The sequence below is a fragment of the Absiella sp. AM09-50 genome (assembly GCF_003433845.1).
Classification (GTDB): Bacteria; Bacillota_I; Bacilli_A; order Erysipelotrichales; family Erysipelotrichaceae; genus Hoskinsella; species Hoskinsella hominis.
Genome location: NZ_QVFI01000001.1, coordinates 57,672 through 173,014, shown reverse-complemented (window position 1 = coordinate 173,014; position 115,343 = coordinate 57,672). Strand labels below are relative to the sequence as shown.

At 33.8% G+C, this 115,343-nt stretch carries 112 protein-coding genes and 2 riboswitches (2 of these 114 cut by a window edge); of the genes, 29 read left to right on the top strand and 83 right to left on the bottom strand.

What is annotated here, in order from left to right; translation table 11 throughout:
- Both DW114_RS00855 and DW114_RS00850 read right to left on the bottom strand, forming a co-directional pair.
- Positions 1-266 carry the beginning of a nitroreductase family protein gene (locus tag DW114_RS00855; protein ID WP_117451474.1) on the bottom strand. The gene continues 280 nt to the left of window position 1, outside the view, so 266 of the gene's 546 nt are visible here — the first part of the coding sequence; the start codon lies at positions 264-266; its stop codon lies off the left edge, out of view.
- Between the two features lie 4 nt (positions 267-270).
- The gene (locus DW114_RS00850) at positions 271-1,143 is read right to left on the bottom strand and encodes an AraC family transcriptional regulator (protein WP_117451472.1); all 873 of its coding nucleotides are present in this window, start codon (positions 1,141-1,143) and stop codon (positions 271-273) included.
- Between the two features lie 210 nt (positions 1,144-1,353).
- Between DW114_RS00850 and DW114_RS00845 the strand changes: the two genes are divergently transcribed.
- A complete protein-coding gene (locus DW114_RS00845) occupies positions 1,354-2,019 on the top strand; it encodes a suppressor of fused domain protein (protein ID WP_199483513.1) in 666 nt (221 codons plus the stop codon).
- 105 nt (positions 2,020-2,124) lie between these two features.
- On the opposite strand, the gene DW114_RS00840 is transcribed toward DW114_RS00845, so the two are convergent.
- The 17 genes from DW114_RS00840 to DW114_RS00760 form a co-directional block, all read right to left on the bottom strand.
- Positions 2,125-3,027, bottom strand: a complete 903-nt coding sequence (locus DW114_RS00840) for a homocysteine S-methyltransferase family protein (RefSeq protein ID WP_199483511.1) — start codon at positions 3,025-3,027, stop codon at positions 2,125-2,127.
- Positions 3,028-3,044: 17 nt separating this feature from the next.
- Positions 3,045-3,464: a hypothetical protein gene (locus tag DW114_RS00835; protein ID WP_117451470.1), complete on the bottom strand. Its 420-nt coding sequence runs from the start codon at positions 3,462-3,464 to the stop codon at positions 3,045-3,047.
- Between the two features lie 78 nt (positions 3,465-3,542).
- A complete protein-coding gene (locus DW114_RS00830) occupies positions 3,543-4,337 on the bottom strand; it encodes a Cof-type HAD-IIB family hydrolase (protein ID WP_117451468.1) in 795 nt (264 codons plus the stop codon).
- A 79-nt stretch (positions 4,338-4,416) separates the two neighbouring features.
- Positions 4,417-5,040 carry an RDD family protein gene (locus DW114_RS00825; RefSeq protein WP_233509515.1) on the bottom strand — a complete coding sequence of 208 codons (624 nt, stop codon included), beginning with the start codon at positions 5,038-5,040 and terminating at the stop codon, positions 4,417-4,419.
- Between the two features lie 117 nt (positions 5,041-5,157).
- Positions 5,158-6,114, bottom strand: a complete 957-nt coding sequence (locus tag DW114_RS00820) for a D-2-hydroxyacid dehydrogenase (protein WP_233509513.1) — start codon at positions 6,112-6,114, stop codon at positions 5,158-5,160.
- A gap of 15 nt (positions 6,115-6,129) precedes the next feature.
- Positions 6,130-7,440: an ATP-binding protein gene (locus DW114_RS00815; protein ID WP_117451464.1), complete on the bottom strand. Its 1,311-nt coding sequence runs from the start codon at positions 7,438-7,440 to the stop codon at positions 6,130-6,132.
- A 184-nt stretch (positions 7,441-7,624) separates the two neighbouring features.
- Positions 7,625-8,020, bottom strand: a complete 396-nt coding sequence (locus DW114_RS00810; protein ID WP_117451462.1) for a PTS sugar transporter subunit IIA — start codon at positions 8,018-8,020, stop codon at positions 7,625-7,627.
- A 1-nt stretch (position 8,021) separates the two neighbouring features.
- The gene (locus DW114_RS00805; RefSeq protein ID WP_117451460.1) at positions 8,022-8,816 is read right to left on the bottom strand and encodes a BtpA/SgcQ family protein; all 795 of its coding nucleotides are present in this window, start codon (positions 8,814-8,816) and stop codon (positions 8,022-8,024) included.
- Positions 8,809-9,792, bottom strand: coding sequence for a hypothetical protein (locus DW114_RS00800; RefSeq protein WP_117451458.1), 984 nt, complete (start codon positions 9,790-9,792; stop codon positions 8,809-8,811). Before DW114_RS00800 ends, DW114_RS00805 begins: the two co-directional genes overlap by 8 nt.
- A gap of 4 nt (positions 9,793-9,796) precedes the next feature.
- A complete protein-coding gene (locus DW114_RS00795; RefSeq protein ID WP_117451456.1) occupies positions 9,797-10,516 on the bottom strand; it encodes an amidohydrolase family protein in 720 nt (239 codons plus the stop codon).
- An 18-nt stretch (positions 10,517-10,534) separates the two neighbouring features.
- Positions 10,535-11,353: a PTS system mannose/fructose/sorbose family transporter subunit IID gene (locus tag DW114_RS00790; RefSeq protein WP_117451455.1), complete on the bottom strand. Its 819-nt coding sequence runs from the start codon at positions 11,351-11,353 to the stop codon at positions 10,535-10,537.
- Between the two features lie 5 nt (positions 11,354-11,358).
- Positions 11,359-12,114 (bottom strand): PTS mannose/fructose/sorbose/N-acetylgalactosamine transporter subunit IIC, encoded by a 756-nt coding sequence (locus DW114_RS00785; RefSeq protein WP_117451453.1) that lies wholly within the window; start codon positions 12,112-12,114, stop codon positions 11,359-11,361.
- Positions 12,115-12,136: 22 nt separating this feature from the next.
- Complete coding sequence (locus tag DW114_RS00780) at positions 12,137-12,604, bottom strand: PTS system mannose/fructose/N-acetylgalactosamine-transporter subunit IIB (RefSeq protein ID WP_117451451.1); 468 nt, start codon at positions 12,602-12,604, stop codon at positions 12,137-12,139.
- Positions 12,605-12,617: 13 nt separating this feature from the next.
- Positions 12,618-13,349 carry an amidohydrolase family protein gene (locus DW114_RS00775; protein WP_117451989.1) on the bottom strand — a complete coding sequence of 244 codons (732 nt, stop codon included), beginning with the start codon at positions 13,347-13,349 and terminating at the stop codon, positions 12,618-12,620.
- 199 nt (positions 13,350-13,548) lie between these two features.
- Positions 13,549-14,283 carry a GntR family transcriptional regulator gene (locus tag DW114_RS00770; protein WP_117451449.1) on the bottom strand — a complete coding sequence of 245 codons (735 nt, stop codon included), beginning with the start codon at positions 14,281-14,283 and terminating at the stop codon, positions 13,549-13,551.
- Between the two features lie 170 nt (positions 14,284-14,453).
- Positions 14,454-15,551, bottom strand: coding sequence for a methionine adenosyltransferase (gene metK / locus DW114_RS00765; protein WP_117451447.1), 1,098 nt, complete (start codon positions 15,549-15,551; stop codon positions 14,454-14,456).
- Positions 15,552-15,594: 43 nt separating this feature from the next.
- Positions 15,595-15,714, bottom strand: a riboswitch (SAM-I-IV-variant riboswitch).
- A 387-nt stretch (positions 15,715-16,101) separates the two neighbouring features.
- Positions 16,102-17,379, bottom strand: coding sequence for a tetratricopeptide repeat protein (locus DW114_RS00760; RefSeq protein WP_158552179.1), 1,278 nt, complete (start codon positions 17,377-17,379; stop codon positions 16,102-16,104).
- 189 nt (positions 17,380-17,568) lie between these two features.
- Between DW114_RS00760 and DW114_RS00755 the strand changes: the two genes are divergently transcribed.
- Genes DW114_RS00755 through DW114_RS00740 form a run of 4 tightly spaced genes read left to right on the top strand, consistent with a single transcriptional unit; the run spans position 17,569 to position 21,347 of the window.
- On the top strand, positions 17,569-18,324 hold the full coding sequence (locus DW114_RS00755; RefSeq protein WP_158552178.1) for a GDSL-type esterase/lipase family protein: 756 nt from the start codon (positions 17,569-17,571) through the stop codon (positions 18,322-18,324).
- Position 18,325: 1 nt separating this feature from the next.
- Positions 18,326-18,790 carry a DUF4358 domain-containing protein gene (locus tag DW114_RS00750; protein WP_158552177.1) on the top strand — a complete coding sequence of 155 codons (465 nt, stop codon included), beginning with the start codon at positions 18,326-18,328 and terminating at the stop codon, positions 18,788-18,790.
- A gap of 10 nt (positions 18,791-18,800) precedes the next feature.
- Complete coding sequence (locus DW114_RS00745) at positions 18,801-20,189, top strand: MBOAT family O-acyltransferase (RefSeq protein ID WP_117451439.1); 1,389 nt, start codon at positions 18,801-18,803, stop codon at positions 20,187-20,189.
- A 15-nt stretch (positions 20,190-20,204) separates the two neighbouring features.
- Positions 20,205-21,347 (top strand): DHHW family protein, encoded by a 1,143-nt coding sequence (locus tag DW114_RS00740; protein WP_158552176.1) that lies wholly within the window; start codon positions 20,205-20,207, stop codon positions 21,345-21,347.
- 1,207 nt (positions 21,348-22,554) lie between these two features.
- On the opposite strand, the gene DW114_RS00735 is transcribed toward DW114_RS00740, so the two are convergent.
- From DW114_RS00735 to DW114_RS00640, 20 genes are all read right to left on the bottom strand, one after another.
- Entirely contained in the window at positions 22,555-23,271 is a 717-nt protein-coding gene (locus DW114_RS00735; RefSeq protein ID WP_117451435.1) for a glucosamine-6-phosphate deaminase, read from the bottom strand.
- 11 nt (positions 23,272-23,282) lie between these two features.
- Entirely contained in the window at positions 23,283-25,166 is a 1,884-nt protein-coding gene (locus tag DW114_RS00730; RefSeq protein WP_117451433.1) for a beta-glucoside-specific PTS transporter subunit IIABC, read from the bottom strand.
- A gap of 11 nt (positions 25,167-25,177) precedes the next feature.
- Positions 25,178-26,011, bottom strand: a complete 834-nt coding sequence (locus DW114_RS00725) for a PRD domain-containing protein (protein ID WP_117451431.1) — start codon at positions 26,009-26,011, stop codon at positions 25,178-25,180.
- Positions 26,012-27,019: 1,008 nt separating this feature from the next.
- Positions 27,020-28,447 carry a glycoside hydrolase family 32 protein gene (locus DW114_RS00720; protein WP_199483507.1) on the bottom strand — a complete coding sequence of 476 codons (1,428 nt, stop codon included), beginning with the start codon at positions 28,445-28,447 and terminating at the stop codon, positions 27,020-27,022.
- Between the two features lie 12 nt (positions 28,448-28,459).
- A complete protein-coding gene (locus tag DW114_RS00715; protein ID WP_117451429.1) occupies positions 28,460-29,833 on the bottom strand; it encodes a PTS transporter subunit EIIC in 1,374 nt (457 codons plus the stop codon).
- A 184-nt stretch (positions 29,834-30,017) separates the two neighbouring features.
- On the bottom strand, positions 30,018-30,998 hold the full coding sequence (locus tag DW114_RS00710) for a LacI family DNA-binding transcriptional regulator (RefSeq protein ID WP_117451427.1): 981 nt from the start codon (positions 30,996-30,998) through the stop codon (positions 30,018-30,020).
- A gap of 138 nt (positions 30,999-31,136) precedes the next feature.
- Complete coding sequence (locus DW114_RS00705) at positions 31,137-32,207, bottom strand: PTS fructose transporter subunit IIC (RefSeq protein WP_117451425.1); 1,071 nt, start codon at positions 32,205-32,207, stop codon at positions 31,137-31,139.
- A 14-nt stretch (positions 32,208-32,221) separates the two neighbouring features.
- Positions 32,222-32,536, bottom strand: a complete 315-nt coding sequence (locus DW114_RS00700; protein ID WP_117451423.1) for a PTS fructose transporter subunit IIB — start codon at positions 32,534-32,536, stop codon at positions 32,222-32,224.
- Positions 32,527-32,997, bottom strand: coding sequence for a PTS sugar transporter subunit IIA (locus DW114_RS00695; RefSeq protein ID WP_117451421.1), 471 nt, complete (start codon positions 32,995-32,997; stop codon positions 32,527-32,529). The genes DW114_RS00700 and DW114_RS00695 overlap by 10 nt, the downstream gene beginning before the upstream one ends.
- Position 32,998: 1 nt before the next feature.
- Positions 32,999-34,891: a BglG family transcription antiterminator gene (locus DW114_RS00690; RefSeq protein ID WP_158552175.1), complete on the bottom strand. Its 1,893-nt coding sequence runs from the start codon at positions 34,889-34,891 to the stop codon at positions 32,999-33,001.
- Positions 34,892-34,912: 21 nt separating this feature from the next.
- Positions 34,913-35,524, bottom strand: a complete 612-nt coding sequence (locus DW114_RS00685; protein WP_117451417.1) for a bifunctional 4-hydroxy-2-oxoglutarate aldolase/2-dehydro-3-deoxy-phosphogluconate aldolase — start codon at positions 35,522-35,524, stop codon at positions 34,913-34,915.
- Between the two features lie 24 nt (positions 35,525-35,548).
- Positions 35,549-36,646: an NAD(P)-binding domain-containing protein gene (locus DW114_RS00680; protein ID WP_158552174.1), complete on the bottom strand. Its 1,098-nt coding sequence runs from the start codon at positions 36,644-36,646 to the stop codon at positions 35,549-35,551.
- A complete protein-coding gene (locus tag DW114_RS00675; RefSeq protein WP_117451413.1) occupies positions 36,643-37,527 on the bottom strand; it encodes a sugar phosphate isomerase/epimerase family protein in 885 nt (294 codons plus the stop codon). Before DW114_RS00675 ends, DW114_RS00680 begins: the two co-directional genes overlap by 4 nt.
- 66 nt (positions 37,528-37,593) lie before the next feature.
- A complete protein-coding gene (locus DW114_RS00670; protein WP_117451985.1) occupies positions 37,594-38,337 on the bottom strand; it encodes a phosphatase in 744 nt (247 codons plus the stop codon).
- A gap of 152 nt (positions 38,338-38,489) precedes the next feature.
- Complete coding sequence (locus DW114_RS00665) at positions 38,490-39,617, bottom strand: DUF362 domain-containing protein (protein ID WP_117451411.1); 1,128 nt, start codon at positions 39,615-39,617, stop codon at positions 38,490-38,492.
- Between the two features lie 136 nt (positions 39,618-39,753).
- The gene (locus tag DW114_RS00660; RefSeq protein ID WP_117451409.1) at positions 39,754-40,284 is read right to left on the bottom strand and encodes a hypothetical protein; all 531 of its coding nucleotides are present in this window, start codon (positions 40,282-40,284) and stop codon (positions 39,754-39,756) included.
- A 197-nt stretch (positions 40,285-40,481) separates the two neighbouring features.
- Positions 40,482-41,927 carry a glycoside hydrolase family 1 protein gene (locus DW114_RS00655; RefSeq protein ID WP_117451407.1) on the bottom strand — a complete coding sequence of 482 codons (1,446 nt, stop codon included), beginning with the start codon at positions 41,925-41,927 and terminating at the stop codon, positions 40,482-40,484.
- Positions 41,911-42,246 (bottom strand): PTS lactose/cellobiose transporter subunit IIA, encoded by a 336-nt coding sequence (locus DW114_RS00650; protein ID WP_117451405.1) that lies wholly within the window; start codon positions 42,244-42,246, stop codon positions 41,911-41,913. Before DW114_RS00650 ends, DW114_RS00655 begins: the two co-directional genes overlap by 17 nt.
- Positions 42,247-42,263: 17 nt before the next feature.
- Positions 42,264-43,559 carry a PTS sugar transporter subunit IIC gene (locus DW114_RS00645; RefSeq protein ID WP_117451403.1) on the bottom strand — a complete coding sequence of 432 codons (1,296 nt, stop codon included), beginning with the start codon at positions 43,557-43,559 and terminating at the stop codon, positions 42,264-42,266.
- Between the two features lie 26 nt (positions 43,560-43,585).
- On the bottom strand, positions 43,586-43,900 hold the full coding sequence (locus tag DW114_RS00640; RefSeq protein ID WP_117451401.1) for a PTS sugar transporter subunit IIB: 315 nt from the start codon (positions 43,898-43,900) through the stop codon (positions 43,586-43,588).
- A 193-nt stretch (positions 43,901-44,093) separates the two neighbouring features.
- Here DW114_RS00640 and DW114_RS00635 point away from each other — a divergent pair, with 193 nt between their 5' ends.
- Positions 44,094-45,989 carry a BglG family transcription antiterminator gene (locus DW114_RS00635; RefSeq protein ID WP_117451399.1) on the top strand — a complete coding sequence of 632 codons (1,896 nt, stop codon included), beginning with the start codon at positions 44,094-44,096 and terminating at the stop codon, positions 45,987-45,989.
- 41 nt (positions 45,990-46,030) lie between these two features.
- Here the strand turns inward: DW114_RS00635 and DW114_RS00630 are convergent, their stop codons facing one another.
- Positions 46,031-46,849 (bottom strand): Cof-type HAD-IIB family hydrolase, encoded by an 819-nt coding sequence (locus DW114_RS00630; protein ID WP_117451397.1) that lies wholly within the window; start codon positions 46,847-46,849, stop codon positions 46,031-46,033.
- Between the two features lie 295 nt (positions 46,850-47,144).
- Complete coding sequence (locus DW114_RS00625; protein ID WP_117451395.1) at positions 47,145-48,914, bottom strand: oleate hydratase; 1,770 nt, start codon at positions 48,912-48,914, stop codon at positions 47,145-47,147.
- A gap of 294 nt (positions 48,915-49,208) precedes the next feature.
- On the opposite strand from DW114_RS00625, the gene DW114_RS00620 reads away from it, so the two are divergent.
- From DW114_RS00620 to DW114_RS00600, 5 genes are all read left to right on the top strand, one after another.
- Entirely contained in the window at positions 49,209-49,751 is a 543-nt protein-coding gene (locus tag DW114_RS00620) for an RNA polymerase sigma factor (protein ID WP_117451393.1), read from the top strand.
- Complete coding sequence (locus DW114_RS00615; RefSeq protein WP_117451391.1) at positions 49,741-50,463, top strand: hypothetical protein; 723 nt, start codon at positions 49,741-49,743, stop codon at positions 50,461-50,463. Before DW114_RS00620 ends, DW114_RS00615 begins: the two co-directional genes overlap by 11 nt.
- A complete protein-coding gene (locus DW114_RS00610; RefSeq protein ID WP_117451389.1) occupies positions 50,438-51,313 on the top strand; it encodes an ABC transporter ATP-binding protein in 876 nt (291 codons plus the stop codon). The genes DW114_RS00615 and DW114_RS00610 overlap by 26 nt, the downstream gene beginning before the upstream one ends.
- Entirely contained in the window at positions 51,310-52,764 is a 1,455-nt protein-coding gene (locus DW114_RS00605) for an ABC transporter permease (protein ID WP_117451387.1), read from the top strand. The genes DW114_RS00610 and DW114_RS00605 overlap by 4 nt, the downstream gene beginning before the upstream one ends.
- A gap of 173 nt (positions 52,765-52,937) precedes the next feature.
- Positions 52,938-54,200 carry a hypothetical protein gene (locus tag DW114_RS00600; RefSeq protein WP_147322612.1) on the top strand — a complete coding sequence of 421 codons (1,263 nt, stop codon included), beginning with the start codon at positions 52,938-52,940 and terminating at the stop codon, positions 54,198-54,200.
- A gap of 519 nt (positions 54,201-54,719) precedes the next feature.
- Here the strand turns inward: DW114_RS00600 and DW114_RS00595 are convergent.
- From DW114_RS00595 to DW114_RS00585, 3 genes are all read right to left on the bottom strand, one after another.
- The gene (locus DW114_RS00595; RefSeq protein ID WP_117451383.1) at positions 54,720-55,451 is read right to left on the bottom strand and encodes a class I SAM-dependent methyltransferase; all 732 of its coding nucleotides are present in this window, start codon (positions 55,449-55,451) and stop codon (positions 54,720-54,722) included.
- Between the two features lie 131 nt (positions 55,452-55,582).
- Positions 55,583-56,143 carry a TetR-like C-terminal domain-containing protein gene (locus DW114_RS00590; protein ID WP_117451381.1) on the bottom strand — a complete coding sequence of 187 codons (561 nt, stop codon included), beginning with the start codon at positions 56,141-56,143 and terminating at the stop codon, positions 55,583-55,585.
- Positions 56,076-56,420, bottom strand: a complete 345-nt coding sequence (locus DW114_RS00585; RefSeq protein WP_117451379.1) for a GIY-YIG nuclease family protein — start codon at positions 56,418-56,420, stop codon at positions 56,076-56,078. The genes DW114_RS00590 and DW114_RS00585 overlap by 68 nt, the downstream gene beginning before the upstream one ends.
- Positions 56,421-56,525: 105 nt before the next feature.
- On the opposite strand from DW114_RS00585, the gene DW114_RS00580 reads away from it, so the two are divergent.
- Positions 56,526-57,143 carry a flavodoxin family protein gene (locus tag DW114_RS00580; RefSeq protein ID WP_117451377.1) on the top strand — a complete coding sequence of 206 codons (618 nt, stop codon included), beginning with the start codon at positions 56,526-56,528 and terminating at the stop codon, positions 57,141-57,143.
- 76 nt (positions 57,144-57,219) lie between these two features.
- On the opposite strand, the gene DW114_RS00575 is transcribed toward DW114_RS00580, so the two are convergent.
- Positions 57,220-58,107 (bottom strand): LysR family transcriptional regulator, encoded by an 888-nt coding sequence (locus tag DW114_RS00575; protein ID WP_117451375.1) that lies wholly within the window; start codon positions 58,105-58,107, stop codon positions 57,220-57,222.
- Positions 58,108-58,212: 105 nt separating this feature from the next.
- Between DW114_RS00575 and DW114_RS00570 the strand changes: the two genes are divergently transcribed.
- Positions 58,213-59,454: a cation:proton antiporter gene (locus tag DW114_RS00570; protein WP_117451372.1), complete on the top strand. Its 1,242-nt coding sequence runs from the start codon at positions 58,213-58,215 to the stop codon at positions 59,452-59,454.
- 46 nt (positions 59,455-59,500) lie between these two features.
- On the top strand, positions 59,501-59,842 hold the full coding sequence (locus DW114_RS00565; RefSeq protein ID WP_117451371.1) for a helix-turn-helix domain-containing protein: 342 nt from the start codon (positions 59,501-59,503) through the stop codon (positions 59,840-59,842).
- Positions 59,843-59,898: 56 nt separating this feature from the next.
- Here DW114_RS00565 and DW114_RS00560 read toward each other — a convergent pair whose 3' ends face one another.
- The 3 genes from DW114_RS00560 to DW114_RS00550 form a co-directional block, all read right to left on the bottom strand.
- Positions 59,899-60,795 carry an ROK family protein gene (locus tag DW114_RS00560; protein ID WP_117451369.1) on the bottom strand — a complete coding sequence of 299 codons (897 nt, stop codon included), beginning with the start codon at positions 60,793-60,795 and terminating at the stop codon, positions 59,899-59,901.
- A 62-nt stretch (positions 60,796-60,857) separates the two neighbouring features.
- Positions 60,858-62,132 carry a PTS sugar transporter subunit IIC gene (locus tag DW114_RS00555; protein ID WP_117451367.1) on the bottom strand — a complete coding sequence of 425 codons (1,275 nt, stop codon included), beginning with the start codon at positions 62,130-62,132 and terminating at the stop codon, positions 60,858-60,860.
- 1 nt (position 62,133) lies between these two features.
- The gene (locus DW114_RS00550) at positions 62,134-63,540 is read right to left on the bottom strand and encodes a glycoside hydrolase family 1 protein (RefSeq protein WP_117451365.1); all 1,407 of its coding nucleotides are present in this window, start codon (positions 63,538-63,540) and stop codon (positions 62,134-62,136) included.
- A 143-nt stretch (positions 63,541-63,683) separates the two neighbouring features.
- On the opposite strand from DW114_RS00550, the gene DW114_RS00545 reads away from it, so the two are divergent.
- Complete coding sequence (locus DW114_RS00545; RefSeq protein WP_117451363.1) at positions 63,684-64,478, top strand: MurR/RpiR family transcriptional regulator; 795 nt, start codon at positions 63,684-63,686, stop codon at positions 64,476-64,478.
- Positions 64,479-64,504: 26 nt separating this feature from the next.
- On the opposite strand, the gene DW114_RS21425 is transcribed toward DW114_RS00545, so the two are convergent.
- The 7 genes from DW114_RS21425 to DW114_RS00520 all read right to left on the bottom strand — a co-directional run bounded on the left by DW114_RS21425 (position 64,505) and on the right by DW114_RS00520 (position 71,258).
- Positions 64,505-65,200 carry a DUF4143 domain-containing protein gene (locus tag DW114_RS21425; protein ID WP_394336412.1) on the bottom strand — a complete coding sequence of 232 codons (696 nt, stop codon included), beginning with the start codon at positions 65,198-65,200 and terminating at the stop codon, positions 64,505-64,507.
- A gap of 27 nt (positions 65,201-65,227) precedes the next feature.
- Positions 65,228-65,554: an AAA family ATPase gene (locus tag DW114_RS21420; protein ID WP_199483504.1), complete on the bottom strand. Its 327-nt coding sequence runs from the start codon at positions 65,552-65,554 to the stop codon at positions 65,228-65,230.
- Positions 65,551-65,853 (bottom strand): hypothetical protein, encoded by a 303-nt coding sequence (locus tag DW114_RS21415; protein ID WP_199483503.1) that lies wholly within the window; start codon positions 65,851-65,853, stop codon positions 65,551-65,553. The genes DW114_RS21420 and DW114_RS21415 overlap by 4 nt, the downstream gene beginning before the upstream one ends.
- A gap of 176 nt (positions 65,854-66,029) precedes the next feature.
- Positions 66,030-67,952: a glucose PTS transporter subunit IIA gene (locus DW114_RS00535; protein ID WP_117579816.1), complete on the bottom strand. Its 1,923-nt coding sequence runs from the start codon at positions 67,950-67,952 to the stop codon at positions 66,030-66,032.
- An 11-nt stretch (positions 67,953-67,963) separates the two neighbouring features.
- Complete coding sequence (gene murQ, locus DW114_RS00530; RefSeq protein WP_117451361.1) at positions 67,964-68,857, bottom strand: N-acetylmuramic acid 6-phosphate etherase; 894 nt, start codon at positions 68,855-68,857, stop codon at positions 67,964-67,966.
- Positions 68,858-69,035: 178 nt separating this feature from the next.
- Positions 69,036-69,887 (bottom strand): MurR/RpiR family transcriptional regulator, encoded by an 852-nt coding sequence (locus DW114_RS00525; RefSeq protein WP_117451359.1) that lies wholly within the window; start codon positions 69,885-69,887, stop codon positions 69,036-69,038.
- A 102-nt stretch (positions 69,888-69,989) separates the two neighbouring features.
- Positions 69,990-71,258 carry a UDP-N-acetylglucosamine 1-carboxyvinyltransferase gene (locus DW114_RS00520; RefSeq protein ID WP_117451357.1) on the bottom strand — a complete coding sequence of 423 codons (1,269 nt, stop codon included), beginning with the start codon at positions 71,256-71,258 and terminating at the stop codon, positions 69,990-69,992.
- A gap of 895 nt (positions 71,259-72,153) precedes the next feature.
- On the opposite strand from DW114_RS00520, the gene DW114_RS00515 reads away from it, so the two are divergent.
- Entirely contained in the window at positions 72,154-73,638 is a 1,485-nt protein-coding gene (locus DW114_RS00515) for a DUF1846 domain-containing protein (protein WP_117451354.1), read from the top strand.
- Positions 73,639-73,682: 44 nt separating this feature from the next.
- Here the strand turns inward: DW114_RS00515 and DW114_RS00510 are convergent, their stop codons facing one another.
- The 4 genes from DW114_RS00510 to DW114_RS00495 all read right to left on the bottom strand — a co-directional run bounded on the left by DW114_RS00510 (position 73,683) and on the right by DW114_RS00495 (position 78,220).
- Complete coding sequence (locus tag DW114_RS00510; protein WP_117451352.1) at positions 73,683-74,135, bottom strand: hypothetical protein; 453 nt, start codon at positions 74,133-74,135, stop codon at positions 73,683-73,685.
- Between the two features lie 133 nt (positions 74,136-74,268).
- The gene (locus DW114_RS00505) at positions 74,269-75,111 is read right to left on the bottom strand and encodes a hypothetical protein (RefSeq protein ID WP_117451350.1); all 843 of its coding nucleotides are present in this window, start codon (positions 75,109-75,111) and stop codon (positions 74,269-74,271) included.
- A gap of 440 nt (positions 75,112-75,551) precedes the next feature.
- Positions 75,552-76,661 carry a hypothetical protein gene (locus DW114_RS00500; protein WP_117451348.1) on the bottom strand — a complete coding sequence of 370 codons (1,110 nt, stop codon included), beginning with the start codon at positions 76,659-76,661 and terminating at the stop codon, positions 75,552-75,554.
- Positions 76,662-76,882: 221 nt separating this feature from the next.
- Positions 76,883-78,220: a glycosyl hydrolase family 18 protein gene (locus DW114_RS00495; RefSeq protein WP_117451346.1), complete on the bottom strand. Its 1,338-nt coding sequence runs from the start codon at positions 78,218-78,220 to the stop codon at positions 76,883-76,885.
- Between the two features lie 244 nt (positions 78,221-78,464).
- Here DW114_RS00495 and DW114_RS00490 point away from each other — a divergent pair, with 244 nt between their 5' ends.
- From DW114_RS00490 to DW114_RS00455, 8 genes are all read left to right on the top strand, one after another.
- Positions 78,465-79,442: a zinc dependent phospholipase C family protein gene (locus tag DW114_RS00490; protein ID WP_117451344.1), complete on the top strand. Its 978-nt coding sequence runs from the start codon at positions 78,465-78,467 to the stop codon at positions 79,440-79,442.
- A 183-nt stretch (positions 79,443-79,625) separates the two neighbouring features.
- Positions 79,626-80,456, top strand: coding sequence for a PRD domain-containing protein (locus tag DW114_RS00485; RefSeq protein ID WP_117451343.1), 831 nt, complete (start codon positions 79,626-79,628; stop codon positions 80,454-80,456).
- Between the two features lie 117 nt (positions 80,457-80,573).
- Positions 80,574-82,172, top strand: coding sequence for a PTS transporter subunit EIIC (locus tag DW114_RS00480; RefSeq protein ID WP_117451341.1), 1,599 nt, complete (start codon positions 80,574-80,576; stop codon positions 82,170-82,172).
- Between the two features lies 1 nt (position 82,173).
- Entirely contained in the window at positions 82,174-83,496 is a 1,323-nt protein-coding gene (locus tag DW114_RS00475; RefSeq protein WP_117451339.1) for a 6-phospho-alpha-glucosidase, read from the top strand.
- A gap of 14 nt (positions 83,497-83,510) precedes the next feature.
- On the top strand, positions 83,511-83,978 hold the full coding sequence (locus tag DW114_RS00470; RefSeq protein ID WP_117451337.1) for a PTS sugar transporter subunit IIA: 468 nt from the start codon (positions 83,511-83,513) through the stop codon (positions 83,976-83,978).
- Positions 83,959-84,183, top strand: a complete 225-nt coding sequence (locus DW114_RS00465; protein WP_117451335.1) for a hypothetical protein — start codon at positions 83,959-83,961, stop codon at positions 84,181-84,183. Before DW114_RS00470 ends, DW114_RS00465 begins: the two co-directional genes overlap by 20 nt.
- 170 nt (positions 84,184-84,353) lie before the next feature.
- Entirely contained in the window at positions 84,354-85,181 is an 828-nt protein-coding gene (locus DW114_RS00460) for an ATP-binding protein (RefSeq protein WP_117451333.1), read from the top strand.
- A gap of 83 nt (positions 85,182-85,264) precedes the next feature.
- Positions 85,265-85,849, top strand: coding sequence for a sugar O-acetyltransferase (locus DW114_RS00455; protein WP_117451331.1), 585 nt, complete (start codon positions 85,265-85,267; stop codon positions 85,847-85,849).
- Positions 85,850-85,964: 115 nt separating this feature from the next.
- Here the strand turns inward: DW114_RS00455 and DW114_RS00450 are convergent, their stop codons facing one another.
- The 13 genes from DW114_RS00450 to DW114_RS00390 all read right to left on the bottom strand — a co-directional run bounded on the left by DW114_RS00450 (position 85,965) and on the right by DW114_RS00390 (position 98,143).
- Entirely contained in the window at positions 85,965-86,888 is a 924-nt protein-coding gene (locus DW114_RS00450) for a transketolase family protein (RefSeq protein ID WP_117451329.1), read from the bottom strand.
- Positions 86,881-87,645, bottom strand: a complete 765-nt coding sequence (locus DW114_RS00445; protein ID WP_233511343.1) for a transketolase — start codon at positions 87,643-87,645, stop codon at positions 86,881-86,883. The genes DW114_RS00450 and DW114_RS00445 overlap by 8 nt, the downstream gene beginning before the upstream one ends.
- 245 nt (positions 87,646-87,890) lie before the next feature.
- Entirely contained in the window at positions 87,891-88,244 is a 354-nt protein-coding gene (locus tag DW114_RS00440) for a DUF1667 domain-containing protein (RefSeq protein ID WP_117451325.1), read from the bottom strand.
- 2 nt (positions 88,245-88,246) lie between these two features.
- Positions 88,247-89,515 (bottom strand): NAD(P)/FAD-dependent oxidoreductase, encoded by a 1,269-nt coding sequence (locus DW114_RS00435; protein WP_117451323.1) that lies wholly within the window; start codon positions 89,513-89,515, stop codon positions 88,247-88,249.
- A gap of 1 nt (position 89,516) precedes the next feature.
- On the bottom strand, positions 89,517-90,953 hold the full coding sequence (locus DW114_RS00430; protein ID WP_117451321.1) for an NAD(P)/FAD-dependent oxidoreductase: 1,437 nt from the start codon (positions 90,951-90,953) through the stop codon (positions 89,517-89,519).
- 21 nt (positions 90,954-90,974) lie between these two features.
- The gene (locus DW114_RS00425) at positions 90,975-91,781 is read right to left on the bottom strand and encodes an HAD-IIA family hydrolase (RefSeq protein ID WP_117451319.1); all 807 of its coding nucleotides are present in this window, start codon (positions 91,779-91,781) and stop codon (positions 90,975-90,977) included.
- Between the two features lie 17 nt (positions 91,782-91,798).
- A complete protein-coding gene (gene araD / locus DW114_RS00420) occupies positions 91,799-92,497 on the bottom strand; it encodes an L-ribulose-5-phosphate 4-epimerase (RefSeq protein ID WP_117451317.1) in 699 nt (232 codons plus the stop codon).
- A gap of 6 nt (positions 92,498-92,503) precedes the next feature.
- A complete protein-coding gene (locus tag DW114_RS00415) occupies positions 92,504-93,793 on the bottom strand; it encodes a sn-glycerol-1-phosphate dehydrogenase (RefSeq protein ID WP_117451315.1) in 1,290 nt (429 codons plus the stop codon).
- A 3-nt stretch (positions 93,794-93,796) separates the two neighbouring features.
- Positions 93,797-95,212 (bottom strand): PTS galactitol transporter subunit IIC, encoded by a 1,416-nt coding sequence (locus tag DW114_RS00410; protein WP_117451313.1) that lies wholly within the window; start codon positions 95,210-95,212, stop codon positions 93,797-93,799.
- A gap of 47 nt (positions 95,213-95,259) precedes the next feature.
- Entirely contained in the window at positions 95,260-95,562 is a 303-nt protein-coding gene (locus tag DW114_RS00405) for a PTS sugar transporter subunit IIB (protein WP_117451311.1), read from the bottom strand.
- Positions 95,559-96,041, bottom strand: a complete 483-nt coding sequence (locus DW114_RS00400) for a PTS sugar transporter subunit IIA (protein ID WP_117451309.1) — start codon at positions 96,039-96,041, stop codon at positions 95,559-95,561. The genes DW114_RS00405 and DW114_RS00400 overlap by 4 nt, the downstream gene beginning before the upstream one ends.
- A gap of 233 nt (positions 96,042-96,274) precedes the next feature.
- Positions 96,275-97,102 carry a rhamnulose-1-phosphate aldolase gene (gene rhaD, locus DW114_RS00395; protein ID WP_117451307.1) on the bottom strand — a complete coding sequence of 276 codons (828 nt, stop codon included), beginning with the start codon at positions 97,100-97,102 and terminating at the stop codon, positions 96,275-96,277.
- Between the two features lie 12 nt (positions 97,103-97,114).
- Positions 97,115-98,143, bottom strand: a complete 1,029-nt coding sequence (locus tag DW114_RS00390) for a 2-hydroxyacid dehydrogenase (protein ID WP_117451305.1) — start codon at positions 98,141-98,143, stop codon at positions 97,115-97,117.
- Between the two features lie 189 nt (positions 98,144-98,332).
- On the opposite strand from DW114_RS00390, the gene DW114_RS00385 reads away from it, so the two are divergent.
- On the top strand, positions 98,333-99,097 hold the full coding sequence (locus DW114_RS00385) for a DeoR/GlpR family DNA-binding transcription regulator (protein WP_117451304.1): 765 nt from the start codon (positions 98,333-98,335) through the stop codon (positions 99,095-99,097).
- 58 nt (positions 99,098-99,155) lie between these two features.
- Here the strand turns inward: DW114_RS00385 and DW114_RS00380 are convergent, their stop codons facing one another.
- Positions 99,156-101,216 carry a BglG family transcription antiterminator gene (locus tag DW114_RS00380; RefSeq protein ID WP_117451302.1) on the bottom strand — a complete coding sequence of 687 codons (2,061 nt, stop codon included), beginning with the start codon at positions 101,214-101,216 and terminating at the stop codon, positions 99,156-99,158.
- Positions 101,217-101,395: 179 nt separating this feature from the next.
- Between DW114_RS00380 and DW114_RS00375 the strand changes: the two genes are divergently transcribed.
- On the top strand, positions 101,396-102,271 hold the full coding sequence (locus DW114_RS00375; RefSeq protein WP_117451300.1) for an alpha/beta fold hydrolase: 876 nt from the start codon (positions 101,396-101,398) through the stop codon (positions 102,269-102,271).
- 375 nt (positions 102,272-102,646) lie between these two features.
- Here DW114_RS00375 and DW114_RS00370 read toward each other — a convergent pair whose 3' ends face one another.
- The 4 genes from DW114_RS00370 to DW114_RS00355 form a co-directional block, all read right to left on the bottom strand.
- The gene (locus tag DW114_RS00370; protein ID WP_117451298.1) at positions 102,647-103,132 is read right to left on the bottom strand and encodes a PTS sugar transporter subunit IIA; all 486 of its coding nucleotides are present in this window, start codon (positions 103,130-103,132) and stop codon (positions 102,647-102,649) included.
- A 255-nt stretch (positions 103,133-103,387) separates the two neighbouring features.
- The gene (locus tag DW114_RS00365; RefSeq protein ID WP_117451296.1) at positions 103,388-104,611 is read right to left on the bottom strand and encodes an MFS transporter; all 1,224 of its coding nucleotides are present in this window, start codon (positions 104,609-104,611) and stop codon (positions 103,388-103,390) included.
- Positions 104,612-104,715: 104 nt separating this feature from the next.
- On the bottom strand, positions 104,716-105,927 hold the full coding sequence (locus DW114_RS00360) for a helix-turn-helix domain-containing protein (protein ID WP_117451294.1): 1,212 nt from the start codon (positions 105,925-105,927) through the stop codon (positions 104,716-104,718).
- Positions 105,924-106,154 carry a hypothetical protein gene (locus DW114_RS00355; protein WP_117451292.1) on the bottom strand — a complete coding sequence of 77 codons (231 nt, stop codon included), beginning with the start codon at positions 106,152-106,154 and terminating at the stop codon, positions 105,924-105,926. Before DW114_RS00355 ends, DW114_RS00360 begins: the two co-directional genes overlap by 4 nt.
- Positions 106,155-106,539: 385 nt before the next feature.
- On the opposite strand from DW114_RS00355, the gene DW114_RS00350 reads away from it, so the two are divergent.
- Positions 106,540-107,535 carry an NAD-dependent epimerase/dehydratase family protein gene (locus DW114_RS00350; RefSeq protein ID WP_117451290.1) on the top strand — a complete coding sequence of 332 codons (996 nt, stop codon included), beginning with the start codon at positions 106,540-106,542 and terminating at the stop codon, positions 107,533-107,535.
- A gap of 49 nt (positions 107,536-107,584) precedes the next feature.
- On the opposite strand, the gene DW114_RS00345 is transcribed toward DW114_RS00350, so the two are convergent.
- From DW114_RS00345 to DW114_RS00315, 6 genes are all read right to left on the bottom strand, one after another.
- Complete coding sequence (locus DW114_RS00345) at positions 107,585-108,394, bottom strand: SDR family NAD(P)-dependent oxidoreductase (RefSeq protein ID WP_117451288.1); 810 nt, start codon at positions 108,392-108,394, stop codon at positions 107,585-107,587.
- A gap of 204 nt (positions 108,395-108,598) precedes the next feature.
- The gene (locus tag DW114_RS00340; RefSeq protein ID WP_117451286.1) at positions 108,599-110,269 is read right to left on the bottom strand and encodes a formate--tetrahydrofolate ligase; all 1,671 of its coding nucleotides are present in this window, start codon (positions 110,267-110,269) and stop codon (positions 108,599-108,601) included.
- 12 nt (positions 110,270-110,281) lie between these two features.
- Positions 110,282-111,514 (bottom strand): phosphoribosylamine--glycine ligase, encoded by a 1,233-nt coding sequence (purD, locus tag DW114_RS00335; RefSeq protein WP_117451284.1) that lies wholly within the window; start codon positions 111,512-111,514, stop codon positions 110,282-110,284.
- 55 nt (positions 111,515-111,569) lie between these two features.
- A riboswitch (purine riboswitch) is annotated at positions 111,570-111,672 on the bottom strand.
- Positions 111,673-112,279: 607 nt separating this feature from the next.
- Positions 112,280-113,029: a hypothetical protein gene (locus tag DW114_RS00325; protein ID WP_117451282.1), complete on the bottom strand. Its 750-nt coding sequence runs from the start codon at positions 113,027-113,029 to the stop codon at positions 112,280-112,282.
- Positions 113,026-113,691 (bottom strand): hypothetical protein, encoded by a 666-nt coding sequence (locus DW114_RS00320; RefSeq protein ID WP_117451280.1) that lies wholly within the window; start codon positions 113,689-113,691, stop codon positions 113,026-113,028. Before DW114_RS00320 ends, DW114_RS00325 begins: the two co-directional genes overlap by 4 nt.
- 12 nt (positions 113,692-113,703) lie before the next feature.
- On the bottom strand, positions 113,704-114,150 hold the full coding sequence (locus DW114_RS00315) for a LytTR family DNA-binding domain-containing protein (RefSeq protein WP_117451279.1): 447 nt from the start codon (positions 114,148-114,150) through the stop codon (positions 113,704-113,706).
- Positions 114,151-114,384: 234 nt separating this feature from the next.
- Here DW114_RS00315 and DW114_RS00310 point away from each other — a divergent pair, with 234 nt between their 5' ends.
- Together DW114_RS00310 and DW114_RS00305 are read left to right on the top strand one after the other, a co-directional pair.
- Positions 114,385-114,840 (top strand): hypothetical protein, encoded by a 456-nt coding sequence (locus DW114_RS00310; protein WP_117451278.1) that lies wholly within the window; start codon positions 114,385-114,387, stop codon positions 114,838-114,840.
- A 74-nt stretch (positions 114,841-114,914) separates the two neighbouring features.
- Positions 114,915-115,343: the 5' end (the start) of an alpha/beta hydrolase gene (locus tag DW114_RS00305; protein ID WP_117451277.1), read on the top strand. The gene runs 663 nt beyond the window's last position; the window shows 429 of its 1,092 coding nt (coding positions 1-429); the start codon lies at positions 114,915-114,917; the stop codon falls past the right edge of the window.

The following is a 115,343-nucleotide window of genomic DNA, read 5'->3' as shown; positions in this document are numbered from 1 at the left end:
TTCTTGATGATATTTGCGGAATTTCTAGAACTGTTCATATAGCCATGTAGTTCTACATCATTTTGTTCAAAAAGGTTTAACATAATATCCGCAACACGATTTTTTCTATCTTCTGTAAGTACCATGAACCTCCATGGTTGACGATTTTTCGCTGATTGGCATAACCTTGCACAGTCTAATATCGCTGTAATTTTCTCTGTTTCCACTGCTTGTTGGTGAAACTTGCGTATACTTCTTCGATTTTTTATTACCTGATCAAATTCCATATGCTTATCCTCTCTTTTTCACTGGTATCCAGATTTCACTTTGGTAATCACTCGCTGACATATCACCTTTAGAATACCATTCTAGATTCATACATCCTTCAAATACATATTCTGGATGTTGTGGCAGCCATTCTTTATAAATTTGTGTATTCACAGATTGTAAGGCAGCAGGTAATGGTCCACTGCATCGAAACTTCACATAAGTTGATTCTGGTATATTATAAACGATCATTCCTCGTGGTACTTCTTCCCCATGATATCGTCCTGCCATCAGATATTGAAAACCATCTTTTACACTTCCATCATCGATACAGATACCAAATTCTCCGACAAAACATGTCTTTTTTAGTTCTGTAAATTCATTTGGTTGTTCACAATATATTTTCGTTAATTCATTCCATGCTTGCGGGATATCCTGATAAGCTGTTTCCTGCTTGATATCTTTGATAAAACCAATCACTTTCATTGCCTCCATGTGTTCTATCGTGTAGTCCATTTCATTTCCTCCTTGTATTGTAATGGATATTCTTAGAGGCAGGAATGGTTTCAGTTTGCGATTATCTTTTTTCAATTGCATTGGTGATATACCATGAAAACGGGTAAATGCTTTTGTGAAGCTTTCTGGTGTATCATAATGATATTTATATGCCAGATCAATTACTTTATCATTACCATCAATAATATCTAATGCGGCCAGATATAGTCTTCTACATCTGATATATTCTCCAATAGAATAACCGGTAATGATTTTAAAACCCTTCTGAAAATAAAAGGATGACATATAAACGATATCTGTAAGATCATCTGCATGGATATCTTCATAGATATGATCTTCTATATATTTCAATGCTGTTGCTAAACTTTCTGTCCATTCCATATCCTTACCTCCTGATTACATTCTAATCCTTGGGATGATTTGTTTCCTGTTATTTTTTGTTTCTTTTTGTCGCTTCTATCTTATTGTACCTTTATCTTTTCATGATTTATATATTTAAATAAAAAAACTTGTTTGACTTTCTTTTGTTTACATCATAAAATGAAGAAAATATGGTCCAATAAAAGGATAGAAAAGAGAGGAACTTATCATATGATGTCTTATGAAGAATTTGTTGAAAAAGCAGAAAAAGATGAAGAATGGGCACCTGGATGGGAAGCGATTGATGAAGTATTTGATCATCTGTATCCAAATCAACAGCCAAAGCATTTTGCCACAAATATGACAGCCCGTGCAATGTTTGGTGGTAATGAATATCTGGATGGATATTCTATTTACACTTCCGCCAATGGTTATCAGCATATCGTTACTTATGGAATGACAAATCTTTATTTTGAAAAGGATAAATATGGGCAGGAATGGAATCGATGGGGTTATGAAATGACAATGAAACTGCCTGTAGAAGATGTTCAGGATTGTATGTGGGCACTAGATGTGCTATCTAATATGGCTCGATATACATACACAACCAATCGTTTCTTTGAACCTTATCAATTAATTGGAAATAAAGGGCAGCCTATCAAATTACATACCGATACTGCCATTACAGCACTACTTACCATCGCAGATACGGAGGCTCATGGTGTAGATACCGTTTATGGTAGAACGGATTTCATTCAATTGGTTGGGATTACACAACCTGAATATGAAATGCTAAGCAACAATGTGCCAAGAATCAAAGAATTTGTGGAGAAATTACGTAAAAAATATCCTAATCTGGAAACTGATTTGAATCGAACAGAATCTATAGTATTTTAATAATACATGATTCTTATAATATATCACTATTTATTTAATATTCCAGATACAAACTACAGGCTTATCATTGCTTGTAGTTTTTTAGATAGAAAAAAGCGTAATTGCTTACGCCTTTGTAGATATTATTTTTGCGATTTCTTCCATATGATGCTCATTTGTACCACAACATCCACCAAAGATCTGTAGTCCTAAGCTTTTTAAACGAGCCATGGATTTTGCCAATGCTTCTGGATCACTGCTTTGTAGTTCTTCACTTTGATCTAATAGATCATAATCTAATGGAGAGGTATTTGCCTGAATTCCTTTAAAACGCTCTGTTACGAGTTCATTTTGATTACATGGTTGTGTCAATGCTTCATAAACGATATCTGGATGAACACAATTACTCATATAACAAGCAGGTTTTCTCAATGTATATGCATCAATATAAGCAATCGCATCATGAATGGTAGTACCATCTATCAGTTTCCCATCTTTACGAATTGTAAAACTAATAATATATGGTAATTCGGTGTCTGATAATGCTTGTGCCATACCACATGCTTCAGGTAAAGTTGGCATAATACCAGCATATAAGAAATCAACACCTGCCACTTTTAATACATTCGCCTGCCAGCTGTGGAATGCTTTTGCTTCTTCTTGAGATAATGCGCCTTCCCCAGTATAAGCATCCCCTTTGCATCCCATTAAACCGCCAATATACGACTTTGCTTTCGCATCCTTTGCGACTTCTTTTAAGAACTTTACATTTTCCACAAGTAATTGTTCATCATATGCAGCTTTTTCAATACGTTCTTTATTGGCTCTACGCGTCGGTGTCGTCAGTAAAATTTCTAAATCATAACGTCTTGCGATATCAAGATATTGATTCCATAACACCTTCAATGCTTGTTTGCTTTTGGTATCATAGATCAAAGCTCCCATATCCACAAATTCGTTGAATTCTATTTGATACTCCCTTTTTAAGCGTTCTTTTAATGCGCCTTCCATTAATACACATCGTTCCATTTCTATCTCCTTCTTATTTACTTTGTATATGCTTCTTTATTCAAAACCCCTTGATCATATAAATACTGTTTCACTTCATCTGTGGCACGTTCTGCCTCAAACGCATATGTTTTTTCATAAATCTGCGTTGTGATCCCAACGGTATCATATAATTTTTTTAAGATACGAGAAAATTCTTCCTGATCAATGTGATTACTTACTTCCAAAAAGTAAAAATCTTTCCATTCATCACTAACAATATCAAAGATTTCTTCTACACTTTGACATGCATCAATGGCATCTTTTACTTCTTGAGTACCGCATGATGCAAAATCGGTTTCTATAATTTTGTTCAAAAATGGATATACCTGTTTTTCAGGATCATCTTTCTTTGGTCTGGTTTCTCCATAAGATAATTTATACTTCCATAAAAATTCTTTGTGACTTTGTAAATCCATCTGCTATTCCTCTTTTCTTTTACATCATATACTCATATGGATCATGACTTAAACATACAGCAATAATTAAACATGCTTCTACTTTGATATATCTTCAGGTGATATCCAGCCAAAGTGTAAACATGCTTTTTGGATACCATCCTCATCACTTCGATCTGTTACATAAGATGCTAGTGCTTTTAATTCATCAATCGCATTGCCTACTGCTATCGATATTGGTGCCTGTTGAAACATTTTGATATCATTTTCTCCATCCCCAAATACCACAACATCCTCAATTGGTTCTTTTAAAATTTCCATCATTTTTTTGATACCCTTGAATTTATCATCTGGTTCTATCATAACATAGGCATCATCATATCGCTGTGGTACCAAATCAGGGAAAGAAGTTAACTTTTTCTGTTCTTCCTTATTTACATAGATCATTAAACGTTTCACCTGTGTTAAGTGTTCAGGATCAAAATCTGCTTCTTGTATAAACTGACTTAAAAAGTCATTATCTAATTTAGGCAGTGCCTTCATATCTTTTGTTAGGAAGAAGAAATCATCTGCCTGAGATATACAATAAGGAAATCCAAATGCAATGCATTCTCTTAATAACTCTTTTACATGAGCCTGATCCAAAGGCTCATTGTATATCTTTTCACCTTCATAAACAACGGTGTTTCCACCATTACAAATGAAGGAATCTATTTCTAAATCTTTTGCGACATCCTTACTCATCGCATATGGTCTTCCAGTCGCAATTGCCACTACATGACCGTTCTTTTTTAAAGCTTTTAATGTATTTCTGGCAGAATCAGGAATAAAGCTTCCCATACCTCCTGTTGTTAATGTGCCATCAATATCAAAAAATAAAAATTTCTTTTCCATACCAATACCTCTTTCTTCATCCACTATTATACAGGATTTTTTCCAGTTTCTTACAAGATAAAGAAAAAGAAACAGTTTTTTACTGTTCCTTCGTACTTATAATTTTGGTTTTTCCTACATAATCATGAATCATACGTCTGGAATCGGTTTTCAGTGCAATCAAAATAGATATGATACATAAAACGGAACTGACACATTTTAATGGTAAAATAATATTTACCTGTGCAATCAAAACAACAATCTGGAAAATATAATTTCCTACTGCCACAAGACTTGCTTCTAAAAGAAATCTTCCTAATACTTCTCTTTTCAGCATTGTCTTAAAATCAACATCGCTTCCATCAAGTTTTACAACTTTCACATCCATAAATTTCTTACCATAGGTCTGTCCTTTATGAACTTTTACTGGAATATACACATAATAAATCATCGCAAACAGAAGGCTCAATCCACCTGCGATCAGTGCATAAGTGATAGTAGGGAAAGTTAGTAGATTTTGATTTAATTCTGTAGATTTCGTGTAAGACATATACATAAATACCGTTGGGAATGCAGTCACAAAGCTGCCAAGTACCCAGTCAATGATATATGCGAATGCTCTTGTTGTCATATCTACGTTTGTTTGTTCATTATCCAATTTAGAAAATAGCTTGAAATACCATTTTACACGAATGGACTGTGTGTCTTTCATTGATTGTTCCATATATTGAACATCTCCTTTAAATAACCTGTATTTTTTAGTGGTCTATACCACTTGCAACTACAGTATACCACAGATGAAAGCGCATTCCAAGTCCTTTTTTTATAATTTGTGATACCGCTATGATTTCTTTAAAGCGTAACTTCGATACCCTTCTTTCACGTCCACGATATTACGAAGTGGTTCTTCATTTTTAAAAGCTTCCAGATTTTCACAAAGAATATCCACAAAGATATCTTTGGTTTTCGGTAATTGGAATGTTCCTGAAATATGTGGTGTGATAATGATATTTTCCTCTTTCCAGATAGGATGATCTGCAGGAATTGGCTCTGTATCACATACATCCAGCACAGCACCTAAAATTTTCTTTTCTTTTACTGCATTTACCACATCCATTGTTTCCACAACATCACCTCGACCAACGTTTGCCCAGATGGCTGTTTCTTTCATTAAATCAAAATATTCTCCATGAAAGCTTTTTCTGGTTTCTTCTGTACTAGGTAATGCCATAACGACAACATCAGCTTTTGGTAATACATCTTTGATTTGATCCATGGTATATAATTGATCAATGTATTCTACAGATTGTTCTATGTGTTTTTTGATTCCTATCGTATAACCACCCAGTGCTTTGATTCGTTTCGCAAATTCTATTCCAAGATTGCCCAATCCCACAATTAAGAATGTTGATCCATAGATAGAATAAATGGGTCCTTCTATCTGCCATTTTGCCTGTTCTTGATTTCTAACATATAAATTCATATTGCGCATCAGCATTAAAATCGTACAAATCAAATACTCGCTGATGGTCAAACCGAAGCTGCCTGTTGCATTGGTTAGTACACAGCCTTCTGGTAATAATCCTGCTTTACAATAGTGTTCACTTCCTGCACTATCTAGCTGTAGCCATTTTAAATTCTTTGCATATGGCAAAAGTTCAAAAGGCGGGCGTCCTACGATTACCTCTACATCTTTGATTTCTTCTTTGTTCAATTCTTTTGAGAATACATACTCGTATCCCTTTGGTAAGCGTTCTTTTTGTGCCTGTGTTAATTCTGTTAATACCCATGTTTTCATATTGATCATTCCTCTCTATTCGTTTTCTAAAAATCCTGTCATATATAATGGTAAATATAACAACTTACCATCTTTTTCTATATTACCTTTACAAAAAACGATTGCCTGATCCATATCCGCATATTGCGACATAAATCGATCAAGCGATGGATGCTTTTTATAATCATCCCCTGATTTTACCTTAATAGGCAATATGCCTCCTTGATATTGTATCAAAAAATCAATCTCCATTTGTAATGGCTTTTTACAATCATAATAGTAAATATCGAATCCCTTTTTTAATATTCCAGCAGCAACATCATTTTCCACAACAGCTCCATTGTTTATTGTTAATTCTCCTTTTAAAATATTAGGCTGTATCCTGCCATAACTCATTGCGGTTAAAAATCCTGAATCGCATATGAATAATTTAAACAAATTACGTTTTTGATTAAACGATAATGGTAATTGTGGCTGCGTAACATTACAACACATGCTTGCAATACCAGCATCATTCAGCCATGTGATGGCACCTTCATAGCTTCGTAAAGCTGGTTCCGCTGTTAAGCTGCTGAAGTAAAATCTTTGATTTTTTTTATTTAATTGTTCTGGAATCGCCTCAAAAATTTCTTTAACTTTGGCTTTTTTTCCTTCTGCATACTTTGATATATTATCGCGATAAGAAGCGATAATATCCTTTTGTATGCGAATGACTTCATTAATGTCATATGTTTCAATAAATTCATTCACAACATTAGGCATACCACCAACGATGAGATATTGATAATATAACTTCATCATTTTATCATGTATAAACGCTGGGATTGGACATTGATCTTTGAAGCACTGTTTTAATTCTTGGATAACATCTTCACTGATATGATTTGCCCACATAAACTCTTCAAAATCCAGAGAGTACATCCTTATATGTTCTTCAAAGCCAACGGGATAAGATGATACATCTTTATAATTGATTCCAAGTAAGGAGCCTGATTCTATAAAATCATAACGTCCATCCTCCACAAGAAATTTTATTGCGGTTCTTGCTTGTGGACATGATTGGATTTCGTCAAAAAATATTAGCGTCTTGCCAGGTTTCATTGGACCTAGTCCCATTGCGGACATATTCATATAAATTGTCTTAGGCTCTAAATCATCCATGAAGATATCTTTTAATTTTGGATTTCGCTCAAAGTTTAATTCTATAAATGATTCATAATGTTGTTTTGCGAATGAGCGAATGGAAGTTGTTTTCCCTACCTGTCTGGCACCTTCTACCAATAAAGCTTGTTTATGTCTACGGTTTTTCCATTGTATTAAATCACTCTCAATTTTCCTTTTTAGCATGATTTATCATCTCTTTTCTATTTAAAGTATACCCTTATTCCATGTTTTTCTCAATCATCATAGATATAAATTACATGTTATTCTAATATTTTTATTTATTTTCCCCATGTTTTTCTGATGCTTTATCATCCTTTTCACCATTTTTTCTATAACATAAAAAGGAAGGGCTTTGCCTTCCTGATCATTATGCTTCTAATTTTATTTCCATTAACGCTTCTCTTGCATTTACAATACTTTGTGCAATTAATTGATCAATATCCTCTGTATAATCTTTAGATAGTGCAATTTCCATTAATACTGGAAAATTGATTCCGGTCAATGCCTTTACATGATCGTATTGAAAGGTTGCCAAAGCTGCGGCTTTAAATGGAGAACCACCAGGTAAATCTGTTAAGATAATCACTTTATCATTTTCAAACTTATCAATTTCTTTATTTAATTGTTCGCAAAGATCTTCAAAAGATGTTCCTTCTTGAAAGTCAATACTTACCAGTCCTTCACATTCTCCATTTAATAATCGAAGTGCACTATGCATACCACTCGCAAAATTTCCATGTCCTACTAAAATCAGTCCTGTCATATTAACCTTCTTTCTTTGCTCTTGCGCACTTTACTCCATTCATAAAGATTTCTGCACGTTTTGGGTCAATTGGATTTTTCATATCACCATTTTTTACCCATGTCGCCACCGATACACCATCATAATATTCTAGTAATTCTGTGATATTATCTCCAGTAGCTCCACCGCCTAAAATAACAGGTGTATCAGGTAGTTTTTTTCTAACTGCCTGTATCATTTCTAGACTTTCTTGTTTTGTTTTACCTGAAACAAATAATCCATCCGCAAATGCTTCATGTACTGCTTCCCATGCTGCAGCATCAATTGGTTTGCCACCTAGAGGTACGCCATGCACCTCCTGAATATCTGCATATACAGGAACTTTTGAACGTATTCTTTTTCTTAATTGTGCAATTTCTACACACTGGCCTTCCAAGATACCTGCACTTGTCACATTCGCTCCAGTAAATAGATGTTCCACTCTGACAAAATCTGCATTTACAGCATCCGCAACTGCAAGACTTGCGACACCATCCCAATTTACAAGAATACCTAGAACCAGATCAGGGTAATGCTGTTTAATTTCAAACGCGATCCTTGTCATATAGGCGATTGCTTCAGGTGGTGCAATTTGTTTAATCGGCATATCATTCATATTTTGTAGAATTACACCATCAAAGCCATTATCTACAACCATCTGCGTTTCATCTAAAACTTCTTTGACAATATCATCAATGGTTTTATCTACATGACGATAACTACCAGGTAATGGACTTGGCTGTATCATCGCAAATGCAGTACAATTTGGTTTAAACATCTTCTTCACCTCTTAATTCTTTTATATATTGCATAGCAGTATCATATAACTGTATACTTGGAATTACCCCCTTTTCAGTGATAAAACCTTTGATATGTTCTGGACAAACACCAAGTAATTCTGGTGTATAATAATCAATATCTTTGTGATTATCAGGATCTGCCACATCTTGTAACTTATCCTTTAAATCATTGATTACAATCGTTTTTTCTTTTCCATATACTGGTCTTACATCTAGTTTTATGAGCGGTGATATAAAATATAATGGTTTTTTATAATAATCACATATCAACCCTACAATGTCTGACCCAGTTGTATTAAATCCAGTGCCATCGGGATAAATGGATTCAGCACCCATGAATGCGCCATCACATTCTTTCATGTAATACATTAAACTTGCATCAGGTATGAAGTGAATCTGATGCCCTGCTTCTATACAAGGTTTTACAAACGGCTTTCCTCCATTGATGACGCGGCTTTCTGCGATATAGATTGTCTTACCAGCCTGCAATCCTCTTAAAAATGCTTCAACAGTACTTGAATAATCGTATACTAAAATATTCTGCATACGATTTCCTATTTCCACAGCATAGGATACTGCCTGATCAATTGCCTTTTTATTACTTTTCGCATATGAATCTTTCACATCAATAATTGCTTGTACAACTTCAGATGACTGTTCATGATTTGTATGACGATGAATACCTTTTATCATCTGATAGATTGCATTGGTAATTGCCTGACTTGCTTCACCTCTTGTTGCGATAAAAAAGTTACATACTTCATCGATTCTTTGAATCATTTCTTCTATATTGCCATTTGTTTTATACTCTAAAGCAATCTGCTCAATCATATTGCCAATCATTTTGATATGGGTGCTTGCTCCTAATACTTTTTGTGTTACAATATCATCAAAATCCTGCACCACACTTTTTGGTAAAGCGGCTCTCGCCTTTTCTTTATCTACAACATACATATCTTCACCCCTGTCTTAAAAGTTGTTTTGCATTATCATGAAAATAAGCCTGTCTTGTATCTTTATTTAATGGGAATAAATCAAATATTTCAATTGCATTTCTCGTAAATCGTTCAGGATAACTACTTCCAAACAGAATTTTATTTTCCGGCAATTGTTGAAATGCTTTTCTTAGTATCTGCATTTCATATTGATTACTGGTTTCAATCCATGCATTATCATTTCGTTTTACAATATCAACACAGCTATAACCATAATCAAAGCACCCCATATGAAGAAAGATAAATGGAATATCTGGATATCTTTTTACATAGATTTCCCATTGATGAGGAAGTGCTTTGGCACCAATACCAGAAAATACTTTTACTGGAAGTTTTCTTTCTTGAATCAATGAAAATACTTCATTTAAAACAGGACAATCATCTGGCGCATATCCATGTTCATAAGAATTAAATTCTATCATTTGTATTTCTGGTGTTGCACATGCTAATTTTGTATCTTCAATAATTGTAGATAGAGAAGGATTCAATAAAGCACATCCAATCAAACGCGCAGGATAGGTTTTTACTGCTTCCGCAATCTGTTGTATTCCTTCCTGTATACCATCTACCCGTAAATCTGAAATTACTCGTTTTTGTATCTGAAAGCGATCCATATCTGCTAGAAGTTTTTCCAGCAGATATACGCCATTTTCTTTTTCGATATGAGAATGAATATCAATCATTCCTATACGCCTCCTTTATTATCCTAAGATACCCGCATATACTCCAAGAATTGCGACAACCATCGTAATAAAAATTAATTTAACTGCAGAAATCTTTTTCTTTGTGACGAAATAATACATTAAAAATGTGTAAGCTAATCCCAGAACACCTGGCATTAAACCATCTAATGTTTCCTGAATTTTGATGACTGTATCACCTGATGCTATTTCAATAGGTATATTCATAACAACTAAAGCTGGAATAAATCCTCCGACAATGGTATATGCCGCAATTGCTGCGATATCTGTTATTTTTGAAATTAATCCACTTGAATTAATCTTTTCTACTAGTTTAATTCCTTGTTTATATCCCTGGAAAACACCTAAATATCGAATACCCAAAGATACAATACTCATACCAATAACGAAGAAGATTGGGCCAATCCAGCCTAGTTTTGCATTCACTAAGGAAATCGCAAGACTTGCTAAAATTGGACGAGCTGTACCATTTAATAAGGAATCTCCCAAGCCAGCAAGTGGACCCATCAGGGCTGTTTTTACTGCATTGATTGCACCTGGATCCATATCAGGATCATTGGCGTGCATTTCTTCCATTGCTGCTGCGATACCTACAGGAATGGCACTGGTAATATCATTAGTTAAGAAGTACTCCATATGACGTTCATAAGCTTCCAGTTTTTCTTCATCTGTATCATAAACTTTTTCAATAACTGGCATCATTGCTTGGGTAAAACCAGCATTTTGTTGACGTTCATAGTTATTCGCTCCACGAATGGTCAATTGTCCAAAGAATACTTTCCATAAATCTTTCTTTGTTAATTTTTTATTATTTTCCATATGATTTACTCCTCTCCCTCACTTTGATCAGCTAATTTAAAGTAAAAGTATAATGCCGCAAAAACCACAGCTAATAATGCGATACCGACCATATTGATCTTTAAATATGCTGCAAAGAAGAAGCCTAAGAATAAGAACGGCCACATTGTTCGATTTTTAATAGAACTTAATAACAATGCAAATCCCACTGCGCCAACCATGTTGCCACCAACGGATAAACCTGTGATGATCTTATCAGGAATGGCCTTGATAATTGCTGCTACAAAATCAGCACCATAATATACTGCTAGGAACGTTGGCACGCCATATAACAAGGCATTCATTGCCATGGTATAGACAATATTATTCATTACCAGACCTCTGGTATTTAATTTTTCTATTGAATTTTCTGCACGATGCATAAACCATACATTAATAACAGAGTTCTGTACAGTTTCAGCAATCTGACCGATAAATGATACAGGAAGAGCAGTAGCGACAGCTAAATCTGTACCACCACCTCCAAGAATTGCAACTGCGGTAGCGATTGCTGTAGAAATAGTTGGGTTTGGTGGAACTGCTGTACCAACAAAGATAACAGCAAGAAACATCAATTCTACTGTAACACCAACTTGAAGTCCTGTTTGAAAATCACCCATAATTGCCCCTACAACCGGTCCTATAAATATTGGACGGAAAATATGTGTCTGTGTTGTATGTGCATCAATAAATGCAATCGTTACAGCAACTGCCACAAGCAATGCCTGTAAAAATAAACTCATAATTTTATCCCTTTCCTTTCTTTTATAGTAAATGAACTAGAATTTTTTTCTGTTCATTAGGTACTGCACGAACTTCTACTTCAACTTTTTCTGCCAGTTTGCGGATATCAGCTTCTTCTTCCTCATTCAACCAGCAGTTGCCAAGAATTTTTCTTTTTCCTTTTTTCATATTGATATTTCCAACATTAATACTCTTCACATCTTTACAACTATCAATCAGATATAGTGCCTGTTTTGGCCCTCTTACTAATAATAAAGTTTTTGTATCTGATGTATCTGTTTCAATCATCTGCTTTGCTTCTTCTAAATTTTTAATGATCAGCTTCACGTTTTTAGGTGTTGCCATCTTCAATAATGATTGTTGAAGTGTATCTTTTGCTGCAGCATCATCACATACCAAAATCTGTTTTGCATCAGAATGAGCAATCCATGCAGTAACAACCTGTCCATGAATTAAACGATCATCAATACGGAATGTAGTAATATTCATAAAATGTTCCTCCTTATTTTTTTGTCCATAGATATTCAGCATTTTTATAGAAGATATCTTCCAGCTGTTCTTCACTTAAGCCTAATTCTTCAAACTTGCTGATTTCTATATTTACTGGTTTATATGGCCAGTCTGTTCCAAAACATACTCGTTTTGAACCTAATACATCAATTGCTGTTTTTAACACTCTTGTATCCATTTGACCACTTGTTTCTACCCATACATTATCTAAATCTTTAACTGCCATAATCGTAGACATACCAAATTCATAATATCCGATATGTGTAAATACAAAGCGCAGATTTGGATGTTTTTTTGCATATTCTGCCCAGACGTATGGATTAGAAATCGGTGCAGTTCCTACATGTGTCTGCACATGAACGCCATATGTTTCAATTTTATCAAGAAGTCCATCTAAAGCAGGCGAGTTATCAGGATAATACCCATGCTTCCATGAGTGAAACTTTACTGCTTTCATATGATAAGTTCCTAAACACAAATCAATTTCTTCCAATGCTTTTGGATCTTTTGGATTGATGAAAGCATATCCTTCAATGATGTCTGGATACTCACACATTGCTTTATAGATAAAATCATTTTGATACCGTGTGGATATACCAGATAAACAGCTGATACCAACTTTTGTGATTCCATGTTTTTTCAAATCTTCAACCAGCTCTGTTGGCGTATTTTCTTCTCCAGAACTAGTTTTTCCCAAATGAGAATGAATGTCATAATATTTCAAATTATCTCCTCCTATCAGCATTTCATCTTGATATAACATGTTACACCTGTATAATAACTTATCATATCAAGTTTGTCAACATAATATATCATATTTTTACATATTTTATTAAAATTGATAACGTTTTCTTAAAATTTCACCATTATAAGGTATAAACTTGTTATAAAAAAACTATCTAGGTTGTATTACTAGATAGCTTTTATAATTCTTCTTTTTTTAAAGTGATTACATATTTATACTCATCAGCTTTATAGGAATTAATAGATAATTCTAATGGTCTATTCAAATAATCATAAGTAATTCTCTCTCTTCGGAAAAGCGGTTCTCCTTCATCCATATACAGTTCTTTTCTTAAATTAGGCGTAGGCATTACAGCTTCTATGGTTTCTACTGCACGTTCGATATGTAATCCCTGTTCCTCATACAACGCATAAATAGATGTTTTCTCGTTTAATTCTTCACCATGTATGACAACACCAGTATCACGGGATATAAACTGCTCATTCATACCTATAATTCGGCCATTTTTCAACCTTAGTCGTTTTAGTCGATATATATCAGCACCTTCCTCAAGCTGAAGATAATCACATACAATACCAGTTGCTTTTGTTTCCTCAAATTCCAAAATAATAGATGATGGACGTTCACCAGCTTCTCTTGCTTCCTGAGAGAAACTGCTTACGCCAACTAAGTCAGAGTATTTTCTCATTGGCTGTACGATCGCCCCTTTTCCTTTTCTGATTTTTATGAAACCAGCTAGTTCAAGATCTTGCAAAGATCTGCGAATTGTTATACGACTGACATTAAATTCAGCCTGTAGAGAGGATTCAGAAGGTATTAATTCATTTTCTTTATACACACCATTTTCAATGCGTTTTTGCAGTTCTTTATAAATCTGTAAATATAATGGCGCATCTTTTTTCTGTTTCTGCATAAAAGCTTTCCCCTTTCCATATGACACTTACACTATAACATAACATGTCATAAAAATAAACACTACATGATATAACAACTTGTTAAATAAACAGAACTGCATATAAAAAAACAGTAATCAACAAAAAAAGCCATAGCATATAAAACACCTGCTATGACTTATTTTATAATCTAGTACTTTAAATCAATAATCTTTTCCCATGTAAATTCTGGTCTTCCAAAGTGACCATAACATGCTGTTTGTTTGTAGATTGGTTTCTTTAAATCTAGTTCATCAATGATATCTTTTACTTCAAAGCTAAAGTTTTCTTTGATGATATCTAAGATTTCCGCATCACTCTTTGTGCCAGTTCCAAATGTATCCACCATAATAGATACTGGTTTTACTTTACCGATTGCATATGCTACCTGTACTTCACATTTGCTGGCAAGTCCTGCCGCAACAATATTCTTTGCCACATAACGACAATAATATGCTGCACTACGATCTACCTTACTAGGGTCTTTACTTGAGAAGCATCCTCCACCGATTCTTCCCATACCACCATATGTATCACATACGATTTTTCTTCCTGTTGTACCACTGTCACCAAAAGATCCACCTACGACAAATGATCCACTTGGATTGATTAGATAAATTGTATCTTCATCGACTAAATCATCATTAATGACTGGATTGATAACTTCTTTCATTACTAATTCTGCGATTTCTTCCTGAGTCGCACTTGCGACATGCTGTGTAGATACAACGATTGTATCAATACGTTTGATTTTATCATCTTCATATTCTACTGTTACCTGCGTTTTTCCATCTGGTAATAAGATATCACTTTTTCTTCTTACATCACTTAAACGTTTTGCTAACTGGTGTGCATAATCAATAGCGGCAGGCATGTAGTTTTCTGTATCATCACATGCATATCCAAACATGATACCCTGATCTCCTGCACCAATTTCACCATCTTCCCATACAACTGCATGGTTAATTTCAGATGACTGTTTGTTTACTTTTGTCATAACCGTATAATCTTCGGTATAGCCAATTTCTTTGATCACATCTTTCGCAATCTTTTCATAATCAATAACAGCTTTTGTATTTGCTTCTCCATAAACCAATACAAAATCATCTTTAATGGTTGCTTCTACTGCCATTTTACTTTCTGGATCCTGACGTAATGCTTCATCTAAAATACTGTCCGCAATCTGATCACAGATTTTATCTGGGTGTCCTTCTGTAATACTTTCACTTGTAAATAAATAATCCTTCATGTTTTAATCTCCTTTACACATATAAAAAGCCTCCTCAATAAGAGAAGGCAATCTTAGTTGAACTATTCTCTTATCGTTGTTAGCAGTACCACCTTATATGATGCTTCATACAGGTTGGCGTGGGCTGCGAGCTAACTCTCTAACCCAACTCTTGATAAAAAGGCTCTTATATTAAAACACACGCCAAGCTATTTGGCAACTCTTTTCGCAAAAAATATTACAATCATTTATGCTCTTTTCGCAAAAAATATTACAATCATTTTGAAAACACCGATTGTCTGATTTTCAACTTGCAGGATAATCATTGGTTTTCAACTAGTTCACAGCTTTCAATCTATTGATGAAAAGCTGAAAATTCATTTACTTTACGTTCTCTCATGATTTTTATATAACCATTATCTTTATATTCCTCTAACTGGGATTTTTCTAAAAGCCCATCATTCCATATCATCATTTCACAATATTTTCTAAATCTGATGATGTCATTGACAGATTAAGTAGAGGATGTATATAATCTATAAATACTTCATTAATATCGTCTGATTCTATATTATCCTCTTAGCTTATATCCACCAAATAAGGATTTCTTAAATTTCTTTAATTGTGCATCTGTGTAATCACTCTTACCAGATACTGCCTGATAATAACGTACGGCCTCATTGTAGTTTACTTCCGTACCAAGCCCTAACATATAAGCATCACCAAGTCCATTAAACATTTCTACCATAACAACAGTAGAGAATGGTGAAATATTATTTTGAATATTTTCTTTATGATACTGATAAGCTTCTTGTAAATACTGGAAACCTTTATTTGGATCTGCGGCAGTTCCAATGCCTCTTAAAAGACATCTTCCATAATGTGGATATGCGGACATATGTTTGTTTTCAGCCGCTTTTTTTACCCATGTAAAACCTGTTGTTTCATCTTTTGTGATATCACGATTGCCATTTAACAACATAATTCCCAATAAACATGCGGATACATTAGAACCATCCTTAGCGGCGATTTCATAGGCTTCTGCGGCTTTTTTCATATCAATAGGAACACCACGTCCATGTTCATATGCATATCCTACATCATAGTATGCTTTTAGATATCCATGCTGGGCAGAACGTAAGAAATATTGGAAAGATGTATCATAATCTTCTAATTCATCATAATATTCTCCATAATCCTGTTCCCATTTTGGATTACCTTTTTCTACACAGAATTTAATAATCTGAACCTGTGCATCCCTGTTTTTTGGCAATCCTTCAGAACCACTGAATAAATTGTATAAATTATTTGCGCAATGTGTATATCCAGCACCTACGGCTTTTGCCAGCCATGGTAATGCCAGTTGTGCGGATTTTGTGTCTAAATCTTCCTGAGAACTGAATGTATTTAATACATCTATCTCATCGATATCTATATAATCCTGAAAATAATATGTATTACCTATCACGTATTGCGCAAACGGATGCCCTGCTTGGGCCCATTCCAATACTTGATCACGTGCTTCTTTTAAGGTATATGGCATTCTTGCCTCGATTTCCTCATTCATTAATCCACAACGTTTTGCTATCAAAATACATAACATACTGCCTCTAGAAATACCTTCCAACAATAATGCATCTGCTTTTTCATCAGATTCTTCAAATCCTGCATATTCCCATACATACTGAAATCCCATGTAGGTTCTGGCAAGAAAACAATATGCTTCCGGATCACCTTCAGCGACTGCCTCTTCCAACAAACGTTTTCCTTCCTGTTGTTTTGTTTTATCAAATTGCATCCAGATCAAATCGAATGCCTGTTCGGTTTTATCTGAAAAAAAATGTCCCATTTCATTCTCCTCCTTTATCCTATACATTTACCTTTTTCTTGTTTACATTATATAAAAAAAATGATAAAAGTCAGCTTTTCTAACATATTTGTTAGATTTTCAGTTTTTTTCTTAAATCCCCTTAATTTTAAATATAAAATCGCAAAAAAGAAGTATAATTTAAGTGTAGAATGCGTGGTGTTGTTTATGATGAGAAAATTCGTCAGATATTTATTTTTTATCGCCTTATGTTTTCCGTTAAGTTTATTTTTTATTCATCAACATATCGAAACAAAATCAGATGAAGATTTAAAAAATGGATTATCCAAGCTTCATGCTGTAAGTCATAAAGATTTAAATGATGTTACTTCACATGTGCAAAAGGTGGGGAAACAAATAGAAGAAAAGAAAAGACAAAGTGCTATAAAGTCCAATCTTCCAATGTCTAGCCGATTCAAAAACACGGTAATTCTGGGAGATTCTTTATCTGAAGCATTTTTAGACTACCGTCTTTTGCCACAAAACATCGTACTTGCTTCACGAGGAAAACGTACAGATAATTGTGATACAGAAATACAATCCGCAATCTCTCTTTCACCAGATAAAGTATTTTTAAGCTTTGGCATGAATGATCTGCTTTATTGTAGAGGAAATGCACAGCGCTTTATCAATCAATATAAAAAACTTGTGACAACAATTCAGAAACAACTTCCGGATACAAAGATATACATTAATTCCATTATTCCCATGAATGAAAATGGTTACGCAACAGATAACAATATGCGAAAAGATAAGGCATTTAACACAGCTTTAAAATCTATGTGTAAAGAAATGCATATCACTTATATCAGTAATGATTCTTTAATTGATGGCAGCGGGGATCGTTATGAAAGAGATGGAATGCATCCCAAATATGCATTTTATCCACTATGGCTTTCCCATATGGCAGAAACGGCAGGAATATAATATGTTGAATAAATTTCGATTATTGTTAGAATTTGGATGTATGATTTTATTGTTAATTTTACCTTTTACACATGTAGATAAAACAGTATCCATGAAACAAGTTTCTTCCGTTATAGAATCCTATAGCAAAACATCAAAGTATGAACACGAGGATACAAAGTTTATACGAAAGTATTACCATTTAAATAAAGAAGATTATCAGAGTGCTGTTATCTATAAACATCCTTCCACAATGGAAGCTGAAGAACTTAGTGTATTTTATGAAACAGACGAGAATAAACAAAAAGCTATTTATGATAAACTGGAAAAACGTATGCAAGATAAACTGCAAAGTTTTAAGGGATATGGACAGCGACAAAGTGATTTGATACAAAAGGGCTTTATTTTTCAAAAAGGACCATTCATCTTTTTGATGGTAGATGAACAGGCAGCAACTTTAAAAAATAAGATTTATCAATTATTTTAGGAGGGAAATTATGGCATTTCAAAATTATATATTTATCTTTTTCCTTCTACCCTGTCTATTGATTCTCTATACCATTACACCAAAAAAATATAAATCTATCTTACTCATTGTGGCCAGTTTGATCTTTTATGCCTGGGGGGAGCCTGTATATATTATACTATTGATATTGCTTACGATATTTAACTATATCATGGCTTTATATATGCAAAGGAAACAAGACAGAAAACGTAAGTATATACTTGTGGAAATCATTGTGATCAATTTGTTTCTATTGTTTTATTTTAAATATTATAACTTTTTTCTACAAGAACTTTCTCATATCCTGCCAATACCAAAGCATAATGATATTTCCTCCATGCCTCTAGGTATTTCCTTTTATCTATTTACGATTTTATCATATCAATTTGATGTATATCGCAGACATATCAATGCAGAAAGTCATTTTATTACATATGCATTATACGTTACATGGTTTCCTAAATTAATTATGGGACCTATTATGCGTTATGAAGATTTCAAGAAACAGCTTCCCCTCATGAAAATTGATCGTAAACACTTAGAATCTGGTTTGACGCACTTTATCATCGGGCTTGTGCAAAAGGTATGGATTGCGGATTCTTTATCCATCGTTTTCTCACAAGCAAATGCATCTTTATCCTCCACCGGCATGTTCTGGCTGGGGATTCTGGCTTATACTTTACAGATATATTTCGATTTTCAGGGATACACGCAAATGGCCATTGGTATCTCAAAGATTTTCCATATCCGGCTTTGTGAAAACTTTCATTACCCTTATATTGCGACCTCTGTCACAGACTTCTGGCGTCGCTGGCATATATCTTTATCCTTGTGGTTTCGTGATTATGTATATATTCCTTTAGGTGGTAATCGTAAAGGCATATGCATACAAATACGTAATTTAATGATTGTATGGATCTTAACTGGTATCTGGCATGGTGCTAACTGGACATTTCTTTCATGGGGTATTTATTATGGATGTCTGTTAATTTTTGAAAAGTTTATATGGTGTCATGTGCAATCTAAATTACCTGTTATTTTGAACTGGTTTCTTACCATGATCTGCATTATGATTGGCTGGGTATTCTTCTCTAGTGAAAGCATCTCACAAGCCTTTCAGTATTTACAAGGAATGTTCTTCTTTAAACAGTTACCCCTTATGAATGAAGAATTTTTATTTATCTTACATTCCTGCTGGTGGATTCTAATTATAGCTATGATATGGGCCAGTCCGCTATTCCATTATATTGGTAGATTGGTATCTAAACAAAAAGATTATGTTTGGATATTAAAACCTTTAGGTATCTTATGCTTATGGTTGTTGGCATTATTATATAGTGTTGGCGGTCATGTACAATCATTTCTATATTTTCAATTTTAAAGGATGCGGTGTCAAATGAAAACAATGAAAGAAATTATTCAGTCTTATGGTACAAGCATGGTATCCTTATGCTTTATTATAGGGGTTCCCTTATGTTATGTGCTCATACCCGATCAAGTAAATTCAATAGAAGAAAACCGAACTCTGCAGCAAATGCCAAAGTTGCATATTGCGGATATCTTACAAAAACAATACCAGGATGATATGTCCTCTTATCTAAATGATCAATTCCCCAAACGTTTTGCGTTACATAAACAAAAGGTTTCATTGGAACATGCTTTAGGAAATAATGAATTCTCTTCTGTCTTAATTGGTAAAAACGATATGCTTTTTCAAGATATTCCAGCTATAGAGGATACGAAAATCAAGCAATTGAGTGATACCATTAACAGTTTTGTGAAACAGTATCATAAAATAAATATCCATATGTTGATAGCAGTTAATAAAGCCGAAATCTATCCTGAAAATCTCCCTGCGCATATCACACTTCCCAGTCAGAAAAAAACACTTTCCAGCTTTTATAAAACATTGAATAAAAAGATAAAAATCACAGATATTGAGGATCATTTTCTTGATCAAAAAAAGGAAAACTTATATTATCGAAGTGATCATCACTGGACAACCAAGGGGGCATATGAAGCTTTTCAGGTCTATTTAAAAAATGATTTAAAAGCAAAAAACACTTTACATTATGAACCTTATGTTATTCATCAAACATTTCAGGGTGCTTTAGCGAATACCAGTGGTTATTATAGTAAGAAAGATGATCAGGTTGAAATCTATGTACCAGATAAAAATGATCCGGATGTATTAGTTGAATATGTGAATGAGAAAGAAAAGGCAGCCAGTGTTTATGTGGAAAGCAAAGCCTCATCCTCTAATCCTTATGAAGTATTCTTTGGTGGCAATCATGCGTTGATTCAAATGACCACAAGTAGTGATACAGATAAACGTTTACTTGTCATTAAGGATTCTTATGCGAATGCTTTTCTTCCATTCTTAACTCCTTATTATCATGAAATTACAGTGATTGATCCACGTTATTATATGGACGATGTAAATGATCTGATGAAAAATAGAAATATTACAGATGTATTATTTCTATATAATTTTAATACCTTTTTCACAGATTCTTCTTTAGTAAATTTACTACAGTGAAGGATTTTTAACAAAATCGTGATATATGCTATTCTAGTACATAATCTTTATTCTCTTATCATTATTATTTAATATGATATATATTATTTATCATATTTTATTAAATTTTTTAATATATATTTCTCACAAAGATTTCTATCATCATTTAGATATTGCCCTTTTTATATTTTCTATCATATAATCCCTTTAATTTCTTTAAAATTTAGCTATTATTTATTGACTTCTTGTAGTACGAGTGTTAATATATTAACGGATAGATTAGATACGGCTTGTAAAAGCCAAAGAAAAGAGAGTGTTGTGAGCACTCTCTTTTTTTCGTTGAGGAATTCGGATAGATTAGATGCTGATATCAAAAATCAATACTCAGTATCTGATAGGTTCACTATCTAGAATTCGTGAATTGAGTTATATTTCTTTTCCAAAAAGGATGCAAATATATTAAACATCCCCATATATTAGATTATATAATATCAATTATATATCATATATATTATATTTTTTTAATATAAAGTATTTCATTAGTAATCATATGATAATTCAATATGCTCCATCTAGTCTTTTTCTTCAGATTATATTCAATAATTCCTAAAAATTTAGCTATTATTTGTTGACTTCTTGTAGTACTAGTGTTAATATAATAGCGGATGGAGTCTATGGCTTGTAAAAGCCGAAGAAAAGAGAGTGCTGCTAACACTCTCTTTTTTTGTTGAGGAATTCGGATGGAGTTGACATTGATATCAAAAAACAATATTCAATATCAAATAGTTTCACTATCTAGAATTCGTGAACTGAGTTATATTTCTTTTCCAAACAGGATACAAATATATCTCAGGGTAACATTTGCTTCTGCAATGATTTTCCACACCAGAAACAGTGTAAAAATATCTTGCATAGCTTTTTACCTCCTATGTAATCTTCGTCCGAAATCCCCTATTTGGAAATTCCAATAGACAAGTTCCTCCTTCTCTCAACACCCTTTCCATCATATACGTTTCTGAAAAGTTAAGCTTATTATAGCACTAAACAACATAATTAGATATAGTATTTAGTTATCTTTTAATAATTAGAAATCAGATATTAAAATTGGTCGATTTAGCACATTTACTTTATATATTTCTATTTTTTAATTATTTACATATGATTGTATTAAAATAAAAAATACTAGATAAATGATGCATCTAGTATTTAAACTTATAAAGGATTTCAGCTATGATAATAAGCTTGCGGCTTCTTCATCCATGATTAATGTAAAGTGTGGATGTAATGTTAAGACTGTAGCTGGTTTATTTTCATCGACAATGCCTTCCATTAATGTTTTTATAATCTCAGCTTTTTTTACACCACTGGCAATCATGATGATATGTCTAGCACACATAATGCTTCTAGGTCCCATCGTAATATAATAATCAGGCACATCTTCTTCCACATCATTAAATTCTGGGAGAATACGGTCTTTTAATCGACGATCACATTCCACACGTGTTGTAAGGTCACCAAATTTTGTTGTTTGAGGTAAGTTCCCACAGAAATGTCCATCAGCACCAACACCTAAAATTACCATATCCAAACCACCATCTTTTTCAATACGCTCATCCTGCGTTTGATAATTAAATTGATCCAGTTTATGAATTCTTTCTTCTGGTATACCTGCTGGTGTAAAGAACGCCTCTCTCAATCCTGAAATAGTAACTCCTTCGCGATCTTCTTTACGATAAGGAATTTCATCAAAGTTATAAAAGTGTACATGATCAAAACGATTGGTATCTTTTACTTGTGGAACTAATAATTCATACATACGCTTTGGTGTAGATCCTCCTGTAATGGATAAGTTCACACGCTGCTTTTCCTGATACATATAACTCATAACATAATCTGCGGCAATTTTGCTCATTTCTTCTACATCTTTTCCAATTAAAACTTTCATTTTACGTCCTCCTATTGAATCACTGTCAGGATATCCATATCCTTTGTGACTGTTTCTATTTTTTGATTTGAAAATATATCTAAATAATCATCTGAATTTGTAATTACCATTATTACATGTGTATCGTAATGTTCTTCAGCTACTTTTTGATAATCAAAGACAATCAACGTTTGCCCCTGAACCACTGTATCACCAATATTCACCTTTGCTTCAAAGTATTTACCATTCAAATTTACGGTATCAATGCCTATATGAATCAACACTTCTAAACCATCTTTTGTTTTCATACCAATGGCATGTTTGGTTGGAAATAAAGCTGTAATGATACCATCAGCAGGTGCACAGATTTGATTATCCTGTGGTAAAATAGCGATACCTTTTCCCATCATTTCTTTTGCGAATGTTTCATCTGATAAATCTTGTAAAGCACAGATTTCACCTTTTGTGGGAGCATTTAGTTTTAATAATTTATCATCCATATTCACACTAATTTTTGGTTTTATCATTTCTTCTGCTTTTGATGTATCGACACCTTGATCTTCTTCAATCACTTTATTCTTAAACACAAAGATGATAGCCATTGTAATGATAATGGATGCTGGTAAACCAATGATGATACCCATAAATCCATTACCAAATGTTGCTGGAATCGTGATTAAAGATGACATAACCATCGCATATTCTGCGGATCCAAATACTGATGATATCGCACCACCAATTCCACCGCCAATCATCGTTGCGATAAATGCGACTTTATATTTCACAATAATTCCATATAATCCTGGTTCTGTAACACCAAGGAATCCTGAAACAGCTGCAGATAGTGATAAATTCTTCATTTTTTCATTGTGTTTTCTTAATACAAAATAAATAGCAAGTGGTGCAGCGGCCTGTGCCATGGTACTCATATAATTCATAGCGCCTATTGTAGTATATCCATAAGTTGCTAACTGCTGAGATACAATTGCACGGACTGCATGATGTGTTCCAGTTAATACTGTAAATGGGCGGATAGCTCCAATTACAAATCCTGCCACAATTGGTGAGAAATCAATTAATACCTGAACGCCCTGTGCAATATATTCGCCAATATAATAACCCAATGGACAAATCATGATCATACATACAGGAATGACGATAACCAATGTTAACATGGGTGTAAAAATCACACTTACAATGTCTGGTATTTTTTTCTCAAAGAATCGATATACATAACTCATCACCCATACAGATAATATAATCGGGATAACAGAGGAATTATAATCAAGATATGGTACACCAATAGAACCTATTACTTTTAAACTTTTTAATCCAGCATTAATGCCTTCATAAATGGTCGGATGCATCATAGATCCGGCAATCGCAAGTGCCATATATGGATTTGTTTTAAAACGTTTTGCGGCACTGACTGCTAACAGGAATGGATAAAAATAGAACATTCCATCAGAAATAATATTTAATAGATTAAAGATATCACTTCCCCATTCAATCCATCCAAACTCCCAGAACATAAATAGGAAACCTTTGATCATACCTCCGCCAATTACTGGTGGTAAGCTTGGAATCAATATAGAAGATATCGTTTCCAATATATTAGAAATCACTGATTTTTTCTTTCCCGTTTCTTTTGGACCATCCTCAGATAAAGCTAATTGTGGATTGCCGATTAATTCCTGGTAAACTTTATTCACTTTACTTCCTACAATGACCTGAAATTGTCCTCCCTGCTCTTGTACTCCCAGAACACCATCTAAATTCTCAATGGTTTTTTTATTTGCTTTTTTATCATCATATAACGTAAAACGTAATCTTGTAACACAATGTGTTAGATTTTTTATATTTTTCGCACCGCCAACATTTTCTAGAATCAGCTTAGCCAGTTCCTCATTTTTCATAAATCTTCTCCTTATTTTTTATTTAACAATCGGTTAATATGTAATGTTAGATATAACTTTTCACTATCTGCAGACTTACTTTGATATAAATGATCTAAATGATCGGTAATCATTTGTGCACAATGAAATGCTTCAGGATATTTCTCTTTCACAATATCCAACAGCTCATCATTGATAGAATCATCAATTTCAAATTTCAGCTGACGAATCAAATAATATCGTAAGTGTGTAATGAACCTGGAAAATGAAGTACTGTCCTGATCGATGGTACAATGGAAATAATTCTCAATAAATGAAATTATTTTTGACATCATCTCTGTTAATTCTGCCACGTCATATGCTTCACTTAATCCACCTGCTGCATTTACGATATGCATTGTCATAAAGACGGCTTCCCCTTTTGGCAGTTTGATATTCATCTCTTTTTCTATTAACTGGATTGCATATCTGCCTACTTCCATTTCATTAGGGTAAAACTGTTTGATTTCATTTGCCAAAGGATGATCAATCAACATATTTTTAGATGATCGATCCAGCGCAAAGTTTAAGTGGTCCGCTAAGGAAAATATTAGATTATCTGACAATGGTTTTCCTAACAGTTCTCTGCCTTTTTCCACAATCTTCTCACATACCTTTATTTGTTCTAATGGTATATTCTTTAACATTTTTACGTAATAATCTTCATCACTGTTTTCCTGAAGGATAAAACGTTGTTCAATTAGACGTTCATTAATGCTATCCCCTGGATAAACCTTAAATCCCAATCCTTTTCCAGTGACGATTTTCTTTTGTGTACCATCTTTCACTAATACGACATTGTTATTGATTCGATTGATAACTCTCATAGTCACACCTCATTTTTTCGCAATTGCTAAATTAAACACAAGAATAAAAAAGACCCAAATGATTATAAAAAATCACTTAGGTCATGCCGGCTTATTCCGTAACAAATCCTGATACGTTTGTATTTAATTCGTTTATATCTTAACAGACAGTTTTACCATTGTCAATGGTTTTTATTTACATTTTGTAAGCGTTTTAATATAGTTGTGTGCATTGTGTTTATGCAACTCATTTTTATTTTCTTATTAAACATCTCCATATATTAGATAATATAATATCAATTATATAACATATATATTATATTTTTTTAATATAAACTGTTTCATTAATAATCATATGATAATTCAATATGCTTCTTCTAGTCTTTTTCTTCAGATTATATTCAATAATTCCTAAAATTTCCTTAAAATTTAGCTATTATTTGTTGACTTCTTGTAGTACTAGTGTTAATATAATAGCGGATGGAGTCTATGGCTTGTAAAAGCCGAAGAAAAGAGAGTGTTGTGAGCACTCTCTTTTTTTGTTGAGGAATTCGGATGGAGTTGACATTGATATCAAAAAACAATATTCAATATCAAATAGTTTCACTATCTAGAATTCGTGAACTGAGTTATATTTCTTTTCCAAACAGGATACAAATATATCTCAGGGTAACATTTGCTTCTGTAATGATTTTCCACACCAGAAACAGTGTAAAAATATCTTGCATAGCTTTCTACCTGTACTCTTCGTCCGAAATCCCTTAAATGGAAATTTCATTAAGACAGTTTCCTCCTTCTCTCAACTAACTTTTTTTGTGCACTTATGAAAAGTTAGGTTAATTATAGCACGATATAAACTAATTAGATATAATATCAAGTTAATTTCTCATAATTAGAAATATGATACATAATCTATGTAATTTTGTACAAAATTGAAGCTATTTTCTAATTTTATTTTTTTATGAAACAAAAAAGAGTTTAATTTATCAAATTAGATATTTTAAACTCTTTTTAATATTTATACTTTTACTAACAATTTTCAATTTCTATTGGCTTTAACGACCAATATTTTCCTTTTGCGTTTACAACTTTCATTTGTTTTATGTCATTTAAATAGAATCTCGAGGTAAATACTGTTTTTCCCTCATCCGCAAATATTTCAATGCTGGAATGATCAACAAATATCCTGATTTTTTGATTTTCTTTGATTAGTCTTTTAGCATAGCGTCTAGTTCCATACTTCTCATTATACATAAATGTCATATGACTACGATCTAAAATATAATCTTTTTCATTCATCTCAAAAAATATATAGTTTTCTTTACTTTCTAAAATCTCAATTTTAAAATAATCATTTACTTCCAATTCCAATTCAAATGCCGCTTGTTTTAAATTCATACATGTATCTATTTGACGTTCTTCATCACGTAACGATTTTAACTCTTCTAATGGTTCTTGCACAAGTCGATCACCATCAACAATAATTTTTCTAGGTATTGTAAGCATATGTGCCCAGTTATTTTTATCTGATGGATAAATACATTTTGAATTGCCTAGCCATCCAAATAGTATATATCTTCCACTCTCATCTTTGAAAATTTGTGGGGCATAAAAATCAAATCCTTTATCCATTTCATAATATGTCTGTGCGTTAAATTTCAAATCATTTTGAATAGGATCCCCGATTCCATAGGTGACAGAAAAAACATTTTGATAATCGTAATGATTAGAACTTTTTATTCCTTGTGGGGAAAAGAATAAAATTCCTTTCCCGTCTTGTTCAAAATAATTAGGACATTCTAACATATAACCAAAATTATGATTTTGCAAATTTAAATTTCCCTGATAGGTGAATGTGTGAAAAGTATCTCCATGATATACTGGCAATATTCCTATTCCATTTACTGATTCTCCTCCAACAAGCATCCAATATGTATCCTGTTTTTTGAAAACACATGGATCGCGAAAATTATCAGATGTAATTTTTTTATCCAAAGATACTATAACTCCTTGTTTATCAATCTTATCTTGTCTTAAAAGACCATAACATACATTTGCCTTGTCATCCTGATCAATTCCAGTGTAATATACATGACAATGTTTTCCTTCCTTAAAAGCCATGCCACTATAGCATCCATGTAAATCATATGAATCATCTGGATACATTGCACATCCGTAATCATCAAAGTGGATAAAGTCTTTTGTGGTTAAATGCCTCCAATGTTTTAATCCATGTACTGGTCCTAATGGAAACCATTGATAAAAAATATGATATGTTCCCTCTATTTGACATAATCCATTTGGATCATTCAATAGCCCATGTGGTGGTGCAATATGAAAAGATGGATACCAACGATCTTCGATAGTTGTTTGATGAATATAATTTATATATTCATCTGAAACATCCTCTATACGAACAAGTCTGTTTTGATGATTTGAAAAATCAATTAATTTCATACTATCACCAATTTATTCTACTTTTCCTTTCATAACGATTCTCGTTAACAAATATGCAACACCTATAGAGATAACAAGTACTAGTAGATATTGGATCATACCTCCTTGTAAATATAACAATGTTCCTGGCAACATACTTGCGCCTGTTCCTTTTGCTGCTAAAGATACAATTCCAGCAAATGCACCACCAGCTGCACCACCAATACATCCCATTAAAAATGGTTTAATCAGTGGGAAAGTTATCCCATACATAACAGGTTCAGATATACCAAATAATGCTGGAATTAAAGCTGGAATCATATTTGCCCGTTTTTGTTTATTTCTCGTCATCATTACAATCGCAAGCCCTGCACCAAGTTGACCTGCAATCGCTGCACTTCCCATAGGATTGATGAAATCAAGACCAGTTTCAGCATAAATAGACACAATTATTGGTGTAACAGTATGATGCATACCTACAGAACATAATAATTGAATTCCACCACCATATACAATACCACCGATACCAAATGGTAATTGTAGCATACTTAAAATAATATCTGTAAGTCCTTTCTCAATTGCACTTAATACAGGTCCCACAATAAATAATCCCAATAACAAAGATATTAATAATGTTAAAAATGGTACTAATAACATATCCACAATATCAGGGATAATCTTATGTAATTTTTTCTCTAAAGTTGCTGCAAACCAGCCTAAACAAATTGCTGGAATAACAGAACTTTGATATCCCGTAACATTTAAAGTTATTGGCCCAAGAACAAACTTCAATGGTTCTGCCAGACCATTCACAACATTCCATTTATCTGGAAGATTAGGTGAAACAAGCATTAAACCTAAAACGATACCTAAAATAGGTGATCCTCCAAATTTTTTACAAGCTGACCATGTGACTAATACTGGGATAAAAGTGTAGGCAGTTCCTGTAAGAACATTAAACAAAGTATTTAAATTATCATCAAATTCGATATGAAGTCCATTTGTCATAAAACTTTGTAATCCCATTAAAATACCTGTCGCTAATAATACAGGAATAATAGGGATAAATATATCTGAAATCATCTTTGTCAATTGTTGGAATTTACCTGTAGTTTCATTTGTACTTACTTCTTGACAATCTTGTTCATCATAAATACCAGTTATCTTTTGTACTTCATCACATACTTTATTCACAAAACCAGTACCTAAAATGATTTGATGTTGTCCACTTTTTTCAAAGTAACCAGCAACTCCAGGTGCTTTTTTAATATTTTCAATATCTATTTTAGACGTATTTTTCAATGATAAACGTAGACGGGTTGCGCAGTGCATAACACTTACAATGTTTTCTTTTCCACCAACTGCTGCAATAATTTGTTCAGCTGTGACTCTTGGATCTTTTTTCATATGTTTTCTCCTCTCATGTCAAACCGGTTTTATATTTTTCGAAAAATAAACGTCCAATATCATGATATGCATGCTTTATTATGATATCGAACCGGTTTTACACATTAATGATATACTGCAAAATTCACTTTGTCAATAGAAACAGCAAAATTTATGTATGCCTTTACATAAACTTTGCTGTTTTTCATAACGTAGTATCTCCTAATTGTACTTCTACATCTAATATGATTTCTTTCTTTGCAGTTATTTTTCCTTCTATCATTTGAACAATTGTATCAACACTAGCATTTGCCAGCTTTTCAATTGGTTGCTTTATCGCAGTTAATGTACGCTCACCAATTCTTGTAATATACGTACCATCAAACGCAATTAATTTTAAATCATTTGGTACATGAATATTCCGCTCTTTAGCAATTGCAAGACATTCCATAATTGCCATATCTACACCAATAATGGCATCAACGTCTGGATATAAATGAAATGCCATTTCTGCTGCTTTTTTATATTTTTCTGTTGTAAAAGTGTTATGTCCTACTTCCACCTGATGAACTTGTATTCCATGCTTCAAAAACAATTCATGACAACATGATGCATAATCATTTTCCGCTTTCACAAGTATCATACTTCCTACCAATTGTATAACATGACGGCATTTATTATTTAATAAAATCTCTAATGTTTTTTCTGCTGCCTGATAATGATTAGAACTAACAACTGGTATATGTTCCCCAATAAACCTGTCCAAGGCCACAATAGGTTGTTTAGTTTTTTTATATCGATCAATATCCAGTGTATGCGCCCCCATAATAATCCCATCCATCGCTTTTCGATCTAACATATCAAGATAACTTTCCTCAATTTGTTCTCGACCAATCGTGCCACATACCATAGTCATATAACCATAATGAAATAATTTTAATTCTGCATATTTTATAAATGTTGCAAAGAATGGATGCATCACATCTGGCATTACAATACCGACAATATTACTTCTTCTGCTTGAAAGATTTTTAGCTAATTGACTGGGTACATAATTAAGTTCTCTCATCGCTTCTTCTACTTTAGCTCTTGTTTTAGCAGATACATATCCACTATTATTTACGACTAATGAAACTGTACTTTTCGCAACATTCGCTTTTTTTGCAACATCATTGATACTTGCCATGATAACACCCCATTTTCTTTTATAATGATATCATTCTTTCCAATACTTTTCTACTTCAATCTCATAAAAAAGAAAAGCAGCTTTCGCTGCTTACTTATTTGATTATCAAATCAGATATTTTAAACTCTTTTTTAATATCTATGCTTTTTCTTCCACTTTTTTTACTTTATCCTGTTCAATTGGCTTCTTTAATATACCCATCATGACCGCTGCAACAATGGTACCTACAACGATTGCGACAACAAACCCTACTTTTCCACTAACCATTGGCAAAGTAATAAAACTACCATGAGGTACTGGAGATGTTACACCAGTTAAGGAAGCAATCACTGCTGCGACAATACAACCGGTAATTGTAGATGGAAGAATGTGTTTTAAATCTGCGATTACAAATGGAATTGCGCCTTCTGTAATGCCCATGATTCCCATAATACCAGCTGTTTTCGCGGCACTGCGATCTGCTGATGTCCATTTATTTTTGAACATAATTGTGGATAAAGCTATCGCCATAGGTGGAATACCAGGGCATACACGGTAGATACCATTTGGTCCCATAACGCCTTCTGAAATTAATGCGATTGTAAACATTGTTACAGTCTTTGTAATTGGTCCACCCATATCAATTTCGCAAATTGCGCCAATGATAATCGCAAATAAGATCTGGTTAGCACCGTTAAGATTTGTTAAAAACTCCATTAATACATTAATCAATGATCCCATTGGATTTGCAATACAATAGATATAGAATAATCCTAATACTCCAGTGGAAATAACTGGCACAATTAAAATTGGCATAATAGACTTAATAACATTAGGAACTTTCCATGACTTCATCCATTTTACAAGGTAACCTGCCATAATTCCAAGAACCAATGCTCCTAAGAAACCTGTTTTTGCACCCGTTTCGCCAATCGTATTATTCGCAAGATATCCTAAGATAAACCCTGGTACAAGTCCTGGTCTGCCAGCGATAGAATAAGCAACATAAGCTGCTAATACAGGAATCATCATGAATAATCCAGCTGCACCTATTGTTTTCAGATTTGCCATTAATGGATTCGCAACAACAATACCTGTAGACGTTGCATCCCCTCCTAATAAGGATAATGAGAACAGAATACCACCGGCCACAACCATTGGCATCATGTATGAAGTACCTGTTAATAATGCTTTTTGTATATTCTTTAGTTCTTTCTTAAACCCTTCCATTGAAATTCTCCTCTCTATTTCAAATTATAATGTTGTAAAGCTTTATCAACGACACGTTCTGGATAAGATATTGCTTCATCCACATTTCCATAATAAATATCTTTTCCTTCAAATCGCTCTTCTTCTTCAATTTGGATACTAACGGCTAAAATAATCATATCTGCACGTTCTATATCCTCTTCGCTTAATTCATTTTCAATACCAATACTTCCCTGTGTTTCAAAATGATATTCATACCCTCTTTTTTTACATTCACTTTCTAATGCTTCCTGTGCCATATAGGTGTGGGCAATCCCTGTAGGACACGCTGTGATACCAACTACAAACATACGATCTCCTTTCTGATGTCATCATTGATCTGTTTTAAAAACTCAAATGCTTCTTCTTTTGTATTACAGGATTTTAAATGCTCTCTAAATTCCGGTTTCATCAGATTTTTGGATATCTGTGAAATAAATTTTAGATGTAATACATTTTTATCCTTTAAAGGAACACCAATCATAAAGATTAATTCTACTGGTTTTGTTTCAGCTTCACCCCAGTTGATTTCTTTTTCTGTTTTCATATATGCGATAAACGCTTCATTAACTGCATCACTCATGCCATGTGGAATCGCAACATCAAAACCAACTGCTGTAGAAAATTCATGCTCCCTTTGATACACTGCTTTTTTATATTCTTCTTGATTGTTAAGCAAGCCTAATGTTTCTGCCTCTTTGCATAATCGATTAATCGCTTCCTCTTGTGTTGTCACTGGCTCATTTACCATGACCAATTCTTTGCAAATCATGTTACTCCTCCCAATCTATACATTCCAGGAAATTCTTTTTTGTGATTCCTGTTTCAAACAGTTTTTCCAATTCTTCTGATTTTATCAGGTGATAAATTTCATCCAGTATCGCTTTACAGCTCATAAGATCCTGTTTATTGACATTGAAGAAAATTGCCATATGTACACTATGATTGGTCCACTTTATTGGTTTTTCTCCAATCCAGATGGAAACTGTAGTCTTATTCACAAAGTTTAGATTTCCATGCGGAATTGCTACCCCATATCTGTTATCTGTTGCGCCTTGCTGTTCACGCTTCAAAAGTGTTGCTTCGTATTCTTTCTGTACAATACCCTTTTCTACCAAATGTGTTACCATATGATGAATCACTGTTTCTTTATCTGTTTCATTTCCAACAAGTATATTTTCAGCTCGTAGATACTGGGACAAAATACTTTTGTCTACACTTCTTTTTTTCTCTTTCTGAAAAACAATATCCTGATAAAAAGCTCGTATATTTTGAATATCCATATCGCCCATTAATGCTGATACAACAATGGTTGGTTTACGCATCTCAATTTCTACTGTAGATATGATGAAATCAATGGATTCCAAATTAATTCTTAGTGCTTTTTCAACGGAAGCAACCTCCAATATATCTAATGGCGGCAATACGTTTTTGATACGATTTAAAACCATTTGACTTGATGCGATACCTAAAGGACAAATCAATAATACTTTCTTGCTCTTCTTCTCAAGGTCTACAATGTTTTGAAAATGAATCATCACAAACCCTACTTCATCTTCACTTAATTTTATATGTAATGCTTCACTTTCACTGTCCAACACGAACCATGTTAATTCAAACATAGAACCGAATTCTTTTTTCGTTTGTTCTAAAAGTTCATTTTGTAAATTAATTCCTGTACGTAAGCGAAATACCATGGCATGTAAATGTAGTAAAAGATTTTTCACAATATCCTCATACTGAAAGATATTCACATTTAATAATTCTTCCATTTTATGAATGATTCGATAAAAGATTTCTATCTCTGTTTCAGGGATTGTTTCCGTGCTTGGAAACTGTATTCTATCCGCAATCAGATAATTTGCGAAATAGTGGTAGTCTGCTTCAGTAAATTCTACCGTGATCTTTTTTGTGATGAAAGATAAGATTTCCCTAGCCAGCAACATATTCGGCTGTTCCATGATTTTATCTAATAACAAAGCATCCTGAAGGGCTTGAATATGGTGATTTTGTATACATCTGGTTGTCAATATGACCATGATATTCACGATATGGTTAAAGTAATGCTCTGGTATTTCCATTTTTCTGATATCTTCAAAACTTCGTATGATATCAAAACATGTCTTTACGATAACATCATCATATATCTCTGTTAATTTCATGGATTGACTCACTGCATCTTCACTCGCCATCAACATCAATCTTTGAATCTGTTCCTCACTGCCTTTGATACAGATATGCATTTTTTCAACACATAACTGTGCTCCTGAAGTAACATAGCGACGATTCAAAATATCAATATCATTTCTGATAGAACTTACAGAAACATAAAACTCATCACTGATATCCTCTATTTGACAAGGTATTTCTTCAATAATGATTCGCTGTAACAGAATAAATCTTCTTGTTTCTGGATAATAATCCTCTTCTCCATCATCTATGTTATCGTACGTCGCCACATCTGTATTTTTCTGAACCCTGATTCCTTGTCCCGGCATTGTTTGTATTTGATAACCCTTTTTCTCCATTAACGGTTTTATCTTATCTAAATCAGAATAAATTGTACGTTTACTAACACCCAGCAATTCTGCATAGTCAGCTACCGTTAATACCTTTTTTTGTTTAATCAAGATTGCCATTAATTGATCTAACCTTTTTGAAACCATACCTTCACCTGCTTTCATTGATCAGGGCAGCTGTTCTTCAAAGATAAGAAGTGATTTTTTTAGATTTTCTACATTTTGTTGTAAAATATCTTCTTTTTTGAAAATACCGCCTGCACTTCCTGCGTATGTATATCCCCCTTTCGTTAATATCTCTTTTACATTGCCACTGTTTACGCCACCAACTGCCATCAATGGTAATGTTCCTAATGGTTCACAAACTTTATTTGCGTAATTTTGTGATACTTCATTTGCGGGGAAAACTTTAATAATATCAGCGCCTAATTGTATTTGATGATAAATCTCACTTGGTGTAAATGCTGCTGGTATAGAAGTCACATGATGTTCTTTACAATATTGAATCATTTCTTGTGTAAAACCAATTGGCGATAACACGAAGGAAACACCCAATGCAATTACTGCTTTTAAATCATCAAAATGTATGACAGTTCCTGCGCCTATACATAACGCTCCTTGATATTGTGATACGATTTTTTTAATTGTATCCAAAGCATTTTCTGTATTGAGCGTAATTTCTACATTTTTCACTTTGGATCCCATCTTTAATACTTCACATACGGTTTTTACTTGTTCATAAGTATAACCCCGCAATATAACTGTTACATAACCTTTCATTCCATCACCTTCCTTACAATTTCATTATACCTTGCATATTTCCTTTTCAAAGTCAGCCTGTTGCAATGGCTTGTTGCAACTTTTTTGCATATACTCTGTATAATATTTCTTAATGATTGTATAAGATTTATCATCTATTTCCATTGTTTCCAACAAGCGGACTCCTTGTTTAGATTCTTCCTTTTCATCATATACAAGCGCTGCTGCTATCGATTTCAAAAGGATATTTGCATCCTTTTGTGCTTGATGTAGTAATACAAAAGGCCTCATAAATCTTTCGTTTGCTTCCAGTTTACGCTTAACATCTCTACAATTACGCTGTATACTGTCCTGAATAAATGGATTTGAAAATTTATCTATTGCACCTTGCGCAAAAACCTGTTGATCATGTAATGATACATGAAAATAGTCTGCTAAAATAGGATTTAAAGATTGCATTAAATCTTCTGCATCTTTTCGTATTTCGATATCTAATGCTGCTTCATGTAACAGTTTGTATCCTTTTAAATATCCTGAGTAACAAAACAAAGCAGATAATAAATTATATGTATAAAGCTTACGTTCCATAAAAAGATGAAAATCTTCTATTGGAGTTACATTTTCCAGATATATTTGATCTAATGCTTTATTTTTGATTGGCAAGTAACATATATCCTGAGAGATGATATCAATTTCATGCATGGTATTGGTTGTACAAAAAATACTGCCTTCACTTATTTGAATATCTTCAACACCTAAAAATCCTTGTAATTTAGATGCTACATCTATTCCATTTTCAAATGTTACGATTGCTTTATCTTTCAGAAGATGGCAATATGGTTTCAAATTATTTGCCAATTCTTCATAATGCTCTAATCCTATAGAAACTGCGACCATATCACAATGTGTTAAACAGTATTGATAATTTTTCTGTGTCGCACAATAAGCCTGATAATTAAAAATATTCTTAGCAGGTTTCGTATTACCATAAAATGATATCTCATAATTTTTAGATGCTTCCAATTTATCAATGAGAGCTTCATCCTTATCCACAAACAAAATATGATCTTTTGAATCAATATATTGTGGTAAAAATCCTCTGCCACTTTTCCCAGCGCCTATAATCAGAATGGTATGATTCATTGGATAACATCCTGCAAAAAGTGATAACATTTATCTTCTAATGCCCATACTTTTTCCTTATCGCTTTCTCTGATTTCCATTGTGACAAGAATTTCTCCAGAACTGACTTCATCTAATGCTTCTAATATATCTCTTGCGACTTGTTGATTTAAAAATCCTTCTTCACATAAATCAATATGCCAATCACCAAAACGTGGATTCGTTTCATCTAAAATGGCATTCGCAAAATGTACACGTGAAATATATGGTGCTAAAGCTTGGATGCTTTCTTTGAAATCATCTTTGTTTAATGCCACATGTGCACTATCCCAGCTAATGGACAATTTTTGGTCTTGAAATACAGATTTATCGAATCTTGATAGGAACTCCAATGTTGTCTTGGTATCTCCCAACACATTCTTTTTATGTGCAAAAGCATCTAATGGTTCTACCAGAAGCTTTGTAGGATAGCCTTGTTCCTGTATATAAAGCAATAATTCTTTAAGGGATTTTTCAAATTGACATAAGCCATCTGCACGCTTGCCATCGACCATTTTTCCACTTGCTAATCCAATAAATTCTCCATGAGTTTTGGTAGAAGTTGTAATCATTTCTTTTACTTTTTCTACTGCTTTTATTCTGTTCTCTTCGCATAAATCACTAAGATTTAATCCAGCTCTACCTAACTGTCCTGTTGTCCAATAAGTAATTCTCCAATCTGGTTTCAAATCAAGAAATGCTTGAATAAATTCTTCTCCTTCCACTAGCCTGGTTTCAATACTTGTATAATGACCCTGTGTTTTTAATCTACGATATAGTTCTATAGAATCTTCTGGTGTTTTTATACAAGGATCAAAAACATTTGACACAAGTAATGATGGTATGTATGTAATATTTTTCATACGCTCGCTCCTTTCTTTCTGATTTCATACTATCATGTTTCCGTTTTGAAGTTTAATCAACGAATTTCAACTAGCTGTTGCAAAAATCTTCTTTTGTATGAATGAAAGAAAGTCATCTTTTGTATAATTCATAATGAGTTCATCTGGAAAATCAATATCATAAAAATATTGCTGAATCTCTTGATAGTTTTTGATATCTGAAGGATCATGCGCATCACTGCTTAAAAGTATCTTCACTTTGTAATATTTACACAGATTCAATAATAAATGATCATTTTCTATGACATTTTTTCTAATATCAAGATTTCTTAAAGAATTATTGTTTATCTCTATAAGGACATGATGATCTTTAGCCACCTGCACAATCTTCTCATAATCTAATGGAATGTTTGCGTCATCTGGATGTGAAATAATATGTATTTTAGGATGTTTCATTGCCTCTATCATATTTTCTGTATTTGTTTTTTTGTCTTTACTTTGATAACAATGCAAGTGAAAGCCCGCAATCGCATAATCTAATAAATCAAGTGTTTTATCGTCCATAGACAATTTTCCATCTAAGATATTTACTTCTGCACCATATAGTATTGGTAAACCATATAAACATTTTGGAGCTACATCTAAATTTCTAAAATAAATAGGATCACATGCCCCCGGTATCCCCTGATCATGCTCACTAAAACCTAAAAGCTGTAAGTTTTTTTCATACTTTGCTGCATATGCCATTTCACGAATTGTACCAAAAGCATGTCCACTGGCAATGGTATGTGTATGTACATCTAGTTCTATATCTTCTAATCTGATTTTCATTTTCATTCTTCCTTCCTGCTTTTTTATCACAGTACCATAGAGAGCCTTTCATTAAAAACTAGATTTCTGCAACAATAGGTTGAAAAATATATAATTAAAAAATACGTTATCCGCGTATTTTTCGCAAAAGAAAAGCAGCTTTCGCTGCTTACTTATTTCACTTCAATCAATTCATATTCTCTTGTACCTAAACCAATCTTTTCCGCATGTTCCAAGCATACCTTCCAATTTGTTTCAGGTGTTGTATTCGTAAAGTGATCATGATGATCATGGAATCCTTCCTCATGCATATGATCATTTAACAAACTGTTTGGCATTGGTGTTTGTGCATTGCAGGCATCTGCGCAAGCCTGATCTAATGCAACAGGATCAAAACTAGCAAACATACCAACATCAGGTAAAATCGGCGCATCATTTTCCGCATGACAATCGCAATATGGTGAAATATCAATAACTAAATTAATATGGAAGTTAGGTCTGCCGTCCACAACAGCTTTGCTATATTCCGCGATTTTTTTATTTAAATCATCATTTGCACTATCATTTTCGTTATAAATAGCATCATAATTACAAGCACCCATACAACGGCCACAACCAACACATTTATCATGATCAATAGAAGCGTGATTGTTTTCATCAAAACTGATCGCACCATGTGCACAATTTTTAAAGCACATATGACAACCTGTACAGATAGATTTATCTACACTTGGCTTACCAGATTTATGTTGATCCATTTTTCCTGCACGTGAACCACATCCCATACCAATATTCTTTAAAGTTCCTCCAAATCCAGTACATTCATGTCCTTTAAAGTGGCTTAATGAAATAAATACATCCGCATCCATAATCGCACGGCCAATTTTTGCACTCTTACATAATTCTCCATTCACAACAGGTACCTCTACATCATCAGTACCTTTTAAACCATCACCAATGATCACATGGCATCCAGTACTAAATGGTGAAAAGCCATTTTCATATGCTGCCTCCATATGATCTAATGCATTCTTTCTACGACCAACATAAAGTGTATTACAATCAGTCAAAAAAGGCATACCACCTAATGACTTCACAACATCAACGATAACTTTTGCATAGTTTGGGCGTAGATAAGAAAGATTTCCCGGTTCTCCAAAATGAATTTTTATCGCAACCATCTTTTTCTCAAAATCAATATTTCCGATACCAGCTACTCTGACTAACTTATTCAATTTCTGAGGCAGGTTTGTACCAGGCAATGCACGCATATCTGTAAAATAAACCTTTGATTTTTCCATATCCTATTTCCTCCTTATATTTACTAAATCCATTTTATACCAAATAAATTCACATAGCAATATTTAATCAGAATCACTTTTTAGAATATTAAAAAAATACTGCTATTTAAACAGTATTTTTATAAAAATTTATATTTTAATACGCCAAATCCAACAAGCCATCGAGATTACCGCAATAGCATAAATCAAGCTCTTTTATATCCATAAAATCATCTGGTAAAAATAAAGAACTGGATTTTTTTGAAGATATTACCTGACTGCTTTGTAGAATTTCTGCCACAAACTGTGAACAGAAATAGCGATGGTTGATTTTATGTCCGATATGCAAAAGACATAAAGCCACTCCCAATTTACTATACTTATAATGTTTAGATCTAGCCTCATGCCGTTTTAAGATGATACAAATTTCTTCATATACCTCATCACTAACATGAATTTTATATAACCGGCATGGCGTTTCTAACCTGCATTCTTTAGAGAATCTATGGAATTGTTCCCTGCGAAATCCTTTGGTCACAATACTATAAAATTCTTCGTATTTCTCATCAATACCAATAGAAGCATGCGTATAAGAAGATCTTGTCAATCCTCTGATGGCTTTAGAAGCTCTATCAGAAAATTTTGTTAATAATACATAAACGTATTTATCATTTGGTTGAATGGACATAGCTGCATCCTTTCTTATTTTTTTAAAGTCCAGTCCATTGTACCATACATGATATCTTTTCGTATACTGATTTTTTCAGAAACTTATACCAATTTCCAACAATGATTATAAAACGCCTTTATATTCCCCTGATTTTAATCTTTTGGTAAAAATTATAAAAGCAGTATAGCTTAAAATTGTTATACTGCTTTTACTATCTATTCTAAATTTTTTCCATTTGTTGCGATAACATTTTTATACCAATAGAATGAATCTTTTTTATATCGTTTGCATTCTTTCACATCATCATCGCTGCGGTCAACGTAAATAAATCCATAACGCTTGGCGATTCCATTGCTTGTGGATAGTAAGTCAAATGCGGACCATGGGTTATATGCAATCAGCTGCACACCATTTGAAATTGCATTTTTCATGGCTTTGATATGTTCTCTAATATATTCAATACGATAAGGATCATGTATTGTACCATCTTTTTCTAATGTATCATATGCGCCAAATCCATTTTCACAAATCATCATAGGTTTATGATAACGATCATTAATATCTTCTAACACATATTGTAGTCCCATTGGATCAATTGGCATAGAGAAATCTGTAGCGCCAATGAATTCATTTTTACAGCCTTCAAATAAATCTGGCTGCACTTCGTAAACAACATCTCCTCCTTTACCGATTTTATTGTTCTGTTTAGAGCGTCGTGCTGCCCCAGGTGTAGGTGCTTTTACACAGGCACTTTGGTAATAGTTGATGCCAAGGAAATCAAAACATTCTGAACCTTTTTTAATTAAATCCATATCACCTTCCTGTATTTCAAATTCAAGACCCTGACGTTTTAAATATGCCATAACAGAATCTGTATACACACCCTTAAAATATGCATCCATATAGAAATAATTTTTAAACGCATTCGCATTTTTAGCAGCAAGAACATCCTGAGGTGCACATGTATGTGGATAGTACGGTGCCATATCCAATGCTGCACCACATTGCCCATTTGGTACTATTTCATGAACAGCAATTGCAGCCTTTGCATGTGCTAAATTCATATAATGATTTGCCTGATAACGGAATTTCGGATTAAATTTATCTTCCATTGAGATTTTATTTTTACGGTCAATATAATTTACTACAATACTTTGTTCATTGATTGTTAACCAATAACGTACCTTATCTTTATATTCATTCAAAATAAATCTTGCATAATACTCAAAATCATCTACAATTTGGCGATTCGCCCATCCACCATATTTCTCAACTAAAGCCATGGGTAAATCATAATGCCACATAGTGACAATCGGTTCAATATGATGAGCTCTTAATTCATCAATTAAATTGTGATAAAATTCTACACCTTTTGGATTTGGTTCACCTACTCCATCTGGCAGTACTCTTGACCAGTTGATGGAAAAACGATAAGACGTAAATCCCATTTCTGCCATTAGTGCTACATCTTCTTTATAGTGATGATAATGATCACTTGTAACACTGGCATCTGCATATCCATATTCATCGTGAATTTCACGATTGATAACATCCTGTTGATTGTCTTTTTTTCCATCTTCGTTTGCAGCGCCTTCACATTGATAAGCACTCGTTGCGGCTCCCCATAAGAAGCCTTTAGGGAAACTATTTACATATTCCATTAATTTTTTCCTCCAGTTTTCTATTCATCTTCATCATTTGTTCCATCACATTCACTTCTGATGCAATTGTCATCAATGTATCCTGTGCATGTATAAACAATAAGCATATTTCGATTTTATCGCCTCTTGCTTCATCCTGAATTACCTTGGTCTGTGATAGATGTGCTTTTTTTACATTTTCTTTTGCAGAAACTAACAACTCCTGTGCTTTATCTTTTTCTCCATCCATTTCTGCAATCATCGCTTTTGTGGCCAAATTTCTTGCTTCACCTGCATGCAGAATGATTTCCATAGCTACATTTATAATTTTTTCATCCATATAACAACGTCACCCCTTTAAGCGATTGCTTTCGTTTCTGTATTCTTCACTTCTTTTCGTTCTTCTTTTTTTAAAAGTTTCATCTCTTCTTCTGCCATTGTTACTTTTTCAAATGTTTTGAAGAATGGATAATAAATGATGATATCCAACGCAAGAACGACTGCCCACCACAGAATTCCCATCATATCGCCTGTAAACATAACAGTTGAAATAGGTGCTGGAATAGTTGCGACCATTGCAAGTTCAATAGTAGGAACAGCTAATAATCCCATTTTCATAATAACATATACAATCGTTGCATTTACAAAGGTACAAATATACATTGGAAGCATTAGAACTGGATTAAATACCATTGGTGCTCCATACAATACTGGTTCATTAATGTTGAAAATAGAAGGTCCAATACATACTTTACCTAAAGTTTTTAATCGTTTACTTTTTGATGTTAGCAATAGAATATTAAATGCTAGTGTACATCCCATACCACCCAATACACATAAAGCGATTCCATTACATACTTCTGAAGTTGTTAGATTTGTCGCAATACCGCCAGCTGCTACTGCCGCAACATTGGCAGCCTGTGCAGGAATAAAGATAGCATTTCTAGGACCTGACCAAGTCCAGCCAGATATACCAAGAGAATAGAAGAATACTGGAATAAAGATAACCAATAAGAAACCAGGATATGTTTGTGCGATTGCCTGTACTGGTTCAAAAATCAATAATACCAATGGATATAAATCTACATCAAAATCGATAATTAATATCTTCATGGTAAGAATTGTTATAAAAATCGGTATAATATTTTTAATCCATTCCTGAACAAACTCTGGAACAGTTTTATTATTTTTAAACAATTTCATCTTAGCAACCATATGGAAGATAAATGCAACGTATAATCCTACAATAATTGCAACTACAATACCCGTAGGTCCAAAACGGTTCCATGTAACAGAATATACTCCATCCACAATGGTTCCTTTCATTGTTAGAATATATGCACAGATACCAGTTAACCCTCCGACAACCTGATATCCACGATGTTTCAAAGATCCCATTAACTGATACACCATCATAAATGATACTAACAGAGCTAACAGATTGAATGTATATGTCGTAACATCACTTAGATTTGGTAAAAAGTTTGGAAAATATGGTTGTACAACATTATAGAAGAAAATGACACAACCGGTTAAGATAAATGGTAAACATTTGACGATACCTGCAGAAAATCCAGATACCCATGGCCTATTAGTAAATCTTTGTACTGCTGGCGTTAATGAATTCTGAAGCCAGTCCATTAATTTTTTCATATTTGCTCTCCTTGTTTTACATAATATTATTTTTCTAATTGCTCTAATGCGAAATCTACAAGTCCTTCTCCATCAAGCGCTCCATAGATTTTTTGTGGAATCACTGCGACTGGAATATCATATGGCTCTGCCATTTCCTCAAATTCATCTAAGTGTGATTCATAATGAGGTCCTAAGAGTAATAATTGATAATCCTCTAATACATCTTCTACCACACTTTGACTTTTGGCATCGATATTGATATCTGCTTGTTTCATGTCTGCAGCTTTTTGTGCTCGTTGTGCTAAAAATCCAGAACTCATTCCTGCTCCACAGCACAATAAGATATTATATTTTGGCATTTGTTTTTGCCTCCTTTCAACTTACACCACTATTATGCGAAAACTTACATAACAAAAAAAGTTTAGCATTTTCATTCAATGACGAAATTTTGGAACTTTTTTAAAATATCATGAAACGGTATAATTTGATTGTAAATTAAGATATAATATGTATCATGTTTCATAAAATGGTTCATATTGGGAGGTATATGAAATGGTCACGAAAAGAGATATCATACAATTCTTAAACAATTCTCATACAGAATTATTAACTACCAAATCTATTGCTGCTCATTTTAATGTTACTCAAAGAACCATACAAAATTACTTAAAAGAGATCAAAGAAGAGTATCAGGATTGTATAGAAACTACATCAAAAGGAATTATCGTTAAGCAATCATTAGAGTTAAAAGAAGATTACTCTATTCCTTTGACCTATGAAGAAAGAAAATCCTATATTCTACGAAATCTTTTGGTAAATAATTATCGCTTTGATATAGATAATCTTGCTGAATATTTATGTATTTCAGAAGTTACCCTACAAAATGAAATAAAAAAGATCAGACGCAGTATTGAAAAATATGGTCTGGTCCTTAAAACAAAAAATAATCAATTATTTATCAATGGTACCACAAAAGATAAAAAAGCTCTTATGATTCAGCTAATTTATGGTGAAGCAGAAAATTCACTGGTCAGTCTGTCAACACTGAATGATATCTTTCAAAATTATAATGCAGAAGAAATCCGTGATATTCTCATACAAAAGCTAAACGATGCACATTTCTTTATGGATGAATATTCCCTGATTAATTTATTACTTCATATATTAATCGCGATGGATCAGCAGCAATCTTTATCTCTGACACAAATCAATGAGGATATGCATCAAGAATTTAGAGATTTAAATCACCATTTTGTATCAATTATTGATGAAGTGTGCAAATCACTCGAAGAAATTTATAAAGTGAAATTCACTAGTAGTAATCGTTATCAGTTTACACTGCTCTTAATGACAAGAGCTATCAGAAATAAAGAAATCGAAGGAATTGATCGTACAAAATTATCTGTAAGTAATGAAATATTATCATTGGTAAGCTACATCATATCTGAAATTTACAAAATTTATGACATTGATTTAAATACCAATGAATTCGTCATCGCATTTTCTTTACATATTAAAAATATGTTGATTCGCCTAAAAGAACAAATTTCCATTCATAATCCATTATTATATAATATAAAATCTACTTCCCCATTTATCTATGACATTGCTGTTTATATTTCTAATTTAATCAGCAAGGAACAACATGTGGAAGTATATGATGATGAAATCGCCTATATTGCTTTACATATCGGTGCTCGAATAGAGGAATTAAATAGCATCAGAGATAAGTTAAAAGCAGTTTTGGTCTGTCCACAATATTATTCTTATTATAATCAACAGTTTAAAAAAATTGAAACGTACTTTCACGATGATATGATGATTTCATCTATTGTCACAAATCCTATTGAATTAGAGGATATATCATGTGATATTATTCTTTCCACAATTCCTGTGAATAAAGGAAATCATTGTGTGTTGATATCAAATTTTTTCAATGAAAATGATAAAGACAATATCAGCATCATGATCAAACGATTAAAAAAAGCAAAAGCAAGGGATAAAACAATTGATTTACTAAGAAAGCTCATTGATAAAAAGTTGTTTACCCTCCATGCAAAGTACCAATCAAAAGAAGATGCTATCAATCAAATGAGTGATGCTTTACACTCTCTTGGTTATGTACAAGAAGAATTTAAACAGAAAATATTTGATAGAGAAAAGATATCCGCTACCAATTTTGGTATGATTGCAATACCACATCCTATTGATTTTTACGCTAACAAAACAGTGATAGAAGTATCAATATTAAAAACTCCTGTTTTATGGGGAAATACTTCCGTAAGAATTATCTTTATGGTATGTATTAATAAGCGTGACTTTTCTAATTTTTCAGATGTATTTTCCTTTCTTGCAGGAACATGCAGTGATGATGAAAATCTAGAACGATTAGTTAATGTCAAATCATATGATGAATTTATGAATACCATTATTGCTTTATATGAATAAAAAAATACCATTTCCTGCCCATTGGAAACGGTATTTTTCTTCTACAATAAATATTTTTCCACAAACTCCGCAATACCATCATGGTCACAATCGCCTGTGATATAATCCGCAACACTCTTTGTCAGCTCACTGCCATTTTCCATGACCACACCAACACCAGCGTTTAACGTCATGTCATGATCATTATCAGCATCCCCAAAGGTACAAAGATTATCCATTGTCCAGCCGTGTAATCCCATAATTTCCTCCAAGCCATATGTCTTTGTGACTCTTGGATCCATATATTCATACAATACACTTGCCGTAATTAATCCTGATGATTTATAGTTATCATTATGGAATGTCTTACTTCTTTCAATTACTGTATCCATGTATTCTGGCTCAAATACCAACATTACTTTTGGTTTTGGCTCCGCTAAAAATTCATCAAAATCTACGACACGATAATCAATACCATCTGCCTTAGAAAGCATTTTAATTAAATCATCATCCTTTGGCGCAAACAACAATCCATCATATGGAATCGCAAAATTTACATTTAAATCTTCATAATGCGCAATAATTTCTTTGATCAATGCACCATCTAAAGGAAAACTTGCTTTATCAAAATCCAACGTTACATCAAAAACTTCACCGCCACCGCTTCCAACAATGGCATCTACTAGACCTTCAATTCCCCATTCACCAAGCTGATTTCTTACACTCTTTACATCACGCCCTGTACATAAACCAAAAAGAATACCTTTTTCTTTTAACTTTTTGATTGCTTTGACTGTCTTTTCAGTCACAACTCCAGCATTACCCAATATTGTACCATCTACATCACACATAACTGCTTTTATATCTAATCCATTTACCATGTACCTTAACCTCCTAGCCTTTTTCTCATACACAATCGTACCTTATTTTGGAGTTACATACAATGGATTACGTTTTCATAGAATAGAAAATTTCGTACAAATTCACAAAACCCTTTAAAATGGGCATTTAAAGCAGATAAATCACGTTTTTAGGGGGACTTTTTCAAGAAAAATCACATTTTTTGGACGAGTTTTATGCAAATCATCACGTTTTTAGGGCGACTTTTATCAAAATCATCACGTTTTCCTGAAAAATAAAGAAAGAAAAGCCGTATGCATCGCATACGACCCCTTATTAAATCAAATGATATCGCTGTAATAATTCTTCGATAACGGTTCCCTGAATCTTCTTTAAACCTTTCTTTTCAATGACTTTCATCATCCAAGGCAATTCAATTTCTGATAGTTTTTTACCATCCATCATCTTATACGTACTATCCAATAATACACGAACGTCGTAACAAGAATTAAATACTTCAGGAACACCACGATCAACATCTAATAATGTATATACAGCTTCCATTGCTGTTCTTACGGAATATTCGGTTGTAAAGACTGTATCACGAACTGTATCCGCAAACTGACCGATAAATGCAAAGTTTACACATCCATCAGGCACAACCTTTGGTCGATCTCCTTTGGTACGAGGCATAAAGAATGCAGTAATATAAGGCATCATACATGGGATACAACGTGCAGAATTGACTGCCATATCATGGATTTCATCTTCTGGAACACCTAAGTGATATAACCATTCTTCTGTGATTTCTATACCTGTACATTCTCTCATCGGTTTCTTAATATAGTTTCCTGGCACATCGCCAAATAATCCATAGAACCAGATGACTAGCTGATCTTTGGGCTGATCTTTGAAGTGTGGCTGGCGGTTGATTGTCCAACTTAATAACCAGTTAGAATCTTTTGCGGTTACAATACCACCGGTTGTGACTTTCCCTGCGAATGGATCACGTTTACAAATCTTCTCCAAATATGGTGGAATCTTATCATCTAATGTTGTAATGGTTGCGGATTCCCAATATGTTTTTTCTGTATCAGTACAGAATTTATCCGGATGTCCAAAGCTTGGATCCTGTGCTGCGATATTTCTCCATAACTGCCAACAGCCACCATTTTCCGTTTTAAATTCTGGGGCATGGTTTTCATCACCAAGACTGGAATTTTCTGTACAGCTGCCATTTGTCACAAATACCAAATCATCTTCGATTAAATCGATTGTTTCTTCTTTTCCACCATGGATACATACAATCTGTTTTGCGACTTTTTTATCATCTTTGATATCAAAAATTACGTTTGTGACTTTAGTATCATACTGGAATTGCACATGATGTGCTTCCAAGTATTTAATCATAGGCAAAATCAAAGATTCATATTGATTATATTTTGTGAACTTTAATGCAGAGAAATCTGGTAAACCACCAATATGGTGAATAAAACGCTGGATATATAACTTCATTTCCAAAGCACTGTGCCATTGTTCAAAGGCAAACATGGTTCTCCAATATAACCAGAAATTACTCTTAAAAAATTCTTCATCAAATACATCATTGATGGTTTTATCATATAAATCTTCATCCTTCGTAAAGAACAATTTCATGATTTCCATAGCAGCTTCATCACTTAGCGCAAATTTTCCATCTGTATGAGCATCTTCTCCACGATTAATTGTCGCACGCATCAAAGAATAGTTAGGATCTGCTTTATTTAACCAATAATATTCATCTAAAACAGATACACCCTCTGTTTCAATAGAAGGAATAGAACGGAACAAATCCCATAAACATTCAAAATGATTTTCCATTTCACGACCACCACGGATAATAAATCCTTTGGTTGGATCTTTGATACCATCACATGCACCACCTGCGATATTTAATTCTTCTAAAATATGTATATGTTCCCCTTTCAACTGTCCATCACGAACCAGGAAACATGCGGCTGCCAAAGATGCTAAACCAGAACCAACAAGATACGCTGATTTACGATCAACTCCAGCTGGTTTTAAAGGACGTGCAAATGCTTCATAATTACCATTACTATAATACATATCCATTACCTCCGTTTGTTTTTACACCTATAGGATAACGTGAATTTTAAATTGCCACCATAGACACGACTTTGCCCGTGTTGAAAGTTTTCACACTTGCCTGTATCTGTCTAAAATTTTGACATAACCCCTTTGGTGTCTAGTTTCTTTATTTAAGTATATCTGTTTGAATTGCGAAATTTGGAGATATCTGGAAGGCTTTTCTATTTTGTGCGAAACCCTGTATAATTATTTTATGAAATATATGAAACTATTTTTTTATATCTAGTGTTATATGGGTGAAGGAGGGGAAAAATGAATGAGAAAGCTTATCTAAAGGAAATCAGAAAAGGGAATCAAGAAGCTTTAAATGCATTTATTGAAACATTATATCCTTCCGTATATCGCTATGTTTTCTGCAAAGTATCAGGAAAAGAGGAAGCAAAAGATATTACACAGGAAGTCTTTCTACGTTTTATCAAACAGATTCACAATTATCAAAGTAATGGAAAAGTGCTGGCATATTTATACACCATTGCGATGAATTGTTGTCACACCTATTATCGAAAAGAAAAACGCTTTGATTACACAGAATTAAATGATGAGATATCAAAAGATGATTACAATCTGTCAGAAGATGTCCTTCACACATTGACCTTTGAAGAATTAAGATTATGCTTACAAAAACTGCCAGATAAAGATCAGGATATTTTAATCTTTCATTATCTGAAACAAATGACATTCAAAGAGATCTCACAAATCACAAATGAAAGTGAAAACACATTAAAAACCAGACATTATCGTGCCCTTGCCAAAATGAAAAAAATAATAAAGGATGGTGATCAACATGTATCATGACTTTGATGAGATTGATATTCCAGAAGAAGGTTTGGAAACGACCAAGCAACAATGCTACAACGTATTAAAAGAAACGATACCGCCTACAAAGCTATCCACCATATTTCAGCTTTATATGTTAGATACTGCTTATTATATCAAAAGTGCATGCTTGGGTATCGTGATGCTTCTTTCTATTGGCTTCTTTTTCCCAGATATGTTTCTTGCGAGTTCTACTATTTATTTTATGATATTAGGAGCGCTCTCTGCTTATGAAACACATAAACATCACATCTATGAAATGAACGAATTATTAGATGTCACCTATTTGAATTCTGGAAGGACCTTTCTTTATAAGAGCATTTTGATTTCCACATTACAAATCATTGGGTTTATATTTATTCTTTTGATTCAATTAAATTTACCAAATGCAAACATCAGCTTATTAATATTAAATACAATTTTACCAATTTATTTGATACAGTGCATTTCTATGGTATTTGAAAGATTTATTCATACAAAGTTCAGTGCCATTATTTTATATGCATCTTGTTATGGTATTTATACAACATTAAAAGAGGTTATTATTTACCAATTAATGAGCATTCCTATGCTTTATGTCTATACTGTATTTGGTATCATTACAATTTTATTAATCATTTTATTATTTATATTTTACAAAAACACCGAAAAGGAGGAAACGTTTTATGGAATTAGTAATGAAGGATATTAGTAAATCATTTAAAGAAAAAAAAGCAGTCGATCACATTTCACTTACATTAAACAATGGAATTCATGCGTTACTTGGCGCAAATGGCAGTGGGAAAACAACACTGATACGTATGATCTGCGGGTTATTACCAAGTAGTGAAGGTGAAATTTATGCCGATGGGGTTTCCATCAAAAAACAATATGACATCTTTTGCGATATGTTAGGTTATATGCCTCAACATTTTGGTTTTTATCCAAATTATACGATTGATGAATTTTTAAACTATATGGCCATTGTAAAACGTATTCCAAAAAAAGATGCCCAGATACGGATTGATCATTGGATCAAGGAATTAAACCTGCAAGAACATCGTCGTAAAAAAATGAAGAACTTGTCAGGTGGTATGTTGAAAAGAGTTGGAATCATTCAGGCATTATTAAATGAACCAAAGATTTTAATTTTGGATGAACCAACTGCTGGTTTAGATCCAAAAGAACGTATTGTATTTAGAAATCTGATTGCGTCTTTATCAAAAAAATGTTTGGTATTATTATCTACACATATTGTCAGTGATATTGAAACCATTGCGGATGATATTATCGTTATGAAACAAGGAACTGTAATTATGCATGATACCTGCGAAAATCTATTGAAAAGTATGGAGCATAAGGTATGGAATGTTCATGTAAGCGATCAAGAGGCAACACAATTGATGAATCAATACATCATCGTAAAAAGCCATCAAGTTGCGGATGGGGTAGATTTACGTATGGTATCGGATGTGAAGCCAAATGCACAAGCCATAGAAGTTGAAAGTGATTTAGATGATTTATATTTATATCATTTTAATGAAGAAGGTGATGAAGCATGATGCGCCTGATTCTCAATGAAGTCAAAAAGATCTTAAAGAATAAGCTTAATTTATTCGTCATTCTTGCGATGATCATAGGAATGGGGATTGTTAGTTATCTTAACTTATCACCAGAAGACATACCACTTTATCTTGATCAAACACCAATTGTTTTAAAAACGTTTGATGGCAAAGAATTAAAAAATATAGAAGAAGTAAAAGCCTATAAGCATGAGATATTATCCAAATATCATAAAAAGGCAGATGCGTCTTTGTGGGAACAATACAAAAAAGATTACAACAATTACTACAAAGAATTTACAAAACAATATAATGATGCCATGATGAAAAAAACGTATGGCAAAGATTATTTGGACATATTCAATAAAATAAAAGGTCAGGTTTCAGAAGAAGATGCAAATAAGTATATGAGTATGGAAAGAAATAGCCCTTATTCAATTAGTCCATCGAGTATTAGTGATTACAACGCCGAAACAAAAACAGTGATCCTTCCTGCCTTTTATGAAAAGCAAGGCGAGCTATATATGTTAAATTATATCTATCGAGGAACTTATGATGCATCTTATGTATCTCAAGCACAAGGTAGCGGCGATGCTTTACTAACTGATTATGATGAATTTTATAATAATCCTTTATACTATATGTCACACAAAGATAAGCTTGAAGAAAGTGCCTTATCTTCTATTGAAATGAAAAATAGTGCGCTAAAAACATTGAACCTGAATCAAATCAAACAAACGATCAAAAACAATGATTTTGTATTTGGTGATACCAGTGATATGGAACAGTTTATCGGATTATTAACTAAATTTACATTCTTCACATTACTTGTTTCTGCGATTGTTTTGGCAAATTCATTTTCTATTGAAAATCATAACAAAACAGACCAAGTGATTGTCCCATCAAAAACAGGGTATAAAAATATTACAATTGCGAAATTGACTGCAGGTTTTCTTGTGGCTTTCACAACCGTTTTACTACAACTACTGGTAGTGTTTATGATCGCAAATTTAAAGTTAAATTTAGATAGTTGGGATTGCAGTATGACGGAGGAAATATTTTTAAGCATGTATTCCTATAAAGAATATACACTCCTATTTATTGGCTTATTATTACTGGCAACCTTTGTCATTTCCATGCTTACGATGGCATTATCTTTCTTCACAAAAAATCAATTTATCACCATTATCATCATGTTCCTATTTGTTATGACTCCTTATTTCGCAACACTATTTCTGCCTGTAGATATATTAAGATTTACACCTAGTATTATGTTGGAACCAAACCATTACCTAATTCCAAATGTGTACTATGGATTCCCTTATTTGTCTGTTTTCTCTCATGCCCTTATGTGGAAAAATTTCATTACGATGTTCTGGTTATTATGTGGAGTTGTCCTCATTGCAGTCATGCTAGTGAAAGCAAAAAGGCATTATGTAGAAAATCGTTAGGGGTTTTTATGATACGTTTAATTTTAAGTGAAGTGAAGAAAGTATTTAAAAATAAAATAAATATATTAATGATTTTATGTGTTTGTGGATTCATGACCTATACAACATGGGATTGTTATCATGAAGAACCAATAATTCCTTTGAAAACTTTTGAAGGAAAAAAACTTACAAAGATGAATGATGTATATCGCTATACAGATAAAATCATATCAAAATATGAAGGTGTTGCAACCGAAGAAACATGGAATCAGTTTTGTGATGATTATAATGCCTATTATGATCAATTCACAAAAGAAGTTGATGATGAAATCATGATAAAAATATACGGTAATAATTATAAAGAACTATTCGAAGAAGTTTCAAAAAATTTGAATGAAGATCGATATTTTGCAATTGAGAATCAATATGGTGAAAACATTCATAAATATATGGGAACATATGCTGGAATAGATTATGATTCAGAAACAAAAACTGCAGCTCTACCTATTGTCTATAAGCATCAAGACGAATTAAATATGTTAAATTTTATATATTTAGATTCATATGAAACTATATCTTATAAGAAGCCTGATATCCGGTCTTATAAAGCTTTACCATTATATGTTTTATCACATAAAGAGGATAATATTAAAAGTTTAGAAGATGCAAAAAAAGTGTATTTATCACAAAATGAAAATGCATTGATAGATATAGAAAGCTATAACAAATTTATTGAGGATAAAATACATCATACAACTTTTTACTTTGGTGGTACGGCATCCCTAAATCCTTTATATACCTCATTATCACGATTTAGTTTTCTTAATCTTATTCCTATCGCAATTATTCTCGCAAATATTTTTTCCATTGAGAAAAAAACTAAAGTGGATCAGATCATCGTTCCTACAAGAGAAGGGCCTATAAAAATAGCAATTGCGAAAGTCTGTGCTGGACTTACAATCGGATTATTTACAACTTTGCTTCAGTTATTTTGTATTTTTGCAATTGCTTATCTTACATTAAAGCCTACAGGAATGCATCTACCAGAATATGCTTTAGGCACAGGATATAGTTTTAATCCATCCATGATTAGCGGTATTTATACAAACAATGCATTTATTATTGGAAGTCAAATCCAAATGCTTCTATTAGGAACCTTTGCAATTATTATATTCACTGTTTTTCTTTCTTCTATAACAAAAAACCAGTTTGTCACAATCATTATTGTATTATTATTTATTTATGTGCCTTTCTACTTCCAAAGTGGTGAATTTGATATAAACCAAATCATCTATCCTTGTTTTTATATGTATACTTCAGGAACTAGCCCTATTTCCATAGGTAGTCAGATATTTTATTTAAAAGATATTTCTACGATATTATGGTTGAGTATTGCTGTTATTTTTTCCATTATCATATTCATACAAGCCAAAATCAAATATGTTAGTAATAGGTAAAGACAGATAGATTTAAAAAAAATACGATATCCTATTTATATTAAATATAGAAAAAACATCTACATTGCATTTTGTAGATGCTTTTTTACTATTCTGGAATCCTATAAATATTCATCTTCTAAATCGCCATATTCATCCCCTGAATACTTCCATAAAAACTCACTAAATGATTCACTTACCAAATGATTGTCCAATGTGTAAAATAATCATATACAAGAAGTAAACATTCTAAATCTTCTAGCTTCGCTTTTTTGAAAAAAAGGATTTTTTTCATTCTCTTTCACACCATTCTTTTCAAAAACCATCTTAAGACGTTTCATTACATCATCATAATTCATTTAGGATTCATTTTCAATATCTCCTTGCATAATATTTTATTATCTTTAATTTCCAAAATACGTTCTATATACTTTTTTCTCTAAGGCATGCTAATCACATCGTTATCGATTATAGTCGATAAACACATTGATTTTGTTTGCTGTATCTATTGTAGTCGATGAACGAAGATTCTTTTGTGATTCATCGTTTTCTAGCGGACACCAATAACATCATGGGTCTGCGCATTTCATCTTTCATACCAGGAAGATCTAACATATCCTGTGGTGGTTGTGGTTCAATGATATGTTCAATCACAAAATCATTCACTAGCAATGTATTCAAGTAAGTAGTCAATGTTCTATGATATTTTGTGACCTTTTCACCCAGAAATATCGCATCCCTTTTTCCTTCATAATAATAGCGATCGACTGGAAAATGTAAGATATTTCCATCATCATCATAATACCAGTCCTGTGTTCCAAATGATGTAAAGACCGGATGTTCTACAGAAAAAACAAATGTTCCATCTTTTTCTATCCAATGACTGATATGCTCTACCAGTGTTGTAAAATCTTTCACATAATGAAATGCCAGTGAGCTTAATACAACATCAAAAGAGTTTTCAGGAAAATCTAAATCTTCCATCGCTTTTTGTTCATATGTGATGACATCTGCACTGTTTTTCTCTTTTGCAACTTCCAGCATCTTTTCTGAGATATCAATACCGTGAACAAGCTTTGCGCCATGATTTGCGGCATATAAACAATGCCAACCATAGCCACAACCTAAATCTAAAACACGTTTTCCTTCAAAATCAGGTAACAGTTTTTGTAGCTCTGACCATTCGCCAGCCCCCTGTAAACCTTTTTTTGAACGTTCCATTTCACTATATTTCTTAAAAAATACTTCATCATCATATTTATTTTCTTTCATTATCCTTTACCTCCCATGCAAAAAATGATATATGTTCTGACTTCTGCATGGGTCTATGCTCTTTTATGACCAATAATTCCTTTTCTCATAACACCCATCCTTTCTTCTCAAACATAATAGATTTCCTATATCTATACAATATGTTGAAATCCTTTTAACGCCTTATCAATATCTCCATGAATCACGATATCTAATCGATCAATAATTTTCTTAGGAGAATCTTTCATTCCTTTTCCAATCCACTCCAGAATTAATCCAACAAATCCATATTTATAAAAGTTCGCAATGAATGCTTTATCTTCCTCTCGCACAGATTTATCCTTTGCCTGTTCTTCCACCACATCCATCAACAAACGATAGGTTTCCTGGTATAAAAAATTTTCTAAATGTTCTCTTGAAACAGAATGATAGGTACTCATCACAAAATCACGATTGTTTTCTATGTATTCAAAGATATGAAAGAATCCTTCCTGCCAAGTCGCATACGTCTTTTTATCACCAATCACCTTTAAAGCTTCACTGGTATAGATCCATTCAATTAAATCATAAATATCTTGAAAGTGATAATAAAAAGTTTGACGATTAACTTCACAATCTTCCACAATATCCACGATGGTGATTTTATCAAGTGGTTTCGTTTTCAATAATGTTTTCAGTGACATCGCTAATGCTTTTTTCGTTGTTTGTGACATGTTCCTTCCCCCTATCCATTAGTTTTAATTTATCTTGTCGATTCATTTGTTTTATCTCATATTCTCTTTTTCGCGCTGTAGTCGCATCTTTACATACTTCATAATAATAAACTTCCATTGGTGGATGTGCTTTCGTATATTTTGCGCCTTTACCATTCACATGTTTTTCGTAACGTTTTAATAAATTTGTTGTCCAGCCACAATATAATGTTTCATCTATACATCGCAGCAGATAAACATAATATCCATCAGCTTTCGGCAGTTCATTTAATAGCATTTATCCACCAGCTTTCTATTCATCATTTTACCATATTTTAAGTATCATGAGAAAGAAGGATTGACAAAAATGTTACAATAGAATTAGAAAGAAGGTTGATTGGTTATGAAGGTTATTTTATTCAATGGAAGTCCTAATATTCATGGTTGTACGTATACTGCATTACATGAAATTGAGGAAACGTTACAAAAAAATGGTATTGAAACAGAAGTATTTCAGGTAGGCTCCAAAAATGTCCGTGGATGTATCGGGTGTGGTAAATGCCGTGAAAGTGGAAAATGCATTTTTGATGATATCGTGAATGAAGCAATTGATAAAATCAAAGAAGCAGATGGTGTAGTCTTTGGTTCCCCGGTATATTATGCAAGTGCCAATGGTACCATGATTTCATTCTTGGATCGTTTATTCTATGCGGCATCACAACATTTGGCTTATAAACCAGGTGCCGTTGTAGTAAGTGCAAGGCGTGCTGGAACAACCGCTACTTATGATGAACTGAATAAATATCTAGGCATTAGCAATATGTTAATTGTTCCTGCCCCATATTGGAATATGGTACATGGAAATACTGCAGAAGAAGTTAAGCAGGATAGAGAAGGTTTGTATATCATGCGTCAGATTGGTGAAAATATGACATGGATGTTAAAGATGTTAGAAAATGCCAAAGCAAATGGTATTGCCCCTGCAATACTTGAAAAAGAAAGAACAAATTTCATTCGATAAATCAAAGGATAATTTTATAAATAACGATAAAAAGAAGAATCGTCAAAATAAATGAGGATTCTTCCTTTTTTTATGATTAATGAAGTTTACTATATGTTTTCTTCAACTCTAATAAGACATCTACATGCTGAAAATCTTTTGGATATACCAAGTTAATTTCACGAATCATGGTGGAATTCATAATCGGAATCGTTTTTAATCTGCCTTTTTGTTCATCCTCTTTACAAGCATTATGTGACATGATCGACACACCCATATTACTCATAACCAGTTCCTTGATTGTCGCAAGGGAATCTGTTTCAATTAATATACGATAATTCCTGATAGAATCACGTTGAGATTCTAAGTAGCTTTCAAATATCTCTCGTGTTCCTGCTTCTTTTGATCGAAGTATAAATTTTTCATCACGTAATTCACTCATTTTTACACTAGAGCGCTTTGCCAAAGGATGCTTAGGTGAAACAATCAGACATAAATAATCGGTATCCAACAAGATAGAATGATATCGATCAGAAGTGAGTCGTCCATCTATAATCGCAAAATCTGCTTCATATAATTTCAGTTTATTATAAATATTATTTATAGAATCCGTAATCAGATTTATACGAACATCACTATGTTCACTGCAATATGCCGCAAGTAACTGTGGGATATAGTATTCCCCTGCTGTTGGTGTTGTCGCGATCACAAAGCGGCGAAGATGATTTTTTGCGTCCTCTAAAGCTTGATGTGTACTATTATATACAGACATCATTCGATGTGCATACTTTTCTAAAATCTCTCCTTCAGGCGTTAAAATTAGGCTTTTTTTACTCTTGTGAAAAATTTTTACCTGAAACTCTTCTTCAAGCTGGCGTATCTGATGACTAATTGCTGGCTGTGTTAGATGTAGCTGTTGAGCAGCCTTTGTATAACTTTTACATTCAATAAGTGTCAAAAAGGAAACAATTCTAGTATCTATCATATGATAGCACCTCCTTATTATAAATTATTTTCATAAACCTCTAAATAATTATAATTAGATTTTATCATTAATCCACACTATAATCAATCATGGGGAGGCGGTTATATGATAGCAGAATTCTTAGATACGCAAGGAAACGCAGGCATTATTATCTCTATTTCCATAATACTACTTGCTGGTTTTCTTTGTACTCGTATCTCAAAAAAACTTCATTTTCCAAATGTAAGTGGTTATATCATTTCAGGAATATTTATTGGTCCATGTGTGCTTCATCTGATTCCTTCTGATATTATTCAGGGCATGGATTTTATGACAGATATTGCACTCGCTTTTATCGCTTTTGGTGTTGGTAAATATTTTAAAAAAGAAACATTGATGAAGCAGGGTGGCAAAGTTATGATCATTACAATTTTTGAAGCGTTGACAGCTGGCTTATGTATCACTTTATCCATGGTGTTATTATTTCATCTGCCTTGGTCTTTTTCCCTTCTACTTGGCGCAATTGGTTGTGCAACTGCACCAGCCTCTACGATTATGACGATACGACAATATCATGCGAAAGGAAATTTTGTGGATACCATTCTACAGGTAACAGCGCTTGATGATGCTGTGGCACTCATTGCATTCAGCATTTGTACAGCTTTAGTCGAATTTATGCATGCTGATCAAACACTGCAGCTTTCTATCATTTTACTTCCTGTGGTATGGAATATCCTTGCGGTTTTTATTGGCATTAGCTTTGCCTATATCCTAAATCATATCATCACGGAGCATCGTTCAGATGATCATCGTTTAGTAATCACAATCGCTATGATTCTTCTATTGACAGGAGTATGCAGCTGTTTCAATATTTCTCCATTGTTATCATGCATGGTACTTGGTGGAGTATATATTAATCTATCGGGAAATAAAGATGTTTTCCGTCAGGTAAATAATTTCACACCACCAATTACATTAACATTTTTTGTGCTATCAGGTATGCGCTTAGACTTACATGCTTTGGTATCCTGTGGATTGATTGGGATTGTTTATTTCTTTATTAGGATCATGGGAAAAGCTTCTGGTGCATGGGCTGGCGCAAAACTTTCACATGCCAGTACGAATGTGCAGCTATATCTTGGCTTAGCTTTGATTCCACAAGCTGGTGTATCCATTGGACTTGCCATATTAGGTCAACGCATCCTTCCAACATATGAAGGAACGATGTTATCTTTGATTATATTATCTAGTGCAGTTTTATATGAGATGATTGGTCCAGCATGCGCAAAGCTTTCTTTGAAATTATCTGGTAGTATACAAAGTGAACCACAGCATAAACCTTCACATGCCATCACTGCTCATTCTTAATCTAATCATAGCGTATTATTAGAAGGATCATCATCCTTCTTTTTATATGACAGATATTGGAACAAAACTAAAACTACTTCGTGAAAACGCTCACCTGACACAGAAACAAATTGCTAAATATTTATCAATTGATCGAAGTCTTGTATCAAAAATTGAAAAAGGAGAATGTCCAATTAACTCAGATACCATAAATCAATTATCTACATTATATGGTTGTCTAATGCCATTATTAATTTCAAATGATGCTTCATCTCCAGCTTTTTCGCAAGCATTTAAAGCAGCATCGCTTGACTTTACAGAACAACAAGCATTATCCATCCTAAATAAAATTGCATTAAATCAATTTACAATGGATCAATTAGACGAACTTATCAAAGATGATAAATAAACTGGATTTCAAAAAATAAGCCAGAGGAACAAATCCTTTGGCTTATCATTTTATCATTATTCTTTCATAATCAGTTTATAATTTGCTAATGCTCCCATTAGATTAGAGTCATTAAAGTATTTACAATTCACGATTTGAACACGTGGAATATTAAATGGTATCGCTGCATAAATTTCATCTAATGACTTTTGAATATACTCAAATAATATTGGCTGTTTACTAATACCACCACCAATTGCGATTTTTTCAGGATCAACACATGCTTGTAAGTTGTATAATCCAGCAGCTAGATAATCTGTAAATTCTTTTAGGCAGCCAAGTGCTACTTCATCTTTTTGATTACATAATTCAAATACAGCTTTTCCATCTAACTGATCTTTATCCAATTGTTTTTTAGCAGCAACATTTGCAATGAGTGCATAAACACTATTTACGGCGCCCCATTTTTCATTAAAACCACAGCAGTTTTTCCAATCTGAGCTTAAGTAGCTAAATTCTCCCGCAAAGCCATGTACACCTGTCAATACATTATTTCCAATGGTCACAGCACCACCTATGCCACTGCCAATGATACAAACAGCGCCAACTCCAGTATCTTTCAAGCTGCCCAAAGTCACTTCACATAAAGCAGCACATTTGGCATCATTTGCAATTGTTAATTGATTGGTTGTGACAGATTTTAGCTCTGCCTCAATATCTACGCCATCATTATATAACAAGAATCCTGGAATCTGCATTTTATTCGTTTTCTTGTTAATCATACCAGGTAAAGATATCGCAATACCTTCTACTTCATCTTGATATTTTACATAGATATCATGAATTGCCTTTTTGAAACTGTCTAAAGCATCAAGTGGTGTTGGTACACTGTCCTTTTCTAGTAATTCATATACATCATTCATCAACGCATATTTAATTGCACTTCCACCAACATCAAATACTAAATATTTCATAATCCTTTTCCTCCTGTAGATAACATATTAGTTACCAGCCATATGCTATCTATATTATATACCTATGCTTCTTTATTTTCATTAGCTAATGCTTGTTTATCAGCAATTCTGAAGAATGGATAGTAAATAACCATTGAAATTATTACAATTACCAGTTCAAGGATGACACCCTGGAAACCACAGTTGATAAATCCTCTAAATAATGCAGGTACATAAGATAAGTTCATAATACCAAGTGGTGCAGGTACAATCTGTAGTACCACAATTGCGAAGTATGCGATAACAACTGCTAATACTGGAGCTAAGATAAATGGAATAATGAATAAAGGATTCAACATCAAAGGCATAGAGAATACCATAGGTTCATTGATATTAAACAATCCACAAGGCAAGAATAATTTACCATATGTTTTATTCTGTTTAGATTTAGAGAACAAGCATAATAGAATAGATAAGCCAAGTGTACAACCACATCCACCAATTGTAGTGAAGTCAAAGAATGTAACGTTAATAGGATTCAATACTGGTCCACCAGCTGCTACAGAAGCACTGTTTTCTGCATACATTGCAATCCACAAAGGGAAGATAACACCTAATACAGTCATAGATCCATGAATACCGAAGAACCATAAAATCTGACATAAAATAACAATAATAATCATAGAGAACATATTGCCTGCTAATGATTGTAAAGGTGCTTGTAATAGAGAATATAAACATGAGAAGATATTTCCATAAGGAGTTAATGTTAATAAGAAATTTACAAGTAAGAAAATAACTGCGACAACAAGTGCTGGAATGATACCTGTAAATGAATTTGCGACATTCATAGGTACTCCATCAGGAAGTTTTATTGTAATATCTTTATCCAATACCCATCCATAAATTAATGAAGTGAAGTATCCTGTCACAATACCTACAAACATTCCCATAGAGCCTAAATATGTAAATTCAAAGAACTTTGTGCCTGCATCATTTACACCAAATGGTAATAATATGAAGAAACATGCCACTGCCAACATACCAATGGTAGAGGATTGATCTTTATGTTTTCTACTAGAAAAGCTTTTTGCGATAAAATATGTCATATAGATAGAAATCAAATCCGTCGTCATCGTTGTTCCAAGGGTGTAGAATTTTGCTAGACCAATATCTGCGATAAATGTTTTATATGCGTCAATTGGCAGATTTGTCAGAATTGAAAAGATTGCGCCAATCATCATGATTGGTAGAACAGACATCATCCCTCCACTCAATGCCTGCATAAATTTACTGCTAGATAATTTTGTTGAAATTGGAATTAATGTTTTCTCCAACCATGCTTGTACTTTTTCCATTTTAAATTTCCCTTCCTTTTTCTTTTATTTGTTTTTGATACCAGTAAAATGATTGTTTTTTGATACGTTGTAATGTACCTTTATTTCCTTCTTGATGATCAATATAGACCAAACCATAACGCTTTTTATATCCCTGAGAACCACTTAACAGGTCAATAAAAGACCAAAGATGATATCCTATTACAGGAATTCCCTCACTAATTGTTTCTTTGATCGCATGTAAGTGATCTTTAAGATATGTAATGCGTTCTGTATCGTTGATGATACCATTTACTGGCTCCTCAGTTTGTGGATATCCATTTTCTGTAATCATTAATGGCAGCTGATATCGATCATATAGTTTCCTTAATGCTAATTTAAATCCGAGTGGATCATAGCTTCCTCTTAGCCATGTCGTTGTTTTAATGATTGGGTTGTTTACGATTGTGTAATTCTCTGTATTGAAGAAAAACAAATCAGCTTTTGGATCTGGATCTCCAGGTTTACGTACCGTCAATGAAGCGTAATAATTAACACCGATAAAATCAGGTCTTTCTTTTTTCAACAGCCTCTGTTCCTCTTCACTGATTACAGGATATGCTTGTTCCTGTTTCAAATACGCTTTTAATGTTGCCGGAAATTCTCCACGAACACTTAAATCTAAAACTAAATAGCTTAAGAATTCTTCCGCATCCATCGCTGCCTGAACATCCATTGCATCACATGTTAATGGGTAACATAGCTGATAGGCACTTGATGGTCCGATTTTCGCGTCTGGGATAATTTCATGACATAACTGAAACGCTTTTTTCTCTGCCAGTGACATATTTACACATGCCTGCATATTGTATTTCAGCCCTTCTTTATATGAAATTTTCTTGCCTTTTCCCAATAACATTTCAGTATTCATTACCATCATCATCTGTTCATTAATGGATATCCAGTATTTTACCCGGTCGCCATATGCTTCAAATACCGTTCTTGCATATCGTTCAAAGTGATGAATTGTTTCCTTCCCAAGCCATCCATGGTATGCTTCTTCTAAATGATTTGGTAAATCAAAATGCCATAATGTCGCAATTGGCGTAATATCATTTTTGATTAATTCATCAATCAAATCACTATAAAACTGAATTCCTTTAGGATTTGGTTGTTCATCATCCCCATTTGGATAAATACGTGTCCATGCGATGGAAAATCGATAAGATTTTAAACCAGCCTCTTTCATCAAAGCGATATCTTCTTTGTATCGATGATAATGATCAGCCGCAATGGATGCATCTGATAAACCGGCAGGTACTGGTCTTACATCCTGAGTAGATAATCCTTTGCCATCTTCTGTATTAGCTCCCTCTACTTGAAACGCGCTTGTACTGGCTCCCCATAAAAAATCATCTGGAAATGTTTGTATCGTTTCTATTTTCACCATTGGTCCTCCTTTTCTTGACACAAACAGTATATCAGTGAAAATGCGAATGTAAGCGTTCTTATTATGAAACTAAAAATTATTTTAGAAATTAGTTTCAATATCTGAAACTACTTGTTAAAATATAAGATGAAAGAAGGTGCTTCATGATGGATATGATATTACATAAGCTCATGTTGTTTATCAATGGTGCGCAAGAAGGCAGTACACATCGCAATTTAGCGATTGAATTAGTTAAACATATTGATGAATTAAAAGACTTAAACATTTATGAAATTGCAGAATTATGCTTTGTATCTACTTCTACACTCAGTCGGTTTTGTCGTATATTAGGCTATAAAAATTTCAATAGTTTTAAAGAAGCTTTAGAAAAATCCTATGGTTTTGAGATTGATTATGATAAAGATTACCTCCAAGTAAAAGATGATATAGATCATGGGATCACGTATATGAAACAGATATATGCCCATTCCATAAATGATATGAATGAGCACTTTCAAAAAGAAAAACTTATAGAACTTGCGAAACAGATACATGAACATGAAAGCATCTATATCTTTGGGAATATCGGATATCAGTTTTTAGCAATGTATCTGCAAGAACGGTTGGGATTATTTAAGAAAATCATTCATGTTTCTGCGGATATTTTACAACAAGATAAAGTTGCTTCCCGATTAAAAGAGAATGATCTTGCGATCGTTGTATCTCCTAGAGGAAGCAGTACTGTTCAATCTATTACATTACCTTTCTTATACAAAAAAGGAGCATATACTGTGTTGATAACGCAGAATGATCACTCAATATATAAAGAGCGCTATCATTTATTAATCCAAATCGGAGGAACATTTGATAATAATCTTGGTATGATTTCTTTCATGTATTTTATTGATCAGCTTGTTATGATCTATTACGCATTGTATCATGATGATTTGATTGTATAAAAAAGAATACATGCTTGTATTCCTTTTTAATGTAGTCCATTTAAATCAAGTTTATAAATAGGATTTTCTAATTTCATATTTTCGATAAACATAATCATATAGATTGGCAGATAGACTTTTTTATCTTTTACTTCAACATTTCCATTCGATAAGATATAGGCTCTATGAATATCAAATATCGCCTCATGTAATACATTTTCTAAAGCACTGTGTTTTTTATAATCCTTCCCTGATTTGACTTCGATTGGGACGACCTCACCATCTAATTCGCACACAAAATCAAGTTCACCAAATTTTTTACTATTATAATAATATAAATCAACATGGTGTGCAGCTAATTCCTGAGCAATTACATTTTCAAATAAAGCGCCATTATTGATATCTTTATCTTTATTTAAAATTTTCATTTTCACGATATCGGAATACAAACTTGTCAATAATCCAACATCGGAATAGAATAATTTAAACAGGCTTCTTTGCGTATTCAATAACAATGGCTGTTTGGGTTCTTCTATATTATAAACAGGTAATGCAACACCTGCATCTTTTAGCCATAAAAAATCATTTTTTATACGATCATAACTTATTCCAGTTTTAACGGAATTCAATTTGAACCGTTTATTTCGTTTATTTAATTCACTAGCCATCGTTGTGTATATTTCTTTTAACATTAAACGATATTTATCTTCATATTTAGTGAAATCTTGTTCATATAAATGGATAATATTTTTATGAGTTTGTGATACGTTTTAAATATTATTTGTTTCTATATAATTTACGACTGCTTCTGGCATACCTCCAACAATAAGATATAGGTAGAGTATATCTAACATCTTTTTATGGATGAATTCATCGACAGGGTTTCTATTTTCAAAGCATTCTTTTAGCTTTTGTATTACATTTTCTCCAATACCATTCGCAAGTAAAAATTCTTCAAAATCTAAAGGAAACATATCAAGAATTTCTACATAACCAACAGGTGCTGAACGAAGATTGTGTAATTCTACACCTAGCAAAGAGCCACTCATGATAAAGCGATAGGTTCCACCATCTACTAAAAATTTGATTCTCGTCATGATATCTTTAAATTCCTGAATTTCATCAAAAAGATTACTGTTTTACCTTTTATTAAAGGCTCTTTAGATACAACACTTAATCTTAATAACAAATCTTGTGTAGAGGTTGCCTTTTCAAATAATTCTATTAGTTCTGGCTGTTTTTTAAAGTTCAATTCTATAAAACTGTGATGTGTTGATTTTAAACATTCCTGAATGATTGTCGTTTTTCCAATACGATCTGTACCTGATACAAGAAGTGCTTTCTTTCCTGTATGTAGCCATTCCATAATATCATTTGATATTTTACGATAAAGCATATGACCACCTCTATTTCATTTTTCCATCCCTATTATGCTGCTATTATGCAACTTTTCCAACCTTTTTTTATATGAATTCTTCCATTTATCCAACTTTTTTACGATTTATCCCACAAAAATATATATAAAAACCTTATCAAATATTTTCTATAAGATAAGGCTTTTCATTATCTATTCTATTTTCTATTACATTTCAATACTTCTGTATCACCTGCAATAACCGAATCATTGTATGTTGGTGCCAAATGATATTGATCTGTATTGGTAATGATCATTGGTGTTGTTAGATCCATACCTTTTTCCTTCATCAACTTATGATCAATTTGTAAAATAGCTTCACCTTTTTTTACATGATCTCCTTGATTTATCGATGCTTTGAATCCTTCACCATTTAAACTGACAGTATCTAAACCAACATGAATCAATACTTCTACACCATCATCTCCCTGAATACCAATAGCATGTTTTGTGGCTGCAATCATCACAATTGTTCCATCACATGGCGAAACAACAGTATCACCATCAAATGTAAATGCTACACCATCCCCCATCATCTTATTCGCAAAAACTTCATCTTTTACTTCTGTTAAAGGTATACATGATCCAGTGACTGGTGCATATAATACTGCTTGATCAGTATACTTTTCTTCTACATTTGTTGTTTCAAAATTTTCTTCCTCTTCTCGCACATCACTATCTTTAATCCATAATTTTGTGACGATAAATCCTCCAATATAAGCTATTATCAAGCCAATCAAGAAGTTTAACATCCCTGTAGCTCCTTGCATTAAAGGAATTGCGACTAAACCACTTGGTCCCCATGCATTCGCCATTACCTGTGTAAACATAATATAAGCACCGCCAAATCCTGCACCAATACCAGCAGTAATAAATGGTTTTCCCATTGGTAGTGTTACACCATAAATCAATGGCTCTCCAACACCTAAGAAACCAGCAGGTAAAGCTCCTGTAATAATTCCCTGCATTTTTTTATTTCCAACTTTTCTTGCGACTAGATAGATAGCAATTGCCGCACCTACCTGACCTGCACCACCCATAGATAATACAGGGAATAAGGAAACTCCACCCATCTGTTCTAATTGAACAGCATAAATTGGAATCAATCCATGATGTAATCCTAATAATACCATTGGCAAGAATAATGCAGATAATAGGAAACCACTAATGACACGAATCACCGGATTTGTTGAATTGATGATAATCGTCAATAAAGAAACTAAACCATCACTGACAAAACCTGCAACTGGCATAATGATAAAGATAAAAATCACACCTGAAACTAACAATGATACAAATGGGGTTATGATTAAATCTAATACATCTGGAATACGTTTACGAATATTTTTTTCAATGACTGACAATACCCATACGCCAAATATAACACCAATGATGCCGCCTTTTCCTGTTGTTAATACTGATTCTAATGGTACTGTTTCATTATATAATCCAATCATTTTCGCAATTTCTATGATGTTTGCGCCAATACTGATACCACCAATCATACCACCAAATGCTGGTGTAGCACCAAATACTTCTGCGGCACGAATACCTGTATAAATTGCAAAGTAGCTAAGGAATGCGCCACCCAATAAACTCAAGATCAATTGAAGCATCTGGAAGAATGAACCAGTCACTACACCATCGGCAATCAGCTGGCTTAATAAACTCCCAAAGCCATTGAATAATCCTGCTGCGATAATGGCAGGGATAATTGGAACGAAGATTTCTGAAATTAGTTTTAAGAATTGCTTTAGTTTACTTTGTTTTTGTTGCCCTTTAATTTTCGCTTTATTCTCTTCCCAATTAGAATCATTTCCAGCAGCCTTTGGTAAACCAAGTTCATCTGTACAAATATCGGTGACTTTTTTTACTTTCCCAGGACCTAAGACAATTTGATAACTACTGCCATCAATGACAAGTCCCAAAACACCTTCTGTTGCTTTGATTGCTTTATCATCAACACGTGTTGTATCTTTACAAGTCACACGTAATCTTGTCATACAGTGTGTTGCCTTTTCTACATTATTTTTACCACCAAGTAATTCTACAAGGCGTTTCGCAAGTTCTAAATTCGTCATAAAACTTCCTCCTAGCCCACTAAGTCCTGGATTCTACCATGAACATTTTCAAGGGCTGCACAAGCTGTTTCTTTATCACAGTTTAATAAAATCATAACGATTGCAATTCTTACACCACCATTTGATTTATCCAATGCAGCTTTTGCGGTTTCACTATCACAACCAGTTACACTACATACAATATTCGTACCACGTGTTACTAATTTCTCATTAGACATTTTTACATCAACCATATAGTTCTTATAAATTTTTCCAATACGAATCATACTGATTGTAGAAATCATGTTACATACCAGTTTTGTCGCTGTTCCTGCTTTCAATCGTGTTGAGCCTGTTAATACTTCAGGTCCTGGTTCTACTTCGATTGTGAATGGACATACTTTTTTAATTTCACTATTTTTGTTACAAACAATTGCACAGGTTTTTGCACCAATACTTTGTGCATATTCTAATCCACCAATCACATAAGGTGTTCTGCCGCTTGCTGCTATCCCTATTACAACATCTTTATTTGTTAAATGGTGATCGATTAAATCTGTTTTACCGAAATCTTTAGAATCTTCTGCACCTTCTACAGCTTTCACAAAGGCATTTTCTCCCCCTGCAATCAATCCAACGACCGTATCATAATCAACGCCAAAGGTTGGTGGACATTCTACTGCATCTAATAATCCTATTCTTCCACTTGTTCCTGCCCCCATATAAATGATTCTTCCACCTTGTTCCAATACATCACTTGTAATATTGATAACTTTTTCAATCATATCATACTGATCTTCGATACATTTTACCGCATTGATATTTTCCTGATTCATTACTTCAATTGCTTCTCTAATGCTCATTGCACTTAGAGTTTGTGTTCTTGGATTTACCATTTCTGTTGTCATTTTACTTAAATCAATCATCTTGACCTCCAATTCACCGCTGCTTTATTTTACGGTTCTTTTCTTTACATGCATACTATAAATGAAAACCCTTTTATTTACAATATCATCAATTTATTATGAAACATTGTTTACTTTGATGAAATAATTTAAGCCTTTTGTTTCCAAAAGAAGCGTTTTATTCACACAAAACGCTTCTTTAATCTTCTTTCTTTTCTAATAATTTATTTGTTAGAATGATTTTATCCATGGACTTTTCAGTTTCTAATGATAGATACAGATTGTATAGGATATCCACAATGCATAATTGTGATACCCTGCTGGAGCTTGCGCCAACACGTAGTGGCATTTCTAATTCCGGCACAAATAAATGATGGTCTGCTAGATTAACTAACTTACTACTTCCATATTTGGTAATGGCGATGATGATGCCTCCTCGTTGTTTGATGTTATTGACAATATTGATAATCTCTTTCGTTAATCCAGAATAAGAAATTACAATCGCGATATCCCCTTTATCAATATTAGTAGAGCTTACCAATTGCATATGTAAATCTTCATATAAAAACGTTTTTTTACTGATTCGCTCAAATTTTTGTTGGAGATCCTTTGCGACTAAAAAACTCGCACCAATGCCATATAAATAAACATACTTGCACATAAATAAAAGATGAACAATTCTTTCCAGCTCTTGAAAATCTAATAAGTGATACATATTCTCAATCGCTTGTATGTTATTATTTAAAATTTTAACCACGTTTTGTTCAATGGGATGATCACTTTGATCTGTAAATGTTATCTGTGTTAATTCATTGGTATAGTTGATATCATTTAACACTGCCATTTTTAATTCTTTAAATCCTTTAAATCCATTTTTCTTACATATTCTGACAATTGTGGCAGCACTACAATAACACTTTTTTGCCAATGTATGGATATCCATCTCCACTACTGTGCGAGGATGTTCTAAGATAAAGTTTAAAACTTCCTTTTCGCTTTCTGTGGCACTTTGTTTATGATAGATTTCTAATCGATAGAGTGCTTTTTTCATATGACTCAACTCCTCAGCTATTGTTATTATACCATGACTCAAGATATAGCAAACAATCACAAAGAAAAAAACCTTATAGTCTATAACTATAAGGTCAATATATTAATCTTCAATTGTTTCACGCCAGATTTTTGCGCCTAAAGCTGTTAATTTACCATCCAAATCCTCATATCCACGATCGATATGATAAATATCATGAATGGTTGTCACACCATCTGCAATTAATCCGGCAATCACAAGACATGCCCCACAACGTAAATCTGTCGCACATACTTCTGCACCATATAAAGGTGTTGGACCATTGATAAAGGAGCTAGGAATCATAACATTGATATTTGCGCCCATTTTATTTAATTCATAACAGTGTTTAAAACGTTCTGTATAAATAGTTTCTGTCACAATAGATTGTCCCGTTGTCTGTGTTAAAAGTGCAGTTAATGGCTGTTGAATATCTGTGGCAAAGCCTGGATATGGCAATGTTTTAATATCAGTAGCCTTAATATTTCCATCATGTCCTTTTACATGCACACGATCGACACCAACTTCCATCTGGATACCAATTTCATGAAGTTTTGATAATAGTGATTCCAAATGCTGCGGTATAATATTTTCGATCATCACATCTTCTGCAGCTGCTGCTGCTAATACAATATACGTAGCTGCTTCGATACGATCTGGTATAATTTCATGGAAACATCCACTAAGTTCATCAACACCATCAATGGTGATAACATTAGTACCAACTCCACGAATATTTGCGCCCATTTTATTTAATAAGGTTGCGACATCTATAATTTCTGGTTCTTTTGCGGCATTTTCTATCGTTGTTCTACCTTTGGCATGAACAGCTGCCATCATGATGTTGATCGTTGCGCCAACACTGGATATATCTAAGAAAATTTTCGTTCCGACAAGTTCTTTGGCATCTAATATATAAGCACCATGATCATAAGTAACCGTTGCGCCCAATGCCTCAAAACCTTTCAGATGCAAATCAATCGGACGAGGTCCTAAATAACATCCTCCTGGCATTTTGATTTCCGCATGTCCATATTTTCCCAGCAAAGCCCCCATGAAATAATAAGAAGCTCTTAGTTTACTGACTGCCTCATGAATCATAGGTTTATTTTGCATATCTGTTGTATCAATGACGATGCGATCACTGCTTTTAATATCTACAACAACACCCAGATCTTGTAGTAATACTGATAGTGATTCTACATCACTGATATTCGGCACACCACAGATTGTGACAGGCCCGTTTGCTAATATGGCTGCTGGAATCAGTGCGACGGTAGCGTTTTTTGATCCGCTGATACGTACTGTTCCACGTAATTTATGTTTCCCTTCAATTTTTATAACTTTTTCCATTGCGATATCTCCTTTTTTGATTCTGATTTATAGGACATCACATATTGCGTGATGGTAGTGTTGCAAAAGTGCATTACTATTATAAAGCATTTTCCGTTTGATAGCTATTTTTTTCCGTACTTTTTTGACATTCTAATTATTTCCAAATAAAAATCATCAAAAGTTCCTTAATTGTATCCATTTTTATCATGTTTACATTATTATATATGCAAATACACAGATTTTGCTACCATCTGTATAGTGTTGTCAACGTAACAAAAAAGCCTTTTTAATGGCTTTTCGTATTACCTTATCATTATACCTTTTACTGGTAAATAAACAAAGTCTATAAAAATGACAATTTCTTAAGAATTATGGAGGCTTCTAAAATAGTATGCAAAAAAATTCCCTATAAGGTATAAAACTTATTTGTTTTTCCCTACTTAATTATAATCCTATAAAGTCCTGAAGAAAACATATCATAGGGTGTACATGACATGGCTTTGAACGTACAATTTATATAATAGGATTATATCTATAAAAGTCTATGAGCGGTTGATTGTTTCTTTGAACGGTCGATTTATGTGCTCTAAAAAGCCTGACAAGCAAAACACTCTCTGCTTTTTCAATTATTTTTGTTTCTTTACTTGTAGATCATTCCTCATATTTTCTATACTTAATTAATTCTCTTAGATATAAAACATTTTAAAATTCTATTTTTTACGATAATTACAGTAATTCATTCATCTTTCCACATTCTTTGAAATATTTGCATAAGCATAGAAATAGCTTACATTTTTTCTGCTTTCACGACTCGTTGTTTTTTTCTTTTGAAAAACTGTTTTATGTTAGTAAATGACCGATATTTTTGGTATAATACATAAAGTGAGAGTTTTTTTAGATAAGGAGTGAGAAGATGAAAGAAATAGCTTTTGATAATGACAAATATATTGAACTGCAATCAAAGCATATTTTAGAAAGAATCAGTAAGTTTGGCAATAAGTTATATCTTGAATTTGGCGGTAAATTATTTGATGATCACCATGCTGCACGTGTGTTGCCTGGATTTCAGCCTGATTCAAAACTGAAGATGTTGTTAAACCTGAAAGATGAAGTAGAAATCGTTATCGCTGTCAGTGCGAATGATATCGCAAAAAATAAAATTCGCAGTGATATTGGTATCACATATGATGCTGAAGTATTACGTCTCATCGATGCATTCCGTGGAACCGGCTTATATGTAGGAAGTGTCGTAATTACGCAATATGCAAATCAATCCAGTGCTGATGTTTTTAAAGCGCATCTGGAACATTTAGGTATTAAGGTTTTCCAGCATTATGTAATCCCTGGATATCCTAACAACATACCAATGATTGTATCAGAAGATGGATATGGTAAAAATGAATATATAGAAACAACAAAACCTTTGGTCGTTGTGACAGCACCTGGTCCTGGTTCAGGAAAAATGGCCACTTGTTTATCACAGTTATACCATGAACATAAACGTGGTATCAAAGCAGGCTATGCGAAATTTGAAACATTCCCTATATGGAATCTTCCATTAAAGCATCCAGTGAATCTGGCATATGAAGCCGCAACTGCTGATCTAAATGATATCAATATGATCGATCCATTCCACTTAGAAGCATATGGTGTCACTACTGTAAACTATAACCGTGATGTGGAAATCTTCCCTGTATTAAATGCCATGTTTGAAAAGATTTTAGGAGAATCTCCTTATAAATCACCTACAGATATGGGCGTAAATATGGCAGGTTATTGTATTGTGAATGATGATGCCGCAAGAAAAGCAAGCAGTGAAGAAATCCTTCGCCGTTATTATGCCGCAAAAGTTGATTTTAAAATAGGTCATACTACTGAAGATACCATTAAGAAAATTGAACTGATTATGTCACAGGCTAATATCACTCCTTTAGAAAGACGTTGTGTGATTCCAGCATTACAGAAAGCTGAAGAAACGGATGCTCCTGCTTTCGCAATAGAGCTTCCAGATGGATCTATTGTGACTGGTAAAACAAGCTCCCTGCTTGGTGCATGCAGTGCCGCATTATTAAATGCTTTAAAAGCATTAGGCAACATCAATGATGAAATACCATTGATTTCACCTAATATTATAGAACCAATACAGAAATTGAAAGTGAATTCTCTTGGTAATCATAATCCTCGTTTACATACAGATGAAGTTTTGATTGCTCTTGCGATATCCGCAACAACCAATCCTGTATCTCATTTGGCTATGCAGCAACTGGATAAGCTAAAAGGCTGTGAAGCACATAGTACCGTTATTTTATCACAAGTGGATGTAAATACATTCCGTAAACTGAATTGTAATTTAACTTGTGAAGATCAATATCAGACTAAAAAATTATATCATCGTTAAACAACAAAAAGATGAACAAAAGCTAATGCGAATGTTCATCTTTTTTATATCAAATTAGAAAAATCAAAAATATACTTGCCACAAGGTTTTATCGTATCATCAAATGTCACATTTATGATTGGCATAGGAAAGGCGAACGCTTCACTTGCCCATTTGATTGCGGAAACCATTAATGCTTCTTGTTGGATATTACAATCTGAAAACAGAATACTTTGCAGCTGAATCAGAGAGGACTTATGATTTACTTTATCCATGATTTGATCACTTACTAAATGAAGTCCTTTACAAAAATCGTTTATTTCTTCATCTGAAAGCTTCACACTGTTGGAATTAGGCACAAAAGCGATTGAGAAATATAGGTTCTCACATACTCTAATATATTCACTACAATCTTCATTCTCATGTAATTTTCTGTATCCAGCTTCAAGGATTACTGCTATTTCCCATTTGTGAATAAAAAGTTTATAATTGCTTTTTTTCATTTCAAATTCATGCATATGAACTACCTACAGAAATCTTTATATCTGCCTTATTTTCCTTCTGTTTATGACTTATTGTTTTCATTATGTCACCTCTAACAAACATATTATAAGTCCTCTATAATAGGTGAACAAGAAAAAAGTACAGATTTTACTCTGTACTCTGTTTGCTGTTTTTTACTATTTCTAAATAATCCCGTTTTTTATCCTTTGGTTTTGGTATAAATCGTTTAACAAAACGACCTTTCCCACGTTTTTTTACATAGAAATAACCAAAGATTGAAAACACAACGGCACCAATAAAGTTTACGAATAAATCTTCCATAGTATCAATTAGTCCAATATCCAGATACCCACCCAATCCTAATGCTTGTCCATTGACAATCACATCATTGATACCACTCATTGTCACTGGTCGATTGCTGTTTGTAGGATCTAATGCCACACTAGTAATATAGTTTATCACTGTATCTTTCTGCATATCCGTACCAATTAGATGATCCATGCCAAATTCAAAGAACTCCCATAATACGCCAATCGTCATAGAGAAACAAAATGCTACTAATGCCATAAAGACAGGCGACATTTTAAACTGTAAACGATCATTGTTATTTAGGATATCCACAAGTGAGAATCCAATTGCCGCTGCCAAAAATCCATTGAGTGTATGAAGTATGGTATCCCACATAGGAAATACGATATAAAACGATTTTATTTCTCCAAGTATTTCTGCAGAGAATATAAATACCAAAATGATAATTTCTAATGTAGTTGGCAGTTCTATTTTAAATTCTACCTGAATAAAACTTGGCACAATCAATAATGCCAATGTCAAAATACATAAGAATACATTTTCATAATTCCGGTTAAATATCTGAAGAATCATTGTTAATATCACCAATGCTCTGAGTGTAAAATATACGATGGAAGAGCTTTTATGTTCTCTGATTTCCATTTTGATTGCTTCTTTTGAGTGATGTAATCTTTTTAGCATCCCAATCCCTCCGTTTTTTATCTCTTATGATAACGCAAATTAGAGAATTATGCAATTTACTATTTACGCACATCCTTGTATTTCTTCTGTATACTATGCAAATGAAAAGAAAGCAAGATACCATTCTCATATGAAAATAGTTTTATCTTTTTATATATTTTCTTGATGAATAATTTTTGTTTATCACATATGTCTATAACGAATAATTTCAAAGAATTGTATTTTGATATCCTGCAAGGAAATCTTGTTGAAGCCAAAAGTGGTTATAACACGAAATCTAAAAGCCTACAGCAATTCATAAACAGCCGCAACGTACAATTAGTTATTTTTGAACAATGTGAATTGTGACATGAGATTATAGAATGTTATCCTCTTTATACAATGATGTTCCTATAAAAAAGACGTATTTTTGATTTTTCATCAGAATACGTCTTTTAATTCTATTTTTCTTTATTTATTTCTTCGATTACGATTTTACGGATATCCTGTGGTAGATCTAGTAATGCCATAGCTTTATAAACATCTATTTTACTGCTTTTTATTAGATTTTTGGTTAACTTAATTGCGGAAATTAATTCACCTTCTTGTATACCTTGTGCTTTTCCTATTTCTATTCCTTGTTCTAGTCCTTGCTCTAGTCCTTGTTTCAATATACCTTCACTAAGATTGCACATATATTCTACCTCCTCATCCATGTTCTTCGTCATTATTATACCATAATTTTTTTCCAATAATCTCTTTTTTTCTTCTGCACTTATTTTCATTGTGAACAATATATTTAACATCTCTAATAACCCATGTTTTTCACCTTGATCATAATCATATTGTGTACCCGGATACAACATGATCAATTCCATTAGATCGTAGTCTTTCTGTGGGCAATGCCATTCTTTTTTTAAACATTTTTCTTCGATATGATAAATATTGATTACATCATTTTTTTCTTTTTTATGAACTGGGCATATCCAAATCGAATAGACCTTTTGGATATCGTTGAAATTTGAATTTTCAAATCCATCAGCTGCATTTTTTTGACGTGCTAAGATTCTGCAAGTATAATAGATACCTCTTCTCACTAGTGAATACCCTGGATTATCATCTATTTGTATTTCAAAATTCATAAAGATTCCTACGCACTCTGTTCCACCATCTGCTGTTGGCAGATTTGCTTTAAATAATACATCATATCGAATGGGTGCTCCGATAATACATTCATCCTCTACATTCATTCCGATAATCTGATCATGATCTTTCACAATCGCAATGACTTGAGGATCATTTTCAATACAATTGACGATTTCATCTACCGTCATATCTTTACATTCTTTCATCACACGTTTCATGATACGCGACACAACCGGTTTATTGCTTAATACCAATTTACATATATGATCATACGCTTTTGTTTTTTCCATTGTGACTAGCGATTCCCCTAATATCATATTCTTTGGTCTATTTACTATTGCAGTATCTAGTATGCTTGGTCTTAAAAAAATCTTCTTTCCTTTTTTCATTTCTTCATTCAATAAATTTGATTGTTCAACGCTCATTCACATACCTCCGTTCTCATAATAGGTAACATTATACACAAAAAAGGAGGGCTTGTTACAAAAAGCATAAATAATTATATTTTTAGCTAAAATCTTAAAATAAATCATTACTTTTTATTTTAAAACGTTGGTTTTTAAATATGAAAAGGACTCTATTTTAACCAAAAGCAGGCAGAAGTCCCCCACTTCTATGCTTTGCATAAGTGGTGGGAGTACGTCACTTATTTAGATAGTTCATCCGCTATTACTTTCAGCAAGCTCATGTTGTCATCGCTACTATCTTGACTCAATTCCCAAATCATGATCCCACCACAGTTTTTCTTAGCGTACTGTGCTTTTTTCTTCATAGTTTCTAGGCCATTATAATATACATCCATCCCATTATAGGTAACATGATCTTTCTTTGGTGCGTCTTTATTTTCCTTAATGATATCTCCATAGCCTGCCCAACTTGGCCTTGCGTAAAATGGTACTCCCAATATGACTTTATTAGGGTCAACATTTCTAGTATCTGTCCAATATTCTATGCTGTTTACTGAAAAATCATATGGAGAATGACGCTCTCCATCCCCACCATCATAAGCCATCACATGAATACGGTCCACTGCCTTCAAGACTGCATCACTATGCGCTGCTGCATCATAATATACATTGCCATCTGCAGTAGCACCACTTAAAACAGCACTTGTCAGAAGCTTTTTTTCATCATGTAATTTATCTGCCAGATACAACATCAACGCTTCATATTGTTTCCCAGTATTTCCATCGACACGTGGATGCTCCCAATCCATATCTATTCCATCAAATCCATAGCGATCACACATGTTTATAATAGCATCGCCAAATTTCTTTATCTTTTGATCGTTTTCTGTAGCGGAAACAAATGTCGCTTCTAATGGAACATCATTATAACTCCATCCACCTACTGCTAATAACACACGAACGTTTTGTTTATGGGCCTTCGTGATAATTTGTTTTGCGATATCTGCATTATCTAAGGGGCGTAAATCTCCTTCACTCGTTGGTATGGCGAATGCATAAATAATATCTGTCAATTCATCATAGCGAAGATCATCCACCTTTGCTGGTTTCCATGAAGGAAAATAACCGACAATCTTTTTATCTCCTGTTTCCACATGCTTCTTATTGGTAACTGTATCCTTTTTCTTTTCATCTTTTACAGGTGTAATGCTTTCTTTTGTATCCTCCCAAACATCACTGTTCCCTGGTGTTTCTCCCTGTGTCCACCATTTTGCTTTATAAATCTTTTTCTCATATATCACCTTATCTCCTCCATTATATACGGCAGATTTATCCCATGAAGGATATTGGGAAGTGTTCTCCTCCTGTTTTGTTTCTTTATCTTTTTCTTCGGTTTTTTCCTTGTCCTTAGCTGTATCTTTTTCTGCAATTTTTTCCTCTTTCACAGCGTCTTTTTCACTAGGTGAACTTTGAAAATGTTGAAAAGAAGTTATAAGCAGTACTCCTGATAATAATCCAATGATAAAAATCAAAATTCCTTTTTGTATCGATTTATTTTTTAAATTAAACTTTTTCATTTATGATTTCCCCTTTTATACTTTTACAAAGTATAACAAATCTCATACACACGCACAAGGGATTCAAAAATATTCAGAAATACGGTAACTTCATCTCCTGTATTGTACAATTTTTACTATTGATATCTATTTCTATATCAAATGTAATTCACAATCTTCGCTATCATCCTATTTTGTTCTTGTATGCGGTTTCTTTTCATATTATAATGTCTTTATAGTACACGTAAGATACAAGGAGAACAATATGCCAAACTTAATTACTCACAAGATTTTTGCGGAAGAAGTATTAAAACGATTACATCATGAAGATATCATTCAAATGATCAAAGATAATGAACAGCTCTATTATATCGGTAGTAATGGTCCTGATCCTTTGTTTTTCTATGGCGCAACCCCATGGAATTTATTTCATGATAATCTGGTTTCACAAATAGGGAATACGTTGCATTGTGGCCATGTCAATGACTTTTTCAGATGTGGTCTTGATGAAATCTTAAAACAGAAAAAAGATGATATCAAAACACGAATGTCTGTATATCTATTTGGTCATTTATGTCATTGGGCTATTGACAGCAGTGCCCATCCATATGTCTATTATCGTACAGGTGATTGTACTGGCATGAGTCTGAATTATCATCATCGATTTGAATCCGTATTAGATGAAACAATGTTGAGAACTTATCGAAACTGCAGTATTAAAGAATACTATTTTCCTGATATCTGCTTATACAATCAAGAAATTTTACAAGCAATTGCCCGTATTTATGTTCCAACAGTCAAGAAGCTGTTTCAAAGTGATATCCGCGTTTATGATATTAGAAAAGCATTAGATGGATGGCGTCACGCACAGGAATGGCTATATGATCCACATCATTATAAGATTGATGCATGGCTTGGATATGAAATGCTTCGTCATCAGAAATGGCAAATGTCAGGTAATATTGTGCCAAATCAGGATGAGAATGATTTTGATGTTTTAAATCTAAAGAAAGAAGTATGGAAACATCCTTGTGATCATGAAATCATAAGCAATGATTCCTTCCCGGAAATATTTGAAAAAGCTGTTCGATTAGCTGTAAAAGCCATTGAAACTGCTTATCAGTACACGTTGGATGAAGCATCTTTACAAGCGCTTATGGATATCTTGCAAGATCGTGCATATGATACTGGAATGGCTGGCTTTCAAGAGATGAAATATTTCGATATCATTTTTGAAAAGTAAAACGCTATCATTTTTATTTAATTTGACATAAAAGTGTTGACAAAAGTAAATTAATGTTTAAAATAATAGCTGTAATACTTGGATTGTTACTGATGTGATCAGGCAAGACCTTTGAATAACATGACTATATTTTTATTATAGTTTTTGTAATTCTTAGGTCTTTATTTTTATCGGAGGGAGATTATGAAAATTATTAAGATTTTCAACAACAACGCAGTGGCCACTATTTCTGACAATAAAAATGATCTCATACTGACTGGTTCAGGTATTGGATTCCAGAAAAAAATTGGAGATGAAGTAGATGAACGCCGCATTGAAAAGCGCTACGTCTATGAGGGTGGCGAAAAAAACGCAATGTATCAGCTGTTTTTACGCACACCTGAAAAATACTTCAAGCTTTCTCAAACGATTATGGAAGAAGCTGTCAAACGATTAAACATATCCTTTCAGGATCAAACCATCGTAGCATTGACAGACCATATCTGTTTTGCGGTAGAACGTTATGAAACAGGTACAGAACTTCCCAATCTAGTACTAACAGAAATAAAAACCTTATACAAAGAGGAGTATAAAATTGGTTTATGGAGTATCCAATTGATTGAAAAAGAACTTGGTATCCATTTGCAGGAAGATGAAGCCGGATATATCGCCTTGCATATTATCAATGGATCCAGTGATACCAATTCCAATTCCACTATGGAAACACTTCAACTGATTGAGGGTTGTATACAGGTAATTTCTGATACACTGGATGTTCGCTTTGATGAAGAGAGTCTGGATTATATTCGTTTAACAACACATCTGAAATTTATGGCGCAACGCATCTTCAATGGTGAACATGAGGAAGAAAGCTTTGAAGATAAAGAAATGGCTGTGTTCTTAGCGAAAAAGAATAAAAAAATTCTGTCATGTGTACATGCAGTGCGTGATTTCATTTATGAAACCTTCGGCTATATGCTGACAGAAAAAGAGCTATTATATTTGATGATTCATATTTATAAGATTAACAACTGAATGGATTGTTACTGATTCGATCAGGCAAGACCTAAATTCAACAGATAAACAAAGCTTTTTGTTTTGTGATGGCTGTAGTTTTTAGGTCTTTTCTATTATAAGAGAGAGGACGATAGTATGAAAGAAAAATTTGTTGGAGCAATGCAGACATTCTCCAAAGCCATTGTGGCACCCGTACTTTATTTACCCGCTGTAGGATTGATTCTTGTTATTTGTAACTTTATGATCAACCCTAACATTGTATCCGCAGTACCATTTTTAGGAAATGAGGTTATCCAGATCATCTTTAAAGTCATGTATAATGGCTTGATGTCTGTATTTAATAACTTAGGACCAATTTTTGCGATTGGTGTTGCATTTGGTCTTGCGAAAAAGAAAAAGGAACATGCGGCACTGGTTGCTTTCCTTTGTCTGTTTATCTTCTGTGCTGCACAGAATTCATTCTTATCCTTAACAGGTATGTTACATGAAGCAACTGGCAATGGTCAAAACATGATGCTAGGCTTCCAGATTGTGGATATGGGTGTATTCCTTGGTATTATCATTGGTGTAATCGTAGGATGCTTGCACAATAAATATTGTGATAAAGACTTAGGTGAAGTACTTTCTGTATATGGTGGAACACGTTTTGTATTCTTGATTTCTATTCCTGTGATGCTGGTTATGGCAATTGCATTTGCTTATTTATGGCCACCTGTACAATCCTTGATCACTTCTGTTGCGACCTTTATTTCAACATCTGGTGGTATTGGTTTCTTTACATTTGGTTTCTTAGAACGTTTATTGATTCCTACAGGTTTACATCACTTGATTGGTAGTGCATTATGGTATACCGATTTAGGTGGTGTTGCTACTGTTGCCGGTGAAACTTATTCTGGTGCTTGGGCAATCGCATTAGCACAGTTAGGTGACCCTGAAACTGCAAAATTATCATTAACTACCATTTTCAATAACGTTACATTAGTAAAAGTATTTGGTTTATCTGGTGCTGGTCTAGCAATGCTGCATTGTGCAAAACCTGCATTAAAAAACAAAGCCAGAGCAATTTATGTACCAGCAATCCTGACAAGCTGTCTAGCTGCGATTACAGAACCAATTGAATTTACATTCTTATTCGTTAGTCCTGTACTATTCCTGATTCACTCTGTACTAACAGGTATCTTCTTCTATCTGTTGTACTTCTTCCAGATCACATGCTGTACTGCTGGAGGTATTTTTGAAACATTGCTATACAACGTACCTGCGGGTGTCGCAAAAACCGGATGGCCTTGGTTCATTTTATTAGGACTTGTACAGATGGCTGTATACTACTTCGTATTTAAATGGTTCATCTTGAAATTTGATGTAAAAATCCCTGGTAGAGATGAAAGTGATGAAGATGTCAAACTGGTAACAAAGAAAGATTATGAAGCTGCAAAGAAAAATACCGCAACACCATCCCCTGCTGGTATGAACAATTCCCTGGGTGCTCAGATTTATGAAGCTGTTGGTGGTATTCAGAATATCAAAAATATAGACAATTGTTTCACACGTTTACGTATTGTTGTGGATTCTTTAGATCTTGTAGATGAAGAAAAACTAAAAGAAACAGGCTCTAAAGGACTTGTGAAAAGAGGCAATGAAATCCAGATTATCTATGGTGTGAATGTAAATAAATTTAGAAAGAGTTTAGAAGATTATTTAGAAGCTAATCATTTAGCAATAGAAGGAGAATAACATGGAACCAAAAATTATCACAATCGTTGGTGGAGGAAGTACTTATACACCAGGTGTCGTAAAGGCAATTTTATCAAAAAAGGATACCTTTCCTGTAAAGGAAATCCGTGCATATGATATCGATGAAGAACGTCAAAACGATGTCGCAATCATCGTAAAAGAAGTTGTAAAGGCAAATTGTCCAGAATGTAACTTCTTTACAACAACTGACCCAGAAACTGCATTTAAAGATTCAGATTTTATCTTCGCACAGATTCGTGTTGGTAAATATGCAATGCGTGAACAAGATGAAAAAATCGCATTAAAACATGGTGCAGTTGGACAGGAAACATGTGGCTGTGGTGGTCTTGCTTATGGACTTAGAACGATTTATCCAATGGTAGAAATCTTGGATATGGTAGAAAAGTATGCCGCACCAAATCACTGGATTTTAAATTACTCCAACCCTGCCGCTATCGTTGCATTGGCATTAAAGAAATTAAGACCAAATGCACGTATCATTAATATTTGTGATATGCCAGTCGCAATCATTAACAGCTTTGCGGATATTCTGCATTGTGACCCTCATGATATCAAACCTGATTACTTTGGTTTAAATCACTTTGGCTGGTTCACTGATATCTGGGTAAATGGCGAAAGTCGTTTTGAAGAATTAAGACAACATGCCATTGCACATGGATATTTATGTGATGTACCAGATGAACAGCACTGGGAACCTTCTTGGGTACATACTTATGGCAATGTTAAACCAATGATGGAACGTTTCCCTGATTATCTTCCAAATACATATTTACAGTATTACTTATTAAGTCAGGATATCGTGAATGATGCCAACCCTGATTATACAAGAGCAAATGAAGTTATGGATGGCAGAGAAAAAACATTATTTGATGCAATCAGACGTTATAAAGAAACTGGAAAATATGATGATGGCATGTTTGTGGTAGGTGCACATGGTACATTTATCGTTGATCTTGCGGAATCTTTATGTAGAGAAAATGGTGGACGCTATTTGCTTATCGTGAAAAATGAAGGTGCCATCGCTGATTTACCAGATGACGCCATGGTGGAAATCCCTTGTTATGTATCCCCTCGTGGAGTAGAAAAAATCTCAGTTGGACATATCCCAACATTCTATAAAGGCATGATTGAACAGCAATATGCTTGTGAAAAATGTCTGGTAGAAGGTGCTATTGAAAACTCTTATACGAAAGTTTTACAGGCATTCGCATTAAATAAAACTATCAAATCATCTACACAGGCCAAAGCAATCCTGGATGATATGATTATCGCAAATAAAGATTATTGGCCAGAATTAAAGTAAAGGAGTAAATGATTATGTGGAACCTATTCAAAAACAAAAAGAAACAGGCAATCGGATCACCAGTACAAGGCAGGTTGATTGACTTATCATCTGTAAAAGATGAAGCCTTTGCCAGTAAAGCCATGGGAGATGGCTTTGCGATAGAACCATCTTCTGATATCTTTGTATCACCCATTGATGGTACGATTGCGGCAGTATTCCCTACTGGACATGCCTTTGGAATTACAAATGATGATATGGAAATCATTGTACATATTGGAATTGATACTGTTGAACTACAGGGAAATGGGTTTCACAGTTATGTAAATCAAGGCGATCAGGTAAAAAAAGGAGATCCTGTTGTGAAAGCTGATATCGCATCTATCAAAGCAAAAGGGTATGATGTTACCACAATGGTAATTTTCACAGATGGTAAACAACCAGTAGTGGAAAAATTAAACGAATTGGTAAAAGAAGGTGAAGATGTTGCAAGCATTGCATGAATTTAGAATCGTATCAGTAAAAGAAAAGCTGCTCACGATACTTTCCTTGATCATCAGTTATTTGATGCCAATCATCGGGTTCATCATTATATACTGTCAAAAGAAAAAACAAAATTCTTCCCTTATAAAAAAGGCTTCATGGACAGGTATCATTCTTGCATTTACACTATTCTTCTTAGATTATTTAGCATTTATTCTTCGTTAATCATTGAGCATGGCATCGTTTATCGTGTCATGCTTTTTATTTTTTATAAACGTTCCTTAGAAAAAATTGTATTTTTATGACTTTTTCAAACGAATAAGTTTAAATATATTGATTTTTTCTAAGGAAAAATGCATTAACAACTATATCCATTAGATTTTGAAGAATTCTTAATGGCAAAAGATGAAGAATCATTAATCACAATGATCAAAACTTGTTATGAAGAGAAAAAGCCAATGCCAGATGTATGGCATTTAAAAGCAGTGCAATATTATAAAGAATATGTTTTATGCGGAGGAATGCCTGCTGTTGTATTATCATATCTTACACAAAGCCCTATTTCCTATGATATGATTCAACAAAATATCATAAATGCATACCTGGCAGATATGGCAAAATATGCAACACCTTCCGAAGCTATGAAAATACGTTCCTGTTTTCAGTCCATACCTGAACAATTAAGTAAAGACAATCATAAGTTCCAATATAAAATCATAGAAAAGGGTGCCACAAAATCAAAATATCAAGATGCGATTGAATGGTTGATGGATAGTGGGTTGATTATCAAGGTTTCTAAAATAAAAAATAATCTTTTGCCAATGAAATGCTATGCTGATTCAGATTTCTTTAAAATTTATATGAGTGATACAGGTTTATTATCTAATCTATATGGATTAGATATGTCTGTATTTATCAAAGATGAGTATGCAATATTTAAAGGTGGCTTAACCGAAAACTATGTTGCACAACAATTAAAAACAAAAGGGTATGATGCCTGTTACTATGAATCAAATGGTATTGCGGAAATTGATTTCATGATTACTAAATCTCATCAAGTGATTCCTATGGAAGTAAAAGCTTCTTTCAATACAAAATCTAAAAGCTTAAAAATGTATATGGATAAATATCAACCAGAATATGCAATCCGCTGTTCATTAAAGAACTTTGGAAATAAAGATGGTGTTTTATACCTTCCTCTATATGCTCTATTTTGTTTATAATCATATGCTCTATTTTGTTTATAATCAGCATTGACAATCATGTACGTACATATTATAATGACGCTGTTAGAAAGAGGTATGGTATGACAGAAAAAGAAAAAGCGGCACAAGGCCTATTGTATGATGCAAATTATGATGAGCATTTAAAAAAAGAACGTTTGGAATGTATTGAAAAATGTTTTGACTACAACCATATACGCCCTAGCAACAAAGAAGAACGCCGAGCACTTTTACACTCCCTTTTAGGACATGTAGGTGAGCATGTAACCATTGAACAGCCATTTCATTGTGATTATGGTTATAATATTGAGATTGGTGACAATTTCTTCATGAATTATAATGGTGTCATTCTGGATTGCGCAAAAGTTACCTTTGGGGATAACGTATTTGTGGCTCCTAATTGTGGGTTCTATTGTGCAGGACATCCTTTAGATGTTGAACAAAGAAATCAGGGATTAGAATATGCCTATCCTATCACAATTGGAAACAATGTATGGATTGGCGCAAACGTTGCAGTACTTGCTGGTGTTACCATTGGTGATGATACTGTGATTGGCGCTGGCAGTGTTGTAAATAAGGATATCCCATCTGGTGTGATTGCGGCTGGTAATCCTTGTAAAGTGATTCGTAAGATTACAGAAGAAGACAAGAAAAAATATTGGAAATAAAATACAGCAATACAAAAAATCACCTCATTTTGGGGTGATTTTTTTAACTATAATAAGCAAATACTGTCTATCAAAAAGATTTATATTATGTTATGCAAGGAAAATTTGATAATAACTAAATCTCTTTAATTTTTTTCACAATTGCTTTTGCGTTTAACTCGTATTTTTCTAATAAAGCATCTGGTGTTCCACTTTCTCCAAAGCAGTCCTGCATACCGATCATGACCATCTTCACTGGTTCATTCTTCACCAATACTTCCCCGATGGCACTACCTAAACCACCGATGACACTGTGTTCTTCACAGCTGACGATGACTTCATGTTCTTTTGCCAGTTCTTTGATCAATTCTTCATCGATTGGTTTGATACATGGCATATCTACCACTGTGACTTCTTTGCCTTCACCTTTTAATGTTTCATATGCACGTAAGGCTTCCTGTACCATCATACCTGTGGCTACGATTGCGACTTTTTTGCCTTTTCTTAAGACATTGCCTTTGCCATATGTGAATGCTGTATCATCACTATATACATCTTCTACATTGCCTCGTCCAAGTCTTACATAACATGGGCCTTCGATATCTGCGACTGCTTTGACGATCATCTCTGCCTGCTTAGCATCACATGGATTGAATACCTTCATATTTGGCATTGCACGCATCAATGCGATATCTTCTACACTTTGATGGCTTGCGCCATCTTCGCCTACCGTAATACCTGCATGTGTGGCACATACTTTCACGTTTAACTTAGGATATGCGATACTGTTTCTTACCTGCTCATAGGCTCTTCCTGCCGCAAACATCGCAAAGCTAGATGCATACACAACCTTGCCACTAGCGGCTAATCCTGCTGCGACTCCCATCATATTGCCTTCTGCGATTCCCATATTGAAGTGATGTTCTGGTCTTGCTTTTTTCGCATCACATGTCTTCGTTGATTTGGTCAGGTCGGCATCTAGTACGATCACATCATCACGTTCTACGATCAGTTCAGCTAGTGCTTTTCCATATGCTGTTCTTGTCGCTACTTTACTCATTGCCTTCACCTTCCAATTCTTTTACTGCTTGTGCACACTGTTCTGCATTTGGTGCACTTCCATGCCATGCGGCGTTGTTTTCCATAAAGGATACACCTTTTCCTTTGATCGTATGTGCTAGGATCATCGTTGGTTTTTCCTTTTCTTTCTTCGCTTCATCAAATGCGAAACGAATATCTTCATAATCATGTCCTTTGATGTTGATGACATTCCATCCAAATGCTTTGAATTTTTCATCAATTGGTGTAGGGTTCATGACATCACGGATGTTTCCATCGATCTGTAAAGAGTTGAAATCTACGATTGCACAAAGATTATTCAAACGATAATGAGCAGCAGCCATAGCAGCTTCCCATACTTCGCCTTCTTCACATTCTCCATCACCTAATAAGGTATAGACTCTATGATCATTGCCATCTACTTTGTTTGCTAATGCCATACCAACAGCGGCAGAGATACCTTGACCAAGAGATCCTGTGGACATATCAACACCATCGACATAGTTCATATTTGGGTGTCCTTGTAGTTTACTGTTGATCTTTCTGAAAGTATTCAAATCTTCATGTAGTAAGCCTTTTTCAAATAAAGTCGCATACAGTAAAGGTGAAGCATGACCTTTTGATAAGACAAAACGATCACGATCGATACCTTTGACATTTTCTTCATTGATATCCATGACTTCAAAATATAATACAGTTAATATATCAGCTGCGGATAAAGATCCACCTGGATGACCGCTATTTGCATTAGCGACCATACAGACGATATTCTCACGAATATGTGCAGCATGTTGCTTTAGTTCTTCTGTTTTCAAATGATATTCCTCCTGTCCATACAGTATTTAATTTCAAGTTATTTCTAACTACTTCTGTTTATTAATTTCTTGATTATCAAAAATATGCTAATGATTATATAATTTTAAATATGTCATTAAATCCAAATGATGTTTTAGATTTAATGACATAACATTTTATATAAACCTATTCATATTAAGTTTTTTCTTTATATTTTATTAACATCTTTGGTAATTACAAGATTTGCCTGAGTACCACAAATGTTTTTTTCTATGATATCTCCACGATGTACAGGTGCCTCTACTTCTACTTCATCTAGGCGCTTCATAATATCCCAAATTTTTTCTTTTGGTATATCTGTACTTGTTTTTACACTTACTCTAGCCTGTGTGCCACCTTGAATTCGAATCGTTGAAGTAATCACACGCATTGGATGAGTAAGTTCTTTCTTTCCATATTCTGCTCCTCTAGGGCAATTATTACCTGTTACCTTATAATCATTATCCTCATCTACTTTTAAGTGACATCCTTTAGGGCATACAATACATATTAATTCTTTCATCCTTAGTCACCCTCCTTTTCGATAGATATCGTTAATGAATTACCATTTACTTTATCTAATAATACTTTTGGTATCATCACTTTTTCCATTTCTGCTGGTGCCATATGTTCACGTTTAAATCGTGCGATTTGTGTATCGCCATCCTTGATAACGATAGCTGCATCATGATAATTATTTCTGACACGGAAGCTTAATTCTACACCTTTATCTACTTCATCTTTTCTAATTTTTTGCGGTACGGTGTATCCTACTCCTTCGCCTTGTTTCGTTTCAATGACATTGTTAACGGTAGATTCCCCATGTTTTACATAAATACCTGCTGCTTTTCCAGCTTTTTCACTTTCATCTGTTACAAAATCTACTAAATCATGTACATGTAACACATTTCCACTCGCAAAGATTCCCGCTACACTGGTTTCCATATTTTCATAAACTACTGGACCATTGGTTCTAGGATCCATCTGAATACCAGCATTTCTTGTTAATTCATTTTCTGGTATTAACCCAACAGATAATAATACACAATCACAATCGAATACCATTTCTGTTCCTGGTATAATTTGTCTGTTTTCATCTACTTTAGATACAATCACCTGTTCCACACGCTTCTTACCTTTGATATCTGTAATTGTATGAGAAAGATATAATGGAATATTATAATCATTTAAACATTGTACAATATTTCGATTCAATCCATTAGAATATGGCATTAATTCTACGCAAGCTAATACTTCTGCACCTTCTAATGACATTCTTCTTGCCATAATCAATCCAATATCTCCAGAACCTAAGATAACTACGCGTTTTCCTACCATGTAACCTTCTATATTTACATAACGTTGTGCAGCTCCTGCTGTAAATACACCTGCAGGACGATCTCCTGGAATCGCAATAGCACCTCTTGTACGTTCACGACATCCCATATTCAAGATAAGTGCTTTCCCTTGTAAAACCATATATCCATGAGATTCACTTGTACAGAATACTTGTTTGTCTTCTGTAATCTCAATAACCATCGTATCTAATAAAATATCAATATCTGTCCCATTTACTTCGTCAATAAATCTTCCTGCATATTCTGGTCCACTTAATTCTTCTTTAAAATGATGTAAACCAAAGCCATTATGAATACACTGATTTAAGATTCCACCAAGTTCTTTGTCACGTTCAATGATTAAAACACTTTCTGCTCCATTATTTCTAGCAGCAATCGCACTGGCAAGTCCTGCTGGACCTCCTCCAATTACGATAACATCATATTGTTTTTTCATCTTACTTACCTCCCTTGGTCTTGCCATATAAGATTACACTACCTACTTTATCCTGTACTACTTCTTCTTGTGTTATCTCTAATTCTTTAGCAATAATTTCTTGTACCTTTGGTCCACAGAAACCCCCTTGGCATCTTCCCATACCAGCATTACAACGACGTTTAATTCCATCAATGCTCACTGGTGTGATAACACGATGTAAAGCATCTAGAATTTCACCTTCACTAATCGTTTCACAACGACAGATGATACGTCCGTATGCTGGATGTTCTTTGATATAATTTTCACGTTCCTCATTGCTCATTTCTTTAAAACGTACAACTTTTCTTGTTGTAACTGGATTTGCTTTAGGCTGTAAGAATAATCCTTTTTCTTGAAAACGTTTCACCATATCAATAGCAATTGCGCTAGCAGAAGATAATCCAGGGGATTGCATAGCAGCAATTTGGAAGAATCCTTTTATCTGTGGATCTTCTCCAATAATGAAATCTCCATGATTGCTTCTCGCTCTGATTCCTGCAAATGTTCTTATATTTTCACGAAAGTTGATATTTGGAACGGATTTTAATGCAGCTTTCTTAACAAGGTCAAGTCCAGATTGTGTTGTTGAAAAGTCTTCATCATCACAGCTTGTAGCACTTGGTCCTACAATCAGATTTCCATGTACTGTTGGTGCTACTAGTGTTCCTTTGCCCTCTTTTGTTGGGCATTGGAAAATGACATGATGTACAAGTTCTCCCTGGTTTTTATCCAAAAGATAATATTCCCCTTTATTTGGGAAAATCGTATAATCTGGTTCCTTAACTAAACCCATAATTTTATCACATTCTACACCAGCTGCATTAACAACAGTCTTCGTTTCGTATTGACTTCCATCATTTGTATATACGATAAATCCGCGTTCGTTTTGTTTAATAGCACTAACTTCTTTGTTAGCCTGAAATTCTACACCATTTTTTACTGCTGTTTCAGCATAAGCAATTGCAAGATCCCATGGATTAACAATACAAGCGCTTGGTGCATACAAAGCTGCGACTGCTTTCTCATTTAGATTTGGCTCCATTTCATGAAGTTCATTTTTATCCACAATACGCATACCTTTTACACCATTATTTACACCACGTTCATAAATGGTTTTTAGTGTTTCAATCTCTTCTTCGCAAAAGGCAACTACTAGAGAACCAATATTTTTAATTGGTACATCTAAATCTTTACAGATCTGAGGAATGATACGATTTCCCTCTACATTGTATCTTGCCATAAGTGTTCCGCATTCTGGATCATATCCAGCATGGATAATGGCACTATTTGCTTTTGTGGTTCCATCTGCCACATCATTTTCTTTATCTAGTAACAGAATCTTTCCTTCCTGTTTACTTAGTTCAAATGCCAGTGAGGTACCACTGATTCCGGCACCAATAATGACTGTATCGTACATAACTATCCTCCTACTATCTATTTATAAAAGATCAGCCAAGACACCAATATTATCAATCATGATATCTGGTTTGATCTCACTTTTTTCCACATCTTTACTTTTTGTTTCACCACTCATTACCAAGATACTCGTTACATCGCTTTGATCTGCGACTGCGATATCCGTATATAAACGGTCCCCGATAATAGCGATTTGATCTGCTTTATGTCCAGTTTCTTTGATGATATATTCCAATGTTCGTTTGCTTGGTTTCCCAAAGAATTCTGGATATCGGCCTGTACTTGCCTCAATGAGTTTTGCCATACTGCCACAATCCGGAATGAAGGTATCATTCTCCATAGGACAGTTTAAATCTGGATTAATACCAAAATAAGTAGCTCCATTTCGTATAAAATGACATGCTTTACTTAATTTTTCATATGTTAAGGTTGTATCAAACCCTAATATTACAATATCTGGGTTTTCTTCGTTAATGACCCATCCGTGTTTTTTAAATTCGTTTACTAATGCCGGTGTTCCCACAACATAAAGTGTTTTCCCACCATAATGTTCCTTTAAATAGCGAAGTATTACATGGGTAGAAACCATCATTTGTTCCTTTGTGATATTGATACCCATATTGTTTAATTTTACAATATAGGTATCAATATCCTTGCTGGAATTGTTTGTAAAGAAGTAATACTCTCTGCTTGTTTGTTTTACTTTATCAAGGAAAGTATGGGTATATGGAAACAAATCATTTCCTAAATAGATTGTTCCATCCATATCCAGTACAAACACTTTGATATTCTTCATTATTTCCCTAATTCTATTCTTTTCTGTTTCCATACGCGTTCCATCCTTATTTATTTTTGCCCATAGTAAGCATTTGGTCCATGCTTACGCATAAAGTGTTTCTCTAACAAAACTTTTTGCATTGGTTTTTTTGCACCACCAAGAAGTGTTAAGGAAGCATATGCCATTGCTGCACACTCCTCCATTACTACTGCGTTATGTACGGCTTCATATGGATCTTTTCCCCATGAAAATGGTCCATGACTATGTACAAGTACTCCTGGCATTTGATCTGGATCAATTCCACGATTTCTGAATGTTTCTACAATAACCTTTCCAGTTTCTAGTTCATATTGCCCTTTAATTTCATCATCACGCATTAAACGAGTACAAGGTATATCCCCATAAAAATAATCTGCTTGTGTAGTACCAAGAGCTGGTATATCTAATCCAGCCTGTGCAAAGCTAGTGGCCCATCTGGAATGTGTGTGAACTACACCACCAATATTCTGCCATTTACGATAAAACTCAAGATGTGTCATCAAGTCACTGCTTGGCTTTAAATTTCCTTCTACAACATTTCCATCTAAGTCGCATAACACGATATCATCAACTTTCATATCATCGTAAGATACACCACTTGGTTTAATTGCCACGATTCCCTTTTCGCGATCAATTCCTGACACATTACCCCATGTAAAAGTAATCAGACCATATTTCGGTAATAACAAATTCGCCTCTAATACTTTTTGTTTTAATTCTTCCAACATATACATCTACCCCTTTGTAATTTCATCATAGAAATCATAGAATTTTAACAGACGCATAAATGTTAAACGTTGACGAACATATGGGCTTAACTTTAATGTCAATCCTTTGATTGACTCATCTAATTCCAGTTCTTTCATTGTTGTTAAACCATTCACTTTTTTCATCATTGTCTTGATATCTTCAGCACTAGGAAGCTGTGCTAAAATTTCTAAGATTTCTGCTTCTTTCTCTTTGATCTGTGTTCCTGTGATATTTTCCATCAGATTTGGAGTATTTTCTTTTAAGATTTCTTCTTGTAATGCTGGCTTTGTTATATTTTGTTTTATAAAATCGACTTGTACATCCATATGATCTTTCACATGATAAGTTCCTTTACGGATATACGCCTCTGCTTTTTTATAGACTTCAGTAGCCAAGCATAAACCAACACCAACTTTTTCACCATGATAATAATCAATTGGTTCTGAAATTGCTGCCATTTCCCATAAGTGTGACATATGGTGTTCTGCACCACTTGCTGGTCTTGAATTTCCAATCATTTGCATAGCAATTCCACTTAATAATAATCCATACATTAGATTTTCATATGCTTCAATATTTTGTGAACCAATACCATCTAAATTAGCACATAAATCTTTTAATACTTCATATTCCATATCTACTACTTTATCGCAAATATATTCGCCTGTAATTATGTGTGCAATTTTCCAATCACATAAGGCGGTATATTTACCTAATAAATCGCCGACACCGCTTGCAGTTAATCGAAGAGGTGCTTTTGAAAAGATTTCAGAATCAGCTAATACAAAGCATGGTGCTACTGCTGTAAAACTTTTTTTAAAACCATGCCAAGTCATTGCTGCTACAGTGGATACAAAGCCGTCTACGCTAGCAGCTGTAGGTACACTTAAAAATGGAATCTTTTTTTCATATGCATGATAACGTGTAATATCATGAATTGTTCCAGATCCTACTGCAATCATAAAATCTATATTTTTATACTCTTTCAGCTGTTTTTCTGCTGCTTCAACACCATGCTCATCCGCATGAAGATTTTTTGAATCTAAGCGAATTGTGATAATACCAGGGAGTAATTCTTCCACTGTTTTACCTGCTGCTAAGTAGGTATTATCATCACATAACATCGCAATCTTTTTATATTGACTATAGCGATCTTTCATGATTTGAGGAAGGCGCTTTATTGCGCCTTTCTCAATAATCATATCATCTACTACAATTTCATGAACATGTCCACATGCACATGGTTTTGAGAATTCTGCTACATCGATTTGCATATTCTAAACCTCCAATTCAGCGTTTTTTAATGCTTGTTTTTCTAAATATTCATCAACTTCTTTATGTTTCATACGATAAGCGCCATAGCATACAATATATACGACGATCGCTAGACCAATGAAAATAGGATTTCCAGAAAGGAATGCCAAGAACACAAGTCCCATGAACGGTTTACCTAAAATATTAAAACTTGTAATCATTGCTGCGCCTGCTGGAATAGCATATCCTGCTTCTTTTGCTACTTCTGTGAATAATGGTGCCGTATAAGTACACATCAATAAGCCTACACTAAACCAAACCATACCAGTAACGATAACCTTCGCCATATTACCATTAAATACTGCAACCAATCCTTCTACCATGTAAGGAATTGCAACTAAATCAACAACAGGTAATGTTTGATTTCCTGGCAGAAAGAATGCAATTAACACCATAATTGGCATTAACAATAAACCACATGTAAGAGTTGCTGGTTCACCATAACCTACCGCATCATTTACTGCAATATACCATTCACGATCACCAGTATTACCCATAAATTTACGTGCGCCTTCTGTAATAGGTGCAAATGCCTGTGCAAAGAATCCAGTAATTTTAGGGAAAATTGCCATAATTGCAGCAGTTGCTACTGCAGCTGTAAATACAGAGCCCCATCCACTCATACTACCTAAGTTTGATAAGTTACCTAAAACACCAATGATACCTCCAAGAATAAATCCAATTGTCATTGGTTCTCCTAAGAAGCCAATTTTATTTTGAATTGTTTGTGGATTTAGTTTTAATTTATTTAAACCAATGGCATTTAAGATTGGGTCAAAGATAATCGCAAAGATGCCCGGTTCAATGTTATGCATGGCGATAATTGTACAGTTTGGATACTGATAATATGTAGACCAACGTTTCGCAAGCATATCGGAAATAAGTAAAGAGTATAGATTTAACAATACCATACATGCAATACCAAGTACGAAGTTATTTGTCGCAAAGATAACCATAGCACCCCATACCATATAAGAATAGTTATTCCACAAATCAGATGGCTGGAAGCACTTTGTCCATTTTACCAAGAACAATACTGTCTGTAATACGATACCAAGACCTAAATAAATCATACCTGCACTAGTTGAGAAAGCTACAAGACTTGTTGCTTGCCAACCAACATCAAACACATTCAAATTCACCCCTGTAATATTTACCATAGCATCTGCCATATTTTTTACAAGAGGAGTAATGATTGGTGTAAATGCCCCTACCATTAAGTTTATTCCTTCTAGTGATACGCCCGCATATAATGCACTTAAAAACGCTTTTTGTGGTTTCACGCGGAAGAATAATGCAATAATTCCGATTATAAATGGAACGATGATAGCTGCTCCAAAGTTGTCAATCATCGATTTTAAAAATTCTAGTATAAACATTTTGTTTTCTCCTTTTCTAATTCATTATTCCCTATTTTTTTTATTTTCTATTTTCCAATTGATTCAAGAGCATTTGCAAAATCTTCAAAGAATTTATCTTCACCCATTCCTGTGATACAAGCAAATGCATTAACACAAGGAATACCATAATCGCCTTTAGGTAATGGACTGGTGTGAGCAATAATGTCAAAACGTCCTGATTGTGCTAAATTTAAAGCTTCTGTTGGTTTCGCTTCCGTTGCGCTAACCTGATAACCTTGTGATGCTAAGTGTTCTTTCAATTTTGCAGCCACCATACTGCTTGTAACTGTTCCTGATCCACAGATAGATAAAATGTTTACTGTTTTCATAATGTTTCTCCTCCTATTTCTATCTCTTTCTGTTTAATAATATTGATGACATCGTCCTGTGTTTCTGCTAGATAGACTTTTTCTAGAACTTTATCATCTTGAATGATACGCAAAATCTGTTGTAATTTTTTTATATGCGTTTGCGGGTTTTCTATCGCTAACATAAATACAACCTTTACATCAACTGGCGTATCATCACTTCCCATTTGTGTAAATCTTACAGGTTCTTTTAGTGTCATAATCCCTTCTGTTTCGCGCAGAACATACATTGCATCGGTATGAGGAATTGCAACACCAAATCCATTAATGTCTAATCCTGTTGGAAATTGTGCTTCTCTTTCTTTCAGAGCATCAACATAGTCTTCTTTAGTGTAACCTTCTTCAATGAAACACTCTCCTAGTTTTTCAAATACCTCGCCTGGAGAAGAAGCTTCTTGATGCAACTTAATTAGTTTCTTATCTAAATGTTCCCAAATCATATCTCTACTCCTTTACACTAGTACCATAAATTTATGGGTTCTTTTCTATCCACTTACAGTTTAAATCAAATTATAGGTTCATAAAAGAGTAAAGCTTTGCATAAAATCATGCAGAAATTTATACGAACAATCCTTTGCAAAACTTTTTGCAAAAAGTACACTCTACAAAAAAAAGATCGAAAATACGATCTTTCTTATCATTCTATATGCTATTTGATAAGCATCCTGTGCTTTTATTTTTCATACAGAAAACGTTCATCCAATGATACATTGAATGCTTTGGCTAATTCTTTAAAGCCTTCCACTGATATCGTTTGTTGTTTTTTTGATACACAGGAATGCACCTTGATCCACATTTCTGCACTTTTTTCAATCGTATGCATTAACCCAAAGGTAGAATCAAAATCCATACCGCTCACAAACATACCATGATGTGCCCATATGATCGCATCATATTGTTCCATCAACTTGCTGGTAACGATTGCGATTTCTCTTCCTCCCGGTACCATCCATTCCACCACACCGAGTCCTTGTGGGAAGATGATCGGACATTCTGTCATCATTTCCCAAAGCTCTCTTGTAAATATCTCGCTCTTGAAAGGAAGAATAAACGTCAATGCGATGATATTGGGACAATGGCAATGATAGATCACACGGTTTTGATTGTTTGTCATGCGTGCTTTTACTTCCATATTCATCAGATGTGTCGGCAGTTCACTGGTAGGTCGCCCATTTTCTGTTAATCCCCAACAGATACGATAACGTTTTCCTACTTCATCCAGTTGAATGATACCGGCAGTATTGGCCGGATCTTTTTTCATGTTATGGAAATATCGCCCGGTACCTGATATCAAGAAATATTCATTTGCTAAATAAGGTACTTCTGTACCAATATCTTTCCAAGGATCTTCATAGCTTAGATTTTCTTGTATGGATTCTGCTTCTTCTTTTGTTAACCAATAGGTAAAATTACCCCCATTACGCTCATGCCATCCTAATTGATCCCCATGATCTGCCATATCCACATATGCTTTTAAAAACGGTGCGTCTAATACCTTCATTTTCATTTCCTCCTATTTCATATATTTGGTCTTACCAGTTTCTAAGACTTCTTTCAATTGTTCTAATAATAATTCCGGACTTCGATTATAAGAATCTAATGTATCTCCGCCGCGATGATTGGTTAACGTACATGCATCGATCGATGTAATACGGTCCTCTTTGGTAAGGGGTTCTTTAGGGAATACATCAATGGCCGCTCCGGCAATCGTTTTATGGATCAATGCTTCCTCTAAATCCTCCATATTCACTAACACCGCACGTGCTGTATTGATCAAATACGCACTTGGTTTCATCTTTTCCAATTCAGCTTTCGCAATCAACGGTGGATCATTGGGTCCGATACGTCCATGCAAGGATACAATATCACTTTCTTTTAATAATGTATCTTTATCTACAGCCTCATAACCCAATGCTTCAATTTCTTCCTTTGCAACAAAGGGATCGTAAATCAAGATACGGCTGCCAAACACCTTTAAACGCTGTGCGACCAAACGGCCGATTGCGCCAAAACCGATCAGTCCCACACACATGCTTCTTAGCTCTAAAATATGTCCGGTATTTGGATATTGTTCGCGCCATTCGCCATTCTTTAACGCATAATTCGCACGTGCAACGTTGCGGGTTTCACAAATCATTAAGCCGATGGTAAGCTCTGCGACAGCGAAGGCATTATGCATCGAACAATGAATGATCTTAATGCCCTTTTCCTGAGCTTCTTTCACTGCGATATTTTCAACACCGCCTCTTGCACTCACGATATACTTTAAATGCGACGCGTTTTTGATGATGTCTTTTCCAATCGGACACATATGAATAAAGATCACATCGGCATCCAGTATCGCTTCTTTTAACTCTCCCTCAATCGTATATGCCTCACTTCCCAAGGTTTCAATATTGCGTATCAGTGTTCTGGTCGATGTACGATCCAGATCCTTTTTCCATGAAAACCCTTGATAGGAAGAAAATAATCCCGATGGTTTTAATACCTTTGAAAATGCCTCTTCATCAAGAAACATATCCCCTACTGCAACACATTTCATATTGTTCTACCTCCTGTTAAATATGTTCGTTTCGCACACTCATCATAGAGCAATCGTAAGAAAATGGGAATACTTTTGTAGGAAAGTGTTTGTTTATCGAATATTTCGACATAGAAAACGTTTAAAACGAACATTTTTCCTTTGCAAATTCTAAGAATATGGTACACTAAACATGAAGAAGGTGAAGCGATGAAAAAACAAGAACGTCAAGCAAAGATCTTAGCCATCTTAAAAGAAAAAGGCGAGATCCATACAAGTACCTTATGTCGTGAATTTGATATTGTTGAAATGACGATACGACGGGATTTTATGGAAATGGAACGACGTAAGGAAATCATACGGACACATGGGGGTGCCATCGCTGTTGAAAAAAAGGTGGCCGATGTGGATACCCCTTTAACAAAACGTTTAACCCTATACACAAAAGAAAAAGAACAGATTGCAGGTTATGCCAAAACCTTGTTAAAACCAAATGATCATATTTTTCTTGCCAGTGGCTCAACCATTCAAATCTTAGCCAAATCACTTTTACATTATATACCGCTTGTGATTGTCAGTGATGCCATCAACATCGCCACTACCCTGTATGAGGATCCACGTTTGTCCATCTATATGCTGGGTGGTGAATTAAAAAGCAATGCCTTTACACTAACAGGAGCGATTGCGGAAAACAATCTTCGTCAATTTCGCTTAGACAAAGCATTCATCAGTGTAAATGGCATGGATGAGGAGGGACAGTTATATACCTCCAGTGTGGTAGAAAGCAAACTGTTAGAGCTGTTATTTCATCAGGTAAATGAAGTATATGTATTATTGGACGCTTCTAAGTTTTATAAAAAGGATTTTGTTGCCATACATACAGACGCTCCCTATACCATCATCAGCGATGCACATCCCAATGCCTCACTGCTTGAACAATTAAACAAACGTCATATCACGTTGAAAAGTGTATAAGAAAACCCTATAAGAGCCACGCTTTTTTCGTGCCCTTCTTATAGGGTATTGTTTATAACTATAAAATTGCTTCATATTCATAAATAATCTGATAGATTTCTTCGGCTGTTTTTACCTTTCGGATATTTTCACAAAAATCCACTTTTGATAATAAATTCATTAGATGAAACATTGCCTTTAAATGGGAATCCTTATCAATGGTCGATAAGGTACAGACAAATTCTACCGGATCATAAAATTGTGAATGAAAGGATACCGGCTCTTTTAAACGTATAAGATTCATACCCAGCTTCTTACCGCCCATATCCGGTGCTTCATGTGGTAAAGCAAAGCCTTGTGCCAATACGATATAAGGGCCCATCTGCTCAATATTGCGTATCATCTGCTGGATATAACCTTCTGTAAGATAACCTTCCTCCAGTAATGGAAGTGCACTTTTTTCCACTGCTTCCTTCCAATCCTTGCATTCTACATCCACCTGAATATGAGCACTCAACAATTCACGCAGCGTTGCCTTATCGCTTGGGGCAATCGGAAAGAAATGTGAGGATAGATCTTTAATGATGTTTTTATAGATTTCATCCTTATCCAAAGGACTTTTCGCAATGGAATTCGCAATCATCGTTTGTAAACGCTGAAAACTTGGGTTGGTATTTACACGATTTAATTTTGACTTCATTACTTCTAATTTCTCACCAAGTAAAATACAATCTTCATCTGTTAAATAAGGATGTAAAATAATGGAGTCACATCTTTCTTCTTTAATTGGAACCGTTGAAATAATCAAATCAATTCCAGTAATATCATAAGTCATTAAAGCATGAACTGGTAGTACATCTGCCACATAAAATTGAAAATATTTTTTCAATCGTGATAACAATAGTTGACTGGTGCCAACACCAGAATTACAAACCAAAAGGATTGTGAATTGCTGTCCTTGATATTTATTTCGTTCGATAGCAGCACATACATGTATGGTGATATACGCTATCTCATCTTTATTAATTTTTCGATTTACATATCGTTCTAACGGAGTAATGTTTTTTTCTATTGCTTCCACTACTAAACGGTTTTTCTTAACAACTTCGTCTAACAATTCTATCTCGTTTGCATAACCCATATCAATATCTTTAAATGTAGACTGTAAATGATTTGTTAAATTTTGATAAAATTGAAAATCATTAGTTAAATTGACATTAAGATCTTTGGCGAGAGCATCAATGAATTGCTTTGATATAACTTGAATTTGCATCATTGCTTCATCGGTATCATTTCTTGATAAGTAATGTAAATTATATAAAATATCACTTAGTAAATATTCTTCTTGTAGACGATATTCTAAACCAAAATAATTATCCATTTTCTCCATTAAATGACTTGCCATGTTTTGCATAGACGAATGATTTAATGCGTAATCTATTTCTACAAACTGATGGTGGTGATGACGTTCTATCGAAATCATTAAATATTTTAATAAATCCGCGAAGGAACCATCTGTAAGAAATCTTTTTCCTTCAATTTCTCCATCTTTTATAATTTCACGTAATATGTCAAGATCCTGTACTTCAAAGATAGATGCATTTGCATCATCTAATCGATATTGTTGTATATAAGGTTTTCGTAATAAATACATCAGCAAAATTCTGCGGCTACTTTCTTTTCCATGAACCCTCAAACCCTTACGAAGTGAAACAATCTCTAAGTTATGGTCACTCATCATGCTTCGCACATCATCTAGGTCATGAATTATTGTAGAGCGTGATACAAATAAAATATCTGCTAATTGTTGAAGCGTGATATGATCATTCGTATTCACGATAAGATAAGCAATCATATCTATTCTTTCTTCTTTAGAAAGTTTAAAGGAATAAAAATCATTCTGACCTAATAATGCGCCAATCTTTTCATAGTCATCATTTAATTCAATTTGACCATGATCTTTAAACTGTAATGGTTGACATTTATTAGCTAATAAAAAATCAACGATTTCATCCAAATCATAACGTATAGTTCGTTCGGATACTTTAAATTTCCTCATTAGTTCTGCAATATTACACGTTTGTTGATACTGCTTTTTTTCTAAAAGCCATAAGACGATTTCGCGTGTACGTTTATTCATACTCAACTTCCTTTCTATAAGTTACAATTGCCTTTCATCCAATTTTATAATATTGGTAAACTTTGATTATGGAAAGAGTAATATATTGCAGAACATTTTGCAACATATTACAACATCGCACCTCTATTCTTTTATATTATTTGTGTGTATAATGAAAAAGTAAAGAGAGTGTGATTATCATGAAATTTAAAACCTATTCAAATAAAAACAAGCCTGTTTTCGTCTACATTCATGGAGAATGTCTATCGGCCTTTAGTTTCAAAGAAGAAATAAAAGAATTAAAAAAAGACTTTCAGGTTGTGCTTCCTATCCTTGATGGGCATGATGTTGCAGCTGATGAAAAATTTATTGATATTGATACATGCGCAAATAAAATTCTAGACTATATTGACGAACATTTTCAAGGTCATATCCAAGTTTTATCTGGATTTTCATTAGGTGGGCAAATCGCTATACAAATGCTATCAAAGCGCCCTAATCTCTGCGAATATGCAATGATTGAAAGTACCATGGTAAAACCAACTAGAATCAAAAATTGGAGTGCTTATGCTAGTGTTTATGCAAATAAACTTGCAAAACAGAAATGGTTTAATAAATTTATGTATTATACAATTTTTAATGATGACTTCGCTTTTGAAGACTATTATAAAAACTATAAATGCATGTCAAAAGATAATATTAAACGTGTATTGGATGCTCACAGCGCCTATAATTTGGCGAGTCAAGAATTAAAAGATGTCACTGCCAAAGTAGCTATCCTGGTAGGTCAGCGAGAAAAAAAAGCAATGAAAAAAAGTGCAGATTTATTAAAAAGCAAGTTATCCAATGCAGAAATTTTCATGCTTATGAATTTTACACATGGTGACTTTAGTTTAGGAAATCCAAGAGAATATTTACGTTTTGTTAAAAGTTGGGTACAAAACAAAGATAGTCAACAACGTAAAAAAGCAGATAAAATTCGTCAAGAGAAGGAAGGAGAATATATGCCGAATTGGAAACACCTGCTAAATAAAATCAAAGAAAAAAGAGCCACAAAAACATTACAAAAATCTTAAAGAATCCTCTTTATGTTTTAGTTTGTGATATCATCTTTTTAAATCATTCATTCTTCTCATATGTATTATAAAACGAATATTTATGACGTGCAATCTAAATTTACCTTCACAAGTATAGTAATAAAAAATTTATTAAACAGTAGGTAAAAGGCTCTAACTTCAACGGCAATAATATTAGACTATACACTGTCCACTACAGAAGCGTAAATAAGTCTTTGTAAGCATTTTTATCTCTAATGTCACAATTAAAAGAAAAGTCAATCTTATTAGGTGGCGCAGTAAATAGTATTATGAATTATTTAGATATTTCTAATTTCCATTTAATCGCAAAATAAGCCTAACAAAAAGTGCATCCAACATGAATGCACTTTTTCTTTATCCTTCTATTAAAATCAATTCATCTTTTACCTGTACCAGATTATCCTTTAAAACTTTGATATCCTGATAATCAGAACTGTTTGTGATAATCAACAAGATTGTAGGGTCATAATCGTTAGAAAGCATCATTTCACGATCAATTTCTAACATACGTTTTCCTACTGTAATCTTATCATCCTTATGTATATGACTGATAAAACCTGTTCCATTTAATAAATGTGTATTCACACCGATATGCAGAAGAATATTCTGCCCGCTGTCAGATACGATACTAATGGACTGACATGTTGGAAAAATACCTTTCACAACACCATTCACAGGTGCATAAATCGTATTTTCCAATGGTTCTATCGCCACTGTTTTCCCCATCTTTTCGCTGCGAAATACCTCGTCATCAACTTCTGACAAATCTTTCAATTTCCCTCTTACCGGACTATAGATAAAGCTCTTTTTATCCATCGGTTTTTTCAAAAAGTTAAACATATATTTCTCCTGCCTCAACCAAGAACGATTGCTTTCCCATTTCAATACCCTAATATTATACTCAGCCGGTATACGAAAAGCAATCACAATATGCAAAGAAAATAATTACATTTCAAGTAGACATTTGAAAGTTTTACAATTTATTGTAAATTCTGTCATAGAAAATTTCTATGATATTTTTACATATTCTGCCACATCTCTTGCGCATTGTGAAATTGAACCACAGCAAGAAAAGTTTTATGATCTTCAACAAATTTAAATATCTTTATTATAAATTGGTGCAATATGTTTTTTATTACGCACTACAATGTAAAAGATTGCGACCATAGACAGTATCGCAAAACATAAAGCAACATAGCGATACTCCACAAATTCTCCTAACACACCGGCGATAAGTTTCGTGAAAATCGTTACGATAGCGACGATGACAGAAAAGAAGGCATTCACTCTGGCTCGCATATGAGATGGAATATAATTTTGGGTACTGGATTCACGAATATTTAAAGAATTAATACCTAAAAAGCCGGCAATAAAGCGATTGATCAACATGAGTGGATAAGCAATAAACAACAGTATCATATCCAATCCTTCATATGTCACATAGACACTTACTGCGATTTTATAGCGTTTTTCATAGGGTATCTTTACAAAATAATGAAAGATGGAACCACAGAAACGTCCAATCATCTCCGCTGTGGATAAAAAGCCATACATCGTCGTCGATAGGCTCGCATCAGATTGAAACATTGCCATTGTCATTAAGGAAATTCCTTCTCCACTGCCATTTGTTAACGCCATATAAGAATAAATGTTTTTTATTCCCTTTTCTTTTTTTACATAGTCTAAACCTTCTTTGATTTCTTTGCCATAAGCAACAAATGAAAAGGATGAGGTTTTGGTACGTTGTTCTTCATAGCGAATGAAATGCTCTCCAAAAGAGGCACAAAGTAACAGCACACCTTCTAATAAACATATGCTGATAATACCATATTTCACATACATAAAGGATGCGACAGGTGCCATAATGGCAGTAATGGATGGATAAATAATGGAGGATATCGAATATCCCTTTTGCATAAAACCTTTGGTAATAAGTTCTGGATAAAGAGAGGTATACGCAAGATTATAAACGGCACCAATGGAGCCAATCACCAATGAAAATATCATATACACGGAATAAGAAAAAGTGTGATGTAGCAAGTAATAGCTAAAGATTAAATAAAGCAAACCACTTACAGCGTCAAGTCGTACGATGATATGCTTTCGTATATGGGTATCTACATATGGTGCACACAATAACGGAATCAGCGTGGATGGTAAAAAGGACACTGCCGCAAAGATACCGGTTGCTAAGGTGGATGATGTTTGATCAAATACCACCAAGGATAAGGCAAAATTCATGGCCACTGAGCCAATGGCAGATATAATGGTTCCCAGTGTGATTATGGTAAAATCAAATGTCCATAAGGTATGTTTCATAAAACCACCTCCTTCTGTTATTTATTGTACAAAAGATATAAGCAAATAAAAACCCCTTATATTTGAGAAAATCTATACCAAATATAAGGGTTTAATCATATAAATCAGCATTTATCAGGAAAATCAAAACGAAATTTTACAGAGAGTGCCAATGCATCTTTATATCGTCGTCTTTTCATATAAGCCTCAAAAAGATACAGCGCATAAAACTTTTGAAAGCCATATGGAAAGCTTGTATCACTGCTGAGTTTTTCTAACAGCTTCAAATAATGTTCCTCTTGGATATTGTTACTGCAATAACAATGTACAAAATCATTCATATCGGAAAGTGAAGGTTCTTTATCGATCAATTGGTCTGCTTGTTCAAGATAATGCTTCATTTCCATATGTTCGTTTAATTCAAAGCTTACAAGGGCAAGTTTTTGATAGGTTAGAATCTGATCAAAAATTTCATTATGAAGAGAAGCCAATAAATATGCCTTTGCTTTATCATATTGTTTCCATTGCAGATAGGTACTGCCAAGATTGTATTGTATAGTGTAATGGATATCCTGCTTTTTTAACGAGCGTGCGATTCGATCGGCAATACGGTAATAATGACACATCAGTTTTTCATTATAATTATTACAATAACAATTACCGATGATCAAGACAGCATCCATCATAACATGCACGTTGCCTTCTTCACAGGCTAGGCTATACGCTTGATTCATATATTCCAATGCTTCATCATGAAATCCTTTTTCATAGTAACGATAACCCAGCATATAGCGCTGTGGACTGCAGCTGATATAATTCCCTGCTTTTTTTAAATGCATCAAGCGGGTTTCAAAATCGGGATGAATGGAACACACATAATGATACAAAAAATGCTGTTCATCACTCATCATAGGTTCAAATACCGTAAGCTCCTGTTGTTCTTTCTCAATTGCGGTAGAATCAAAATGGTGAACAATAAACTTCATAAACGCACATGCCAATAAAGTTTCGACACATAAAGGAGAACATAACAATTCTTCTCTATGTTTTTGTATATCTTTAGCCTCCTGTATATTTTCTTCCTGCATAAAGTGTTTTTCAAAATAATCATAAAGTGTTTGTTTGGCTTGCGCTAAAAAGTCAGCTTCATCATGATATGTTAGCTTTAAAGCGTGGAAGAGCTGATGAATGATCTCATCACTGGCACATACAACTCCCTGTTCGATCTTTGAAAGATAAGATACAACACAAATGCCTTTACATAAGCCTTCTTGTGAAATATTTTGTTTAAGGCGATGATAACGAATTAAAAAGCCTGTAATTGTAGAAGGTTTCATACAACAACTGCTTCTCCAATCAACGCTTTGTTTTTTGTTTTGAATACGTCAACTAAGAAATGAATATCACAATTCTCATACTTCAACATCTGTTTTATGGCTTTTTTCATCCTTTCACAATAGGCATCCATATATCTGACACTTTGTATTCGATTGCTTTCGTATAAAGCCTTAAAGATTGATGGATGTGTACCTTCACTGTAATCATTATAAAAACTATACCTCATATCATACCCTCCGTTTGTTATCACATTATAACGCATAAACTCAAAAAAATACAGCAGACGTTTTCTTTGGATATCTAAATTATCTAGGGATAAACGATACCTTCTATTTAACCACTGAACAAATTCAAATGTTGTTAAATTAAATGATTTCGCATCATTTTTTCAATTTTACTTCTAAAGTCAGGGTATACAAAAAGCAATCACAATATGCAAAGAAAATAATTACATTTCAAACAGACATTTGAAAGTTTTACAATTTCCTGTAAATTATGTCATAGAAAATTTCTATGATATTTTTACATATTCTGCCACATCTCTTGCGCATTGTGAAATTGCACATTATAATGCAGGTGAAGAAGCCACAACAAGAAAGGTGGTGTGCTTTATGAAACGTTTATACATCATCACAGGCGCAAACGGTCATCTGGGAAATACAATCATATCATTATTACCAAATACCGCATGTGAAATCAGAGGTCTTATTTTACCACAAGAAACATGTATTGATCATGACAATGTCCATTATATCAAAGGAGATGTTTGTGATATGGACAGTCTTGAACCTTTATTTTCTAATATAGAAGATAAAGAAGTCTATGTGATACATACTGCTGGAATCATCAATATTCAACCACATGTATCTCCTAAATTGTATCAGGTTAATGTCAATGGCACAAAAAATATGCTGGAATTATCCAAACGATACCATGTGAAAAGGTTTTTATACACCAGTTCCGTACATGCAATACCTGAGAAAAATAATTTAACTTTAATTAAAGAAATAAACCACTTTTCCCAGAGTTCCGTAGAAGGTGGTTATGCGAAAACCAAAGCTGAAGCAAGTCAGGCTGTATTAGAAGCTTCTAATAATGGTTTATGTACAATGATCGTTCATCCTTCCGGTATCCTAGGTCCAAATGGAAATTCAAGTAATCATCTAGTACAGATGGTTGTGGATTATATTCAGGGAAAACTTCCAGCATGTGTAAATGGTGGATATGATTTTGTGGATGTTCGTGATGTTGCGAACGGATGTCTTTTGGCTCTTGAAAAGGGTAGTTGTGGCAACTGTTATATTTTGTCTAATCGTTATTATGAAATTAAAGATGTACTGGCAATGGCACATCAAATTACTGGCAGACGTAAACTTCCTGTCCTGCCTCTATGGCTTGCGAAAGCTGCATCTCCAATCATGTGTAAATATGCGAAGATTCGTCATCAACGCCCTTTATATACGCCTTATACCTTATCTACTTTACAAAGCAATTCTCGTTTTTCACATGATAAAGCCACAAAGGAATTAGGCTATTATCCTCGTGATTTATATGATACGATCAAGGATACGATTGATTGGTATTATAATCATTTAAACAAACACTAAAAAAGGGTCTTTACTGATCATACAGTGAAGACTCTTTTCTTATATGATATTAATATGTAGTAAATCCACCATCACTGGCGACGATAGAACCTGTGATATGTTTTGCTTCATCACTTGCGAAATAAAGAATTGTTGCGGCTTGTTCTTCAGGGGTAGCATTGCGTTTCTGTAATGTTTCAGTTTTACCTGACATCATAGAATTCTTCAGCCATTCCATAGGATCTTTTCCCTGTGCAGCTAAAGCAGTCATATGTTCTTTGATATCCGCAGAACTTCTTTCTGTAAGTGGTGTATTTGTTCCTGCAGGACATACTGCATTACAAGTAATTCCCTTTGTCGCATAATCTACGGCAACTGCTTTTGTAAGTCCGCTTACTCCATGTTTACTAGCAACATAAGCAGCCGCAGAAGGGAAGCCACGCATACCAGCAACACTTGATACATTTACAATAGCACCACCTGTTTCTTTCATCAGTTTTACTTCTTCACGACAACAATAGAAACAAGAATTCAAGTTTGCGTCAATCACGTTTGACCAATCTTCATCTTCTAATTCTTCCACTGTTTTTGAAGCACCAACGATACCTGCATTATTAATGGCAACGTCCAGTCTTCCATAAGATTCTTTGATTTTTGCGAATAATTCTTTTACCTGTTCCTTATCACTGACATCACATTTCATGAATTCAGCTTTTCCATTTGCGCTTGTAATTGCTTCAACGACACCATGACCTCTTTCTTCATTACGTCCTACGGCAATTACTGTTGCTCCCTCTGATGCTGCACGCAGTGCCACTGCTTTTCCGATTCCTGAAGTTGCTCCAGTAACCAGCATGATTTTGTTTTCAAAACGATCCATATAGTTTTTATTCCTCCTATTATATAGTTTTATGATACCATGAAAAAAATATAAAGCAATGCTTGTAATTTTACCAATCTATGCTAGTACCATGATTTTGTGAAATCGCTAACAAAAATAACTTTATATGTATATTTTATATATAGATGCAAAAAAAAGCATGGAATTTATTTAGAGAATTCCATGCTTAAAAAACTTTGTTTTTTAGAATAATCCTACAATATGTCCTTCTTCATTGATATCCATATTGTTTGCGGCTGGTGTCTTAGGCAAGCCTGGCATTGTTAAAATCTTACCAGTTAATGCAACGATAAAACCAGCTCCTAAACTTGGACGTAATTCACGAACGGTAATCGTGAAATCTTTTGGTGCGCCATACAGCTTATCATTATCGGATAATGACATCTGTGTTTTTGCCATACAAATTGGCATTTTATTCCATCCAAGTTCATTGTATAACTTGATCTGTTCTTTTGCTTCATCGCTAAATTCAACATTAGCTGCACCATAAACCTTTGTGGCGATTGCTGTAATCTTATCTTCGATAGTTTCATTGACATCATATAAAGGTGCGTAAGTATTTGGCTGATCACATAATTCTACCAACTGATTTGCTAAGTCAATTGCGCCTTCTCCACCTTTTGCCCATACCTGAGATAAGCTCATTGGATGTCCATGTTCTTTACACCAGTTCTGTAATGCTTCTACTTCTGCAGGTGTATCTGTTGCGAATTCATTGATGGCCACAATATAAGGCAAGCCAAACTGTTGAATTGTATCAATGTGTTTTGCTAAGTTTTCACATCCCGCAAGCATTGCTTCTACATTTTCTTCTTTTAAGTCTTCTAATGCTACATTACCATGTTGTTTCAATGCACGAATCGTTGCGACAATCACAACAGCACTTGGTTTTAATCCACCAAAACGGCATTTGATATCCAAGAATTTTTCAGCACCTAAATCAGCACCGAATCCTGCTTCTGTGACTGTATAATCTGCAAGTTTTAAACATGTTTTTGTTGCTAAAATAGAGTTACATCCATGCGCAATATTAGCGAATGGTCCACCGTGAATCAATACTGGATTGTGTTCTAATGTCTGTACCATATTAGGTTTGATGGCATCTTTCATAACCATCGCAAGTGCACCTTCAATACCTAAATCTTTCACATAAATTGGTTCATTTTTTGTATTATAGGCAATCAGCATATTACCTAAACGTTCTTTCAAATCCATTAAAGAAGTTGATAAACACAATACTGCCATGACTTCACTTGCTACTGTGATATTGAAACCATCTTCACGTTCTACACCGTTTGCTTTTGGACCTTTTCCAATTTCAATACGACGAAGGGTACGATCATTCATATCCATACAACGTTTCCATGTTACATGATTGATATCGATATCCAACGCATTTCCTTGGTGAATGTGGTTATCTAAACAAGCACTGATCAGATTGTTTGCTGTTGTGATGGCGTGCATATCGCCTGTAAAGTGAAGGTTGATATCTTCCATAGGAACAACCTGTGCATATCCACCACCTGCAGCACCACCTTTTAATCCAAATACAGGACCAAGGCTTGGTTCACGTAATGCAATCATTGTTTTCTTTCCAATACGATTTAATGCATCACCTAATCCAACCGTTGTTGTTGATTTTCCTTCACCGGCTTTTGTAGGATTGATAGCAGTCACAAGAATCAGTTTACCATCTTCTTTGTTTTCATTTCTATGTAATAAATCTAAAGAAACTTTTGCTTTATAGTTTCCATAATATTCTAAATCTTTTTCTTCAATACCAATCTTTGCGGCTACATCTTTGATGTGTTCCATTTTGCATTCTTGTGCAATCTCTAAGTCTGTCTTAAACATTTTCTTTTCCTCCTACATATCTTTCTTTCCGATATCGTGACGATAGAACAGTTTATCACATGTAATCTTTTCTACATCTGCATAAGCTTTATCATATGCTTCCTGTAGTGTATCTTCTTTTGAAACCACAATCAATACACGTCCACCTGCAGTTACCAGGTTTCCATCTTTTTCAGCTGTACCCATATGGAAGATCATAGAATCTACATCATCTAAGCCTTCAATAACAGCATCTTTGGTACTGGATGCAGGATAGCCATCACTTGCCATAACCACACCAAGTGTTACCTGATCATCCCATTCTAATTCAGTTTTAGAATGATTCATAATATTTTCAATGATATCACAGAAATCTGTTTTCAAACGTGGCAGGATAACTTCTGCTTCTGGATCTCCAAAACGGGCATTGAATTCAATTGTTTTAATACCATGTTCTGTTAACATCAAACCACCATACAGGAAGCCTGTAAATGGATGGCCTTCTTTTACCATTGCTTTTGCCATAGGTATCATAATGGAATGCATGGCTTCATCAATAATTTCTGGCGTAATTTTACGTACTGGAGAATATACACCCATACCACCTGTATTAGGTCCTTTATCTCCATCATAAGCACATTTATGATCCTGCGCAACCTGCATTGGCAATACGATATCATCACATACAAAGCAGATCAATGAGAACTCAAATCCAACAAGGCATTCTTCGATAACAACTTTATTTCCCGGGATATCAAAAGCAATATCTAAAGCATCTAATGCTTCTTTTAGTGTATGTGCAACAGTTACACCTTTTCCTGCTTTTAAGCCATCTTCCTTTATAACGATTGGTGCCCCTTCACTTTTTACATAATGAATGGCATCTTCTTTGTTGTCGAATGTCTGATAATTTGCTGTAGGAATACCATACTTGGCCATAATTGCTTTCGCAAAATCCTTACTGGATTCTACTTGTGCAGCATCCTTTGTTGGTCCAAATATTTTCAGACCTTCTTTCTGGAATGCATCTACCACACCTAAACTCAATGCACTTTCTGGTCCTACGATTGTTAAATCAATTGCATTTTCTTTTGCGAATGCTACCAATCCTTTCACATCACTGTCAGAAATATTAACACATTCTGCCAGATTCTTCATACCTGGATTTCCTGGAGCCGCATAAATTTTCTTAACTCTTGCACTTCTGCTTACTGCATGTACGAGGGCGTGTTCCCTTCCGCCTTTTCCAATTACCAATACTTTCATAGTCACGCTTCCTTTCTCAAATAAAAAACATGAAAAGCTAAGTAAACCTTTCATGTAGCTAAAAAGATTTACTTGTAGTCCGCTGATTTACGGTCAGCAGGTAGAAACGCAATCAGCCATATTCCTGATGCTATACAAGTTTTCATACCATATTTATTTTACTTTATTTTCCCTACTTTTACAATGTTATTTGACGTATTCCAAAACAATCGTCTGATTTTTGTTTATCTATCAAATATGATGTGCAATCTTATGGATTTATAGTCCTATATAAAACAAATAATCCGTTTAATATGGTATCTTATCAAAATGCGAAAAGAACCTCATTTTAGAACTATAGTGATAAGTGAGCTGAAAAACAATCTAGGAAGCTTCTACGTATGCTATAAACTCATCAAGAGTAAAGCTACCATTTGAAAGCCCTTGTCTTTTCCTTAACTTTTCTCTTCATCTCATTTACGAAATTTCACATAATCTTTGTAAGCATTATTATCCTTTTCATGCTATCATTAGTTTAATTACGAAATGGAAAATCAAGTTAGAAAAAGATGAGTTTTTTATATTGAATATGATTCTTTAGAATTTGAAAAGAAATATAATTGCCACGCAATTAGAAAAAATGTAACAATCTTAGCATGGTTAAATAAAATTGCAGAAGAAGAAAATATCAATTTCTCCAATGTTTTACAAATGCACTAATTGAAAAACTAAAATTATAAACACTTCTCATTGGCATGTAAAAGCGAAGGTACACACCTTCGACTTTTATTTTTTATAAGAAACATCTTTCCCTACGGTATAATCAAGTCCGACCACATTTCCATATAAACGAATACGCCCTACACCATAACGTGTAACTTCCTTACCGTTTATATCAAGCGTGAACTTCAAACTAGATCCTATGAGTGTATACCCTTCTTTCATAGGCTCAAATGTTAGTGTTATACGATATTTACCTTTTGATAATTCTTTGTAAGTAATCTTATTTGCTTTAAAATCAGGATTGGTTAATTCTATATTCTTAACTGTTCCTTCATCTAATTCAAAATCTAACAGAACTGTATATTTTTCATCACTTTCCTCAATATTACTAATTGTAATACCCGCTTCTTTTCTAAATTCATAATGATGTCTGCCAATATCTGCGGTTTTTGTTTTCCCATTTTCCTCATAAGAAACCTTTGAAAATTCTACAACACTTCCGTCTAACAGATTGATTATCATAGGGGTATTAAAATGTTTTTGTAATTTTGTATCATACGATAAGGAATCATTGACCACATAAGCTGGATCAATTTGAAAATTTGCTTGATAATCTGCCAGTTCTTTTATTTGAATATCCTTAGTTCCTTGATATGTTGTATCGATATGCATGGTTGTACCTGCACGATCTCCACAAAATACAAGGTATTCACTTGCCTTATCAAATATAACACCTTTTTGATAATGTATACCATACCCTATTGCCATTACCACAAGAATAATTGATATCCCAATGATGATTTTCTTTTTCATATCTCAATACCTCCACTTCCTACAACAATCTTTGTTTTTATATGAACTGGATGTTTATTTTCACCTTTACAGAAATTGTATATTTCTATTGTTTGTTCAATGGAATCACAGTCTTTCATTAGATTGCCTTTGATAAATAAAGTGATTTTATCATCCTCTAAATCTTGAACCGATATATTTGAAGATGCTCCATTTATTGCCAAATGGAAAATTTCATCATCCCCCATTTTCCGGTTTAATTTATATTCAAGGATATATCCAAATTTTTGTGCATTTGCGGCATAATAAACCGTCAAATCATCGTCAATTTTTTTAATTTGCAAGGAATATTGATCACCTTTTTTCTCAGGCTGTATATCTTTAAACATTGCATCTTTTTCTTCCTGTCGAATCATAGACAATGTGACATAATCAATTAAATGGCATTCATCCTGATTCATTTTATATGTTGGTGTTGTCACTGCCACAATAATCATCAATACCAAACTTAAGACGAAGTAAACTTTCATGATTGCTCCTGGAGTTACTGCTTTTACTTTTTCGCCTAGCAATACTTTATTGATTTTCTTTTCATAATATTTTTTATAAATCCGATATAGTAAAAATCCAAAGATGATACATATCACACATATAAACACAACATTTTTTACTCTTTGTTCCATATCATTCACCTCCTAGAATCCCATTTCTTCTTTAAAATGATAATAATAGCTACGAGATACTTCTACTGTTTCCTGATTGCTTAAGACTAGCGAAAACTTCATATTCAAACTTGTTTTAATACGTCTGATATCTTTTTTGTTTACGATAAAGGCTTTGTGTATTCGCAAGAAGCCTTTATCATATAAATTGGCTTCTAACTGATACATGGTTTCCTTTACCTGATAAATCCCATCTTTTGTATGTGCCAATACCTGTGCACCTTTTGCTTCAATATAGATGATATCTTTCACCGCAATGCGGAAATAGTCTTCCTTTTCTCTAACAAGTAAAAATTCATGTTCATGATGTAGTTCATATAATACAAAGGAAGCATCATCACTATATTGTATATCTTGTTCTTTGATGGCTTGTTTTATTTTATCTTTTACTTCTTTTGTGGCAACAAGTTTTAATTTCATTGCTGATCACCCCTCGTTCAATTATAGTTTATCTTAGATAATAGAAAATAGAAAGCAAATATCAATATCTTGCAATATAGAATAATAACTTTCACTTATTCGTCATTCAAGCACGCACTTTATTCATATTTTTAAATGATCTGCATATACTGAACCCATGAGTGAAAACGAAAAAAATCACTTATTTGAAACTTTTCAGAGGTTTCATCCGTTATATAAATGAAGGTGATCAAAATGAAAGAAATCAATAAACCAACCAAACGCTTTTGTATCGCATGGATTTTTTGCACACTCACATACTTGTGCATGGCGCTGTTTCGTAGTGAATTATATACATCAATGATACAAAATGATCGTATTGAAGAACAAATCATTCAACGAATCGATCTTTTGGATAAAACGATTGTTATGCTGCGTTATGGAATTATCTTTTTAATCACAGGCATGATACTCTATCTTTTGCTACATTTACTGCATGCGACCTTACAAAAAGATTGCCGTTTTATCCTTGTAGTTTATGCACTTTGTTTTACCATTTCCTATGTTTGCGTTTTTTTATTCCACATCCCAAAAACGACAGCTTTTGCGCCATTTGCTTTTCTTCCAGAATTTCTGATGCTGGTCATCTTTTTAGCGTTCGTTAATAAGATAAAAAAACGTTACTTATCTATTCATATATCAAATTCATAAAATCTTCATCTTTGTATTATGGAAACTAAAAAACAAAAGAATTATAATAGTATTAAAGGAAAGGAAGTTTTTGTATGCTGATACAGATCATTTGTATTTCCATTCTTATGCTGCTGTTACAATTCTTTTTTTATAAGCAAAATTTTCATAAACTTGTTTTATATATTTTACCCGTTTTATCTCTTTGTTATATGGTTTATAGTATCTTTAAAATCGTTCGTGCCCAAGCACTTGTGAATACCAGTTTCCCTTTAGCAGTAAAAGTCATTGGACTGCTGCTTCCCATCATGATCTCCTTAATTGGCATGATTGTATGTATCGTAATAAAATATCGTCATGTGGAACGATCAGAGCTTAAAAAAGTTGTTTTACGACAGTTTTTAGGCTTTATTGTTGTCATGTTTGTGATACTTTCTGTGACAATTTATTCCGCTCAGGAATACGTCATCTTTTTCCCAAATGATAGTGAACAAGATCGAGAAACGCTTCAACAAAGCCATACA

Bases quoted from the DNA above. Each gene is read 5' to 3' on its own strand.
- DW114_RS00850 (WP_117451472.1), bottom strand. From the start codon at position 1,143: ATGGAATGGACAGAAAGTTTAGCAACAGCATTGAAATATATAGAAGAT.
- DW114_RS00845 (WP_199483513.1), top strand. From the start codon at position 1,354: ATGATGTCTTATGAAGAATTTGTTGAAAAAGCAGAAAAAGATGAAGAA.
- DW114_RS00840 (WP_199483511.1), bottom strand. From the start codon at position 3,027: ATGGAACGATGTGTATTAATGGAAGGCGCATTAAAAGAACGCTTAAAA.
- DW114_RS00835 (WP_117451470.1), bottom strand. From the start codon at position 3,464: ATGGATTTACAAAGTCACAAAGAATTTTTATGGAAGTATAAATTATCT.
- DW114_RS00830 (WP_117451468.1), bottom strand. From the start codon at position 4,337: ATGGAAAAGAAATTTTTATTTTTTGATATTGATGGCACATTAACAACA.
- DW114_RS00825 (WP_233509515.1), bottom strand. From the start codon at position 5,040: ATGGAACAATCAATGAAAGACACACAGTCCATTCGTGTAAAATGGTAT.
- DW114_RS00820 (WP_233509513.1), bottom strand. From the start codon at position 6,114: ATGAAAACATGGGTATTAACAGAATTAACACAGGCACAAAAAGAACGC.
- DW114_RS00815 (WP_117451464.1), bottom strand. From the start codon at position 7,440: ATGCTAAAAAGGAAAATTGAGAGTGATTTAATACAATGGAAAAACCGT.
- DW114_RS00810 (WP_117451462.1), bottom strand. From the start codon at position 8,020: ATGACAGGACTGATTTTAGTAGGACATGGAAATTTTGCGAGTGGTATG.
- DW114_RS00805 (WP_117451460.1), bottom strand. From the start codon at position 8,816: ATGTTTAAACCAAATTGTACTGCATTTGCGATGATACAGCCAAGTCCA.
- DW114_RS00800 (WP_117451458.1), bottom strand. From the start codon at position 9,792: ATGTATGTTGTAGATAAAGAAAAGGCGAGAGCCGCTTTACCAAAAAGT.
- DW114_RS00795 (WP_117451456.1), bottom strand. From the start codon at position 10,516: ATGATTGATATTCATTCTCATATCGAAAAAGAAAATGGCGTATATCTG.
- DW114_RS00790 (WP_117451455.1), bottom strand. From the start codon at position 11,353: ATGGAAAATAATAAAAAATTAACAAAGAAAGATTTATGGAAAGTATTC.
- DW114_RS00785 (WP_117451453.1), bottom strand. From the start codon at position 12,114: ATGAGTTTATTTTTACAGGCATTGCTTGTGGCAGTTGCTGTAACGATT.
- DW114_RS00780 (WP_117451451.1), bottom strand. From the start codon at position 12,604: ATGAATATTACTACATTCCGTATTGATGATCGTTTAATTCATGGACAG.
- DW114_RS00770 (WP_117451449.1), bottom strand. From the start codon at position 14,283: ATGCAGAAACAGAAAAAAGATGCGCCATTATATTTACAGATTTATAAA.
- metK (WP_117451447.1), bottom strand. From the start codon at position 15,551: ATGAAGGATTATTTATTTACAAGTGAAAGTATTACAGAAGGACACCCA.
- DW114_RS00760 (WP_158552179.1), bottom strand. From the start codon at position 17,379: ATGGGACATTTTTTTTCAGATAAAACCGAACAGGCATTCGATTTGATC.
- DW114_RS00755 (WP_158552178.1), top strand. From the start codon at position 17,569: ATGAGAAAATTCGTCAGATATTTATTTTTTATCGCCTTATGTTTTCCG.
- DW114_RS00750 (WP_158552177.1), top strand. From the start codon at position 18,326: ATGTTGAATAAATTTCGATTATTGTTAGAATTTGGATGTATGATTTTA.
- DW114_RS00745 (WP_117451439.1), top strand. From the start codon at position 18,801: ATGGCATTTCAAAATTATATATTTATCTTTTTCCTTCTACCCTGTCTA.
- DW114_RS00740 (WP_158552176.1), top strand. From the start codon at position 20,205: ATGAAAACAATGAAAGAAATTATTCAGTCTTATGGTACAAGCATGGTA.
- DW114_RS00735 (WP_117451435.1), bottom strand. From the start codon at position 23,271: ATGAAAGTTTTAATTGGAAAAGATGTAGAAGAAATGAGCAAAATTGCC.
- DW114_RS00730 (WP_117451433.1), bottom strand. From the start codon at position 25,166: ATGAAAAATGAGGAACTGGCTAAGCTGATTCTAGAAAATGTTGGCGGT.
- DW114_RS00725 (WP_117451431.1), bottom strand. From the start codon at position 26,011: ATGAGAGTTATCAATCGAATCAATAACAATGTCGTATTAGTGAAAGAT.
- DW114_RS00720 (WP_199483507.1), bottom strand. From the start codon at position 28,447: ATGAAATTAATTGATTTTTCAAATCATCAAAACAGACTTGTTCGTATA.
- DW114_RS00715 (WP_117451429.1), bottom strand. From the start codon at position 29,833: ATGAAAAAAGATCCAAGAGTCACAGCTGAACAAATTATTGCAGCAGTT.
- DW114_RS00710 (WP_117451427.1), bottom strand. From the start codon at position 30,998: ATGGCAAGTATCAATGATGTTGCAAAAAAAGCGAATGTTGCGAAAAGT.
- DW114_RS00705 (WP_117451425.1), bottom strand. From the start codon at position 32,207: ATGGAAGGGTTTAAGAAAGAACTAAAGAATATACAAAAAGCATTATTA.
- DW114_RS00700 (WP_117451423.1), bottom strand. From the start codon at position 32,536: ATGTTTGTAGTTGGTATCACAGCGTGTCCTACAGGGATTGCCCACACC.
- DW114_RS00695 (WP_117451421.1), bottom strand. From the start codon at position 32,997: ATGATTTGCAAAGAATTGGTCATGGTAAATGAGCCAGTGACAACACAA.
- DW114_RS00690 (WP_158552175.1), bottom strand. From the start codon at position 34,891: ATGGTTTCAAAAAGGTTAGATCAATTAATGGCAATCTTGATTAAACAA.
- DW114_RS00685 (WP_117451417.1), bottom strand. From the start codon at position 35,524: ATGAAAGGTTATGTAACAGTTATATTGCGGGGTTATACTTATGAACAA.
- DW114_RS00680 (WP_158552174.1), bottom strand. From the start codon at position 36,646: ATGAATCATACCATTCTGATTATAGGCGCTGGGAAAAGTGGCAGAGGA.
- DW114_RS00675 (WP_117451413.1), bottom strand. From the start codon at position 37,527: ATGAAAAATATTACATACATACCATCATTACTTGTGTCAAATGTTTTT.
- DW114_RS00670 (WP_117451985.1), bottom strand. From the start codon at position 38,337: ATGAAAATCAGATTAGAAGATATAGAACTAGATGTACATACACATACC.
- DW114_RS00665 (WP_117451411.1), bottom strand. From the start codon at position 39,617: ATGGAAAAATCAAAGGTTTATTTTACAGATATGCGTGCATTGCCTGGT.
- DW114_RS00660 (WP_117451409.1), bottom strand. From the start codon at position 40,284: ATGTCCATTCAACCAAATGATAAATACGTTTATGTATTATTAACAAAA.
- DW114_RS00655 (WP_117451407.1), bottom strand. From the start codon at position 41,927: ATGGAATATGTAAATAGTTTCCCTAAAGGCTTCTTATGGGGAGCCGCA.
- DW114_RS00650 (WP_117451405.1), bottom strand. From the start codon at position 42,246: ATGGATGAAAAAATTATAAATGTAGCTATGGAAATCATTCTGCATGCA.
- DW114_RS00645 (WP_117451403.1), bottom strand. From the start codon at position 43,559: ATGAAAAAATTAATGGACTGGCTTCAGAATTCATTAACGCCAGCAGTA.
- DW114_RS00640 (WP_117451401.1), bottom strand. From the start codon at position 43,900: ATGCCAAAATATAATATCTTATTGTGCTGTGGAGCAGGAATGAGTTCT.
- DW114_RS00635 (WP_117451399.1), top strand. From the start codon at position 44,094: ATGGTCACGAAAAGAGATATCATACAATTCTTAAACAATTCTCATACA.
- DW114_RS00630 (WP_117451397.1), bottom strand. From the start codon at position 46,849: ATGGTAAATGGATTAGATATAAAAGCAGTTATGTGTGATGTAGATGGT.
- DW114_RS00625 (WP_117451395.1), bottom strand. From the start codon at position 48,914: ATGTATTATAGTAATGGTAATTATGAAGCATTTGCACGTCCTTTAAAA.
- DW114_RS00620 (WP_117451393.1), top strand. From the start codon at position 49,209: ATGAATGAGAAAGCTTATCTAAAGGAAATCAGAAAAGGGAATCAAGAA.
- DW114_RS00615 (WP_117451391.1), top strand. From the start codon at position 49,741: ATGTATCATGACTTTGATGAGATTGATATTCCAGAAGAAGGTTTGGAA.
- DW114_RS00610 (WP_117451389.1), top strand. From the start codon at position 50,438: ATGGAATTAGTAATGAAGGATATTAGTAAATCATTTAAAGAAAAAAAA.
- DW114_RS00605 (WP_117451387.1), top strand. From the start codon at position 51,310: ATGATGCGCCTGATTCTCAATGAAGTCAAAAAGATCTTAAAGAATAAG.
- DW114_RS00600 (WP_147322612.1), top strand. From the start codon at position 52,938: ATGAATGATGTATATCGCTATACAGATAAAATCATATCAAAATATGAA.
- DW114_RS00595 (WP_117451383.1), bottom strand. From the start codon at position 55,451: ATGAAAGAAAATAAATATGATGATGAAGTATTTTTTAAGAAATATAGT.
- DW114_RS00590 (WP_117451381.1), bottom strand. From the start codon at position 56,143: ATGTCACAAACAACGAAAAAAGCATTAGCGATGTCACTGAAAACATTA.
- DW114_RS00585 (WP_117451379.1), bottom strand. From the start codon at position 56,420: ATGCTATTAAATGAACTGCCGAAAGCTGATGGATATTATGTTTATCTG.
- DW114_RS00580 (WP_117451377.1), top strand. From the start codon at position 56,526: ATGAAGGTTATTTTATTCAATGGAAGTCCTAATATTCATGGTTGTACG.
- DW114_RS00575 (WP_117451375.1), bottom strand. From the start codon at position 58,107: ATGATAGATACTAGAATTGTTTCCTTTTTGACACTTATTGAATGTAAA.
- DW114_RS00570 (WP_117451372.1), top strand. From the start codon at position 58,213: ATGATAGCAGAATTCTTAGATACGCAAGGAAACGCAGGCATTATTATC.
- DW114_RS00565 (WP_117451371.1), top strand. From the start codon at position 59,501: ATGACAGATATTGGAACAAAACTAAAACTACTTCGTGAAAACGCTCAC.
- DW114_RS00560 (WP_117451369.1), bottom strand. From the start codon at position 60,795: ATGAAATATTTAGTATTTGATGTTGGTGGAAGTGCAATTAAATATGCG.
- DW114_RS00555 (WP_117451367.1), bottom strand. From the start codon at position 62,132: ATGGAAAAAGTACAAGCATGGTTGGAGAAAACATTAATTCCAATTTCA.
- DW114_RS00550 (WP_117451365.1), bottom strand. From the start codon at position 63,540: ATGGTGAAAATAGAAACGATACAAACATTTCCAGATGATTTTTTATGG.
- DW114_RS00545 (WP_117451363.1), top strand. From the start codon at position 63,684: ATGATGGATATGATATTACATAAGCTCATGTTGTTTATCAATGGTGCG.
- DW114_RS21420 (WP_199483504.1), bottom strand. From the start codon at position 65,554: ATGACGAGAATCAAATTTTTAGTAGATGGTGGAACCTATCGCTTTATC.
- DW114_RS21415 (WP_199483503.1), bottom strand. From the start codon at position 65,853: ATGCTTTATCGTAAAATATCAAATGATATTATGGAATGGCTACATACA.
- DW114_RS00535 (WP_117579816.1), bottom strand. From the start codon at position 67,952: ATGACGAATTTAGAACTTGCGAAACGCCTTGTAGAATTACTTGGTGGT.
- murQ (WP_117451361.1), bottom strand. From the start codon at position 68,857: ATGATTGATTTAAGTAAAATGACAACAGAAATGGTAAATCCAAGAACA.
- DW114_RS00525 (WP_117451359.1), bottom strand. From the start codon at position 69,887: ATGAAAAAAGCACTCTATCGATTAGAAATCTATCATAAACAAAGTGCC.
- DW114_RS00520 (WP_117451357.1), bottom strand. From the start codon at position 71,258: ATGGAAAAAGTTATAAAAATTGAAGGGAAACATAAATTACGTGGAACA.
- DW114_RS00515 (WP_117451354.1), top strand. From the start codon at position 72,154: ATGAAAGAAATAGCTTTTGATAATGACAAATATATTGAACTGCAATCA.
- DW114_RS00510 (WP_117451352.1), bottom strand. From the start codon at position 74,135: ATGCATGAATTTGAAATGAAAAAAAGCAATTATAAACTTTTTATTCAC.
- DW114_RS00505 (WP_117451350.1), bottom strand. From the start codon at position 75,111: ATGCTAAAAAGATTACATCACTCAAAAGAAGCAATCAAAATGGAAATC.
- DW114_RS00500 (WP_117451348.1), bottom strand. From the start codon at position 76,661: ATGAGCGTTGAACAATCAAATTTATTGAATGAAGAAATGAAAAAAGGA.
- DW114_RS00495 (WP_117451346.1), bottom strand. From the start codon at position 78,220: ATGAAAAAGTTTAATTTAAAAAATAAATCGATACAAAAAGGAATTTTG.
- DW114_RS00490 (WP_117451344.1), top strand. From the start codon at position 78,465: ATGCCAAACTTAATTACTCACAAGATTTTTGCGGAAGAAGTATTAAAA.
- DW114_RS00485 (WP_117451343.1), top strand. From the start codon at position 79,626: ATGAAAATTATTAAGATTTTCAACAACAACGCAGTGGCCACTATTTCT.
- DW114_RS00480 (WP_117451341.1), top strand. From the start codon at position 80,574: ATGAAAGAAAAATTTGTTGGAGCAATGCAGACATTCTCCAAAGCCATT.
- DW114_RS00475 (WP_117451339.1), top strand. From the start codon at position 82,174: ATGGAACCAAAAATTATCACAATCGTTGGTGGAGGAAGTACTTATACA.
- DW114_RS00470 (WP_117451337.1), top strand. From the start codon at position 83,511: ATGTGGAACCTATTCAAAAACAAAAAGAAACAGGCAATCGGATCACCA.
- DW114_RS00465 (WP_117451335.1), top strand. From the start codon at position 83,959: ATGTTGCAAGCATTGCATGAATTTAGAATCGTATCAGTAAAAGAAAAG.
- DW114_RS00460 (WP_117451333.1), top strand. From the start codon at position 84,354: ATGGCAAAAGATGAAGAATCATTAATCACAATGATCAAAACTTGTTAT.
- DW114_RS00455 (WP_117451331.1), top strand. From the start codon at position 85,265: ATGACAGAAAAAGAAAAAGCGGCACAAGGCCTATTGTATGATGCAAAT.
- DW114_RS00450 (WP_117451329.1), bottom strand. From the start codon at position 86,888: ATGAGTAAAGTAGCGACAAGAACAGCATATGGAAAAGCACTAGCTGAA.
- DW114_RS00445 (WP_233511343.1), bottom strand. From the start codon at position 87,645: ATGGTCGCTAATGCAAATAGCGGTCATCCAGGTGGATCTTTATCCGCA.
- DW114_RS00440 (WP_117451325.1), bottom strand. From the start codon at position 88,244: ATGAAAGAATTAATATGTATTGTATGCCCTAAAGGATGTCACTTAAAA.
- DW114_RS00435 (WP_117451323.1), bottom strand. From the start codon at position 89,515: ATGAAAAAACAATATGATGTTATCGTAATTGGAGGAGGTCCAGCAGGA.
- DW114_RS00430 (WP_117451321.1), bottom strand. From the start codon at position 90,953: ATGTACGATACAGTCATTATTGGTGCCGGAATCAGTGGTACCTCACTG.
- DW114_RS00425 (WP_117451319.1), bottom strand. From the start codon at position 91,781: ATGGAAACAGAAAAGAATAGAATTAGGGAAATAATGAAGAATATCAAA.
- araD (WP_117451317.1), bottom strand. From the start codon at position 92,497: ATGTTGGAAGAATTAAAACAAAAAGTATTAGAGGCGAATTTGTTATTA.
- DW114_RS00415 (WP_117451315.1), bottom strand. From the start codon at position 93,793: ATGCAAATCGATGTAGCAGAATTCTCAAAACCATGTGCATGTGGACAT.
- DW114_RS00410 (WP_117451313.1), bottom strand. From the start codon at position 95,212: ATGTTTATACTAGAATTTTTAAAATCGATGATTGACAACTTTGGAGCA.
- DW114_RS00405 (WP_117451311.1), bottom strand. From the start codon at position 95,562: ATGAAAACAGTAAACATTTTATCTATCTGTGGATCAGGAACAGTTACA.
- DW114_RS00400 (WP_117451309.1), bottom strand. From the start codon at position 96,041: ATGATTTGGGAACATTTAGATAAGAAACTAATTAAGTTGCATCAAGAA.
- rhaD (WP_117451307.1), bottom strand. From the start codon at position 97,102: ATGAAGGTATTAGACGCACCGTTTTTAAAAGCATATGTGGATATGGCA.
- DW114_RS00390 (WP_117451305.1), bottom strand. From the start codon at position 98,143: ATGAAATGTGTTGCAGTAGGGGATATGTTTCTTGATGAAGAGGCATTT.
- DW114_RS00385 (WP_117451304.1), top strand. From the start codon at position 98,333: ATGAAAAAACAAGAACGTCAAGCAAAGATCTTAGCCATCTTAAAAGAA.
- DW114_RS00380 (WP_117451302.1), bottom strand. From the start codon at position 101,216: ATGAATAAACGTACACGCGAAATCGTCTTATGGCTTTTAGAAAAAAAG.
- DW114_RS00375 (WP_117451300.1), top strand. From the start codon at position 101,396: ATGAAATTTAAAACCTATTCAAATAAAAACAAGCCTGTTTTCGTCTAC.
- DW114_RS00370 (WP_117451298.1), bottom strand. From the start codon at position 103,132: ATGTTTAACTTTTTGAAAAAACCGATGGATAAAAAGAGCTTTATCTAT.
- DW114_RS00365 (WP_117451296.1), bottom strand. From the start codon at position 104,611: ATGAAACATACCTTATGGACATTTGATTTTACCATAATCACACTGGGA.
- DW114_RS00360 (WP_117451294.1), bottom strand. From the start codon at position 105,927: ATGAAACCTTCTACAATTACAGGCTTTTTAATTCGTTATCATCGCCTT.
- DW114_RS00355 (WP_117451292.1), bottom strand. From the start codon at position 106,154: ATGAGGTATAGTTTTTATAATGATTACAGTGAAGGTACACATCCATCA.
- DW114_RS00350 (WP_117451290.1), top strand. From the start codon at position 106,540: ATGAAACGTTTATACATCATCACAGGCGCAAACGGTCATCTGGGAAAT.
- DW114_RS00345 (WP_117451288.1), bottom strand. From the start codon at position 108,394: ATGGATCGTTTTGAAAACAAAATCATGCTGGTTACTGGAGCAACTTCA.
- DW114_RS00340 (WP_117451286.1), bottom strand. From the start codon at position 110,269: ATGTTTAAGACAGACTTAGAGATTGCACAAGAATGCAAAATGGAACAC.
- purD (WP_117451284.1), bottom strand. From the start codon at position 111,514: ATGAAAGTATTGGTAATTGGAAAAGGCGGAAGGGAACACGCCCTCGTA.
- DW114_RS00325 (WP_117451282.1), bottom strand. From the start codon at position 113,029: ATGAAAAAGAAAATCATCATTGGGATATCAATTATTCTTGTGGTAATG.
- DW114_RS00320 (WP_117451280.1), bottom strand. From the start codon at position 113,691: ATGGAACAAAGAGTAAAAAATGTTGTGTTTATATGTGTGATATGTATC.
- DW114_RS00315 (WP_117451279.1), bottom strand. From the start codon at position 114,150: ATGAAATTAAAACTTGTTGCCACAAAAGAAGTAAAAGATAAAATAAAA.
- DW114_RS00310 (WP_117451278.1), top strand. From the start codon at position 114,385: ATGAAAGAAATCAATAAACCAACCAAACGCTTTTGTATCGCATGGATT.